Annotated in this window: 74 protein-coding genes (2 of these 74 running past the window's edge); 57 read left to right on the plus strand and 17 right to left on the minus strand. The window is 56.2% G+C overall.

Annotated elements, in window-relative coordinates:
* From D3A97_RS14230 to D3A97_RS14270, 9 genes are all read left to right on the plus strand, one after another.
* Positions 1-342 carry the 3' portion of an IlvD/Edd family dehydratase gene (locus tag D3A97_RS14230; protein ID WP_119079148.1) on the plus strand. The gene continues 1,371 nt to the left of window position 1, outside the view, so the window shows 342 of its 1,713 coding nt (coding positions 1,372-1,713); its start codon lies beyond the left edge, outside the window; the stop codon is at positions 340-342.
* A 14-nt stretch (positions 343-356) separates the two neighbouring features.
* Positions 357-1,124, plus strand: a complete 768-nt coding sequence (locus D3A97_RS14235) for an SDR family NAD(P)-dependent oxidoreductase (protein WP_119079149.1) — start codon at positions 357-359, stop codon at positions 1,122-1,124.
* 95 nt (positions 1,125-1,219) lie between these two features.
* Positions 1,220-4,045 carry an FAD-binding and (Fe-S)-binding domain-containing protein gene (locus D3A97_RS14240; protein WP_119079573.1) on the plus strand — a complete coding sequence of 942 codons (2,826 nt, stop codon included), beginning with the start codon at positions 1,220-1,222 and terminating at the stop codon, positions 4,043-4,045.
* A gap of 75 nt (positions 4,046-4,120) precedes the next feature.
* Positions 4,121-4,687, plus strand: a complete 567-nt coding sequence (locus tag D3A97_RS14245; protein ID WP_119079150.1) for an RNA polymerase sigma-70 factor — start codon at positions 4,121-4,123, stop codon at positions 4,685-4,687.
* Between the two features lie 64 nt (positions 4,688-4,751).
* Positions 4,752-5,906: a FecR family protein gene (locus D3A97_RS14250; RefSeq protein ID WP_119079151.1), complete on the plus strand. Its 1,155-nt coding sequence runs from the start codon at positions 4,752-4,754 to the stop codon at positions 5,904-5,906.
* A 186-nt stretch (positions 5,907-6,092) separates the two neighbouring features.
* Positions 6,093-9,338: a TonB-dependent receptor gene (locus tag D3A97_RS14255; RefSeq protein ID WP_198673996.1), complete on the plus strand. Its 3,246-nt coding sequence runs from the start codon at positions 6,093-6,095 to the stop codon at positions 9,336-9,338.
* A gap of 24 nt (positions 9,339-9,362) precedes the next feature.
* Entirely contained in the window at positions 9,363-10,820 is a 1,458-nt protein-coding gene (locus D3A97_RS14260) for a RagB/SusD family nutrient uptake outer membrane protein (protein ID WP_198673997.1), read from the plus strand.
* On the plus strand, positions 10,820-12,928 hold the full coding sequence (locus tag D3A97_RS14265; protein WP_119079153.1) for a beta-galactosidase: 2,109 nt from the start codon (positions 10,820-10,822) through the stop codon (positions 12,926-12,928). Before D3A97_RS14260 ends, D3A97_RS14265 begins: the two co-directional genes overlap by 1 nt.
* An 18-nt stretch (positions 12,929-12,946) precedes the next feature.
* Positions 12,947-15,169 carry a DUF6259 domain-containing protein gene (locus D3A97_RS14270; RefSeq protein ID WP_119079154.1) on the plus strand — a complete coding sequence of 741 codons (2,223 nt, stop codon included), beginning with the start codon at positions 12,947-12,949 and terminating at the stop codon, positions 15,167-15,169.
* A gap of 65 nt (positions 15,170-15,234) precedes the next feature.
* Here D3A97_RS14270 and D3A97_RS14275 read toward each other — a convergent pair whose 3' ends face one another.
* On the minus strand, positions 15,235-15,594 hold the full coding sequence (locus tag D3A97_RS14275; protein WP_119079155.1) for a GreA/GreB family elongation factor: 360 nt from the start codon (positions 15,592-15,594) through the stop codon (positions 15,235-15,237).
* A gap of 526 nt (positions 15,595-16,120) precedes the next feature.
* On the opposite strand from D3A97_RS14275, the gene D3A97_RS14280 reads away from it, so the two are divergent.
* The 12 genes from D3A97_RS14280 to D3A97_RS14330 all read left to right on the plus strand — a co-directional run bounded on the left by D3A97_RS14280 (position 16,121) and on the right by D3A97_RS14330 (position 35,269).
* Positions 16,121-17,332, plus strand: a complete 1,212-nt coding sequence (locus D3A97_RS14280; protein ID WP_119079156.1) for a Gfo/Idh/MocA family protein — start codon at positions 16,121-16,123, stop codon at positions 17,330-17,332.
* Between the two features lie 721 nt (positions 17,333-18,053).
* Positions 18,054-21,299 carry a SusC/RagA family TonB-linked outer membrane protein gene (locus D3A97_RS14285; RefSeq protein ID WP_119079157.1) on the plus strand — a complete coding sequence of 1,082 codons (3,246 nt, stop codon included), beginning with the start codon at positions 18,054-18,056 and terminating at the stop codon, positions 21,297-21,299.
* 11 nt (positions 21,300-21,310) lie between these two features.
* A complete protein-coding gene (locus D3A97_RS14290; protein WP_119079158.1) occupies positions 21,311-22,819 on the plus strand; it encodes a SusD/RagB family nutrient-binding outer membrane lipoprotein in 1,509 nt (502 codons plus the stop codon).
* A 31-nt stretch (positions 22,820-22,850) separates the two neighbouring features.
* Complete coding sequence (locus D3A97_RS14295; RefSeq protein WP_119079159.1) at positions 22,851-24,389, plus strand: DUF5689 domain-containing protein; 1,539 nt, start codon at positions 22,851-22,853, stop codon at positions 24,387-24,389.
* A 260-nt stretch (positions 24,390-24,649) separates the two neighbouring features.
* Complete coding sequence (locus tag D3A97_RS14300; RefSeq protein ID WP_119079160.1) at positions 24,650-26,077, plus strand: Gfo/Idh/MocA family oxidoreductase; 1,428 nt, start codon at positions 24,650-24,652, stop codon at positions 26,075-26,077.
* Between the two features lie 143 nt (positions 26,078-26,220).
* Entirely contained in the window at positions 26,221-26,835 is a 615-nt protein-coding gene (locus D3A97_RS14305; RefSeq protein ID WP_119079161.1) for an RNA polymerase sigma factor, read from the plus strand.
* A gap of 79 nt (positions 26,836-26,914) precedes the next feature.
* Positions 26,915-28,108, plus strand: coding sequence for a FecR family protein (locus tag D3A97_RS14310; RefSeq protein ID WP_119079162.1), 1,194 nt, complete (start codon positions 26,915-26,917; stop codon positions 28,106-28,108).
* Positions 28,109-28,157: 49 nt separating this feature from the next.
* Complete coding sequence (locus D3A97_RS24845) at positions 28,158-28,469, plus strand: hypothetical protein (protein WP_157986541.1); 312 nt, start codon at positions 28,158-28,160, stop codon at positions 28,467-28,469.
* Positions 28,414-31,698, plus strand: a complete 3,285-nt coding sequence (locus D3A97_RS14315; protein WP_157986542.1) for a TonB-dependent receptor — start codon at positions 28,414-28,416, stop codon at positions 31,696-31,698. Before D3A97_RS24845 ends, D3A97_RS14315 begins: the two co-directional genes overlap by 56 nt.
* A 10-nt stretch (positions 31,699-31,708) precedes the next feature.
* Positions 31,709-33,433 (plus strand): RagB/SusD family nutrient uptake outer membrane protein, encoded by a 1,725-nt coding sequence (locus D3A97_RS14320; RefSeq protein ID WP_119079164.1) that lies wholly within the window; start codon positions 31,709-31,711, stop codon positions 33,431-33,433.
* 4 nt (positions 33,434-33,437) lie between these two features.
* Positions 33,438-34,127, plus strand: a complete 690-nt coding sequence (locus D3A97_RS14325) for a carbohydrate-binding family 9-like protein (protein WP_119079165.1) — start codon at positions 33,438-33,440, stop codon at positions 34,125-34,127.
* A 32-nt stretch (positions 34,128-34,159) separates the two neighbouring features.
* Positions 34,160-35,269 carry a DUF4838 domain-containing protein gene (locus tag D3A97_RS14330; protein WP_119079166.1) on the plus strand — a complete coding sequence of 370 codons (1,110 nt, stop codon included), beginning with the start codon at positions 34,160-34,162 and terminating at the stop codon, positions 35,267-35,269.
* 51 nt (positions 35,270-35,320) lie between these two features.
* Here D3A97_RS14330 and D3A97_RS24850 read toward each other — a convergent pair whose 3' ends face one another.
* Positions 35,321-36,208 carry a DMT family transporter gene (locus D3A97_RS24850; protein ID WP_198673998.1) on the minus strand — a complete coding sequence of 296 codons (888 nt, stop codon included), beginning with the start codon at positions 36,206-36,208 and terminating at the stop codon, positions 35,321-35,323.
* A 76-nt stretch (positions 36,209-36,284) separates the two neighbouring features.
* On the opposite strand from D3A97_RS24850, the gene D3A97_RS14345 reads away from it, so the two are divergent.
* From D3A97_RS14345 to D3A97_RS14410, 14 genes are all read left to right on the plus strand, one after another.
* Positions 36,285-37,145, plus strand: coding sequence for an NAD(P)-dependent oxidoreductase (locus D3A97_RS14345; protein ID WP_232825967.1), 861 nt, complete (start codon positions 36,285-36,287; stop codon positions 37,143-37,145).
* Positions 37,146-37,235: 90 nt separating this feature from the next.
* Positions 37,236-37,832 (plus strand): RNA polymerase sigma factor, encoded by a 597-nt coding sequence (locus tag D3A97_RS14350; protein ID WP_119079168.1) that lies wholly within the window; start codon positions 37,236-37,238, stop codon positions 37,830-37,832.
* 86 nt (positions 37,833-37,918) lie between these two features.
* Positions 37,919-39,073, plus strand: a complete 1,155-nt coding sequence (locus D3A97_RS14355) for a FecR family protein (RefSeq protein WP_198673999.1) — start codon at positions 37,919-37,921, stop codon at positions 39,071-39,073.
* Between the two features lie 251 nt (positions 39,074-39,324).
* The gene (locus tag D3A97_RS14360; protein ID WP_119079576.1) at positions 39,325-42,582 is read left to right on the plus strand and encodes a TonB-dependent receptor; all 3,258 of its coding nucleotides are present in this window, start codon (positions 39,325-39,327) and stop codon (positions 42,580-42,582) included.
* A gap of 29 nt (positions 42,583-42,611) precedes the next feature.
* Positions 42,612-44,060, plus strand: coding sequence for a RagB/SusD family nutrient uptake outer membrane protein (locus D3A97_RS14365; RefSeq protein WP_119079170.1), 1,449 nt, complete (start codon positions 42,612-42,614; stop codon positions 44,058-44,060).
* Between the two features lie 9 nt (positions 44,061-44,069).
* The gene (locus D3A97_RS14370) at positions 44,070-46,052 is read left to right on the plus strand and encodes an FAD-dependent oxidoreductase (RefSeq protein ID WP_119079171.1); all 1,983 of its coding nucleotides are present in this window, start codon (positions 44,070-44,072) and stop codon (positions 46,050-46,052) included.
* 238 nt (positions 46,053-46,290) lie between these two features.
* Positions 46,291-46,539 carry a cysteine-rich CWC family protein gene (locus tag D3A97_RS14375; protein WP_119079172.1) on the plus strand — a complete coding sequence of 83 codons (249 nt, stop codon included), beginning with the start codon at positions 46,291-46,293 and terminating at the stop codon, positions 46,537-46,539.
* A 536-nt stretch (positions 46,540-47,075) separates the two neighbouring features.
* Positions 47,076-50,189, plus strand: a complete 3,114-nt coding sequence (locus D3A97_RS14380) for a SusC/RagA family TonB-linked outer membrane protein (RefSeq protein ID WP_119079173.1) — start codon at positions 47,076-47,078, stop codon at positions 50,187-50,189.
* Between the two features lie 12 nt (positions 50,190-50,201).
* A complete protein-coding gene (locus D3A97_RS14385; RefSeq protein ID WP_119079174.1) occupies positions 50,202-51,641 on the plus strand; it encodes a RagB/SusD family nutrient uptake outer membrane protein in 1,440 nt (479 codons plus the stop codon).
* A gap of 78 nt (positions 51,642-51,719) precedes the next feature.
* Positions 51,720-54,416: a DUF4962 domain-containing protein gene (locus D3A97_RS14390; RefSeq protein ID WP_157986544.1), complete on the plus strand. Its 2,697-nt coding sequence runs from the start codon at positions 51,720-51,722 to the stop codon at positions 54,414-54,416.
* A gap of 36 nt (positions 54,417-54,452) precedes the next feature.
* A complete protein-coding gene (locus D3A97_RS14395) occupies positions 54,453-55,301 on the plus strand; it encodes a phosphatase PAP2 family protein (protein WP_119079176.1) in 849 nt (282 codons plus the stop codon).
* Between the two features lie 147 nt (positions 55,302-55,448).
* A complete protein-coding gene (locus D3A97_RS14400; RefSeq protein WP_198674000.1) occupies positions 55,449-58,406 on the plus strand; it encodes a PVC-type heme-binding CxxCH protein in 2,958 nt (985 codons plus the stop codon).
* 8 nt (positions 58,407-58,414) lie between these two features.
* The gene (locus D3A97_RS14405; protein WP_119079577.1) at positions 58,415-59,479 is read left to right on the plus strand and encodes a ThuA domain-containing protein; all 1,065 of its coding nucleotides are present in this window, start codon (positions 58,415-58,417) and stop codon (positions 59,477-59,479) included.
* Between the two features lie 131 nt (positions 59,480-59,610).
* Positions 59,611-60,465 (plus strand): sugar phosphate isomerase/epimerase family protein, encoded by an 855-nt coding sequence (locus D3A97_RS14410; RefSeq protein ID WP_119079178.1) that lies wholly within the window; start codon positions 59,611-59,613, stop codon positions 60,463-60,465.
* A 118-nt stretch (positions 60,466-60,583) separates the two neighbouring features.
* On the opposite strand, the gene D3A97_RS14415 is transcribed toward D3A97_RS14410, so the two are convergent.
* Positions 60,584-61,819, minus strand: a complete 1,236-nt coding sequence (locus tag D3A97_RS14415) for an MFS transporter (protein WP_119079179.1) — start codon at positions 61,817-61,819, stop codon at positions 60,584-60,586.
* Positions 61,820-62,000: 181 nt separating this feature from the next.
* Between D3A97_RS14415 and D3A97_RS14420 the strand changes: the two genes are divergently transcribed.
* Positions 62,001-62,453 carry a BP74-related protein gene (locus D3A97_RS14420; protein WP_119079180.1) on the plus strand — a complete coding sequence of 151 codons (453 nt, stop codon included), beginning with the start codon at positions 62,001-62,003 and terminating at the stop codon, positions 62,451-62,453.
* Positions 62,454-62,469: 16 nt separating this feature from the next.
* Here the strand turns inward: D3A97_RS14420 and D3A97_RS14425 are convergent, their stop codons facing one another.
* The 4 genes from D3A97_RS14425 to D3A97_RS14440 are packed head-to-tail and all read right to left on the minus strand — an operon-like array spanning position 62,470 to position 67,388.
* The gene (locus D3A97_RS14425; RefSeq protein WP_119079181.1) at positions 62,470-62,661 is read right to left on the minus strand and encodes a hypothetical protein; all 192 of its coding nucleotides are present in this window, start codon (positions 62,659-62,661) and stop codon (positions 62,470-62,472) included.
* Positions 62,651-63,796 (minus strand): PepSY-associated TM helix domain-containing protein, encoded by a 1,146-nt coding sequence (locus D3A97_RS14430; protein ID WP_119079182.1) that lies wholly within the window; start codon positions 63,794-63,796, stop codon positions 62,651-62,653. The genes D3A97_RS14425 and D3A97_RS14430 overlap by 11 nt, the downstream gene beginning before the upstream one ends.
* Positions 63,797-63,800: 4 nt before the next feature.
* Positions 63,801-65,018, minus strand: a complete 1,218-nt coding sequence (locus tag D3A97_RS14435) for a DUF4374 domain-containing protein (RefSeq protein ID WP_119079183.1) — start codon at positions 65,016-65,018, stop codon at positions 63,801-63,803.
* Positions 65,019-65,027: 9 nt separating this feature from the next.
* The gene (locus D3A97_RS14440; RefSeq protein WP_119079184.1) at positions 65,028-67,388 is read right to left on the minus strand and encodes a TonB-dependent receptor; all 2,361 of its coding nucleotides are present in this window, start codon (positions 67,386-67,388) and stop codon (positions 65,028-65,030) included.
* A 904-nt stretch (positions 67,389-68,292) separates the two neighbouring features.
* On the opposite strand from D3A97_RS14440, the gene D3A97_RS14445 reads away from it, so the two are divergent.
* Together D3A97_RS14445 and D3A97_RS14450 are read left to right on the plus strand one after the other, a co-directional pair.
* Complete coding sequence (locus D3A97_RS14445) at positions 68,293-71,379, plus strand: SusC/RagA family TonB-linked outer membrane protein (RefSeq protein ID WP_119079185.1); 3,087 nt, start codon at positions 68,293-68,295, stop codon at positions 71,377-71,379.
* Positions 71,380-71,407: 28 nt separating this feature from the next.
* Positions 71,408-72,910 (plus strand): RagB/SusD family nutrient uptake outer membrane protein, encoded by a 1,503-nt coding sequence (locus D3A97_RS14450; RefSeq protein WP_119079186.1) that lies wholly within the window; start codon positions 71,408-71,410, stop codon positions 72,908-72,910.
* 40 nt (positions 72,911-72,950) lie between these two features.
* On the opposite strand, the gene D3A97_RS14455 is transcribed toward D3A97_RS14450, so the two are convergent.
* On the minus strand, positions 72,951-73,841 hold the full coding sequence (locus D3A97_RS14455) for an AraC family transcriptional regulator (RefSeq protein ID WP_119079187.1): 891 nt from the start codon (positions 73,839-73,841) through the stop codon (positions 72,951-72,953).
* Positions 73,842-74,075: 234 nt separating this feature from the next.
* Between D3A97_RS14455 and D3A97_RS14460 the strand changes: the two genes are divergently transcribed.
* The 12 genes from D3A97_RS14460 (at position 74,076) to D3A97_RS14515 (ending at position 90,959) form a co-directional block, all read left to right on the plus strand.
* Positions 74,076-77,192 carry a SusC/RagA family TonB-linked outer membrane protein gene (locus D3A97_RS14460; protein WP_119079188.1) on the plus strand — a complete coding sequence of 1,039 codons (3,117 nt, stop codon included), beginning with the start codon at positions 74,076-74,078 and terminating at the stop codon, positions 77,190-77,192.
* A gap of 20 nt (positions 77,193-77,212) precedes the next feature.
* Positions 77,213-78,709 (plus strand): RagB/SusD family nutrient uptake outer membrane protein, encoded by a 1,497-nt coding sequence (locus D3A97_RS14465; protein WP_198674001.1) that lies wholly within the window; start codon positions 77,213-77,215, stop codon positions 78,707-78,709.
* A 30-nt stretch (positions 78,710-78,739) separates the two neighbouring features.
* Positions 78,740-81,214, plus strand: a complete 2,475-nt coding sequence (locus tag D3A97_RS14470) for a glycosyl hydrolase family 95 catalytic domain-containing protein (RefSeq protein WP_119079190.1) — start codon at positions 78,740-78,742, stop codon at positions 81,212-81,214.
* A gap of 30 nt (positions 81,215-81,244) precedes the next feature.
* Positions 81,245-82,381, plus strand: coding sequence for a CaiB/BaiF CoA transferase family protein (locus tag D3A97_RS14475; RefSeq protein WP_119079191.1), 1,137 nt, complete (start codon positions 81,245-81,247; stop codon positions 82,379-82,381).
* Positions 82,382-82,384: 3 nt separating this feature from the next.
* A complete protein-coding gene (locus D3A97_RS14480) occupies positions 82,385-83,530 on the plus strand; it encodes a CaiB/BaiF CoA transferase family protein (RefSeq protein ID WP_119079192.1) in 1,146 nt (381 codons plus the stop codon).
* A gap of 5 nt (positions 83,531-83,535) precedes the next feature.
* Positions 83,536-85,779: a DUF5703 domain-containing protein gene (locus D3A97_RS14485; protein WP_119079193.1), complete on the plus strand. Its 2,244-nt coding sequence runs from the start codon at positions 83,536-83,538 to the stop codon at positions 85,777-85,779.
* A complete protein-coding gene (locus D3A97_RS14490) occupies positions 85,776-86,285 on the plus strand; it encodes a MaoC family dehydratase (RefSeq protein ID WP_119079194.1) in 510 nt (169 codons plus the stop codon). Before D3A97_RS14485 ends, D3A97_RS14490 begins: the two co-directional genes overlap by 4 nt.
* Before the next feature lie 91 nt (positions 86,286-86,376).
* Positions 86,377-86,820: a MaoC/PaaZ C-terminal domain-containing protein gene (locus D3A97_RS14495; protein WP_119079195.1), complete on the plus strand. Its 444-nt coding sequence runs from the start codon at positions 86,377-86,379 to the stop codon at positions 86,818-86,820.
* Positions 86,817-87,974, plus strand: coding sequence for an extracellular solute-binding protein (locus tag D3A97_RS14500; protein WP_119079196.1), 1,158 nt, complete (start codon positions 86,817-86,819; stop codon positions 87,972-87,974). Before D3A97_RS14495 ends, D3A97_RS14500 begins: the two co-directional genes overlap by 4 nt.
* Positions 87,967-88,848, plus strand: coding sequence for an amidohydrolase family protein (locus D3A97_RS14505; protein WP_119079197.1), 882 nt, complete (start codon positions 87,967-87,969; stop codon positions 88,846-88,848). The genes D3A97_RS14500 and D3A97_RS14505 overlap by 8 nt, the downstream gene beginning before the upstream one ends.
* Before the next feature lie 12 nt (positions 88,849-88,860).
* Positions 88,861-89,907 carry an L-rhamnose/proton symporter RhaT gene (locus tag D3A97_RS14510; RefSeq protein ID WP_119079198.1) on the plus strand — a complete coding sequence of 349 codons (1,047 nt, stop codon included), beginning with the start codon at positions 88,861-88,863 and terminating at the stop codon, positions 89,905-89,907.
* Between the two features lie 5 nt (positions 89,908-89,912).
* Positions 89,913-90,959 (plus strand): Gfo/Idh/MocA family protein, encoded by a 1,047-nt coding sequence (locus tag D3A97_RS14515; RefSeq protein ID WP_119079578.1) that lies wholly within the window; start codon positions 89,913-89,915, stop codon positions 90,957-90,959.
* Between the two features lie 36 nt (positions 90,960-90,995).
* Here D3A97_RS14515 and D3A97_RS14520 read toward each other — a convergent pair whose 3' ends face one another.
* Entirely contained in the window at positions 90,996-91,334 is a 339-nt protein-coding gene (locus D3A97_RS14520) for an EthD family reductase (RefSeq protein ID WP_119079199.1), read from the minus strand.
* 155 nt (positions 91,335-91,489) lie between these two features.
* Between D3A97_RS14520 and D3A97_RS14525 the strand changes: the two genes are divergently transcribed.
* Positions 91,490-92,908 carry a sulfatase family protein gene (locus D3A97_RS14525; RefSeq protein WP_119079200.1) on the plus strand — a complete coding sequence of 473 codons (1,419 nt, stop codon included), beginning with the start codon at positions 91,490-91,492 and terminating at the stop codon, positions 92,906-92,908.
* Positions 92,909-93,537: 629 nt separating this feature from the next.
* Here the strand turns inward: D3A97_RS14525 and chrA are convergent.
* From chrA to D3A97_RS14545, 3 genes are all read right to left on the minus strand, one after another.
* The gene (gene chrA / locus D3A97_RS14535) at positions 93,538-94,683 is read right to left on the minus strand and encodes a chromate efflux transporter (protein ID WP_119079202.1); all 1,146 of its coding nucleotides are present in this window, start codon (positions 94,681-94,683) and stop codon (positions 93,538-93,540) included.
* A 7-nt stretch (positions 94,684-94,690) separates the two neighbouring features.
* Positions 94,691-95,863 carry a purple acid phosphatase family protein gene (locus D3A97_RS14540; RefSeq protein ID WP_119079579.1) on the minus strand — a complete coding sequence of 391 codons (1,173 nt, stop codon included), beginning with the start codon at positions 95,861-95,863 and terminating at the stop codon, positions 94,691-94,693.
* A gap of 82 nt (positions 95,864-95,945) precedes the next feature.
* Complete coding sequence (locus tag D3A97_RS14545) at positions 95,946-96,536, minus strand: RNA polymerase sigma factor (RefSeq protein ID WP_119079203.1); 591 nt, start codon at positions 96,534-96,536, stop codon at positions 95,946-95,948.
* Between the two features lie 102 nt (positions 96,537-96,638).
* Between D3A97_RS14545 and D3A97_RS14550 the strand changes: the two genes are divergently transcribed.
* The 5 genes from D3A97_RS14550 (at position 96,639) to D3A97_RS14570 (ending at position 105,291) form a co-directional block, all read left to right on the plus strand.
* Complete coding sequence (locus D3A97_RS14550) at positions 96,639-97,655, plus strand: FecR family protein (RefSeq protein ID WP_119079204.1); 1,017 nt, start codon at positions 96,639-96,641, stop codon at positions 97,653-97,655.
* 250 nt (positions 97,656-97,905) lie between these two features.
* Entirely contained in the window at positions 97,906-101,181 is a 3,276-nt protein-coding gene (locus D3A97_RS14555) for a SusC/RagA family TonB-linked outer membrane protein (protein WP_157986545.1), read from the plus strand.
* A 27-nt stretch (positions 101,182-101,208) separates the two neighbouring features.
* Positions 101,209-102,849, plus strand: coding sequence for a RagB/SusD family nutrient uptake outer membrane protein (locus tag D3A97_RS14560; protein ID WP_198674002.1), 1,641 nt, complete (start codon positions 101,209-101,211; stop codon positions 102,847-102,849).
* A 25-nt stretch (positions 102,850-102,874) separates the two neighbouring features.
* On the plus strand, positions 102,875-104,155 hold the full coding sequence (locus tag D3A97_RS14565) for an IPT/TIG domain-containing protein (RefSeq protein WP_119079207.1): 1,281 nt from the start codon (positions 102,875-102,877) through the stop codon (positions 104,153-104,155).
* Complete coding sequence (locus D3A97_RS14570; RefSeq protein WP_119079208.1) at positions 104,155-105,291, plus strand: family 20 glycosylhydrolase; 1,137 nt, start codon at positions 104,155-104,157, stop codon at positions 105,289-105,291. Before D3A97_RS14565 ends, D3A97_RS14570 begins: the two co-directional genes overlap by 1 nt.
* A 130-nt stretch (positions 105,292-105,421) precedes the next feature.
* Here D3A97_RS14570 and D3A97_RS14575 read toward each other — a convergent pair whose 3' ends face one another.
* Genes D3A97_RS14575 through D3A97_RS14595 form a run of 5 tightly spaced genes read right to left on the minus strand, consistent with a single transcriptional unit; the run spans position 105,422 to position 113,982 of the window.
* Complete coding sequence (locus tag D3A97_RS14575) at positions 105,422-108,862, minus strand: M15 family metallopeptidase (protein ID WP_119079209.1); 3,441 nt, start codon at positions 108,860-108,862, stop codon at positions 105,422-105,424.
* Positions 108,863-108,896: 34 nt separating this feature from the next.
* Positions 108,897-110,096 carry a hypothetical protein gene (locus tag D3A97_RS14580; RefSeq protein WP_119079210.1) on the minus strand — a complete coding sequence of 400 codons (1,200 nt, stop codon included), beginning with the start codon at positions 110,094-110,096 and terminating at the stop codon, positions 108,897-108,899.
* A gap of 19 nt (positions 110,097-110,115) precedes the next feature.
* The gene (locus D3A97_RS14585) at positions 110,116-110,319 is read right to left on the minus strand and encodes a hypothetical protein (RefSeq protein WP_119079211.1); all 204 of its coding nucleotides are present in this window, start codon (positions 110,317-110,319) and stop codon (positions 110,116-110,118) included.
* A 20-nt stretch (positions 110,320-110,339) separates the two neighbouring features.
* Positions 110,340-111,599, minus strand: coding sequence for a hypothetical protein (locus D3A97_RS14590; RefSeq protein WP_119079212.1), 1,260 nt, complete (start codon positions 111,597-111,599; stop codon positions 110,340-110,342).
* Positions 111,574-113,982: a hypothetical protein gene (locus D3A97_RS14595; protein WP_119079213.1), complete on the minus strand. Its 2,409-nt coding sequence runs from the start codon at positions 113,980-113,982 to the stop codon at positions 111,574-111,576. The genes D3A97_RS14590 and D3A97_RS14595 overlap by 26 nt, the downstream gene beginning before the upstream one ends.
* Positions 113,983-114,322: 340 nt before the next feature.
* Here D3A97_RS14595 and D3A97_RS14600 point away from each other — a divergent pair, with 340 nt between their 5' ends.
* Positions 114,323-115,343 carry the 5' end (the start) of a sensor histidine kinase gene (locus tag D3A97_RS14600; RefSeq protein ID WP_119079214.1) on the plus strand. The gene runs 2,075 nt beyond the window's last position, so the window shows 1,021 of its 3,096 coding nt (coding positions 1-1,021); it begins with the start codon at positions 114,323-114,325; the stop codon falls past the right edge of the window.

Below are 115,343 nucleotides of genomic sequence, written 5' to 3' on the forward strand. Positions count from 1 at the left end.
GGCGTTACAGACATGGTGCGGATCTCTGACGGCAGGATGAGCGGCACCGGGTTTGGCACCGTTGTGCTGCACGTTTCTCCCGAGGCCGCCGCCGGCGGCACGCTGGCCCTGGTAGAGAACGGTGACCTCATTGCGCTGGATGTGGCCGGCCGCTCCCTCCGCCTGCTGGTGGAAGAGGAGGTGCTGGCCCGCAGAAGGGCCGCCTGGCAGGCTGCTGAAAGCCCTTACCGCCGCGGCTATGTGCAATTGTACGTGCAGCATGTGGAGCAGGCGCACCTCGGCGCGGATTTCGATTTTCTAAAAGGAAGCTCCGGCAGCGAAGTGCTGCGGGACTCGCATTAACCGCAATCAGTAAAATGGATAAACAGTCTTTCAAAGGAAAAGTAGCTATTGTAACCGGGGCCGGGCAAGGGATAGGATTTGACATAGCGCGGCAGCTGGCCGCGGAGGGCGCGGCCGTTATACTGAACGATATTGACGCCCAACTGGCGGAGAAAGCCGCGCAGCGGATCACCAACGCCAACGGCGCCTGTGTGCCGGTACCGGGCAATACGGCGGAACTGCCGGTGATACGCAGCATGGTGGCTACCGCTGTAAACAGCTTTGGCCGGCTGGACATTGCGGTGGCCAATGCGGGCATCACCCTCTTCGGCAACTTCCTCACTTACCCCCAGGAGTCCCTGCAGCAGGTGTTGCAGGTAAACCTGGGCGGCACCTTCTTTCTGGCGCAGGAAGCGGCTAAACAGATGATCAGCCAGGGCGGCGGCGGCTCGCTGCTGTTCATGTCTTCCGTAACCGGCCACCAGGCGCATAAAGACCTGGCCGCGTATGGTATGACAAAGGCCGCGCTCGAAATGCTGGCCAAAAACCTGGTAATAGAACTGTCAGGGTACGGCATCACGGTCAACACGGTAGCGCCCGGCGCTACGCTTACGGAAAGAACGATGAATGACCCCGCTTATGAAAAGGTATGGTCAGACATTACGCCCATGGGCCGCCCCGCCAACACCGCAGATATTGCCGCCGCCGTGCTGTTCCTCGTTTCCGGCAAGGCCCGCCACATCACCGGGCAATGCCTGGTGATAGACGGGGGCTGGACTTCCGTCAGCCCTTCTCCTTTCTGATAATTTGATGCGGAAAACCAGGTGATTTTTTATGATCTTTGGTGATTGCCGGCGGTGTTATGGAGAACTGCTTGCCGGTAAAAAATGCAAAACATATGAATCCAGGGGAAGGGTTAAAACAGATACTACCGGAAGCACGTATCAAAACAAGGCTGATAGACAGGGTGGCGTACGCGGCAGACGCGGGTTTTTACCACCTTGTGCCGCAGGCCATTGTACAACCGGTCAATGAAGAAGAAATAGCCGCACTGTTCAGCTTTTCACATACACATAAAATACCCATGGTGTTCCGCACCGGCGGTACCAGCTTGTCCGGGCAGTCCATTACAGACGGTATCCTGGTAGATCTCAGCCAGTACTGGAACCGCATGAACATTGCGGAAGAGGGCCGCCTGGTGCGCGTGCAGCCGGGCATTACCGGCGCCATGGTGAATGCTTACCTGAAAAAATACAAACGGAAAATAGGGCCGGACCCTTCCAGCATCAGCGCCGCCATGATGGGCGGCATTCTCTCCAACAACGCCAGCGGCATGTGTTGCGGCGTGCAGTACAACTCGTACCATACTACGCGGTACATCCGGTTTATGCTGGCAGACGGGCAGGTGTTCTCCACGGAAGTGCCGGCGGACTATGACCGCTTTCTGCAGGCCTGTTCCACCCTGGCGGAAGAGCTGAACGCCCTGCGCCGCGAGGTGATGGAAAACGCTGACCTGCATCAGACCATCCGCCGCAAATACGAAACAAAAAACACGGTGGGCTACTCCCTCAACGCGCTCATTGACTATGAGCACCCGCTGGATATTTTTGCGCACCTGCTGATAGGGGCGGAAGGCACGCTGGCCTTCATTGCAGAAGCCGTAATGGAAACCATTCCTGACGAGCCCTGCAAAAGCACGGCGCTGCTGTACTTCCCGGATATTTACGCGGCCTGCCAGGCCATTCAGCCGCTCAAGGATGCGGGCGCGCTGATGGTGGAACTGATGGACAGGGCCTCCCTGCGCGCGGTAGAGCACCTGCCTGGCATGGACCCCTTTGTGAAAACCCTGCCGCCGCCGGCCGCCGCCCTGCTGATAGAGTTCCAGGAACCTGCCGTGGAACAGCTGGAGCAGCGGGTGAACGGTTTCCTGACGGAAGTGGGCCGCCTTTCCCTCCTCAACGCGCCGGTGTTTACCGTAGACCCTGATGAAAGGGAATTTCTCTGGAAAGTACGCAAGGGCCTGTTCCCCGCCGTGGGGGCGGTGAGGGCCAGCGGTACCACCGTTATTCTTGAAGATGTGGCCTTCCCGCTTCATACCATGGGAGACGCCATCCTGGAGCTGCAGGACCTTTTCAAGCGATACAATTATGACAACGCTATCATCTTCGGCCACGCCCGCGATGGCAACATACATTTTGTAGTTACCCAGTCTTTTAACGATGCCGCGGAGATAGACCGCTACGACCGTTTTCTGCGGGACGTAGTGGAGCTGGTAGTGAAAAAATACAACGGCACCCTCAAGGCCGAACACGGCACCGGCCGCAACATGGCGCCCTTTGTGGAAACGGAATGGGGCGGGGATGCTTACCGCATCATGCAGCGCATCAAGGCGGCGGCAGACCGGTGGGCCCTGCTGAACCCCGGGGTGATCATCAACGCGGACAAGGAAGTGCATATCAAAAACCTGAAGCAGCTGCCCTCTGTAGAAGCGGAAGTAGACCGCTGCATTGAATGCGGTTACTGCGAGCCGGTATGCCCCAGCCGCAACCTCACCACCACGCCGCGGCGCCGCATAGTGGTGCGCCGCACGCTGGAGGCCATGAAAATGGCGCATGCGGGATCAGACCGCCAGGTGCTGCTGGACCAGTACCAGTATGATGTGCTGGACACCTGCGCTGTAGACGGCCTCTGCGCCGGGGCATGTCCGGTAGATATCAATACCGGCGACCTAGTGAAGCGCCTCCGCCGGGAAAATCATTCATCCTCCGCCAATAAAACAGCGCTGTGGGTAGCCAAAAATTTCAGGGCTGCCGAGCGGGCCGCGCGCATTGGTCTGACAGTAGCAATGGGCTTCAGCGCCGTGCTGGGGCATCAAACCATTACCGGCATCACCAGGCTGCTGCGCAAAATAATACCCGCCGTACCCCTGTGGTCAGACCAGTTCGTAACACCGCCTTCGCTGAAAGCGCTGAAGACCGCGCCCACAGAAGGCGCCAATGGTACGGTGGTGTACTTTCCGGCTTGCATATCCAGGTTGCTGGGTACTTCCCGCACCGGCAAAAAGAACATCATGGAAACCTTCCTGGAAGTGTCTGCCAAGGCAGGCATTGGCGTGAAGGTGATAGGGAATGCGGAAGGCAGCTGCTGCGGGCAGATCTTTCACTCCAAAGGTTTTGGGGATGCGTACCGCCATACGGCCAATCATATTATTGAACAATTGTGGGAAAACTCCGCCCGAGGCCGTTACCCGGTGGTGATAGACGTAAGCTCCTGCGCGTACACGCTGCATGGCCACCGCCCGCACCTGACAGCGGAGAACCAGGCCCGGTTTGACAAGCTGCGTATCATAGACAGCGTGGACTATTTGCATGACATGGTGATAGACGCCTGCAAACCCGCCGTTAAAAAAGATAATGTGGTGCTGCACCCCGTTTGCTCCCTGAAAAAAATGGGCACGGAAAACAAGTTCAGGAAAATAGCGGAGCGTTTTGCGGAACGTGTAACCATACCGGTGCAGGCCGGCTGCTGTGGCATGGCCGGAGACCGGGGTTTCCTTTTCCCCGAGCTGACCGCTTCCGCTACGTTTCATGAGGCCGCTGAAGTGAAGGCGAACGAATACAGCGGTTACTATTCCTCCACCAAAACCTGCGAAATGGCCATGGCGGAGGCTGTGAACAGGAATTACGAGTCTATCCTGTATATGGTGAATGAATGCACGGCGTGATGGCTAAAAAAAATACTGTACCTTGAGAAAGGGTATTTGTTATATTTTTAAGGGAGCTTCCAATATTCTGACGTTATGCATATGCTCAACCAATATACGGACAGTGAGCTGCTGGATTTGCTGGCAAAAGGCAATGACGCGGCTTTTACCGAAATATACAACCGGTATTGGAAGAAGCTGTTTGCCGTTGCGGCCGCCAAAATACAGGATATGGAAGAGGCGGAAGAAATTGTGCAGGAAATATTCGTGTCCCTCTGGAAAAGGCGCGAAGCCTTGCAGATAACCACTGCGCTGGACAGGTACCTGGTTGTTTCCGTCAAATACCGCGTTATAAAAGTACTGGCCAGGCGCCACCACAGCCGCCAGTACCTGAACAGCCTGCAGGCGCCCGCCCTCGAAGATGACTCCACACAACAATGGCTGGCCTTTGAAGAGCTGCAGGAACGCCTGGAGGCGCTGGTAAGCGGCCTCCCGGAAAAATGCCAGCTGGTATACCGGCTGAGCCGCGAGAAAGGTTATTCCCAGCAACAGATAGCGGAAGCCCTGCAGATATCCGAAAAAACAGTAGAAGCCCACCTGGGCAAGGCGCTCAAAACCCTGCGCCATGGCCTCAACCAGTTCCTGCTGTCCATACTCCTGTAAATTTTTTTCAACCCGCTAAGGGATTCCCTCCGCTCAGGGCACTTGTTAGTAAAGGCCCTGCAAAATGCAACCCTCCAATCAGGAACATCGCTACGAAGAGCTGGCGGCCAAATGGCTGAACGGGACCATTACGCCCGAAGAAGAAAAAGAGTTTGCCGGCTGGTTCAATGATGGCAACAGCGGCCCTATGCTGGTGCCGGAAGCATTGGGGAGCAGCGAGGAGGCGCATCGGCGGCGTTTGCTGAACAAGGTGAGGCAAGCGGCAGGCCTGCAGCACGGGAAGACCGTACGCATGCGCCGTTGGGCCATAGCGGCCTCGCTGGCGCTGGTGGCGGGAGCGGCGGCATTGTACCTGCTGAGGCCGTCCGCCACAGCTCCGCGGCAGATGGCCATTCAACAGCCCGCCGCCATGGAAGATGCGGCGCCCGGCGGCAACAAGGCCGTGCTCACGCTGGCCAACGGCTCGCAAATAGTGCTGGACAGTGCGGGGCAGGGCGTATTGGCCACCCAGGGAGGTACCGCGGTGATCAAGTCGCAGCAGGGCCAGCTGGTATATAAGGAAGAAGAAAACACGGAGAATACGGCCGCTGTGGCCATGAATACGCTGCGCACGCCAAGAGGCGGGCAATACATGATCGTGTTGCCGGACGGTACAAAAGTATGGCTCAACTCACAATCATCACTGCAGTTCCCGGCTGTGTTCAACGGGAAGGAAAGGGTGGTGCAGCTGACAGGGGAGGCTTACTTCGAAGTGGCGCATAACAAACAGAAACCGTTCCGCGTAGCATCTGCGGGAGCACATATAGAAGTATTGGGCACGCACTTCAACGTAATGGCCTATGCCAACGAGCCGCACATGGAAACCACCCTCCTGGAAGGCGCGGTGAGAGTGAGCAAAGGCAGCCGGAGCGAAGTGATAAAGCCGGGCCGGCAGGTACAATTGTCCGGCAGCGAAATGACGGTGCGCAGCGTAGATACAGACGATGCCATTGCCTGGAAGACCGGCCTCTTCCGGTTCAACAATCACTCGCTGAAAAGTATTATGCGCCAAATAGAGCGTTGGTACGATGTGCAGATAGATTATGCTTCCATGCCGGACAAAGAGTACAGCGGCATGATGCGCAGAACGTCCAATCTTTCTGAAGTATTAAAAATGCTGGAGGTAGCAGGCCGGGTAAGATTTACCATAGAGGGCCGCACAGTAAGGGCAATTCAATAGATCAATTATAACGGGCATGAGATGTACACGCGGGCCGCATAGCCTGTGCGGGAAAGTTATGCCTTATTCAACCAAAACTTTAACTTGACATCTTCTATGAATGTTACGGCTATTTGTAAATGGCTCCTTGCGCAATGCCATCAGGTAAAGGAGCATTGTACTGTTCACCAAAAACTGTTCCGTGCCATGAAAATGACCACTGTTCTACTGACTGTTATTTGCCTGCAGGTAAGCGCTTCGGCGTTTTCGCAGCAGTACACGCTCACAGAAAAGAACGCTTCATTGGAAGCAGTGCTGAAGAAGATCAGTACACAGAGCGGTTATCTTTTTTTGTTTGATTCCAGGCAGATGAAAATGAGCAAGCCGGTAACGGTGAGCGTCAGGAACGCCTCACTGGAAACGGTGTTGCAGCAATGCCTGGAAGGTCAGCCTTTCACGTATGAGCTGATGAACAAAACGATTGTGATCAAACTGAAGGCCGCGCCGGAACGTAAACCGGCGCCGGCGGCCGCGGCAGACACCCTCCGCGGGCTGGTCACCAATACGGCCGGAGAGCCTGTGCCCGGTGTTTCGGTGAGCATCAAAGGCACCACCAAAGGTACGGTAACGGACGTGCAGGGCCGCTACGTCCTCTACGGCGTGGAGCTGACGCCAGATGCCGTGCTGGTGTTCCGCATGATAGGCTTTCAGCCGTTTGAGGCCCGCGCTGCCGCGGGAAAGCCGCTCAACATCACCCTGCAGGTAGAGCAGTCAAAGCTGGATGAAGTGGTAGTGGTAGGGTACGGCACGCAGAAACGCAGCGACCTCACCGGCTCTATTTCTTCCGTAAAAGGAGAGCAGCTGGCCTCACAGGCCATCCGCAACCCCATACAGGCGCTGACCGGCCTGGCGCCCGGCATACAGGTGCTGCAGAACTCCGGCGAGCCTGGCAGCGCCCTGAGCGTGCGCGTGCGGGGCGGTAACTCGCTGATCGGCGGCAATGAGCCCATGTACGTGATAGATGGTTTCCCGGTAACAGGCTCGCTGGACAATCTCAACCCCAGCGATATCCTCAATATTGAAGTGCTGAAAGACGCTTCCGCCACAGCCGTTTACGGCTCAAGAGGCGCAAACGGCGTAGTGCTGGTGACCACCAAAAAAGGGAAAGCGGGCCGCACGCAGGTGAATTACGACGGTTATTATGGTTTTCAGCAGGTCACCAAAAAAATAGACATGCTGAACGCGCAGGAATTTGCCACCCTGGCCAATACCCGCGCTAAAAACGACAACGAAACGCCGTTTTTTACCGATGCGCAGATTGCGGCCTTTGGCAAGGGAACAGACTGGCAGGATGAGATCTTCCAGACGGCTCCCATCCAGAACCACGCCCTGTCTGTTTCCGGCGGGAGCGAGAAAACACGCTTCAACCTGTCTGCCAGTTATTTTGACCAGGATGGCGTTATCATCAACTCCTATTACAACCGCGCGCAACTGCGGGCCAACCTGGAGCATAACATCAGCGACAACTGGAAAATATCTTTCAACAATATTCTCAGCAGAACAAGAAATAACTTCCTCTTCAGCAATAATACGGAACGCGGCGCGGGTGTGCTGAGCGGAGCGCTCATAGTGCCGCCTACCTTGCCGGTGTTCAATGCAGACGGCAGCTACAGCAATGTGCGGCCGTATGCCTTCAGTCCTGACATTGCTGAAAACCCCGTTGCCATGGCGCGGGAGCGCAAGAACGTGACGGCCCGTAACGAGCTGCTCTCCAATCTTTTCCTGGAAGGTACCCTGCTGCCGGGCCTGGTGTTCCGCACTTCCGTAGGGGTGCAATACGCCAACGCCCGTACCGATTTTTATTCGCCCACTATCTTCCAGCCTTCCGCCAAAGGCAGCGCTTCCATTACCTACGCGGAGTCTATGAACATTGTGAACGAAAATACGCTCACGTATACCAAAACCTTTAACAAAGACCACCAGCTGACGGTGCTGGGCGGTTTGATGGCGGAAAAGAACAAGAACCAGAACCTGGCCGCCAGCGCCACCGGTTTTTTGACCAATACGCTGGAAAATAACAGCCTGCAATCAGGCTCCACACCCGGCATACCCAGCTCCGGCAGCAGCGAGTACGCCATACTTTCCGGGCTGGGCCGCGTGAACTATGGTTACAAAGGCAAATACCTGCTTACCGGCAGCTTGCGGGCGGATGGTTCTTCCCGCTTCGGCAAGGCCAACCGCTGGGGATATTTCCCTTCCGCCGCGCTGGCATGGCGGGTGAGCGAAGAACCGTTCTGGCAGGGTGTTAAAGATGTAGTGAACGATCTGAAGCTGCGCGGCAGCTGGGGGCTGACGGGCAACACCGCCGTATCGCCTTTCCAGTCGCTCGCCATTCTGTCTAGCGTGCAAACCGTGCTGGATGAAAGCCTCTACATCGGTTTTGCGCCGGGTACGGCCAGGCCCAACCCGGAGCTGAAGTGGGAAACCACGCGGCAGATAGATGCCGGTATTGACGTAGGCCTCTTCAGCAGCCGCGTGCAACTGAGCATAGACCTTTATACCAAACGCACCAACGACCTGTTAAGCTCCGTACCGGTACATTCCTCCAGCGGGTATTCCAATACCATCCGCAACCTGGGCACCGTGCAGAACAAAGGGATGGACATTTCCATCCAGTCTGCCGTATTCCGGGACGGGCCTTTCTTCTGGGACCTTGGCCTCAATTTTTCCATGAACCGCAACAAGGTGATCACCCTCAGCGGCGGCACGGACATTTTCGGTGAAACGCTCGGCAATACCCTGCCCGCCATGAGCCTGGTACGCGAAGGTTACCCCATCGGCGTGTTCTATGGGTACCTGGAGAACGGGCTGAACGCCAACGGCGAGATCGTTTACCACGACCTGGACAAGAACGGCACTATCAACAGCCTTGACCGCACCATTATCGGAGACCCCAATCCCGGTTATATCATCGGCCTCAACTCCCGCATGCGTTATAAACAATTTGACCTGAACATACTGGTCACCAGCGTGCAGGACGTAGACATACTGAACTATAATTTGTCTAACGTGGCAGACGGTTTCAGCTTCGGCATCAACCAGATGCGCGATGTGCTGGGCAATTACTGGACGGCTGAAAACCCAGACCCCAACGCCAAATACCCGAAGATCAGCAAAAGCACGCGCTACCTCGGCTCTGACCGGCATATTGAAGACGGGTCTTATGTACGGGTAAAGAACATCCAGCTGTCTTACACGCTGGCCGCAGACAACCGGTTCATCCGTTCCGGCTCCCAGGTGTACCTGGCGGTGCAGAACCCTTTCACCTTCACCCGTTACACGTTTTTCACACCGGAGATCAACACCCGCGGCGCCGGTATTTCCAAGGGCATAGACCAATTTGGCTACCCGGATGCGCGCTCCCTGATGCTGGGCTTGAAAATCAGGTTATAGTTCATTGCTTCAAATTGTACGATCATGATGAAACCAAACATTCTTTTTATACTGAGCTTTTGTTTCCTTTTTACCGCCTGCAGCAAGTTCCTGGACGAAGTGCCGGAAGACAGGCTGGCCGAAGAGAACTTTTATAAAAATGCGGAAGACGCGCGCTCTGCAGTTAATGCTGTGTACAACCCGTTGCGGTCCGGCGTTTTCAGGGGCCCTTATTTCCTGCAAACGGAAATTATGGCAGACTATGCGGAGGGCAGAGGTTCCACTTCCATCATTGGTGAGTACCATGGGCTGGACGTGGTGAATATTACACGCGTGGCCACCCTTTGGGACGGGCTGTACCGCACCATCCGCAACGCCAACATTGCTATTGAGAACATCCCCGCCGTGCCTTCCATGAGTGATGGCGACAAGAACGCCCTCATAGCCGAGGCCCGCTTTTTGCGCGCTTTCAGCTATTACCACCTGGTGCGGAACTGGGGCGCGGTACCGCTGTACCTCAGCACCACCACCGCCAGCTCTCCCCGTAAACCGGTAGAAGAGGTGTATGCGGCTATTGCGGACGATCTGCAGTTTGCGGAGGCCAGCCTGCCGCCCAAAGGCGCGCAGTACGGCCGCCCGGGTACCGGCGCCGCCAAGGCGTTGCTGGCGGAAGTATACCTCACCACCGGCAAGTACGAGCAGGCAAGGGACAAGGCGGAGGAAGTAATCACCTCCGGCAGCTTTTCACTGGTGAATATCAGCAAGGCGGAAGATTGGGACAATGTGTTCGGCGCTACCGTCAACGGATCGCCGGAAGAAGTGTTTTACCTCAAATTCAGCCATCTTGACGGCTGGGAGTGGCCCCACAACCTGCTTTACAGCGAAACCAGCTTTTCCCCTTTCGGCAATTACGTGATCTATTCCACCCTGGATAACAAGTTCCTCAACGCCTGGGATGCGCAGGATACGCGTAAACAATGGGGCGTATTTACCGAATACACCAACCGCAAAACCGGCCAGGTGGAAAAGCTGCCGGTATCTACGCCGGTGCAGTTCAGCAAATGGCGCGATCCGGCGGCCCCCACTACCGTTGGGCACGGCAACGACTATCCGTTTCTCCGTTATGCAGACGTATTGCTGATCTATGCCGAAGCGGCCAACATGGCCGAAGGCGCTCCTTCCGCCACAGCCCTGGAGCGGTTGAACATGATCCACAGAAGGGGGTACGGGTACCCGTACAACGCGCCTTCCGCGGTAGACTTCCCCGCCACCGGCTGGACGCAGGAGAGTTTCCGCGATGCGGTATTGCAGGAGCGGGCGTATGAACTGTTCATGGAAGGGAAACGCTGGCTTGACCTGAAACGCACCGGCAAGGTAAAGGCCGTGATCAAGGCGAACAAGGGCAGGGACGTGCAGGACGTTCACCTGAACTGGCCTATTCCCCAGCAGGAAATTGATACCAACCCTGACATTACACAGGCAGATCAGAATACCGGGTACTAATGAAGAACAGCATGATGAAACAGGTATTATTAATGGCGGCGGTGGTCCTGCACGGGTCATTCGCCGCCCTGCGGGCGCAATCTTTACCTGGAGGAGCAGCTTCCGTACGGCAGCTGAAGGGTGCTGGCGCGGCTGTTGCGCAATCTATAGCCGGTGGAAAAACTTCCGTACAACGGGTGAATGGCGCAGGCAAAGCTGCTGATATATTGCAGCCCCTGCCTGCCCGCGCCGAAGTGAAAATGCATGCCGGCGTACCGGCGCTGTATGTAAACGGCCGGCTGACGCCACCGTTCGCGTACATGTCTTACTTCGGAAAACCGCGTTATTACAGGGAGGCGGCGGGCGCAGGCATCCACCTGTACAACGTGCCCGCTTACCTCGGAGACCAGGGCATCAATTCCTCCTCCGGCATCAAACCCTTCAGGCAGGCCATCTGGCAGGGGCCGGGAAAGTTTGACCTCAGCGGGCTGGAAAAGGAAATGGCGGAACTGCTCGAGGCAGACCCCGCCGCCAGGATCATCATCCGCATTTATCTTGACCCGCCCCGTTGGTGGGAACAGCAACACCCCGGCGGGGTGGCCCTGCAGCCGGACGGCAGCAGCTTCCGGCTGAGTTTTTCTTCCCCGGAATGGCGGCAGGATGCGGGAGACGCACTGCGTACGCTGGTGCGGGAACTGCTGCGCTCGCCCTACGGCAACAGCCTTGTTGGCATACATGTAGCGGCCGGGTCTACAGAAGAATGGTTCTATCACTTCAAGTCTTTTTTTCATGACGGGAGCGATGTGCGCAAAACCGCCTTCCGGCAATGGCTGCGGCAGCGCTACCATCACAGTGCGGACGCGCTCAAAAAAGCCTGGGGCCGCGATGCGGATTTTGACAACGCATTGCCCGCAGACATCAGCGGCGCCGAGAAGAAAAACGAATGGAGCACCGATGCCCGTTTCATCAACACCCTGGAGTTTCACGGGGAGAGCCTTACAGACCTTGTGGCCTATTTCTGCCGTATCGTAAAAGAGGCCAGCAACGGCACTTTGCTTACCGGCGCGTTTTACGGCTACCATCTTTTTGTGAACGACCCGCGCCGCGGCCACAGCGCGCTGCCAAAGCTGCTGCAATGCAAGGAGCTGGACTATCTTTCCAGCCCCAATGATTACAAACGCGTGGCGGGCGAAGACTGGATGCCCATGGCCGCCATCAAATCACTGCAGCTGCACGGCAAGCTATGGCTGGCGGAAAACGATACCCGCACCTTCAAAACAACGCTGCTGCGGGAGCGGAGGCCAGACGTGGAGCCGCCCGGGGACTGGTACGCCAAAGGCGTATGGATAGGCCCGGAAAGCCCCGAACTGTCTGCCTCGCTGCTGAAGAAGAACCTGGCCCGCATGCTGGCTTACGGGTACGGCGGCTGGTGGTTTGACATGTGGGGCGGCTGGTTCAGCGATGAGCGGCTGCTGGCCGTACTGCGGCAGGGGCAAACATATTTTGCGCAATACCCGTTGGCAGAAACCCCGCAGATGCGGCCGCAGGTAGCCGTAGTGGCCGACGCGGCGTTGCAGAACAGGGATGCCTCATTTGGCGCTCTCACCGGCGAAATTACCGGCAACCGTTATGCCCTGGGCAAAGGAGGCGCACCGTTTGACATTTATCTCCGCAATGATATGGACAGCATCGCTTCTCCGTACAAGCTGGTATGGCTCATGGGCATCATGGATGTAAATAATCACGAAAACGGGCTTATAAAAGCATGGCTGGCCAGAGGTATGGCCGTATTGCATACGGACGGGCGCAGCAGTACGTTCTATTTGCCCGGTGGCAATGCGCCGGCGGCTTACCCCGGCAAAGTGAAATGGGACGCGGCGGAGCTGGCCGCCTTGTACAACAAGGCAGGCGTACATTGTTACCTGCCGCCCGGAGACGTGGTATATGCAGGCCGCGGATGGCTGGCCGTACACAGCGGCAGCGGGGGAAAGAAAACGGTGCGGCTGCCGGCCCCGGCAACGGTAACAGACCCTGAAACAAAGCAGGTATTGGGCCGCAACGTCCGTACGTTCACCATCAACCAGTTACCCGGTGCTACCGGTTTGTTCAGCATAGATTTTATCCATTAAAACATAAAGCACATAAGCATGAGGGCATTCATTTGCGCGGCCGCGTTCATACTGCTGGCCATACCGGCATGGTGCGGCAACATCAGGCTGGAAAATAAAAAGCTCCGTTTCACATTTGAGCCGCGCCACGGCGGCCTGGTGAGCATGGAAGATTTGCAGCACCGGCGTACCGTCAGCAATGCCGGCGGCGCCGCCGCGTGGGAGATCACCATAGGCGGGCGGCAGGTAACCGGCAGCGCGTTCAGCAGCTTCACCCACCGGATCGCAGCACCAGGCCACCTGGTCATGACATGGAAAGGGCTGCCCGCTGTAAAGAACAAAAACATCACCGTTACAGTGACCATTCGCCTGCGGGAACAGGAAGCCCTGTCTGACTGGCATCTGGCAATAGAAGGCATGAACGGCGACCAGGTGCCTGGTATCGTATTCCCGCAAATAGGAGGGTTGCAGAATACGGCCGGCACCAACCTCGCCGTACCTAACTGGATGGGGGAGTTGCTGGCCAACCCCGGCCAGCAGCTCAAAAAGCCGGGCGCAAAATTTGAATGGTTTTACCCCGGCCACCTCTCTATGCAGCTGGTAGCATTGTATGACAACCAGGGCGGTTTATATGCCGCCGCGGACGATGCGGCCGCCTACCGCAAGAACCTTGGCGTGCAGTTGGGCACGGATGAAAAGCTGACGTACTACATGGTGAACTACCCGGAACAAACGCCTGGCCTGCAACGGTACAGCATGCCTTACAACGCGGTGATCGGCGCTTTTACGGGAGACTGGATCAGCGCCGCGGAGCTGTACCGCCAATGGGGAGAAAAACAAAGCTGGTGCCGTCAAAGCCGCCTCCATGGCAACAAGGTGGCCAGCTGGCTGAAGAGCACCGCGCTGTGGGTATGGAACAGGGGCACCTCCGGCGAAGTGCTGGAGCCCGCGGCAGACCTGCAGCAGCGCCTTGGCCTGCCCGTTAATGTGCTGTGGCACTGGTGGCACGGCTGCTCTTATGACGATGGTTTCCCGGAGTATGTGCCCCCGCGCGAAGGCCGGGAGCCGTTTATGGCAGCGGTTAAAAAAGCACAGGCGCATGGTGTGCGCTCCCTGGTGTACATGAACCAGATACAATGGGGCAACGCTACCGCAAGCTGGGAAACAAAGGGCGCGGAACGTTACAGCGTAAAGAATGCTGACGGCAAGCCCGCCTCTCATGTCTACAATATTTTTACCGGCAAGGCGCTCACCAACATGTGTATCGTAACGGACTTCTGGAAAGATACCTATGCCGGCCTCAGCGATACCGTGCTCAATACCTACGGCGTAGACGGCGTGTACATGGACCAGACCTGCCTTACCCGCATGTGTTACGATCCCGCGCATGGCCACCCCGTTGGCGGCGGCAACTATTGGGTGCCCAATTCGGGCCGCCTTTCCGACCAGATACGGGCCAGGGTGCGCGGCGGCAAGGAGATCACCCTTTCAGGAGAAGGTGTGGGAGAAGCCTGGATGCCCTATGTAGATGCTTTCCTCGCACTACAGGTAAGCCGGGAAAGGTACGCCGGCGTACACGGCTGGCAGGCCATTCCTTTTTTCCAGGTCGTGTATCACCCGTACGCGCTGGCCTACGGCAATTACTCTTCGCTGCTAACGCCGCCGTACGATGCATTGTGGCCCGCGGAGCACCGCCCCGCCAATATGCTGCAGCCGCTGGATACGGCTTTCAACCGGCAGTTCCTGCTGGAGCAGGCGCGTTCTTTTGCATGGGGCATGCAGCCCATGATAGCCAATTATAAACCCCTGCTGGCCACGGAAAGGAAAGAAGAAATAGATTACCTGCTGCAACTGGCCCGGGTCAGGAACAACAGCCTTAAATACCTGCTGTACGGCACTTACCGGCGGGCGCCGCATATGGTGGTGCCGGAGGAGCGCTTCCCCATGTCCCGCCTCTCCATTTACGCAGGGCAGAAAGAAAAGGTTACCGCATTTGAGCAAACCTACCCCACCGTGTACCACTCCGCCTGGTCCGCAACAGACGGTACGCTGGGCATAGCGCTTGCCAGCGTGCAGCAGCGGCCGTATGCCGTTGCCATGCAGCTACAAGCGGCAGACTATGGTTTGGGCAACAAGGGAAAGATCTACCTGGTGCATGCAGGCGGGCGCCGGGAGCTGGGCAGTTATGCCGGCGGTACCGTCAATGTGCGGTTTGAGCTGGCGCCGAAGGAAGTGTGCCTGGTGGAAATTGCACCGGAATAAAAAGAGGCGGGCGCCCCGGTTTCCAGGGCGCCCGCCGTATTAACCAAAACAACGATATGGCCCGTTTAGCCGGCAGGGTTAGATACTTCCATTACAATGTAGTACTTCTTGCCGTTCCGCTCCTGCAGCCTCACTTCTTCTCCTTTCTGCAACCCCAGTATGGCCATGCCGATGGGCGCTACCACAGACTGGTTGCTGCCCGGCAAAGCTACGTGGTACGTGAAGTTCATGCGGGCCATCTTGTCCCTTACCACTACTCTTGAATGAAGGCGCACCACATCGCGCGGGAACTCGTCTTGCGGAACAATTTTAGCCTGTTCCAGCTTGGCTTTCAGCGGGTCGGTAGCTTCTGTGCCCAGGTAAGTGAGAATAATAGCGTGATCGTCCTGGTGTATGATGGGTTGTGATTTTTGTGTAATGTTCATTTCCGGATTATTTATGGTGAAAACATGGCAATGCCTGCCCCGGGGCAGCGTCTTCAGCAGACGGCGCCGGGATAAAATGCGTGTGTAGCGGCAACGGAAGCGGTGTGGCTATCCGTGCCTGCAGCTACAGGCTGTTGCCTGTGATTGTCAGCAGCATTGACCGCAGCGCAATGACTAGTGGTCAAGCTGATGCTGGTTGCCCGCAGCTTCACGCTACGATCAATCTTGATAAACGGTATACCCCCCGGCTGTTGCAGGTACTAACAGGCGGGGGCTAACCAATAGAAGTCTTTGAAGTTGGAATAGAAGTACGCTTTGCCGGGCAGTAGAAAAACACTGGCAAAGGTCCCCGGATAGTTGGCAAACGAGGCTGCTGTTTGTATGTAGTGAATGTCCAGCATTAAATACAAAGATACGCCTTTTATAGCAAGGGCTGAAATGTTGGCGGCGGTTTTCCTGCTAAAATATTATGCTGAATCAAAGAAATTGCCTAATTTTCGGTAACGTACCCGGAAAACATCAACACATGGAAAAACATACTCCTTTTTCCCGCCGTAAATTTATTGCATCTGGCGGCATACTATTGACTGGCGCGGCTTTGGGGCTACCCTCCCTGGCGCGTGCCACTGCTCCTTCCGCTACAATAAAACTGGGCCTCATCGGCGCCGGTTCAAGGGGCACCGGGCTGGCGGCTTTACTGAAGGAAATTCCTGAAGTAGAGCTGGCCGCCTGTTGCGATCCCATCCCTTCCCACCTGGCCCTGGGCATGAAACAGGCGGCGCCGGGCGCAAAGTCTTACAACAACTACAAGGCGTTGCTGGACAATAAGGAGCTGGACGCGGTGATCATTGCCACACCTTTATATACGCACTATGAAATTGCCGTGGCGGCGCTTGACGCCGGCAAGCACGTATATCTTGAAAAGTCAATGACATACAGCATTCCCCAGTCGCTTTCGCTCGTAAAAAAGGTAAAGGCCAGCGGAAAGGTATTCCAGGTAGGTTTCCAGTACCGTTACTACGATCTGTACAAACGTGTTAAACAGGCCATAGAAGAAGGCTGGCTGGGCACCATTACCGGCTTTGAATGCCAGTACCATCAAAATTCCAACTGGCGCAGGCCCAACAACGATCCTGCCCTGGAAAGGGCCATTAACTGGAGAATGTACCGGGAGTATTGCGGCGGCCCGCTTTCCGAGCTTTGCGCACACCAGATAGACATGGTGCATTACCTCCTGGGCACGCACCCGGTGAGCGTAGTGGGCACCGGCAGCATCAATTTCTGGAAAGACGGGCGGGATACCTACGATACCATCCGCACGGTATACGAATACCCCGGCGGCATCCAGAGCAGCGTGTCTTCCATGCTTTCCAACGCCTACCGCGATTATAACATCCGCGTACTGGGCTCCCGCGCCACCATAGATATTTCCCGCAACAAGGCGTTGCTGTACCCCGAGCCGCGGGCCATCAAAAGGGCCACGGTAGACGGTGTTACCAACGCCACGGTGAAAGCTCCGGTGGCAGGAGAGGAGCTGACGTACAGGGCGCCGGGAGAGCCTAACCCCGAACCTACTATTTATGCGCTGAAAAATTTTGCGGCCTGCATACGGGACGGCAAAAAGCCCGCCTCTAATGAAGAAACGGCCCATATGGCCTCCGTAGCGATCATTATGGGCAATGAAGCGGCAGACCAGCACGTACAGCAGGTCTGGAAAAAAGAATATGACATTGTCTGATCACAACAGCATAGTTTGTATAAGCCGGCCTCCTTCGGGCCGGCTTTTTTTATGCCCTGTAAAGAGATACAGGAAAAATGCCGTTTCTTTAATGAAACCTTCGGAAGGCGGCCACAGGGAAGGCCTTTAAACGATGTTTTCTCGGAAACCCTTCACCACATGGGGTTACAATTGCGTATAGCCATCCGGAAGCTGGCCGGATAGAGTGGTTTCGGTATATTTCAGTTAGGTTACACTTATTTACCTTTAATTAAATTTTGTTAAATTTCTTTTTTTCTCTACTTTAGCGTTGTTCCATAGGATGATGAGAAACAGAAGAAGCATTCCACGGTAGCCCGGCGTATAAACGGGTGTATCAGTCAGCCAGGATTTTCAGGAGTAGGCAATCGGTGTGAGTACCGGACATCCTTCAATTTTTCAACCATCAATTAAACAGACAGGTTGGCCAGCGAGGCCGGCCCGGCCGTTGTATGCTGCTGCACAACGGGCAGGGCGATGCTTTTTCAAAAAAAACCAAAATCAACATCTGTTAGCAACAAATAATAATAAAAAGCAACAGAATTTTTCCACGCTTAACATTGAGTTCACATAGCGCGTATACCTTGCGGCCGGTAAATCGTCAGGTACAATATTGATGCGAGCCGCAAAACCAGGATCGTTATCGTCGCTGAGATCTGTTTTTCTAAATATCACAGGGTTATCATTACCTAAAATTTGTTGAATGAAACATTTTTTCCTACTTATCACCGGCCTGCATCTGTGCGCCTTTGGCATGGCATCGGGCAAGCCAGCAGAAAGGCATCCTGCCATTTTACAACCTGACATTGAAAAAACCGCCCGGTTCGACTCTTCCGTGGTAGTACGCGGAAAGGTAACGGACGAAAAAGGAGAACCATTGATCGGGGTTACCATCCGGCAGAAGGGGGGCAACCGGGGTACGGCCAGCGATAAAAACGGGAGTTTCCTTATTACGCTCCCCGCGCCGGGCAACGTTCTTACATTTTCTTTCCTCGGATATGTATCGCAGGAGTTTACCATCCGGAATACGCAGATGCTGAACGTGAAGCTGCTGCCTGATTCCAGGATGCTGAACGAAGTGCAGATCACCACGGCGCTCGGCATCAAGCGCGATGAAAAGGCGCTGGGTTATTCCGCCCCCGTAGTAAGCGGCGAGCAGTTAACAGAGGCACTGCCCTCTAACTGGACAGACGCCCTCTCCGGCAAAGTGGCCGGCGTTAACCTGGTACGTTCCGGCAGCGGCCCCACCGCCTCCAACAAGATCATCCTCCGCGGCGAGAACAACCTCACTGACGATAACGAGGCGCTGATAGTGGTAGACGGGGTGGTGATCAACCAGGGCAGCGGCCGCCGCAGCGCCATTGAAGGAGAAACGGCTTACGGCACCGGCAGCGATAACATGCCGGCGGATTATGGCAGCGGCCTGAATGATATCAACCCGGAAGATATTGAGAGCCTCACCATCCTCAAAGGGCCCGGCGCTGCCGCATTGTACGGCCAGCGTGGCGCTAACGGGGCCATCATCATCACCACCAAATCAGGCAGCAGCAAAAAGAAAGGCCTGGGCGTTTCCATCAACTCCAACGCTTCTATGGAGCAAGTGAACCGCTGGCCCGACCTGCAGTTTGAATATGGCCAGGGCCTGGACGGCGCTGACTATTATTCATACGGCGCGTCTGTAGACGGCGGCAGCACCAGCGGCACCAGCTCTGCCTACGGCCCGCGTTTTGAAGGGCAGCAATTCTTCCAGTACGACCCCGTTGCCCAAAAGGTGGGCGCGGAAAGAACGCCCTGGGTACCGTATAAAAACAAGGTGAATAACTTCTTCGGAAAAGGAGAGACCTATACCAATACCATCAGCGTAGACGGCGGTACAGACAAAACCACCGCCCGCTTCTCGCTTACCAATGCCAATAACAGCTGGATCATTCCCAACACCGGTTACCAGCGTAACACGGTATCTATGTCCGTCAACTCCAAGGTAAACGATAAACTCACCATCTCGTCAAAGATCAACTATACCAACAAGAAGAGCGATAACCTGCCCGGTGCGGGGTACGGCAACCAGTCTATCATGTACTGGTACATCTTCTGGCAGCCCAGCGCTGACCTTGACTGGCTGCGCAACTACTGGATCAACGGGCAGGAAGACCGGAAAATATCTTTCCCCTACAGCACTTTCCCGGAAAACCCCTATGCCGTGGCTTACGAGTTCATTAACCGTACCAACCGCCACGGGGTAACGGGCAACGTGCAGGCTACCTATGCTTTCACCAAAGAACTGAGCCTGCAGGTGCGTACCTCTATGGACTTCGGGTATGAGCAACGCGCGCAGGAGCGCCCTTATGACGCGGGCGCCAAGTTCCAGAAAGGCAGCTACCGCACGCAGAACATCTTTTCACAGGAGGCCAGCTCCGACTTCTTGCTGCGTTATGCAAAAAAGGTGAATGCCGACTTTGATTTCAGCGTTACCGCCGGCGGCAGCATGCTGCGCAATACCTACAACCGGGACGAAGTGCGGGCAGACTCCCTCATTTATCCCGGCATCTACTCCATGTCTAACGCCGCAGGCCCGCTGGTAACCATGCCCTGGAGAAGCAAATACGCCATCAACAGTTTCTACGGCCTCATCTCCGGCGCGTATAAAGGGTACCTGTTCATGGACCTCACGGCCCGGCAAGACTGGAACAGCGTATTGGCCACACCCGAGCGTACCGCCAATTCAGGGTTCTTTTATCCTTCTGTGAGCGCGAGCTTCATCCCTTCTGACGCTTTCAGGTTGCCGCAGTCCATCAACTTTGCCAAACTGCGTTTTTCCGTGGCCGGCGTTGGCAGCGGGGGTACCGTACCTTACCGCACCGCGCATAACTTTGCCACGGCAGGCAGCCTGTACAGCGGAGGTCTGAGGTTGCCTTCTTCACTGGCCAACCCTGACCTGCGGCCGCTCCGTACCATCACGTACGAAGCAGGCGCCGCTGTGAAAATGTTCAAGAACCGCTTTGGGGTGGATGTGACCGTTTACACCGCCAATACCAAAGACCAGATACTGCAGCGTATCGTAGACCGGGCCTCCGGTTATACCAGGGCTTTCATCAATGCCGGCAAGGTGAACAACAAAGGTATCGAGGTCACCCTGAACGGTTCCCCGCTGAAGAACAAGGAAGGGTTTACCTGGAATACCAACGTAGTGTTCTCCGCCAATAAAAACACCATTACACAACTGGCAGACAGCTTTGTAGTGTTGCAAACAGGCCCCGTGGGCGGCGGCCAGATCGTTGCCACCGTTGGCGGCAGCATGGGAGACCTCTACGGAAGAGGTTATGTACGTTCTCCTGACGGACAAGTGGTATATGATGAAAGAACAGGCTGGGCCAAGATTTCCGAAGACGTGAAATACCTGGGCAACACCATCCCCAAATGGCGGCTGGGTTTCAGCAACGAGTTCATCTACAAACAATGGCGCCTGAATGTGCTGTTTGACGGGCAGTACGGCGCGGTAGGCCACTCGCTCACTCACTACAAGCTGGCTGAACAGGGCAAAACCAAAAACACCCTGCCGGGCCGCTACAGCGGTATCATCGGCAATGGCGTGGTGATGGACGCAGACGGCAAGTACCGGAAGAACGATGTGGTAGCCAGGGATATTGATGAATACTACCGTTCCCACTTTGGTATAGACAATGCAGAGGGCAGCACCTTCCGCACAGACTTTATCAAGTTCAGGGAAGCAAGGCTGGACTATACGCTAGACCCGAAAGTGTCCAAACGCCTGGGCATGCAGCGCCTGACCGTAGGCGTGTACGGCCGCAACCTGTTCATCTGGTCAGACTGGCCGGCGTTTGATCCCGAATTTGGCACGCTCAGCGGTACCGACATTGTACAGGGTTTCGAGATCGGGCAGTTCCCTTCTACCCGTACATTGGGCGTTAACTTAGTTGTAGGCTTTTAATCTGAATAACCATGAAGAAGATCATATATACTATCACTAGTGCTGTACTGATGCTGGGCATCGGGCTGTCATCGTGTACAAAGAACTTTACAGAGATCAATACAGATCCCAACAACGCGGCAAAGGCTACGCCCGCACAATTGCTGGCGCCCGCGCTGGTCCGTACCCTTTCCGCCAACCTGCTGCGCAACCGCAATTTCAATAATGAGCTGATGCAGGTAACGGTAGACGCCACGGACGCGGAAGGAAAGGTATTCCGGTACGATTTCCGCGCCAACTGGGCAGACAACCTGTATAATGCCTGGTATTCCGACCTGAGCAACTTCAAGGAAATGTACAATATTGCCAGCGAAGAACTGACCCTCAATAACTCGTACAGGGCCATTTCGCTCATCTGCCAGTCATGGATCTATTCCATGCTTACAGACACGTATGGAGACGTACCCTATTTCTATTCCAACAGGGCCAAAGACAGCCTGCTGTTTGAGCCGCCTTTTGACGCGCAGAAGGATATCTACCTGGATATTTTCAGCAAGCTGGAACAGGCCAATACCTGGCTGACCGGCGCCTCCGCCACTGTGGGCGGAGACCCCGTTTACAACGGCGACCCGGGCAAATGGCGCCGGTTCGGCAACTCCCTGTATCTGCGTTTGCTGATGAGGGTATCCGGCAAGGCGGAAATATCGCAGATGTGCATAGACAAGATCAACCAGATCGTCACCGCTGCCTCCACCTATCCCATTTTCACCAAGAACGAAGAATCTGCCGTGTTGCAGTGGACGGGCAACGGGCCTTTCGTGTCTCCCTTGCTGGGCGTGCGTGAGCAGGATTACCGGGCGCCGGGCCTTGCCAGCTTCTTTATAGACAACCTGACCTCCTGGAACGATCCGCGCATAGACATCCCCACGCATGGCTTTGACGGTTTCAACAGGTGGCGCATAGCCCCTTCTTCCGGCGCTTACGTGGGCATTCCCAGCGGTTACGCCCCGGGAGAGAACCCGGTGAAACGTTCCTATTTCTATTCCACCAGCTCCAAATACACCATGATGTCTGACCCTATGACGGGCATTATGATGAACTACGCCGAAATACAGTTCATACTGGCGGAAGCGGCCGTAAAGGGCTGGATCGCCGGTTCCGCGGAAACATATTATACCAACGGCGTGGACGCCAGCATCCGCTACTGGCTGCCTGATTGGAAAGGTAATGTAACGGACTACCTGACCGCCGCTGATATGGAATGGGACGAAGCGGCCTCACTGGAGGAGAAGATGCAGCGTATCCACCTGCAGAAGTACTACGCCATGCTGTTCGTAGACCTGCAGCAGTGGTTCGAGTACCGCCGCACCGGCTACCCGGTACTGCCCAAAGGCGCAGGCCTGCGCAACAACGGCGTAATGCCCGCGCGCATGACCTACCCGGTATACGTACAGTCTACCAACCCCACCAACTACAAAAAGGCGGTGGCGGCCCAGGGGCCTGACGTGATCTCTACACAGGTTTGGTGGCAGAAGCCGTAACCCATATGGTTGTACCTATAAAAAAAGAACAATGAAGAATAAAATTATATACCTGCTTTTTTTGCCCGCAGCGCTGCTGTTCTGGGGCTGCGAAAAGTCGAATTACCCGGGTGGTGTGATCAGCCCCTACTTTTCCATTTTCGATATCCACAACCTGCATAACCTGTCCAAGGGCGGGGAAGTAACGCTGACCACCGGCAACATGTTCGGTTCCAGCCAGATTGCCGGTGTGGTAGTGTCTGACCACGCCGCGGGCAACATGCCTCCCGGCATCCTGGTGATACAGGATGCGCGCCGCCTGGGCAAGCTGCGCGGTATTGCCGTTCCCCTGGGAGATGCCGCCGCCAGCTATGTACCCGGAGACTCGCTGCACATCAAGGTGGAAGGTAAAGTAGTGAAAAGAGTGAACGGGCAGTTGCAATTGACCGGCGTTACCACGGAAGACATTACCAAAATGGCGTCTAACGTTCCCATTCCCCTCAACCGTGTGGCCGCCAACCTGATACTGGCCAAACCGGAAATTTACGAGAACACGCTGGTGGCCATCGTAAAAGGCGGTTTTGACCCGCTGCCCCAGCCGGGAGATGTACTGTCTGGCAACTGGCTGGTGGGAGACGGTTTTGGCGACATGCCGATGTACACGGAACCCACAGCGGCCTTTGCGCAGAACCCGCTTACCGTGCTGGCCAATTACTTCGGGGTCGTGTTTGTGTCCAGCGGTACGGAAGGGCAGCTGATGCCGCAGCTCCGCCTGCGTAAGGAAGAAGACGTGCAGGAACTGAGCGCGGTGGTGGAGATCACGCCTATTATCATCACCGGCTTTATGAGCGATGTTAAGGGCGGCGATGGCAACTATGAATATATCCAGCTGATGGCCACGCGCGATATTGATTTTGCCGTAACACCTTTTTCTGTAGTCGTAACCAATAATGCCAACGCTTCAACGCCTACCGGCTACCCCGCCAATGGCTGGGGTACCGGTAGCATGCGTACCTTCAAGTTCAACCTTACGTCCGGCAAAGCCAATAAAGGCACCTTCTTTTATGTAGGCGGCACCGGCAAACGGATCAACGGGGCCAACTCCACCACCATTTCCACTTCCAACTGGATCAGGTCTTTCAATTATACCACCACTAACGGGGACGGCTTCGGCAACAAAACCGGCGGCCTCTTTGCCAACAGCGGCAACGCTTCCGGCCTGGCGGTATTTGAAGGCACCACCGTGAACGCCGATACCAAGCCCATAGACGTGATCTTTGTGGCCACCGGCGGCAGCCTCTATACGGCCGGCCCGCCCGCGCTGGGTTATCGCATCACCAATACGGACTGGTACGATGTGAAAAACCCCATTACCGTGGCAGACCAGCCGTTCTACCGCGCCGGCAGCAATACCATGAGCATGGTGTACAACACGGCGGACCTGGGTTACTGGCTGATGCTGGGCGGGGAGTACAATCCCGCCATTGGCCGGTGGACGAAGGCCAGGATGCAGAACAACGTACTGCTCACCAAAGAATCCCTGCTGGAAGAAATTGAAGGTGAAGGGTCTACCAAACTCAAGCAACCATAAAACGATCACACTGTTAAAGTACGCCGGGCCGCACCGAAAGGGGTGGCCCGGTTTGTTTTGCGCCGGCCGCGCCACCGGCCGCTCATTTGCATGAGGCGGCGCAGGCGATACCGGCCGTTCATCTCCATGCACCCGCGCAGGCGGCACAAAGGTACCGGCCCCCCTTTTCCCCCGTTTATGTACCGTTTATGGAAATCGATTGCAATTGTGAATATAATTTCTGTATTTTGGCTGTCAAGGTTTTAAATCATTGTACTGTTATGAATAACGAATACTCCAGGAGATCGTTCCTGAAACAAGCCATGCTGGCCTCTGCGGCTGCCGCCGCACCCGGCATCCTGATGGCCGGGAGCATGCCGCTCCCCCGCAGGATAGGGGCCAACGAAAAAGTGAATCTCGCCTGCATAGGCATTGGCAACCGCGGCGGGGAAATTACGGAAGCGCTGTATAAGACCGGCCTTGCCAACATTGTAGCCCTGTGTGATGTAGACATGGGCGCGCCGCACACGCAGAAGATATTGAAGATGTTCCCGAACGTGCCGCGTTTCCAGGATTTCCGGCAGATGTTTGACAAGATGGGCAGCCAGATAGACGCCGTGTCTGTGGGCGTGCCTGACTTTTCCCACTTCCCCATTACCATGATGGCCATGGGCCTGGGCAAACACGTGTACGTGGAAAAACCGATGGCCCGCACCTTCAACGAGGTGGAGCTGATGATGAAAGCGGCTAAAAAATACCCGAAAGTGGTAACCCAGATGGGTAACCAGGGCCACTCCGAGGCCAACTACTTCCAGTTCAAGGCCTGGGTAGACGCGGGTATTATTAAAGATGTGACCTCCATTACCGCGCATATGAACTCCCCCCGCCGCTGGCATGGCTGGGACACGCATATCAAATCTTTCCCGGCGGCGGAACCGGTGCCGTCTACGCTAGACTGGAACGTGTGGCAGATGGCTACGCAGGGCCACACCTACAACAAGGATTTTGTGAACGGCCAGTGGCGCTGCTGGTTTGATTTTGGCATGGGCGCGCTGGGAGACTGGGGAGCGCACATTCTTGACACCGCCCACCAGTTCCTGGACATGGGCCTGCCGTCAGAAGTGAGCGCCGTGAAACTCTCCGGCCACAATAATTTCTTCTATCCCATGTCTTCTACGCTCTCTTTCAAATTCCCGAAACGCGGCAACATGCCGCCTGTGGAAGTGATGTGGTACGATGGGGTAGACAACCTGCCGCCCATCCCGAAAGGGTACGGCGTGTCAGGCCTGGACCCGAACATTCCCCCGCCGAGCACCGGCGCCATCAAGCCGGCCAAGCTCAACCCGGGCAAGATCATCTACAGCAAAGACCTCACCTTCAAGGGCGGCTCCCATGGCAGCACCCTGTCCATCATCCCCGAAGAAAAAGCGAAGGAGATGGCATCCAGGCTGCCTGAAGTGCCCAAAAGCCCGTCCAACCACTACGCCAACTTCCTGAAGGCCTGCAAGGGCGAAGAACAAACGCGTTCTCCGTTTGCCATTGCCGGCCCGCTGAGCCAGGTATTCTGCCTGGGCGTACTGGCGCAGTGGATGAACACCAAACTGGAGTTTGACCGCGAGAAGAAAGTGATCACCAATAACAAACAGGCCAACGAGCTGCTGGTAGGCCCGCCGCCGCGCAAAGGCTGGGAACAGTATTATAAGGTATAACGCCGGTTTCCGGACGTTGTGAAAGAGGCTGCCGCAGAGGCGGCCTCTTTTTTTATGTTTTCTTCCCGCACTTCTTTTTATATTGTACCCAATTGCTGCAGGCGCATCAACCCGCCGTTTTTTTACTTTTTATTTGTTGCATCTTGTCTGCCAAAGGGATAAATAATGAAAGGGAATTACTGAAGCAGGTAGCGGGGGGCAGTGAAAAGGCTTTCCAGGAGCTGATGGCTGTGTACCAACCGCTGTTGCTTACTTTCGTATTCAGGCTGACCCGCTCGGCCGGTACTGCGGAAGAAATTGTGCAGGACGTGTTCCTGAAAATATGGATGGGGCGTGAAGCGTTGGCGGACGTACAGCGTTTCAAAAGCTATTTGTTCACCGTATGCCGCAACTATGCGCTGGACCAGTTGCGAAAACTGATGCGGGAGCAGCGGCTGAGCGCCGAGTGGGAGCAGTTGCAGCCCTCTCTGCCCGCGGAAGAAACGGTAACGGAGCCTGATGCCGCCACCTATTTTTTCACCCTGCTGGACGAAGCGGTGGCCCACCTGCCGCCGCAGCAGCAGAAAGTGTACATCCTCAGCCGCCGCAACGGCCTCACCCACGCCGAAATATCGAAACGAACCAGCCTGTCTGTGCTCACCGTAAAAAAATACATGAAGCTGGCCATTGCGGCCGTAACGGCCTTTATCCGCTCCAGGCTTGGCAACGCGCCCATTGTGCTGGTGTGGCTGGCCGCCTCCGCCGGAAATTTTTTCTAAAAAAGATCAAAACCGATGGCCCCCTGCGGCGCACCCGCTGCGTCTTATATGCAGGGGCACCTGTTACGCCCGGGCCATTATGCATGAGAATACCATACAGGAACTATTCCACCGTTATCTGCAAGGCGCCACTACGCCGGAAGAAGAGCAACAGCTGAAAGACCTGCTGCGCGAAAAGCAGGATGATGAAGCGCTGGCCGCCCTTTTAAAAGAGGAGTGGGAACAGCTCAGCGAGGCAGACCCCCGTTTCAGCAGTTATGACGTAGCGGCATCGTGGCGCAAGATCGTTGACCCGGAGGGCCGCCAGCCGGCCCGCATACGCGCTCTGCGCCGCTGGGGCTGGGCCGCGGCGGCGGCGGTACTGCTGGCGCTGGCCGGCAGCGCCTACCTTTTCCGGTCATCGCCTGACCTGCCTCCTCCCGTCATCACAGCCCACAAGAACGATGTGCCGCCCGGCGGCAGCAAAGCTACCCTCGTATTGGGAGACGGCTCCGTTGTGAGCCTGGACAGTGCGGGCAACCGCCTCATCAGCCAGGGCAACACCGCCATCCGCCAAACCGGCGGCCAACTGCGGTACGAAGGGGAGGGCAATGCGGCGGAAGTAACGTATAACACCCTTACCACGCCCAATGGCGGGCAATTTAAAGTGACGCTGCCGGATGGTACGCAGGTATGGCTGAACGCCGCCTCATCTATCCGGTACCCCACTGTATTTGCCGGAGAAAAACGTGTGGTGGAAATAACCGGTGAGGTATATATGGAGGTAGCCCGGCGCCTGCAAAAAGGAGGGCGCAGCGCCGGGCCCTTTGTTGTAAAAGTGCATACCGCCTCGGGCAACAGCAGCGAAATAGAAGTGCTGGGCACTCATTTCAACATCAATGCCTATAACGATGAGCCGGCCGTAAAAACCACCCTGCTGGAGGGTAGCGTGAAGGTCACTTCCGGCAGCGGCCACACGTCTGTGCTGAAACCGGGCCAGCAATCTCAGATCAACAACGGCGGCGCCATCCACATTGTAGAGCAGGTGAACGTGGGCGCCGTAATTGCCTGGAAGCAGGGTTATTTTTCTTTTGCGCAAACAGACCTCCGCACCGTGATGCGGCAAATAGGCCGCTGGTATGATGTGGAAATATTGTATGAAGGCAATGTGCCGCAAAAGAAATTCGGGGGCGCCATACCACGTGATAATAATGCGTCTGAAGTGCTGAAAATACTGGAACTGAGCGGTGTGCATTTCAGGATAGAAGGGAAGAAGATCATTGTAACACCTTAGCAGCAACCTTTTTTTAATAGCTGGATAACTAAAATGAAACCGCTCCGGTGTGAGAGTCGGAGCGGCCCCGCTTGCAGCGGCATTCCGGGTTATTCAACAATCTTGTCTGGTACTGTTTTTTCACCCAAAACGTCATCAAAAGTATGCAAATTTTTTATTGCAGGCCCCGGTATTTTATCCGCAGGGCATCAACCAAAATGCTGTTGTGTATGAAGTTAACAGCCCTTTTTTTATTTGCATTGTGCTTGCAGGTCAACGCGTCGGTAAAGGCGCAAAAGGTCACTATTTCAGAAAAGAACGTGTCCATGCAAAAGGTCTTTTCCCTGATCACGGAGCAAACGGGCTTTTCTTTTTTCTTTGATGAGACCTGGATGCAGCAAGCCGGCAAAGTAACGGTAGATGTAAAGAACGTGCCGCTGGAAAAAGCGCTTGACATTTGCTTCCTCCACCAGCCGTTCACCTATTCCATTATCCGCCGCACCGTGGTGATCAGGCCGCGCAAAACACTGCCGCCGCCGGAAGCGGCGCCCGTACAGCAAAGCCGCGAAGTAACGGGCATTGTGGCGGATGAAAAGAACGTGCCGCTGTCTGGCGTGAGCGTAACGGTCAAAGGCACTACCCTGGGCACGGCCACCAATACGGAAGGCCGCTTTGTGCTGAAGCTGCCCGGGGAAACCGCCACGCTGCTGTTCTCGTCCGTGGGTTTTGAACCGCGCGAAGTGCCGACGGGCAAAAGCAGCAACCTGGGTGTGATCATGCTGCTGCGGGCCAATGTTTCGCTGAACGATGTGGTGGTAACCGGTTACGCCACGCAGAAAAAGGCCAACCTCACCGGCGCTGTGGAAAGCATCAGCAGCAAGGTGATAGAGTCCCGCCCGCAGGGCAACGTGGGGCAGCTGCTGCAAGGTGTTTCTCCCGGCCTCAACATCACTGCCAACAATACGGGCGGGGAGCCGGACGCCAACATGAACTTCAACATCCGCGGTATGGGCTCGCCATTTTTACTGGTAGACGGTATGCCCATGAACATCAACCAGCTCAACCCGGGAGATATTGAGTCTATCTCCGTGCTGAAAGATGCTTCTTCCGCCGCCATCTACGGTGCCTATGCGCCCTATGGCGTGATACTCGTTACTACTAAAAAAGGAGGCTCCGGAGACGGGAAACCCCGTCTTACCTATAACACCAGCCTGCAATGGGCAACGCCTATCCGCCTGCCCAAGCCGGCCAATGGCCTGGAGTTTGCCAATTCCTGGAACGACGCCACCAAAAACTCCGGCATTGCGCCTTTCTTTTCCAATGATGTGATCGAAAAGATCAAACAGTATATGAACGATCCCGCCAGCACGCCCGGTACCGCGCCAGACCCGCTGGACCCGGGCAAATGGGGAAAACATGAATATGCCAACGCCAGCACCAACTGGTATGATGAGCTGGTGAGAAAATGGAGCTTCCGGCAAAGGCATAACCTGACGGTAGATGGCGGAAAAGAAGGGCTTACCTATTATTTGTCTACCGGCCTGTATGACCATGGCGGACAAATGCGCTACGGCAACGAAAGTTACAAGCGTTATAACATAGACGCCAAGCTGAACACCAAGATCACGAAGTGGGCGCAGGTGAATTTCCTCACCAAATACGCCCGCGCGGTATCTGATTACCCGAACGACGGGTACGGCCTGGTGCGGAGCGTGATGTGGCACGATCTTACGCGCCGCTACGCCACAGACCCGGTAAAATACCCCAATGGCGAGTACAGCGAAATGTCCAGGATCAACGTGTATGAGAACGGCGGCCGGGACATTTACGTGAACAACGAATTGTGGCTGCGGCTGGAAGGCGCGCTGGAGCCGGTGAAGAACTGGTTCATCAAGGGAGACTATTCCTGGAAGAACGCCAGCATGACCAACACGGCGCACCATTCCCTGGTATATGCCACCGGCCCCACCGGGGACAAGTACATTGCCTTCGATACCAGAACGCCCAATGACTACGCGCAAACCAGTGACGCGGACAATTACTGGACGTACAACATTTCCACTTCCTACGAAAGAAAGCTGGGCCATCACAGCATGAAAGCCTTGCTGGGCTTTCAGCGGGAATACCAGTATTTCAACAGCCTGTACGGCCTGCGCAACCGCCTGATCACAGACAATGTGCCGTCTATCACCACCGCCACGGGAGATATGAACGTGCGGGATAATATCTATCATTGGGCCACGCAGGGCACCTTCTTCCGCGTGAACTATGATTACAAGGAAAAATACCTGCTGGAGCTGAACGCCCGCCGCAACGGCACATCGCGGTTCGAAGACGGGAAACGTTCCGGCTTTTTCCCGTCCGTTTCCGCCGGGTACCGCATTTCCAGCGAACCTTTCTGGTCGTCACTTTCACCTGTGATAGATTACCTGAAGCTGCGCGGCTCTTACGGTTCCCTGGGTAACCAGAACGTGGCCAATTACCTCTACCTGCCCATTATGCCGGTTACGCAGCAGGCCAATTGGGTGATAGGTGAAACAAGGCCTATCGGCATCGGCGCGCCGGGCTTGGTGAGCGCCGGCCTTACCTGGGAAACGGTACGCACAATGGATGTGGGTTTTGATGCCAACCTGCTGAAAAGCCGGCTGGAAGTGAATTTCGACTACTTCAGGAGAAGGGTGTACAACATGCTGGGCACGTCTTACCCCTTGCCGGGCGTATTGGGGACCACCGTGCCGCTGGAAAACAACGCGGAAAGGCTCAACACCGGCTGGGAAACGTCCGTGGCCTGGAATGACAGGATAGGCGCCGTGAAGTACAACCTGCGCGTAACGCTGTCTGACTACCGGGTGAAGATCACCAGGTGGAACAACCCGAACAAAACACTGTCTGGCAACTACGAAGGGCAGTACGAAGGCGATATCTGGGGCCTCCGGTCCAACGGGCTGTTCCAGTCGCAGGACGAAGTAGAGAAACATGCCAAACAATCCCTTTTCTACGCCAACTGGCACCCGGGCGATGTGAAGTATGAAGACCTGAACGGGGACGGGGTGATCAACTACGGCAACCGCACCCTGAGCGATCATGGAGACATGACCATCATCGGCAACTCAACGCCGCGCTATTCCTACGCCGTATTTATGGGCGCTACCTGGAAAGACCTGGACATTTCGCTGTTCTGGATGGGCGTGGGCAAAAGGGACGTATGGTTCAACGGCAACGTGTTCTGGGGGCAGTTGGGAGATGTATGGCAGAACAGTACTTTTAAAGAGCACCTGGATTACTGGAGCGAGACCAACCGCAACGGTTATTACCCGCGCCCGTACTTCAGCGCGGAAGGCGCCAAGAACAGGGAGGTATCATCGCTCTACCTGCAGAACGCGGCGTATTTGCGCCTGAAGTCAGTGCAGGTGGGCTACAACCTGCCGGAACGCTGGCTGCGGGCGGCGTCTATGCAACGCGCGCGCGTGTATTTCACGGGAGAGAACCTGCTCACCTTCTCGAAGATCAAGGGTATGTTTGACCCGGAAGGCATCTTCGGCACATATGGCCAGGGCAAGATCTACCCGCTTTCCGCCATCCTCTCCTTCGGCCTAACCGTTCAATTCTAAAACTACTATCATGAAGCTGTTTTATCATATTGGTATCATCCTGACCCTGCTGGTTTGTTCCTGTAACGATGGGTTCCTGGACAAACGCCCGCTGAACCAGATCTCCCAGCCGGAGTTCTGGAAAACCACGGGAGACCTGGAGGTATACCTCAACAACCTGTATGGCTCGCTGCCGCAATGGGGCAGTCATGATGCCGGCCCCTATTGGGCAGACAATAATAGTGACAACATGGTACCCGGCCTGTACAACCTGCGGCTGGCGGGCTTATCCATATTGCCCGTAACGGGCGGCGGCTGGAACTGGGGCAACATCCGCGCCGTGAACCTCTTCCTGGAGCAGGCGCCCGCGGTAACAGACGGGGCGGACAAAGACCATTTCCTGGGCGAAGGGTATTTTTTCCGCGCCTGGTTCTACTTTGAGCTGCTGCAGCAATTTGGCGATCTGCCCTGGATAGACAAGCCGCTGGCTACCAACTCCCCGGAGCTGTACAACGAACGGCAGCCGCGGAACGTGATCGCCGATAACATTCTCAAAGACCTCGACCAGGCCATTACCCTGCTGAAAGACAAGGAGACCGCGCCGCTCTTCCGCGTGAACCGCTCCGTGGCGCTGGCCTTCAAATCACGTGTGGCCTTGTATGAAGGCACCTGGGAAAAGTACCACCAGGGCACGCCTTACGGCGCGCAGGGCGCCAACCCCGCCAAATACCTGGAGCAGGCCGCCGCCGCTGCCAAAACCATGATAGATGAAAAGAAGTTTGCCGTATACGACCAGGGGCATCCTGAAAAAGACTACTCCCTGCTCTTCAACCAGTCAGACCTTTCCGGCAACAGCGAAGTGATCTTCTGGAGAAAATACAAGCTGGGTGTGGCATCTCACAACGGGCAGCGTTACCTGTCCATCCTGGCCGGCAACACCGGTATCTCCGCTTCACTGGTGCAAAGCTACCTTTGTACAGACGGGAAACCGGTCAGCCTGAGCCCGTACTACCAGGGAGACAACGGCCTGTCCAACGTGGTGAAAAACCGCGATCCCCGCCTGCGGCAATTGATCTTTGTGCCCGGAGACCCCATCACCATAGACTACAGCGGCGGCGGTGACACGCTGTCAAAATTCCAGCGTGCGGCCGTTAACCTCGGCGGGGATTCAAGAGATGTAACCGGGTACCAGATCAAAAAAGGCGCGTACCCGGACAAGACCCTGCAGCAGGGAGACTTCATGTCTACCACTGCGCCCATTATTTTCCGGCTGGGAGAAGTGCTGCTGAATTATGCGGAAGCAAAAGCGGAGCTGGGCACGCTCACGCAGGCAGATCTGGACGCCAGCATCAACCTGCTGAGAAGCAGGGTGGGCATGCCGCCTTTGGTGATGACCGCCATTGAGGCAGACCCGGCCTGGGATTTTCCCGGCCTCAGCGGCATCATCAACGAAGTGAGGCGGGAAAGAAGGGTGGAGCTGGCGTGCGAAGGCTTCCGGCTGCAAGACCTGTTGCGCTGGCGCGCGCATACATTGCTGGTGAATAAACGCCCTAAAGGCGCTAAATTCATCAGCGCGGATTATCCCGCCGGCACAGACGTGCCGCTGGACGCGGCCGGTTACATAGACCCGTACAAGCTGTCTCTCGTAAACGGCTACCAGTTCAAGCCCGAGCGGGATTACCTGCTGCCGCTGCCGGCCTACGAATTGTCACTAAACGAAAAGCTGGCCCAGAACCCGGGCTGGCCAAGAAAATAAACAGATGGTCAACTGGTTGATTTTACACTGCTGCCTGTGGCTGATGCCGGGCAACACGGACACCCTGCCGCAATACACCGTCAATTCCCTCGAGGGCAGGCGCATAGATTTTAAACGCCCCGGCCACAAGGCATGGGAACACTGCCGCGAGATAAAACCGCTGCACGCCCCCTGGGAGCAGCGGAAAGAAGGGGATACCCGTTTCCGCGCAGGGTATGACAGCCAGTATTTCTATTTCAGGTTCCTCGTAACAGACAACCTGCTGGTAAGCGTGGACAACAATACCGAAATAGCCGTGGCCAAGGGAGACCGGGTGGAAATGTTCTTTTCCGCAGATACCACTCTGCGGGAATACTTCTGCTTTGAGCTGTCTCCCTACGGCAAGGTGCTGGATTACAAAGCGGCTTACTACCGGAAGTTTGACGACACCTGGGACCTGGAAGGGCTGGAAGTGTCCGCGGCGCCGCATGCCAAAGGGTATTACGTTTCCGGCCGCATGCCCCTGCGTTTCTTTAAAACGCTGGCGGGCCGGGAAGGGTCTATGAAAGGCGCCGCGGTATATGCCGGCGTTTTCAGGGCGGAGAAAAGCAGCGAGCAGGAAACGGCCGGTTTTACATGGTTCTCATGGGTAACGCCCCGCGCGGCGTCCCCTGATTTCCACATTCCCTCGGCGTTCGGCATCTTCCGGTTCTGACGCGCATTTTTTTAACAACAAACAACATCAACATGCAGTTACATAAAAACAAGATCAGCAGAAGGGCTTTCCTGAACCGTACCGCGCCCGCCATGGGCGCCTTGCTGCTGCCTTCACTGGTCAGCCGGGCGCTGGCCGCGCCTGCCGCGTACAACGGCCTGAAAACAAGAGGCGTGGTACTGGCGGTAGAAGACCTGGAAACGCTGAACTGGCCTTTGCTGGCCAGAGACGCCGGCCTTACCACCATTGGCACGCACATTACCCCCTCCCAGGTATCCGCCTTCATTCAATCGCCCAAAGGGCAGCAGTTCCTGGCGGATTGCAAACAATACAACATTGCCGTGGAGCATGAGCTGCATTCCATGCATGACCTGCTGCCGCGAGACCTGTTTGCCAAAAACCCGGAAATGTTCCGCATGAACGAGCAGGGCACGCGGGTGCCTGACTACAATTGCTGCGTCAGCTCCACCGCCGCGCTGAACATTATTGCGGAGAACGCCGTGAAATACGCCGCTGTGCTTACGCCCACCACCGGCCGTTATTTTTACTGGATAGATGATGCCGTGCCCATGTGCAAATGCCCGCAGTGCAAGGGCCTCTCCGATACAGACCAGGCGCTGGTCATAGAGAACGCCATCATCAGGGCGTTGCGGAAAAAAGACCCCCGGGCCTCGCTGGCCCACCTGGCTTACGTCAACACCATGCCGCCGCCGAAAAACATCAAACCGGAAGAAGGCATCTTCCTGGAGTTTGCGCCAATTTACCGGCAATGGGACCACCCGTTGTCAGACACCGCCGCGGGCGTAGATGCGCCCAAACAGGGCAACGGCGGCCGCCTTACGCATGGAGAGACCTTGCGGCTGCTGCATGAGAACCTCGCCGTTTTCCCCGCCGCTACCGCGCAGGTGCTGGAATACTGGCTGGATGTATCGCTGCAGAGCAAATGGAAAAAACCGGCGCGGCAGGTAGACTGGCATCCGGCCGTTTGCAGCGCGGACGTGAAGACGTACGCCGATGCCGGCATCCGCCACATCACCACCTTTGCCGTATATATAGACGGGCAGTACAAGGAGACGTACAAAGACCTGGCTTTTGTGAAGGAATACGGGAAGATATTGAAGGCGTACGGTGTGAAGCAATAGCGAAGACTTGCACTGATGAGGCCCCTGTGTGTTTTACCACGCGCAGGGGCTTCATGCTTTCCGCTGGCTGCTCAGCCATATCCCCGCCAGCACCAGCACTCCGCCCGCCAGCTGCAGCGCCGTGAGTTTGTCTTTCAAAAAAATAAAAGCGATCAGCGCCCCAATTACCGGGATCAGGTTCAGAAAATTGCCTACCTGCGCGGCGGGCAGGCTTTCCAGTGCCTTGTTGTACATAAAATAGGCGAGGGCGGAAGCAAAGATGCCCAGGTACGCTATGCCTGCCCAGGCTTTCAGCGGTACAGGCGGCATGCCGTGCTGATACAGCTCGTACAGCGGCACCGGTAAAGACAGTGCCGTGCCAATAAAGGTGCTTACCGTTGTAATGAGAACGGTGTCTGTATCTTTCAGGCTGCGCGCCAGCAAAGTGTACACGCTCCACAGGGAAATGGCGGCTACAATGAGGGAACTGCCCAACAGGGCGTTGGCGGACTTCTGCGCGTTGCCTACAAACCCCACCAGTATAACGCCTGTAACAGACAGCAAAATACCGGCTATGGTAGTTTTGGCAAGGTGCTCTTTCAATATCAGCGCGGCGGGCACGGCAATGGCCACCGGCACCAGCCCCTCTATCAGCGCGCCGGTGGAGGCGGCCACGTATTTCATGCCGGTGTTGAAGCAGAAGTAATAAAAGGTGGTGCCGGCCAGCCCCATCAACACCAGTTGTTTATAAGGCAGGGGCTGCTTCACCTGCCGCCGCCGCACCAGGTAAAACGGCAGTAGTGCCAGGCAGGCCACCACGTTGCGGATACCGGCAGAGAGCACGGGCGACATTTCCGTTACCACTATTTTGGTAACGGTGAAGGAGCTGCCCCAGATGAGCATAACGAAAATGATACTGATAAGGCCCTTGATGCGGCCGGCGGGTGCGTGTTTTTCCATATGGCAATATGTAATATAACAAATCCCCGGAGCATGCAAATAATCCGATTCATTAACTTTAATGAAAAATACAGCCATGATAAAAGCATTTTTGGGTACCGGCCTGCTGGGCGCAAATTTTGTAAAGGCCATGCTAGACAGGGGAGAGCAGGTACAGGTATGGAACCGGAGCGCCGCTAAGGCCGCCGCGCTGGAAGCGCTGGGCGCGCGCGTGTGCGCCACCGCCGCGGATGCCGTGAAGGGCGCGGATTATGTACACCTCACCCTGCGCGATGACGCCAGCGTGAACGAGGTGCTGGCCGCCGCGGCGCCGGGCCTGCAGGTGGGCGCGGTGATCATTGACCACACCACTACCTCCGCCGCCGGAGCGGTAGAACGTACAAAAGAATGGCAAGCGCGCGGTTTCACCTACCTGCACGCGCCCGTATTCATGGGGCCCGCCAATGCAAGGGAAGGCAGCGGTTTTATGCTGGTGTCCGGCAACCAGGAGGTGATAACGGCGGTACAGCCGTTGCTGGACAAAATGACGGGCAGGGTGCTCAACTTTGGCCCGGAAGAAGGCAAGGCCGCCGGCATGAAACTCATCGGCAACTGTTTCCTGGTGGCCTTCACCGCCGGCCTCTCTGATACGCTGGGCCTGGGTAAAGCGCTCCATATTTCCGTGCAGGACATGAACGCCCTGTTTGACGCCTGGAACCCCGCCACCATGATACCCGCGCGCCTGCAGCGCATGACCAGCGGAGATTACAGCAAACCCTCCTGGGAGCTGGCCATGGCCCGGAAAGATACACAGCTGTTCATGAACACGGTACAGGGCAACGGCGCGTTGACCGTTATCCCGGCCATTGCCGCTGAAATGGACCGCTGGATAGAGAAAGGTTTCGGCAACAGTGACTGGACGGTGATAGCGAAAGATGTGGCAGCGGGGCTGAAATAGAATTTACAATTCCAGGGCTTGCCGGAACTGTTTTTTTCTTACTTTTAGTCCGTAGCGTAACCAAAATCTGCAAAATTCCGTTCTACAGGTATGCGAAATGTTCCACATAGCGAAAGCGAATTGCTGCGTATGATTGCTGCCGGAGATGAGCATGCTTACCAGACCGTGTTTGAGCGCTATTGGGACCCCATTTATTCTACCGCCCTGCTGCTGACCAAATCTCCCGCCATGGCGGAAGACGTGGCGCAAGACGTATTCACCATGCTTTGGGAAAAGAGGGCCGCGCTGGTTTCCGTGGAGAAGCTGGAAGGTTTCCTGTTCATCACTGCCCGCAACATGATCTACACCCGTTTCCGCAAGCTGGCCTCCGGCCATGCCTACCGCTGTTATGTGCTGGATTGTTTTGGCGAAGAGGGCGGCCGCCGGGCAGATGAATCAACCGAGGTCAGGGAACTGGAGCAGACCATTCTCCGCGCCATACAAAAGCTGCCGCCCCAGCAGCAGAAGGCCTTCCGGCTTAGCCGTTTCGAGGGCATGCGCCATGAGGAAATTGCTGTTACCATGGGCCTTTCCCGCGTTACTATCAAGAGCTACATTGTACAGGCCATTGCCACTCTCCGCAAAACATTGGCCAACAACCCTTCCGGCGCCCTCCTCATACTCTGGGGCCTGGTTTTCCTGCAATAATTTTTTTTTGGAACAGGCACCTCCTGTTGCCGCGGTTGCACGTCTTTATAATGTCAGGGGCATTCCCGGCCACTATAAAACACGTTATGGACCAGCAAAGATTCTCCGCACTATTGGAAAAATACCTCAGCGAAGACCTGAGCCGGGAAGAGGCTGCCCGCCTGCTTGACTCACTGGAAAATGAGGAGATGCGCCAGCAATGGGAGGAAGCCATTGGCGCCCTCCTGGCCAACCGTTCTGTACACGGCCTTTCTGACCCGGCCCGCATGCAGGCCGTCCGCAAATCCATTACCGCCCGCCCTGCCTTCCGTATCAGGAAAATATTGCCTTATGCCGCCGCCGCGGCCGTGGCCGCGCTGGCCATTGCAGGCCTGGCGTACCTGTTCAGGCCTGTTCGTGTGAACGCGCCGGTGGCCAAACATACCAGCCCGCTGCAGGTAATGCCCGGCGGCAACAAAGCGGTATTGACGCTGGCAGACGGCAGCCACATCACGCTGGACAGCGCGGGCAACGGCGCTATTGCCAGCCAGGGCAACGTACAGGTAGTGAAAACAGGCAGCGGGCAGCTGGCCTATAACGCCGGCAGCGGCAGCGCGGGCAGTGAAGTGAGCTACAACGTGCTGTCTACGCCCAGGGGCGGCCAATACAAGGTGATTTTGCCGGACGGTACGGAGGTATGGCTGAATGCGGCCTCCACCTTGCGTTTCCCCACCGCCTTCACCGGCAAGGCCAGGGAAGTGCAGCTCAATGGGGAAGCCTATTTTGAAGTAGCCCGGAACGAGCAGATGCCTTTCAGCGTAAAGGTGAAAGATATGGAAGTACAGGTGCTCGGCACGCACTTCAACGTAATGGCTTACCACGATGAGCGCAGCATCCAGACCACACTGCTGGAAGGCGCGGTGAACGTGCGGCACGGCGGCGAGCGGGTGCGGCTGGCACCGGGGCAGCAGGCGCGGCTGGGCGCGGAAGGCCGGGTAACGGTGAATAACAACGTGGATGTGGAAGAAGTGGTGGCCTGGAAAAACGGCTACTTCCATTTTAACCGGGAATCTCTGGAAGGTGTCATGCGCCAGGTAAGCCGCTGGTACGATGCGGAGGTGACCTACGAGGGCCAAGGCCCCGTGCGCGAGTTCGGCGGCAAGATCAGCAGGAGCAGCAGCATTACAGAAGTGTTGAAAATACTGGAAATGACGAAGGTGCAGTACAGGATAGAAGGCAAAAAAATTATCATCACACAATAGCACATCCGTTATGAAAAAAAACAGGCGATTATGAAAAAACACCATTGCCCTTAAATGGAACCGGACCCGATGGCACTCGGATCCGGCAAGTTGATAAGGGCAACCCATGATGCATTGGAAACACGGTACTCCACGTTCCCGGCTGGTAGCCGGGCAGGATTTTATTACCCTAACAAACCAAAAGTATGCTTTTTAGTTCTATTTGTACGCGGTATTTTAAACGGCGATTGATTGCCAAAACGCTGCAGGTTATGAAGATTTCCGCAATTATTTTATTGGCTACCTGCCTCCACGTCAGCGCCAAAAGTTACGCTCAGAACGTAACCATTTCTGAAAAGAACATCTCTCTCGAAACATTGTTCCGGTTTATTGAAAAACAAACGGGATACGTTTTTTTCTTTGACCACAAACTGATTGACAAAGCGCCGAAGGTCTCGGTGAACTTTAGAAAGATGCCGCTGGAAAAAGCGCTGAACGAAAGCCTGAAAGACCAGGCGCTCACCTATTCCATGGTGGGTAAGAACATTGTAATAAAACAGAAGGAAGTATACCAGCCCATGTCTTTCCTGAGAGGCCTGGTGCAGGATACCATGCTGAACGTCAACGGCCGGGTAACGGATGTTGCAGGCGCGGCATTGCCCGGCGCTACCGTGGTGATGAAAGGCACCACCACCGGGGCGGCTACTGACGCCAACGGTTATTTTAAGCTGCGCGTGCCGCGGGGCGCTACGCTGGTAGTGACCTATATTGGCTTCAAAAGCGAGGAGGCCGTGGCGCAGAACGAGCAGCCCCTGAACTTTTCGCTGGAAGAGCAGGTGAGCAGCACCGAGGAGATAGTGGTGATCGGCTACGGTTCTATCAAAAAGAGCGACCTCACCGGCTCGCTGAGCCAGGTGAAATCCAAAGATATTACCTCATACCCGTCTACCAATATCATGCAGGCGCTCAACGGCCGTGCGGCCGGTGTACGGGTAGTGCAGAACAACGGCTCGCCCGGTGGCGGCATCAGCGTGCGTATCAGGGGCACCAACTCCATCAAGGGTGGTAACGAGCCGCTGTACGTGATCGATGGGTTCCCTTATAACGGCAATCCTACTTTCCTGCAGAACTCAGACATTGCTTCTATCGAAATATTGAAAGACGCGTCTTCTACCGCCATATACGGCTCCCGCGGCGGTAGTGGCGTGGTAATGATCACCACCAAGAGCGGCCGCAAACAAAGCTATACTACGGTAGATGTGGATGCAGGCTACACCACACAAATGGTGTCTAAAAAAATGCCGCTCATGAACGCACAGCAATATGCGCTCCTCTATAACGAGCAGGCCAAGAATGACGGGCTGGCGCCGTATTTCACCCAGCAGCAGATAGACAGCCTGGGCCAGAACGCGGGTACGGACTGGCAAGACCTGGTGCTGCGCAATGCACCCATTTATAACATCAGCGCTACGGTGAACGGTGGTTCGGAAAAAACAAAGTTCTCGCTCTCGGGTTCGGCCTTCCTGCAAGACGGTATTGTAAAGGCCAGCGATTATAAGCGCTACAATATCCGGGGCAATATTGAGCATGATATCAGCAAAGTATTTACCGTATCTGTCAATACCATCCTCACCCGCCTCAACAGCGCGCGGCAAAATTCCAGCCTGGGCAACCGCGGCAGTGACCTGATCTCCGCCATGCTGATGGCCCCGCCTTCCCTCACGCCTTACCTGCCTGATGGTACGTACAGGAGGCTGAATACCGCCTATCCCTTTATCTCCAACGTAATTATCAATCCGCTGGTGCCTATTAATAACCAGACAGACCTCATCAAGGGAGACCGTGTGCTGACCAATGCTGCCGTTACCATCAAACCGCTGGACGGGCTCAGCATCAAAATATCAGGCGGTATAGACAACCTGAACGACAGGGTAGACAGGTATACGAAAAGGGAACCCACTACTAACTCCGTGGGCAGCGCAGGTATAGAGACCACGCAGCAAACCGGCCTGCTGAGTGAGAATGTGATCACCTATATGAAAGAGATCAACAAACATTCTTTCACGGTGATGGGCGGGTTTACTTACCAGGATAATGTGACCACTACGCTCAACGGATCCGGCACCGGTTTTCTCTCCGATGTTACCGGCACTGGAGACCTGAACAGCGCCAATACGCCTGGCATTCCCGGCAGCGGGTATTCCAAATGGGTATTACTGTCTTACCTGGGCAGGTTGAATTATTCTTTTAACGACAAGTACCTCTTTACCGCTAGCATCCGCAGGGACGGGTCATCCCGCTATTCAAAGAAAAACCAGTGGGAGAATTTCCCTTCCGCAGCCTTTGCCTGGAAAGCGTCTAACGAAGACTTCCTGAAACAGTCCCGCGTGATCTCCGACTTGAAGCTGCGTACCAGCTATGGCCTCTCCGGCAATACATCTATTGCGGCTTACCAGACGCTGAACCAGCTCGGCTCTTTCAATACTATATTTGGAGATCAGTTGCATGTGGCGTTTGCGCCCGGTACTACGCTGCCTGGTGACCTGAAATGGGAAATTACCCGCCAGCTGGACATTGGGGCAGATATCGGTTTCCTGCGGAACGGGCTGCGCCTTACGCTGGACTATTACCGGAAAAAGACCGTTAACCTGCTGAATGACGTGCCGTTGCCAGCCTCCCAGGGTTATAACATTACCGTGCAGAACGTGGGAGAAGTAGAAAATAGAGGCTTTGAAGTGGGGCTGGATGCGGACATACTGAAACGTGAAGTGAACTGGACGGTGAATGCCAACATTGCCTTCAACCGCAACAAGGTGCTGAAGCTGTATAACGGGCAGGATATAGTAGGCAGGGCCTTTTACACCGGCTCGCTGAACGACTATGTGAACCTGCTGCGCGAAGGCCAGCCGATGGGCATCTTTTACGGGTATAAAGAGATAGGCTATACTCCCACGGGTACCCTGCAGTATGAAGATGTGAATAAAGACGGCATGATCAACGCGGCAGATAAAACTTTCATCGGCGATCCCAACCCTGATTTTATCTATGGCCTCAACTCCGTAGCCAGCTGGAAAGGGCTGGAGCTGACGGTGTTCATACAGGGTTCGCAAGGCAATGATATATTCAACCTGAACAACGCCGCCGCCCTTGACCTGGGCATGGGCCTCAACCTGCCGCGCGGGGTGTATGAAAGCCACTGGACGCCGGAGAACCCCAATGCCAAATACCCGAAAATAACGCGTACGCTGAACGGCAACATGTCTACCCGCTTTGTGGAAGACGGTTCCTACCTCCGTTTCAAGAACATACAGCTGGCCTATAACCTGCCGGTACAGCGGTTGAACTGGAAATGGATCAAATCCGCCCAGGTATACGGCAGCGCGCAGAACCTGATCACGTTCACCAAATACTCCTGGTACGATCCGGAGGTGAACGCATATGGCGGTTCCAATTCCATTAACCAGGGTATAGACTACGCCATCTATCCCACCAGTAAATCCGTAACGTTCGGTATCCGGTGCGGCTTCTGATCAAATTTTATTACACTAAGACATTACATATGAAACAGTCTTTTTTGCTCATATTCACCATACTGCTCATGGCATCCTGCTCGGACATGCTGGAGGAAAAGCCAAAGTCCATAGCAGCAGAGGTTTTTTACAATACGCCCACGGAGGTGGAAGCGGGCCTCAATGCTATTTACGGCCCTATCAGGGAGGGCGGCCTGCTGGGCGCGCTGTACGAGTGCCAGCAGGAGATCTATGCCGAATACCTGATAGGCCGCGGCAGCCATGCTCCGCTCAATGACTACAACGGGTTGGACAATACCAACATCACCCGTATAGACGGGATGTGGACGCTGCTGTACCGCTCCGTCCGCAACGCCAACATCGTGATCGAGAAAGCGCCGTTAGGCTCGGCGCTCACGGCTGACCAGCTGGACCGTTACCTGGGTGAGGCCCGGTTCATGCGCGGCCTCTGTTATTTTTTCCTGGTGCGCAACTGGGCCGGCGTGCCCCTGCGTACGGAAAACAATTCGGATTCCGCCAACCTGCGCCGTGCTTCGCAGGAAGAAGTGTATAACCTGCTGGTGGCAGATCTGGAGTGGGCGGAACAACGCCTGCCTGACCTGCCGCGCCTGGTGGGCGCACCGTCCAAGTGGGCCGCCAAAGCCGTGCTGGTAGACGTATACATGAACCTGCACCAGTATGACAAGGCGCGGGATAAAGCGCTGGAAGTGATCAACTCCGGCAAATTCTCCCTCGTGAACGTAACGGTGGCGGAAGATTTTGAAAAGCTGTTCGGGGCGAATATTACTACTTCCACGGAAGAGATATTCTACCTGAAATATGCCCGCACGCCCAGCGGCCAGGGTTTCTCCTATCCGCATTACTGCCACTATCCCAACTCCGGCTATTACCCGCCGGGCGGCTATTACACGTTCTACAGCGATTCCGAGCAGAACAGTTTTGTCAAGAACTGGGACAAGAACGACCTGCGTTATACCTACAACTGGTACCCGCAAACCTTCGGCCTCGGGCCCACCACCATCCTTAACAAAAAGTTTGTGGACAAGGGTGCGGTAACCGCCGGAGGGAACGATTACCCCATGTACCGGTATGCGGACATCCTGCTGTTCTACGCGGAAGCCGTGGCGCAGGCCGAAGGCGCGCCCTCTGTGGATGCCATGGAAAAGCTGAACATGGTACACCGCCGTGCCTATGGCAAGAACCCCCTTGTGGCAGACCTGACCGTAGATTTTCCGCTGGCCGGTTACGCAGGCAAGCAGGCGTTTATTGACCTGGTGGTGAAAGAGCGTGGTTACGAAAACTGCGCGGAAGGCAAACGCTGGCTGGACCTGAAGCGCCTGGGCATTGCGGAAGAGACCATACTGGCCGTAAAAGGCAAAGCCATGACGCAGCGCCACCTGCTTTGGCCCATCCCTACGGTAGAATACAATTACAATACGGCCATAGACCCGGCAAAAGACCAGAACCCCGGTTATTAAAACAACAGCATGATGATGAGACCTATGTTATTGGCATGCCTGCTGCTACTGTCTGCCGCCACTATGGCGCAGGCAGTGCGGCAGGTAGATATCTGCGTGTACGGCGGCTCCTCGGCGGGCGTGATAGCGGCGTACACCGCCAAAAAAATGAACAAGTCCGTACTGGTGATAGAGCCCGGCCGGCGGCTGGGCGGCCTTACCTCCGGCGGCCTCGGTTATACGGACATCGGGAATAAATACGCCATCAGCGGCATTTCCCGTGATTTTTACCGCCGTGTGGGCAAACACTACGGCAAATTTGAACAATGGATATTTGAGCCCGGCGTGGCGGAACGCACCTTTCACCAATACATCCGCGAGGGCAGGGTAGAAGTGTTGTACCAGCACCGTATTACCGCTGCTAAAAAAGAGAACGGCCGCGTTACGGAAATACAGCTGGAACACTCCGCCGGCGGCGCTGCCCAACACACCGCCGTGCGCGCCAAAATATTCATTGACTGTTCCTACGAAGGAGACCTGATGGCCCGCGCCGGCATTTCGTATACGGTAGGCCGTGAGGCCAATGCCCAATACGGAGAAACGTACAATGGCGTGCAGCTGCGGGACAAACACCAGTTCCCCGACGGGATAGACCCGTATAAAACGCCGGGCAAACCGGAAAGCGGGCTGGTATGGGGTATCAGTCCCGCGCCGCTGGAGCCGCAGGGCGCCGGGGATAAAAAGGTGCAGGCTTACAATTTCAGGATATGCCTCAGCAACCAGCCCGATAATATGGTGCCCATCACAAAGCCGGAAGGATATGATCCCGCCCGTTATGAGCTGCTGGCACGCCTGATGGAGAAACTGAAGCCGGACAACTTCAAGGGTATTTTGAAATTTGACAGGATGCCTAACAATAAGACAGACATCAACAACAACGGCCCTATTTCAACAGACATGATCGGGATGAACTATGATTACCCGGAGGCCGATTATGCCACCCGCGAGAAAATTACGCGCGAGCATGAGCTGTACAACAAGGGCCTGCTCTATTTCATTGGCCATGACCCGCGCATGCCGGAACACCTGCGCACGGAAATGCTGAAATGGGGGTACGCAAAAGATGAATACCCGGAATCAGGCCACTGGTCGCCGCAGATGTACGTGCGTGAAGCCCGCAGAATGGTGGGTGCCTACGTAATGACGCAGGCCAACTGCGAACGCAGGGAAGTGGTGGAAGACGGCGTAGGCATGGCCGCGTACAACATGGATTCCCACAACTGCCAGCGCGTGGTGGTAAACGGCATGGTAAAGAACGAGGGCGATGTGCAGATAGGCGGCCTCAGCCCGTACCCCATTGCTTACCGCTCTATTATTCCGAAGGCGGAAGACTGTAAGAACGTGCTGGTGCCCGTTTGTTTATCTGCCACGCACATTGCGTACGGCTCTATCCGTATGGAGCCTGTGTTCATGGTGCTGGGCCAGTCTGCCGCCACGGCCGCCGCCATGGCCATTGACAACAACCAGTCCGTGCAGGAGGTGAACGTGGCCGCGCTGCAGCAGCAGCTGCGCCAGCAACCGCTGGCCACCAATGCCACCGCGGAAATACTGGTAGATAATGACGATGAAGCGCAGGTGGCCGTAAAGGGCAGCTGGAAAAAAGAGGCCCGCGGCGCGTACGGCCCTTCTGTATATGTGTCTGACAACGGCGGCGGCAGCGTGCGGTTCACGCCCACCGTAGTGAAAACCGGCAGCTACCGGGTATACACGTATGTACCCAAACATGCGGGCCTTTCCGCTACAACGCGCGTGCGGCTGTCCGAGAACGGGCAAAGCGTGAAGGCGGCCAGTTACACCGCGGCCTCCGTGCGTGTGGAAGGACAGACTTCCGGAGAATGGGTAGACCTGGGCGTGATGAAACTGACCAAAGGCGGCAAAGCCTTTGTTGAAATAACCAGCGAAGGGGCAGACGGCCTGGTGGTGGCGGATGCCGTGCTGTTTATGCCGCAATAGCAGATTTTTCCTGCCCCCTGCCTGTTCGTTGAAAGCAGAAAATGCGTAACTTCCGGATATGCCGGCCCAAAAAGTAAAATGCTACTGTTTGGGCCGGCATTGTTGTAATGATACTATATTACCAGTTTGGGTGAAGTATACCTCAAGCGAACGTGAAGCGAATGAGAAGCGAAGGAGAAGCCTCGAAGTGAGGTGTTTAAATAGTATCAGATTTGACCCAAAAAACACCTTGTTGCGCATGTGTGAGCATGAACAGAAATATTGTCCCCGCTGCAAAAATGCATTTGAATGCAAGGTAGGCTCCATCCTGCTTTGCCAGTGCAGCACTGTGGCCCTCAGCCAGGAGCAGCGGGATTATGTGGCGGCCCGCTATCCGGACTGCTTGTGCGCCGCCTGCCTCACCGAAATGAAGGCGGAGCATCACCGGTCATTGTTCAGGGAAAAGCTGAACAGTATTTCCTCCCTCCATTTCCCGAAGCCGGAATGATCTTTTTATAGGCAGCACTTTTTGACCGGTGTGGGCCGTTCTTCCCCAAGCCGTTGGCCAATTTCTTCGCAAACTGCGCTTTTACAGCCCTCGCTCTCCCCACTATGCCTATATTATAATGTCTACATTTTAGGTATTATTATGTATACATTTAAACCGCCTTTCCTGCTTTTTATTCTTCATCTCTACACAATTGACTGGCAATCAATTAACCCTTCATTGCCGATTTTTTTAAAGAAAAGCCATGAAAAAGTATAATGTTTACATAAAAAGCCTATATTTGTTTACATAAAACATTAGACCAGAATCAGCATACGCTCCTGAACGTCGTACTACTGAATACGTAATAGCATTCATTCTTTTTTGTTACGGCCGCTTTTTGAAACACCGGTTTCGGAAGGCGGCGTGAGGGCTTCATGTGTATAGCGGAAGGGTCATGTTATGAAAAGCGCCCGGTACGCCGGGCGGTAATCAGCCAATAAATTGAGTCACCAGTTTTAAATCATCTCATTTCTTCATCTTCTATCTTAAAATGTATGAATTACATTGAAAAGGGGGCGAACGTTTTGTTCCGTGCAAATACCTACCGGCTCCGCCTGCCGGTGCTCTCCGGCATGGTGGCCCTTTGCACGGCAATGATCTCACCCGGCGCCCGGGGCGCAACTGCCGCTATACCTGCCAGCCATCAAACAACGGCGCCCCTGCTGAGTGTAGGCGGTACCGTAACAGATTCTACCGGCGCGCCCATGCCGGGCGTGGTGGTAAGGGTGGCCGGCACTTCGCAGGCCATGGTCACAGACGACAAAGGCCGTTTCCAGTTCAGCAATGTGCAGGAAGGCGCGGTACTGGTGTTCAGGATGATCGGGTATGTAACGCAGGAAGTAAAGGTGACAGGCAGCCAGGTCAACATTACGCTGCAGCGCGATGTACATACCCTTGGCGAAGTAGTGGTATCTGACGGTTACCGCACCACCACGGTGGCGGCCAATACCAGCTCCATCAGCTCCGTGGGGGCGGAGGTAATGGAGAACAAACCGTTCACCACCTTTGCGCAAACGCTGCAGGGCCATATAGCAGGCCTTACCGCGCCCCTCACCAGCGGGCAGCCGGGCGCCGCGGTAGACATCCGCATCCGTGGCCTGGGCTCGCTTTCCCTTTCTTCCAACCCGCTTATTGTGATAGACGGCATGATCGTGAACGCGGACAAGCTGGGTTATAACATGACCACCGCCAACGCGCTGGCCGGCCTCAACCAGAACGATATTGAAAGCATAGACGTGCTCAAGGACGCGGCCGCCACCGCCCTGTATGGCTCCCGCGGCAGCACGGGCGTGATCATCATCACCACCAAACGCGGCAAGGCCGGCAAAACGCAGATCAGGGTAGACGCGGAAGCGGGCGTCAGCGGCCAGATGGACCCGCCAGACGCCGGTATGCCGCTCAACGCCGCGCAATACGCGGAAATGTTCCGGGAAGCACTGGTGAACGGCGGCTACACGCCTGCGCAGGTGAACACGCTGGCGGAAAGCTACGGCCTCAACAGCGGCAAAAGCAACGACTGGTACAGCCTGGTAACCCGCACCGGCAAGCAGCAGCAATACAACGTCAGCCTCAACGGCGGCACGGAAAAAACAAAGTTCTTCGGCTCCGCCGGCTACTTTGACCAGGATGCCACCACCATCGGTTCCGACTTCAAAAGAATATCCGGCCTGCTGAACGTAGATCATCATATCAACCAGCGCATGCAGCTCTCGGTAGGTGTGAACGCTTCCAACGTGGGCCAGAATACGCCGTACAGCGCACAGTTCTCCGGTAACCCCACCTGGGCGGCCCGCGTACTGCGGCCTTTCCAGCTGGCCTATAACGAAGACGGTGCTATCAACACCAGCAAAACAGGAGATACCAACTTCCCCGGTATTTACAATCCCTTGTGGATAGCCAAATATGACAACAAGTACATGTCGCAAACCCGGATGCTCGGCAACGTGAAGCTGAAGTGGAACATCTGGGACAAGCTGACCTACACCGCTTATTTCAGCGCGGACTACAACACGATAGAAGAAACCACCTTCCTGAACGCCACCATGGGAGACGGCGTGTCCCTCAAAGGCCGCAGCCGCAATTATTACACCCGTTACTTTAACTGGCTCACCCGCAACCAGCTGGATTACCGGTACGATTTTAAAGGTGTGGACAATTTCTACGCTACCGCGGCGGTAGGGTATGAAGCGCAAAAATCAAAGGAATACCTGCTGGCGGCAGACGGCGGCGGTTTTCCCTCCGCGCATACCAGCCTCACCGCGTTGAGCAATGCGGCCACGCCGCTGGGCGCCTATGGCCAGTACAGCAACTATGCGTTCGTTTCACTGTACGCTACGGCGGGAGTGAACTATCGCAATAAATACGCCATTAACGGCTCTTTCAGGCGGGACGGTTCCTCCAGGTTCGCGTCCAATAACCGGTACGCCAGCTTCTACGCCATTGGCGGCACCTGGAACGTACACCAGGAAGATTTCTTCCGCCACCAGCATGTGCTGTCTTCACTGAAGCTCCGCTCTTCCTACGGCACTACCGGCAACGCCAGCCTGGGCAACTATGCATGGGTGCCGCAGGCGGGCTACAGCACTGCATACAGCTACGCCGGGTACAACGGCCAGCAATACTATTCCATCGGTAACATAGACCTGCGCTGGGAAACGGCCCGCAAGTTTGATGCCGGGGCAGACATCGGTTTTGCCGGTGACCGTTTTATGCTCACCGTGGATTATTACCACAACAACATAGACGGCCTCATCCGCTCCGTACCTACTTCACTCACCACCGGCTTTACGGCGGTAAGCCAGAACGTGGGCGCCATGGTGAACAAAGGATGGGAGTTTACGCTGAAAGGGGATGTGCTGAGAATAAAAGACTTCACCTGGAACAGCAACTTCAACCTCGCCATGAACAGGAACCGGATGACCAGCCTGCCGGAAGGCACCGGCGTGCAGAACGGTAATTTCTACCTGAAAGAAGGGCACAGCTTCTATACGTTCTACATGAAGGAATTTGCCGGCGTAGACCCGCAGAACGGCGCCCCGCTATATTATACGGACGGTACGCATGCCGCCGCTACAGACAAGATAGCGGATGCCAAATACGTGGTGCTGGACAGGGAATCTGTTCCCCGTTACACCGGCGGCTTCAACAACGTGTTCAGCTACAAGGGCCTGAGCCTGGGCGTGGACTTTGCGTATAACCTGGACTACTGGGTGCTGGCCAATGCAGACCTGTACCTCACCTCCGGTACCTATTATACGCACAACAAATACCGCTACATCTACGAAAACCGCTGGACCACGCCCGGCCAGGTAACAGACGTGCCGAAGTTTTCCACCCAAACAGACAATTCGGTGAGCACTTACCGCCTCTATAAAGGAGACCATATCAGGATGAAGAACGTAACGCTGGGGTATAATTTCAGGAACATCGGCCTGTTGAAAAAATGGGGCGTAAGCCGGCTGAACGTATATGGAAGGGCCACCAACCTGCTCACGTTCACGTTTGACAAACGCCTGCCCTTTGATCCGGAAGTAACCTATTCCGGGGCAGATAACCAGGACATGTTACAGTACAAAACCTTCACCGTTGGTATCAACGTAGCACTCTAAAAAGAACGAGCAATGAAAAGAAGACAAGCATATATATCCATCCTGCTCCTGTCCGCTGCCATGGCTGCCTCCTGTGGCAAAAACTTCCTGGAAGAGGAGCCTTCCACGGCCGTGTCCGTGAACGGCGCCATTCTCACGGAAGGAGATATGATGGAAGCACTGGCCGGTACCTACCGCATCATGAACGGTTATTTCCTCTATGGCCGCAACGCGTTGCTCTGGGGAGACCTGCTGGCGGATAATGTGTACACCAGCAGCTCCAACTCCGGCAGGCTGCTGCCGTGGAACAGTTACATGTACGTAGCCGGCAACGCGGAGGCCACGCAGCTATGGGGGCAGCACTACTACGCCATATTGCAGGCTAACCGGATACTGGCCGTCAATTTGCCGGAAACGGCCACCACCGGCCAATTGAAAGGAGAGGCCTACGCGTTGCGCGCTTTCCTCTACCTCAACCTGGTGAACTGGTACGCCAAACCGCATACGGTCAATCCCGCGGCAGACGGCGTACCGCTGGTAACGGTGCCCACCAGTATTGGCGGGGCTTTCATCAAACCCGCCCGCGGCACGGTGGCGCAGGTGTATGACCAGATCATCAGCGACCTGGATAAGGCTTTTGATCTGATGCCCGCCACCACCCCGGCCATTCATGCCGGCAATACCAACTTCCTGTCAAAGTATGCTGTAAAGGCGCTGCAGGCAAGGGCATATCTCTATAAAGGAGACTATGAGAACGCGCGGGACGCGGCCCTGCTGGTGGTGCAGAACGGCGGCTACACGCTGGCGTCCACAGCGGCAGCCTTCACGTCTTACTGGGCTTCCAACGCCGCGCGTACAGACAAGCTGGAAACCATTTTTGAGCTGAACAATTCCGCCGCCGCCAACAACGGCGTGGAAGGGCTGGATTATATGTACTCCAGAACAGGGCTGGGAGACATGCTGGTAACAGATGATACGTATGCGCTCTATACCGCCACAGACCGGCGCCGCGACCTGATCTTTGACGGCACCCGCGGCGGGCAGCAGGTATATTATGTCAACAAATACCAGAACACCGGCGTGGCAGACCGGGACGAAATAAAGCTGCTGCGGTACGCGGAAGTGCTGCTCACGCTGGCGGAATCTTACGCGCGGCTGGAAGATGAGACCAACGCGCTTATTTACCTGAACATGGTAGCGCAGAACCGGGACCCGCAACTGGTGGCTTATGCCTTCACCGGCCCCGCGCTGGTAGACGCCATTATCCGGGAGCGCCGCAAGGAGCTGGCATTTGAGGGGCTGCGCTTTTTTGACCTGGCCCGCACCAACGTGGATTTTACACGGCAGAACATGGGCGCCAAGGCATACTCTTCTTATGTAGACGTCAAAACAACAGACTTCAGAAGAATACTGCCCATCCCCGAAGTGGAGCTGAGCGCCAACCCGAGCATAGTGCCCAACCCTGGCTATTAATGGGTATTTTACGGTAGATTTAAGGTTCGGTTCCCCGGGGCGCGTCCCCGGGGAATTTGATGATACAAGGCATACACGATGAACAAAGTGAGAACAGGTTTATTGCTTTTGCTGCTTGGCTGCGGCGCCCTCCAAACATTTTCGCAAGCCTACCCGGCGGTGGTGGGAGACCGGTACGTACAACGCCAGCAGGCCAAAGAAGCGCGCGTGAACCGCGGTACCACGGCAATAGCGGGCGGTAAATGGTTGCGGTTGAAGCCGGGCAGGGAAGCGGGGCGCTCCGCAACGCCGGATGTGGTGTTTACCGTTAAGGCGCCCGCGGCGGGCCTGTACCAGCTGGCTACCTACGCGGTGCCGGTGGCGGAAGGAAAGCCCGTTACCGCCCACATGACCTTGCAGATAGATGACGGGCGGCCCACCAAACGCATTGTATATGACCAGTACCACGCCGCCAACCAGGTAACCGGCAAGTTTGCGCTGAACGGCCGGGCGCAGCAGGTGAAAATATGGCTGCCGCCGGGTATACAGCTGGGTTACATTGAATGGAAAAATTACAATGACCCGGCGGTGCCCGCCGCCGCACGCGCCTATATGCCGGCTATTGTACCGCCCGCGGCGCATCCGCGGCTGTGGGTCACCCCGCAAAGCCTGCCCCTTGTCAAAGCGCGGCTGGCAACAGAAGAGAACAGGCCCGCATGGAACAAAGTGAGCGCGTTGGCAAAAACGCCTTTCAGCTTTGACCCCGCGCCGGATGAAGAGACCTTTTACCGCGAAGACCTGGAAAAAGCCGTGGAAGCGCGCGCCTTTTATTACCTGGTAACGGGCGATGAAAAGACCGGCAACGAAGCCGTACGCCTCATGCTGCGATACATGCAGGCGCTGGAGTTCGGGAATGTGACCTATGGGGATATTACGCGCGAAATAGGCCGCGCCATCTATGCCGCCGCGCTGGTATATGACTGGTGCTACGACCTGCTCGGCAAAACAGAAAAGGACATACTCTACACGAACATGCTGCGCCTGGCGCGCGATATGGAAATAGGCTGGCCGCCGTTTATGGACAGCATCATCAACGGCCACGGCAACGAAGCGCAGATCTGCCGGGACCTGCTGGCCATGAGCATGGCCGTATACAATGAAGACCCGCTGCCGTACCAATATACATCCTACACCATCCTGGAGCAGCTGGCGCCCATGCGCCAATTCGAATACGCATCGCCACGGCACAACCAGGGCGTAGACTATGGCGCCTACCGCTTTGGCTGGGAGATGCACGCCGTGTGGCTCTACTACCGGATGACGGGCCTCTCCGTATTTGATGACAACATCAAACACCTGCCGTACTACTGGCTGTACATGCGCCTGCCAGACGGGTACATGCTGCGCGACGGGGACATGTTCAGCCGCAGGGCAACAGGCGCCGAACAGTTGTACTGGAAGCAGCCGCAAACCATGCTGCTGAGCTACGCCTACGCCAATGACCCGCTCATCAAAGGCGAGTTTGAACGGGAAGGGGGGCTGCCGGACAATCCTGTACTGTATCTGCTGGTAAACGATCCCGCATTGAAAGCGGACCATCATATCGCTTCACTGCCCCTCACCAAAGATTTTGGTACCGTGCTCGGCTCCATGGTGGCCCGCACCGGGTGGAACAATACACCCGCCAGTAAAGACGTGATAGCGGAAATAAAAGGCGGCGGTTATCATTTTGCCAACCACCAGCATGCGGACGCCGGTGCGTTGCAGATCTTTCACCATGGCATACAGGTAGGGGATATTGGCCTGTACCTGTCTTACGGTACGCCGTACGATTACAATTTTAACAAAAGGTCTGTGGCCCACAGCATGATGCTGGCCCTTGACCCGGAAGAGCCGCTGCTTTTCCGCGCCAAACAGCGGGATGGCGGCACGCGCTTCAACCAGCGCTTTCCCATGACGCCGCATGAAACCACGCAAGACCCCTGGTTCAACAACGGCCAGGTGCTCTCCGCGGACTTCGGCCCTTCTCCGCAAACGCCCGCCTTCAGCTATTTCAAGGCAGACCTCACCGGCGCCTACACCGCCAAAATGAGCCGGTATACCCGCGCCTTCTGTTTCCTCCGCCTTGGCAGGGAAGATGTGCCGGCGGCCATCATACTGGCCGATGATATGACCACCGCGCAGCCCTCTTTTCAAAAATACTGGCAGATCAACACCATGCACCCGCCGGATGTGAATGATGGTGTGATGGTGCTTCGCAACGAGCTGAACGGGCAAACGGGCAAAACATATGTGAACATGCTGCTGCCCGCCGCCGCAGACCGCCATACGGAAGTGCGGAGCGGCCCGGCGGCCAACAGCACCTTCGGGGAAACCTTCACGGTACGGTCAGACAAGCCGGAAGCCCATGCCACCCGCATCATGATCTCTCCCAAAAACGCCCGCGCCCGGGACCGTTTTTTAACGGTGTTCCAGATGGTAGAGGGCGATGGGCCGCCCCTCCCCGTAGATCTTCAGCAAACCGGGGAATGTTACCAGTTGAGGATAGCAGACCGTGTGGTGTGCATGAGCGCCGGTACAGACCTTGTTCGCGCTTCTTTTACCTTACATATACCGGCAGACAGCGCCGCGTACCAGGTAGCGCTGCTGGGCCTGCAGCCGGGTTACTGGAACGTCAGGAGCGAAGACGGGACAGTGAATTTTAATGTGGATGTAAAAGCGGGCAGGAACACCGTGTATTTTTCAGCAGGGAAAGGAACGTATACCGTTAGCCCGGGCAGGGCGTACACCAGATAAATCACTTATATTTACCCGCAGAATAACGTTCCGCATATGCTGTGGCCCAAATGCCTTTTCAGAAACTGTATCCTGTTTTTCCTATTGCTTTGCACCGGCACGGCCGCTTCCGGCCAGGCAGACACGCTGCCCGGGAAAATATACCGCGTTAACTGGAAATACGAGCTGCCCATACCCGTGGCCGCCCTTACGGCATCTTACTTCGGCTTTTCGGCGCTTGACCGTACTTCCGCCTACAAGCTGGAAGACCTCCATGGCCTTGACCCCAACAACATCAACCGCTTTGACCGGCCCGTGGCCTTTAATAACCCCGCGCTGTTCAAAAGCGCGCAAAAAAGTTCAGACCTCTTCCTCAATATTTCCATTCTCAGCCCCGCGCTGCTGATGATAGACCGGCGCATACGGAAAGACTGGCTGGACCTGCTGGCGATGTACCTGGTGTCTCACACGGTAGACAACGCCATCTATTTTGCCGCCGCTTTTCCCATACGCCGCACCCGGCCGTACGTGTACAACCCGCAGGTAACACAGGAAGAAAAGATCGGCATTGCCAAAAGCAATTCCTTTTTCAGCGGGCATGTATCCTTTGCCGCCACATCTACCTTCTTTTTAGCCAAAGTGTTCACAGACTATCACCAGATCAAAGGCCTGAAAAGAGTGGCCATCTATTCCGCCGCCGCCGTTCCGCCCGCATTGGTAGGCTACTACCGCGTGCGCGCAGGCAAACATTTCAGAACAGACGTGATACTGGGCTTCCTCATCGGCGCGGGTACAGGCATTGCCGTGCCGGAGTTGCACAGGCAGATCAGGAAAAGCGAAAGGCTCAGTATTTCCCCTTTTTACAGCCCGGAAGGAAGCGGCTTTTCACTGAATGTGAAAATATAACAAGGTTGAGGTAATTTTCTACATACAGGACGCAGCAGGACGGTGTTCTGCGAATTTAGCCCTACATTGTTTGGTGATTTGATGAAGGAACATGGAACGGACATGTTCTGGTTTGTATGATATCGACCACGTATAATGAAACCATTGATGAAACTTATCCACCTTAAATTAAGAAGTCGCCTGTTTTGGGGCTTCTGTATGCCTTTGATGGCCGTAATGGCCGCATGTTCCCCTTCCGGGAAATTCGAGTTTAAAAAAGGAGACAGGATTGCGCTGGTTGGTAATGCACTGGCGGAGCGCATGCAGTACGATGGCTTCCTGGAAACCTACCTGCAGGCGGCGCAGCCCGGCAAGGAACTGGTGTTCCGCAACCTCGGTTTTACGGGAGACAGGGTGATGCACCGCCCGCGGGCGCACAAAGCCTATGGAGACGCCAACACGCACCTCACCCGTGTGCAGGCCAGCGTGATATTTGCGTTCTTCGGCTACAACGAGTCTTATGACAACGACCCGGCAAAGTTCAGCAAGGAACTGAGCGACTGGATCGATTCAACGCGGCTGCAAAAGTATGACGGCAAGAACGAGCCGCGCATGGTGCTCTTTTCTCCCATTGCGCACGAAGACCTGGAAAGCCCGAACCTGCCGGATGGCAAAGAGAATAACAAACGGCTGGAAGCGTACACCCGCGCCATGGAAGAAACGGCAAAGGCAAAAGACTTGGTGTTCGTAGACCTGTTTGCCGCCACGCAAAAAATGTATGCATCGGAAAAAGCGCCGCTCACCATCAACGGCGTACATCTGAATGAAGACGGCAACCGCCTGGTAGCCCGATTCATTACCGAACAGCTGGCGGGCGTAGTGCCCCGCACGGAAGAGGCAGACCTGAACAGGCTGCGCCAGGCCGTGCTCAACAAGAACGGCAACTGGTTCAACCGCTACCGCGCAACAGATGGTAACGACGTATGGGGCGGCAGAAGCGAGCTGCACGGCAACTATGAAACGCTGCAGCGCGAGCTGCAGATGCTGGACACCATGACGGCCAACCGGGACAAGCGCATCTGGGCCATTGCCGGCGGCAATAAAGACGTACATCCCGTAACGGACGATGAAGAGCCTTTCTGGGGCGCCTGGGAAGCCTGGGCGGTAGATACGGCCATGGATGACAGCAACGTGCCGCAGCCGGTGAAAGTGGAATCGAACTTTAAAAAAGACGTAGTATACCTCAGTGGGGAAGAGGCCATCAGCAAAATGCATGTGGCGCCCGGCCTGGAAGTGAACCTCTTCGCATCTGAAGAGAAGTTCCCGGAAATAGCCAACCCCGTAACGGTCAAGAGAGATACCAAAGGCCGCCTGTGGGTGGCCGCCTGGGAAAGCTACCCCAAACGCGAGCCGCTGAAAGAAATGAAAGACCGGCTGGTGATATTGTCTGACACGGATAAAGACGGCAAGGCAGACAAGTCGGTTACTTTTGCCAGGGTACACAACCCCACCGGCTTCGAGTTCTGGAACAACGGCGTGATCGTGATATCCGCTCCCAACATCCTGTACCTGAAAGATACGGACGGGGACGACAAGGCGGATGTACGCATGGTGCTGCTGGGCGGTATTGACGCGGCAGATACGCACCATGCCGCCAATAACCTGTTCTTCGGGCCTGACGGGTATATTTATTACCAGCGCGGCGTGTTCATGGTCTGCAATGTGGAAACACCGTGGGGCCCCAGCCAGGAGAACCACCAGCCCGGCCTGTTCCGTTTCAACCCGCGCACGTATCAGTTCGACTTTGTAGTGGAGAACAGCCCCAACGCCCACGGCATCAGCTTTGACAAATGGGGCTACCAGTTTGTGACAGACGGCACCACCGGCCGCGCGTACCAGGTGTACCTGGATAACGACGGCACCCGCGCGCCGGACGCAAAAGACTTCAAGACCCGCCGGCTGCTGAAACAGACCGTTCGCCCGGTGCCCGCGCACCAGGTACTGTCCAGCCAGCACTTCCCGGCTGAATATGATAACAATTTCCTGATCTATAACGTGATCGGCTTCCAGGGCATGAAACGCTACAAGCTGGCGTATGACAGCGGCAAGGTATGGGGGGAGGAAATAGGGGACATGCTGTACTCGGACGATCCTAACTTCCGGCCTACCTCCGGTGTAGTGGGAGAAGACGGCGCGCTGTATATCAGCGACTGGCAGAACCCGCTCATCGGCCACATGCAGCACAACATCCGCGATCCCAAGCGCGATCATGTCCATGGCCGCATTTACCGCATTACCGCCAAAGGCCGCCCCCTGTCAGAACCGGTGGCTATTGCCGGCCAGCCCGTGGAAAAACTGCTGGACCTGCTGAAGCACCCCGTGAACGAAGTGCGCCACCAGGTGCAGATAGAACTGAGCGGCCGCGAAACGAAAGAAGTAATGGCCAAAGCCAAAGAATGGGCCGCACAGTATAAAGCAGACACGGAAGAAGGCGCGCACGCCCTGCTGGAAATACTCTGGCTGCACCAGCGCCACAACGTGGCCAACAAGGAACTGCTGGCGCAACTGCAAAGTTCTCCCATAGAGAACGCGGTACGCGCGGCAGACCGCGTGGCCTGGTTCTGGAAATACCAGGGTAAAGACATTGGCGGCCACGCGCAACACCAGCACGGCGCAGACACCAGCTCCGCCGCGGTAGCCGCCGTACACAACCCCGGCCCTTCCGGCAAGCGGGTAGACGTCAGCAACAAAAGCGAAGCGGAGGTGATAATAGGCACTATTCCCGAAAGGATGCTCTTCGATACAAAAGAGATCATCGTGAAAGCAGGCCAGCAGGTGAAGCTCACGCTCAAGAATGTAGACTTCATGCCGCACAACCTGGTGGTGGTAATGCCCGGCACGGCAGACGAGGTAGCGCAGGCGGCCATTGACCTTGGCAGCGAAGGCTTCAAGAAGAAGTTCCTGCCAGACAACAAAAACATTCTTCACGCCACCGGCCTGCTCAACAATAATGAAACACAGTCGCTGGCCTTTAAAGCACCCTCGCAACCGGGCGATTATACGTTTTTATGTACCTTCCCTGGCCACGGTCAGCTGATGCGGGGAACATTGAAAGTTATTAAATGATCAGGAACATGAAGAAAAATATAACAAGACTGCTGCTGCTCTGCGTGCTGGTGCTTACCCAGGTGGCTTGCGGCCAGCCCAATGATCCATATGCCGACTACCGCATTGTGTATAAAGGAGACAGCGGCCCGGGCAAAGGAAAGAACATTGTGTTCATTGCTTCAGACCATGAGTACCGCTCCGAGGAAAGCCTGCCCGCCCTGGCCCGCATACTGGCCAAACGGTACGGGTTTACCTGCACCGTGGTGTTCGGGCTGGATTCTCAAAGGAACATTTTGCCCGGCAGCTCAGACCTTCGCGGCCTGGACGCGCTGAACAATGCGGACCTCATGGTGATCTTCACCCGCTTTTCCGATTTCCCGGACGAGGAAATGCAGCACATCAATGATTACCTCGAAAAAGGCAAACCCGTGGTAGGCCTCAGAACGGCCACCCATGCGTTCAATAACGCCAAAAATCCCAAGTGGGGCCACTACAGCTACCAATACAAAGGGCCCAACACTACCTGGCGTGACGGTTTCGGTGAAACCATCCTCGGAGAGACCTGGGTGGGGCACTACGGCAAAAATCACGCACAGGCCTCCCGGTTATTGCTGGAGCAAGGGCAGGAGAGCCACCCCGTGCTGGCCGGCGTGAAAGACGTGTTTGTACAGTGCGGCGGCTACAATGCGGAACCGGAGCTGACCGGCTCCACCGTGCTGGCCCGCGGCCAGGTGCTGAACGGCATGACGCCAGACTCGCCTGCGGACACTTCCAAAAAGGAGCTGCCCGTAGCCTGGGTACGCAATTACAAGCTGGACAATGGCGCCAGCGGCCGCGTGTTCACCACTACGCACGGCGCTTCGGAAGACCTGCTGAACGAGGGTTTCCGCCGTATGCTGGTGAACGCCTGCTTCTGGACAATGGGCATGGAAAAAGACATAGACCCGCAGGGCGATGTGAATTTTGTTGGCCCTTACCAGCCTACTACATTCAACTTTGATGGGTATAAGGCCAATGTGAAACCGGCAGACCTGGCCGGTTTTGAATCACTCATTATGCCGGGAGAGATAGTGACACCGAAAAAGAAATAGTAGGAAACCGGGCAGGATGCATTTTATCGCATAGGGCTATGTTAAGGCGGGTTTATGCCGTACATGTTTAATCTTGTTAGCCTTGATGTATCCCGGATGTGATCTGGCCCGTAAAAGATCAATATTAGCAGATGAATAAAATCGGATTTAATGTACTGGCGTGGTCAGCCGTTGTATCTGACGAGCTGCGGCCGGTAATTGAGCGGCTGGGCAAAACAGGGTACGATGGGGTGGAGTTCCTCATAGGCGCGCCGGATGACAAGGCGTACAAGCAGGTAGGAGACTACACCGCTTCCCTGGGCCTGGAAACCACCGCGGTGTTTGTACTGGGCCCTGATGAAAACCCGGTAGACCCTTCCGCCGCTGTCAGGAACAAGGCGCTGGAAAAAATCAAATGGACGATAGACCGCGCGCATGACCTGCGCGCCACCGTGCTCTGCGGCCCCTTCCATTCCGCGTTCACCACCTTCACCAAACGCGCGCCCACCGCAGATGAATATGCATGGAGCGCGGAGGTGCTGCACCAGGCCGGGGATCACGCCGCGCAGGCAGGCATTTTGCTCACGCCGGAAGCGGTGAACCGTTTTGAATGTTACCTCTGCAATACCATGGAGCAACTGGCGCGCCTGGTACAGCAAACGGCGCATCCCAACGTGAAGGCCATGTTTGATACGCATCACGCCAATATAGAAGAGAAAAAACTGGGCGATGCCATTACGCAGATTGCGCCCCTGCTGGGCCATTTTCACATCAGCGAGAACGACCGGGGCACGCCCGGCAGCGGCCATGTACCCTGGGATGAAGTGTTTTCCACCCTGGCGCGCGTGAACTACAAAGGCTGGCTCACTATTGAAGGCTTTACCCGTAACGATCCTGACTTTGCCAACTCCATCGGCGTATGGCGGGAGTTTTCCGAGCCATGGAACATGGCGGAAAACGGGCTGAAGCTGATAAAAGACATGTGTGAAAAGCACGGGCTGATGTAACCCGGTGGCTTGCCGCGCGGAAGACAGGCCATGTGGCAGGCATCATTCGTTACTATAAAAAAGTGAGGGAGTATCTGAATGGATACTCCCTCACTTTTTATGTTAAGCCGGCGCCCGCTTAATGCGCGGCCGCTACCTGGCCCTGGCTGGCCGGCGTTCTTTTCTGCCAGAAGAAGAAAATGATGAACAGTACAATGAGGATGGCGGGGAACATAGCCATTTTGGCCAGCGTGTCCTGACCGGCAACCAGTTCAAGCTGGGCGCCGCTGAGGCCGCTCTGTGCGCTTTCCGCGCGGGCGGAATCTATCCAGCGGCCAATGATGGGCTGGAAGATGGAGCTGGAGAACATGCCCACACCGCCGATGATAGACATGCCCAAAGCACCGCTGAGCGGTACCCGCTGTGCCACGGCGCCTACCATGGTAGGCCAGAAGTAACAAACGCCGATGGCGAAGCATACGGCGGCTACATACGCCATAGGGCCGGTCACTACACTGAAAAGGTAAATGCCGATGGCCGCAAAAATAGCGGAGATCAGCAATACGCCCGTTTGGCCCAATGCCTGTATCACGGGGCCGGCAAAGAACCTGCCCACGGCCATGAGGCCGGTTACCAAAGCCAGTATGAGCATGGGGCTGGCGCCGCTGCTGCTCATTACCAGGCCTACCCACTGTTGCGGGCCAAATTCACTGATGGCGGTGAGGGCCATGCAGATGAACAGGAAAATGTAAGTGGGAGATACCATGGCCTTGAGGTTTTCCGCCAGTGACGTGGCGCCTTCTACCTTGGGTGCGGGGAATGTTTTACCATAGAACAGTACTGCATATATGATAGTGGGGATCATGATCACCCACATTTGCAGTTGCCAGCTCAGGCCGGCATCTGTCATGAATTTGGAAATAAGGCTGCCTATTACGATGCCGCCGGGGAACCACATGTGGAAGCGGTTGAGCATCTTGTTCATTTTTACACCGGAGTAGCTGTCTGCTATCATGGGGTTACAGGCCGCTTCCGTACACCCATTGCCGAAGCCGATGAAGAGGGTGGAGATCAGCAGCAGCGTGTAGCCGCCGGCGTAAATGGTGAGTATGATACCCAGCGCGTGCGCCACAAAAGCCACCCGCATAATGTTCCGCGGGCCAAAGCTGTGGTATACCAGCCCGCCAATGATCATGGAAATGGGAAAACCCAGGAACCACATGGAGTTGATGAACCCGAGCTGCTCCGCGGTCAGGTTGAACTGTGCGCCCAGCTGGGTCAGGATACCGGCCCTGATGGCAAATGTGAATGCGGTGGTAATGAGAGCGAAACAACTACCGTTAAATAAGGCGGTCTTGTTAACGTCGGCAGTCATAGACGTGAAATTTTAGAAATTATTGCAATAGTGCTGTCAAGGATAAGGTTTTGAAAACTTATCCGTACAATATATAAAATATATCTAAAGGATTTACTTCCTGCCATAATTTTTTTTACAAAAACAGCCATGCGGGAGGCACCATTTTTGTGCCTTCCTCCCGGAACAAATACGGAATACCATGTCTTTATTCAAACCCGCCTGCCTGCTGGCAGTGTTGTTGGCGGGCGCCGTAGCCTGCAACAAGAACGGCCCGCCGCCGCCCAACCCCGGCTACCGCTATTTTGAAGTAGCTAAAAAAGTACCGCCGGAAGACTGGCGGGATAGCGCCTTTGTAGTAGCCACCAGGGATTCTGCGCTGCTGCAGCAAATAGATTCCCAGTTAACCCTGCCCATAGCGCAGCGCAAAATAGTGAACGGCGCGCTGGCAGGCGGCAGCGCCAGCTATAACACGAACGGCACGCATGTTTTCAAATGGCATTTTATGGAAGATGACTGGGCGCTGGCCGATGTAAGTGCGGAAATATTTGACGGCAGGCCGTATACGGATGTAGACGTAAACCTGGCTTACTGGCTGGATACCGTCAAGCGGTTTGCGCCATGGGGCTTTTACATCCGGAAGGAAGTGAAATAAAACAACGGGAAGCAGCTTACAGCTCCTCCCGTTGTTCTTTCCGGAAATAATAATGTTTGATGATGAGGTAAAGCGGGATGCCCAGCCCTATCCAGGAAAAAATGTCCCAGATGCCATCGCCCGCCAGCGCTATAATGAGGCCGGCCAGGGAGAGCACGGCCAGTATTAGCGGCATGCCCCACAGTTTCATGAAAGGATTATGCTTCATCGTATTCCTCAATTTTTTCGTTTAGCCGGCTCCATTGCATTTTGGCCGCTTTCCGGCGGGCCACCCACAGGTAGAGGCCTGTAATGAGCACTACAATAGTGGCCAGGTCAAACAGGGCCCATATTATTTTTAACGGCCAGCCGCCATAGTCGCCAAAGTGCAGCGGTTGAGACACAAACAGCGTGATCACGTACCAGGGCATTTTGCGCGCGTCCGTGAGCGTGCCGTTCTCCGCGTCTACCAGCACGGGCATCAGCAGCCGGGCCGTCAGCTCCGTTTTGCCTTTCATAAAAATGCCGTAGTGGTGTTTGCTGGTGAACATGGTACCGGGGTAGGTGATGATGCTGGCTTTCATGTCTGGCGCGGCCTTTTCCGCTACCAGCAGCGCACTGTCAAGCGAAGCGTATTGGCCTTCCAGTGGCGGTTTGCTGGCATAGGGCGCCACCATTTCCTTCAGCTGGCCCTGCTGCCAGGCAAACAGCACCACATCATGCAAGGCGTTGATGATGCCGGTAATGCCTACTACAGTGGCCCAGGCCAGGGTAACAATGCCTATGAGGTTATGCGTGTCCAGCCAGTGCAGGCGGCGTGACTTGTATTTGCGCACCATGCCGAAATCGAACTTCTTCATGATACGCCCGTACAGCACCACACCGGTAATAATGGCAATAACGAACACAATGCCCATCAGCCCCAGGAACAGCATGCCGCCAATGCCGAGGAACATGTCCCGGTGAAGCCGCAGGATGAAGTTCATCACGCCGTCCGTGGTAGGCCTGTCCAGCACGGCGGCGGTGTAGTCGTTCAGTACAACATATTTACTGCTGTCATACGGCGCTTCCGGGCGGGGCGCCACGTCAAACAGCGTTTTGTTGGGCTCGTCTTCGTCCCAGTACACGTACCGTACGCGCTCGCCGGGGTAGAGGGCTTCGGCGGCGGCGGCCAGCTCATCAAGGCTTTTTTTCTGCGCGCCCTCCGGTATTTCCGCCACTTTCTCTTCTTCCAGCACATGCTCCAGCTCGTGGTGAAAGATCAATGGCAGCCCCGTGATGCAGAGCATCAGCAGAAAAATGGTACAGATGAGGCTGGTCCATTTATGCCATAAAAACCAGCGTTTGGCCGTTTCAATTTTCATGTTGTTACAGGTTCAGTTTGATAAAACCGGAAACAAGGCCGCCGTCTGTTACGCTGAAAGCCTTGGTGGCGGTGTTGTTGCTTTCGTTCAGCAGGTAATAGCCGTTCTCGGCGCCGTTGGCCATCCAGAGGTAGATCTTCCCGTCCATTTCCACAATACCCTGCTCGTTGGAGTGTACGTAGCGTGTTTTGGGCATGCCGGTAATTTTGGTAGCCGCCAGGGTGTTGATGTCAATAGCGTAGTAGTCCCAGATAGGCGTGCCCAGGTTGGAGAAATCAGGCGCCAGCTCTACAGAAGGGAGCTGCACATAGATCTTGCCGTTCTTTACCACGCTCACGCCAATGGTGGAATGCGCCTGGTAAGTGTCTGCTTTCAATATCCAGCTGCGGTCAAAGTCCGTTTCACCTTTTTTGATGCGGATCACGGAGCTGTTGGTAATACCTTCGTTAAAACCGGTGTAATAGAAATACAGCGCGCCATCGTCTCCCAGCGTCCACATTTTGTTGGCGCTGGAGCCCCAGCCCAGTGACTTGATGCCATCGTACTGGATGGTTTTTTCCAGCTGGTTGGTGGCAATGTTGATCACGGCCATTTTAACATAGTCTACGGCGTCATCGCCATAACCGCCTGCCTGCGTGGTGCTTCCGTAGGTAACGCCTACATACAGCTTGCCTTCTTTGGAAGCGATTGTGTGCTGGCCCACTGCCTGGTATTTAACGCTGGCATCGTTTATTTTCAGGGAGTTCAGGTCTATTTCACCCGTACGCTGCATGGTGGTAGGGTTGAAGATCTGCAGCAGCATGGAGCCTCTTGCCGGGTCAAGGTAATAACCGGTGGTCTCGTTCACGATGTGGAACATCTGCCCGTTGGCGAGGAAGCCTTCTGCGTTGATCTTCCCGTCTGCCGCTACCGTCAGTTTCTGGATGCCCGCTTCGCCGGCAATGTTGCTGCGGTTGAATATCCACTTGTTATAAGCGGTAAAGCCGAAGGCGGAGGTCATTTGCAGGGTCTTTTCGCTGATGTTGCTGAAGCTGCCGCCAGGTACGCCGTCATATGCTTTCATATAACCGGTGGTGGCCAGGTCTTTTTCATTGGTGAACAGCACATAGCCGAATTTACCGTCGTTGCCGTTGTCCGGCGCGGGATCGTTCTTTTTGCTGCAGGAAGCCAGCAGCACTACTGCAGATAAAACGCCGATGCTTTGTTTGATCAATTTATTCATTGTATATACTTAAAGAGAGTAAGAAATTTTTACTGAAAAGGCCCTGCCGGGGTTCTGTATCTTGAAATTGTCGAACACGGCCACGTCAAAGATGTTCTTCACCTGGAAACCCACAGAGAACATGCCTGCCGGGGAATACGTGAACCCGGCGGTGTGTATGTTCTGGTCCGGGATGATGTTGCGGGCGTCTATCCCGGCCTTGCCGAAGAGGCCGAGGAAACCGTCCGGCTCCACGGATTTCGGGATATAGTCCAGGTAATATTCCCGTACAAAAGAGTAATACCAGTAGATGTTTATTTTATCCTGCTTGCGCAGCAGGTTGTTGAATTTGGCGCTCAGCCCGGCATTGGCAAAAAAGTAGGGGGTGTTCTTGAGGCGCGCCTTGTCTCGCGCAAAGTTGCCGGGGTCTGCCAGCCGCAGCTCCTGGAAGGTAACATTGGCGTTGGCGTCCAGCCAGCGGGTCACAGACACGCTGCCGTCTACATCTACCCCCAGGCCCTTTACCTTTTCCACGTTCTGGCTCTGCGCAAACATGAAGTTGATGGGCATGAGCAGGATGAGGTCTTTGGTATAGCGGTAGAAAGCATTGGCCTCTATGCGGTAGCTGGCGGGGATGGCTACTTTATAACCGGCGCCGATGTTGATGCTCCTTTCCGGCTTCAGTTCAAAGTTGGACAGCTTGAGGTTGCCGTCTCCAAACAGCTCGTCCTGCTCCGGCAGCCGCAGCGATGTTTCAACAGACAGCTGCAGGGAAGCGTACTGGTTGAGGTTGTACCGCAAACCATCCGCAATGCCCCAGGCGGACCTGCTGTTGATGGTGTTCACTTCATCCCCGCGGTAGTCCGCATCGCTGGCATTGGTACCGTAGTGGAAATATTTGCCGATGAGGCTGTTTTGCAGCCTGCCTTTCGCAAAAGAAGACGTAAGCCCCAGCGCCACGATCATTTTGTTATAAGTAGCGGGCACGGTAAGCACGTCTTTGCCGGTAGAGAACTTGTGGCCGTAGGGATCGGTGCCTTCGCGGCGGAAGTTGTTGGCCACCACGTTGAGGTTCAGCGCCTGCGTGTTGGTGAGCTGGTAGTTGAGGTTGGTGCGGGAGGTCAGATACCGGAAGTTGATGTGGGAGAGGGAACCGGTGCTGGACATTTCCCCGATTTCCGTTTCGGAACGGGTGTATTGCCCTGCCCAGTTGTACCGCCCGTGAGCCGTATCTACCGTTGCTGTGCGCAGGGTATTGTAGGCCAGGAACTGGCTGATGTCCAGCTTGCTGTTGAGCAGTTTCTTTTTATATAACAGGGACGGCACTACGGAACGCTGGCTGCCCGTTACGGCGCCATAAGGCTTTTCCATGCTGGAACCGAACTGGAACTGTTTGTCTACCGAAAAGGCGGTGACCGTGAACCGCAGCTCGTCTGCCCAGCCTGTATTGGCGAGGCCGGCAAAGGCTTCCACGTAGTAGTTGGAGAACTGGTTGTGGAACAGGCGGGTGGTGGTATCTTTTGACGCGCCGGTAGACGGGTCTGTGAGCCGTACCGTAGCTTTGTAATTATTGTCGGAGTAGTTGTAGAAACCGTTGATGCCCGCAAAGAGGTTCCCTTTGGCGTTTTTGTAATAAGCGTTCAGGGAAGCGCGGTGGGTGTTGAAAGAACCCAGTTCGTAAGAGGCGTTGAGGAAGCTCTTCACATCGTGGCGGGTAACCATGTTGAGCGCGCCGCCGAGGGCGTCTGCGCCGAGGTGGAAGGGCAGGATGCCTTTATATACTTCCACGCGTTCCAGCATGTTCACCGGCACCAGCGAGATGTCGAAACCGGCGCCCAGGTAATCCAGCGGGATGCCGTCTTTAAAATACCGCACAGAACGGTTCTGGAAGCCGTTCAGCATCAGGTTGCTCCGGCTGCCCAGGCCGCCCGTTTGGCGGATGCGGATGCCGGCGGAGCGGTTCATCAGCTCCACCAGCGTGGTAGGCTGCTCCCGGTAAATGGCCGTGTTGATGGATTGCACCTTTACCTGCTGGCCGGTTTTCTGCGCGGTGATCACCACTTCTCCCAGGTCTTTGGCGGCAGATACCTCGAGGGTGAAGTTTTCGGTAATGGTAGTATCGTTCCCTATGACTATTTCTTTGGCCTGCCCGGCATATTCCATAGACAGCACCCGCAGTACATATTGCCCGGCGGGAATGCCGGCAATACGGTAGTTGCCGTTCTCGTCCGTTTGCGTACCATGGGCGGTGCGTTCCAGTGAAACGGTGATATAACTTAAAGGCTTGCCTTGTGTGGAAATAATGCGCCCCTTCACAGCGCTTTTTTGGGCAAAGAGGCTGGTACAGGTAAGGGACAGGAATAAAAACGGTATAAAAATTTTCGCTTGCATGCTTCCTTCAATGAAACTTTCTGCAAAGTAGGGGGCTTTCTATACGGCGGGTTTTACAAATCGGGAATATTGTTTACGCAATCGGGAAAAATAGCTCTTTCGGGGAGCCCGGCCGGCTGGGAATTGTTTCACCGCCTGAACGGGGAAGAGATCAGGTATTACCTAAACAACCGTGCTGCTGGCGGAGTTTGACGGTCTGCGCAAGCCCAACCGTTACGGCCGGCTTCCGCTTCACAACAGCAACTCCGCTACGCACAATGCCGCCTTCAACCGGCGCAGGAAATGACTGGGTGCTGTTGGTCAGTATGCTATAAAAAATGCCGCAGGGAACAACGGAAATGGGAGCCTTCCGTTATTGTCCCCGCAGCAAAAAAGCAACGCGGTGGGTACCACGTTCCCGTTTTTTGAGTATCAGTTATATAGTTCTTCCAGCAAATTACAACATGCTTTCCACTTAACTGTCCTGTACCTTCCTGCCCGCTACTGGCGCGTGTTTTACCAAAATTATAATCCGGTAATATCATATCAATATTTGCTAAAAAGCATGTAACAGTCTGCCTGTTGCGTGATTATCTTTATTGTAATTGAAGTAGTGTGCAGCGAACCGTGTATTTGATGTTAATCCGGTAAATCGAGATTCCAGTTAAATTCTTTGTTATGAAAAAACCTAACGATCCGCGTGACCCGATTCCAGCAATTATGATGGCAAGTACAAAGTTTTCCGTGATACAGTGGCAGGTATGAAATAGTTGTTGCGTCAACCCGTGGGCAGTACGTGCGCAGTGCTGCCTGTTGTTGTCTCCTGTTATCAGCATTTTACATTTCTCCGCAATCCTGCATGCCGGGGGTGACCGGCCATGCTATTTCTTAACTCCGGCGGCCTTGCCGCTGTCAAATCAGTCATATGCGAACAAAAAAGCTGCATGGGACCATACGTGGCGTAGTGTATGCCGTCCTGCTGATGCTCCCCCTGCTGGTGCGGGCACAGTCTGTAACTATCAAAGGCACCATTACCGATGAGCAGGGCGTCCCTGCTATAGGTGCCACCGTGGCCGTGAAAGGAACTACAACCGGTACCGTTGCGGACGCGGAAGGTAAATTTACCCTCCAGGTAACGCAAGGCGCGGTACTGTTGTTTTCCGGCCTGGGTTATGAAACACAGGAAGTAACGGTAGACGCCCGTGCCGAGTACCGGATCACCTTAAAGGGCAAAGCGTCCAGCCTGAATGAAACGGTGATAGTGGGTTATGGTACCCGTAAAAAGTCAGACCTCACCGGCGCGGTGGGCACGGTAAGGGCCGAAGCGCTGGCGGAGCGGCCGGCTTCTTCCCTCAACCAGGAGCTGTCTGGCAGGGTTACCGGTGTGAACGTATCTTCCAACTCCGGGCGCCCGGGCGGCAGGGCCAACATCCGCATCCGCGGTTTCAGCTCCATCAACATCCAGAACGACCCGCTGTACGTGATAGACGGCGTGATTCTGAACGTGGCCGGTTTACAGAACGGCAGCTCGCCCATAGATTACCTCAACCCGAATGATATTGCCTCCATCGAGGTATTGAAAGACGCCTCGTCTACCGCTATCTACGGCGCCCGCGGCGCCAACGGCGTTATACTGGTCACCACCAAACGCGGCACTTCCGGCGGCGGCGGTCTTACCTACGATACAGATTTCAGCATCGGCACCCTGCCAAGGAAACTGGGCGTACTCAACTCGAAAGAGTTTCTGCAGGTAGAGGAAACAGCCTACCAGAACGCGGAAAAGTATGACCCTGTGGGCTGGGCTAACGGAAAGTATGTAGACCCCAGAACGAAAAGAACAGACCCGCGGCTGTTTGACGCGCAGGGTAACCCGCTGTATGATACGGACTGGCAGAAAGAGTCCACACAAAAGGCGCTCACGCAGAACCACCAGCTGGCGTTCACCAATGGCAACGATAAAGGCAGCTACGGCGCGTTCCTCAACTACCGTAACGAGAACGGCATTATTAAAGGCTCCTGGCAGAAAAGGTATGCCGCCCGTTTTGTGTTTGACAGCCAGATCAAAGACTGGCTGAAAGTAGGCGGTACATTGGGATATACAGACCAGAACGACAAACAGATAGACCAGCTGGGCGGCGGCGGCATTGTGACCATGCGCCAGGTGCTGGAGGCGCTGCCCATTATCCCGGTCAAATTCCCAGACGGCACCTGGGCCGGCAATGATGATTACCCGGGCATGGAAGGCGGCGGCAACCCTGTACAGGTGCTGGAGGAACGGCTGTATTTCCTTCGTACGCAAACCCTGCTGGGAAATATCTACGCCAATATTCAGCTGGCTAAAGGCCTGGAGCTGCGCACCACCGTGGGCAGCAACATCATCAACCAGCGGCTGGACTATTACGCGGGCCGGGACCTGAACTATATCTCCCGCTCGCAGAAAGGCGTGGCGCAGATCACCAACAACCGCTTCAACTCCTGGCAGTTCGAGAACTACCTCACCTACAATAAGGAGTTTGGTAAGATACACTCCCTCAACGCGCTGCTGGGCCTTTCCTGGCAACATATAGACCAGTTCAGCGCCAATGCGTCTACCCAGGGCTTCAGCGATGACTATTTCAAATACTACAACCTGGGCGCCGGCGCCAACCCGCAAACGCCCGGCTCAAGCGGTACGGCATACGGCCTTAACTCGTATTTCACGCGGCTGAACTATGGCCTGCTGGATAAATACCTCGTCACTTTCACCGGCCGTATGGACGGGTCTTCCAAATTCGGGCGTAACAACCAGTACGCCTTCTTCCCCTCCGCCGCGGTGGCATGGAGGGTCTCGCAGGAAGATTTTATGAAGGCCATACCCGCTATCTCCAACCTGAAGCTGCGCGCCAGCTACGGCGCTACCGGCAACTCGGAGATACTGGCTTACCAGGCCATGGCCGGTATGGGCAATTACGATGTGGTCTTTGACGGCGTGCGCAGTCCCGGTACGGGTATCAGCCGTATGGCCAACGACGATCTTAAATGGGAAAAGACCCTGCAAATGGACGCAGGTATTGAACTGGGCTTGCTGGACAACCGCATTTCCATGGAGCTGGACGTGTACCGCAGAAAAACGGTAGACATGCTGCTGGCCGCCCCGCTGCCCACCACCAGCGGCTATTCCAGCATTACCCGCAACATTGGCAGCATGGAGAACAGGGGGATAGAGTTCTCCATTAACACCACCAACATACAGCGGGACAACTTTTCGTGGAGCAGCCAGTTCAATATTTCTGTGAACAAGAACAGGGTGCTGGAACTGACCGGCGGCAGCGATATCTACTCCGGCGCTACGGTGATCCGTGTAGGCGATCCCGTTGGCGCCTTCTTCGGCAGGGTGAACCTGGGTACCTGGAGCACGGCGGAGAAAGACGAGGCGGCCGTATACAATGCCCTGCCGGGAGATATAAAGTACCTTGACCTGAACAACGACAAGCAGATCAATGATAAAGACCGCACCATCATCGGCAAAGGCATCCCTGACGGCTTCGGCACTTTCCTGAACACGTTCCGGTACAGGAACTGGTCGCTCACCGTAGACCTGCAGTACATGTACGGCAACGATGTGCATGACAGGAGCATCCACTCGCTGGAAGACCGCCAGGGCATTGCTAACAGTTATAAAACGGTGCTCAACGCGTGGACGGAGACCCATCAGAACACGCCCATTGCGCAGCTCCGCCCCGTTCCCGCAGGATACGATACCAATAATGACAGCCACAAGGTAACAGACGCCTCCTTCATCCGCGGCCGCAACCTGCTGCTGGCATACGTATTCCCGGCCTCCGCCACATCTGCCATGAAGCTGAGCCGCCTGCGGGTATATGCCTCCATGCAGAACTTCTTTGTGTCTACCAAATACACCGGTTATGACCCGGAAGTGTCTAACTCCGGCTCTCCCTTTGACCAGGGGTATGCGCTGTACGACTATCCCAGGCCGCGCCTGTTCCTGCTGGGCCTGAACGTAGGCTTGTAATTATTGTAAACCTTAAACCGGAAGTAACATGAAACCATACATATTAAAATACCAGTTGCTGTTCTGGATGGCCGCCGCCACCGCGCTCACCGGCTGCTCCAAGTTCCTGGATGAAACAGACCCGAGCAATTTCACCGTAGACCAGTATTACAAGACCGCGGAGCATGCGCGCAGCGGGGTGAACAGTATTTACGCCTCCATGCGCGAGGCTACCTCCAGCGGCTTTGGCGGCGGCGCCTGGATGATGACGGAATTTGCCACCGGCCTGGCGGCTACAGACCTGGGGCAGGCCGTGAACAGCTATTTTGTGAAAGACCTCATTAATACGCCTGATAACGGGTATGGGCGTACGTACTGGGTGAGCTATTACAGGGGCATTGCCAACGCCAACCTGGCCATAGAAAAGATACCGGACATCAACATGGACGAGGCGGAGCGTAAAAAGCTGCTGGGCGAAGCGCGTTTTCTGCGGGCCTGGTATTACTTTGGCCTGGTGCGCATGTTCGGCAACATCCCCCTCATCCTGCAACCCGTTACCCTCAATTCTCCCGAGCTGAAACCCATGCAGGTACCGGCGGAAGAAGTGTACGCCGCTATTGAGGCGGACCTGAAAGAGGCCGAAGCCTCCGGCCTGCCGTGGACGGACGCTTCCGGCAAAGTATGCATGGGCGCGGTAAAGGCCCTGATGGCGCAGGTGTACATTACCATGGCCGGTTACCCGCTGCAAAAAGGCGCGCCTTATTATGAGCTGGCCGCAAAAAAAGCGGAAGAAGTGATCGACTCCAAACAGTTCTCGCTGTTTGCCACGTACGCAGACCTGCATAACCCCGCCAGGAAGAACACGGGAGAAAACATTTTCATGATGCAGTTCCGCACCCAGGTACTCCCGTCCGGCTGGCAGGTAGCCATTTTGCCGTACAACAAGAACATTTCCGCGTATTCTGATGAAACGGGCGGCATCTACGCCAACATTGACTTCATCAGGGCATTTGACCCGGCAGACCTGCGGGTAAAGGAAAAACAGTTCTTCTATACTAAATACACGTCTGAGTCTGACCGTGCCAAAACGGTAGACCTTGGCGGCTATTACATCTACAAACATTTTGACGAGACCGCGCAGCTGACCACCGCCAACAGTGACCTGAACTGGCCCGTGATCAGGTATGCGGAAGTGTTGCTCACCTACGCAGAAGCTGCCAACGAAATGGCCGGCCCTGCTGCAAAGGCCTACACTGCGGTGAACGATATCCGGAAACGCGCGGAGCTGCCGGAGCTGGCGGGCCTCAGCAAAGAACAGTTCAGGGAGGCCGTATGGCGGGAGCGCTGGTTTGAACTGTGTTATGAAAATACCACCTGGTTTGACATGGTGCGGCTGCGCAAGGCCATGGACCTTACCACCCGCCGGTTTGAAGAATACGTGGGCCACAAGTTCTCTTACGGGCCGGTGGTGTCTGAAAAAGAGCTGCTCTTTCCCATTCCTTCACAGGAAATACTTGACAACTCCAACCTGCAGCAAAATAAAGGTTATTGAGAAGAGAGAAGCGGTGGATTGTTGAGAGAGAAGGGTTGTCCTATAACGGGGCAACCCTTTGTTTTCCCAATAAGGACTCACGAAATTCCTTGGGGGTCTGTTTGACGATCTGTTTGAAAAAATTGAAGAAATGTACCGGGTTGTTGTACCCGCATTCATACCCGATGTCTTTGATAAGGTAGTTCTCGTTCTGCAGCAATTTTTTGGCATGGCCCACCCGCAGCTCGTTCAGGAAGTAGGTAAATGTTTTCTGGGTCTTCTGCTTGAAGAACCGGCAAAAAGAGCTGGTGGTCATGTTGCAGATGCCGGCCACTTCTTCCAGCATAATATCGCGGTGGAAGTTCAGCAGCAGGAACTGGTACACTTCATTGAAGCGTTCCACGTCATTGATGTTCAGTGATCTCTTGTAACCAACGCTGGCCAGGTACTCATATTCTTCAGAACGCGCCAGGATGTCTATGATCTGCAGGAAGATGCCCAGCTGCAGCAAACCGTTCGATTCCACCAGTTCCTTGATCCTGCCGGTGACCACGGTTTTTGTTTTGCCGGAGAACCGGAGGCCCCTTTCCGCTTTCTGCATGAGGCCGTTGTAGCGGTGAATGCCCGTATCGTCATCAGACACCATGTTGGCCAGCTCCGCGGGAAAGTACAGCCCGAAGGCTTTGGTGAACAGGTTCTTTTTTTTGCTGTAGAAAATATCGTCACACTTCCAGAGGTGCGGCAGCTCGGGGCCGGCCAGTATGATCTCCCCTTCGGCAAAGCTGCCTACATAATCTCCCAGTATCAGCTGCCCGTGACCTTTGGCTACCCAGGTCAGCTCACAGAGTTTGTGGAAATGGAAAGGATGGTCAAAGTGCGGTTTGTAAATTTTTTTGACCCATATCTTTTTCTCCCCCAGTATAGGCGCGTCTATGATCAGTTCTGGCTTCATAACAATGATAATTTTTTCAATGGCGTGGAAAGATAGTCATGTCTGATGGTGCCCGGTATCGCTGTGTGCCTGAAGGTAATGAAAATTTCCGGATAAAGCGCGCGGCCTTTGTACAGCGGCCATGTCAAAATACTTTACAAACTTAATAAAATCCACAACCCCGCTACCTGCCGGTTTGGGTATGTTTGTCTGGAATTTTATCAACTATTATCTGAACTTCTAAAATAAAAAGGTATGCTTGTATTCAAAGCACCACATCCCGGAAGGAAGATGGTCCGGCGGCTATTCTTCCCATCCCGTTCCGGCGCCTGCATTCTTTTGCTACTCGCGGCAGTATTGATCTGCCAGAACATTTTTGCCGGTGAAACCTATGCCCTCCCATATGTCAAAAGCGTGTCCGGCACCGTGAACGACCAGGAGGGGCAACCTGTTTTCGGGGCAACGGTGAGAATTGCCGGAAAGCCGGGCGGCACACAAACCAACGAATCAGGTAAATTCAATATTAACGCGGAAGAGAACGATGTGATAGAGATCAGCGCCGTAGGGTTCGTAACGGGCAGGATCACGGTAGGCGCCGCCAGCACGTATACAGTGGTGCTGGCAACGGACGTGTCCGAAATGAAACAGGTGGTGGTAGTAGGGTACGGTACACAAAAGAAGGTGAACCTCACCGGCTCGGTGGCGCACATTGGCGCCGCGGAGCTGATCAAGCGCCCCGCCACCAACGTGCAGAACCTGCTGCAGGGCAAGGTGAGCGGCCTGCAGGTAACACAAGGCTCGGGCAAGCCGGGCGCGGACAATGCAGAGCTGCGCATCCGGGGCGTGGGTACCTTCAGCGGCGCCGGCAGTGACCCCCTGGTGCTGATAGACGGTGTGCGGGGAGACATGACCAGCCTCAACCCGGATGATATTGAGTCCGTATCCGTACTAAAAGACGCGGCCTCCGCCGCTATTTACGGCGCGCGCGCCGCCAACGGCGTTATACTGGTCACCACCAAAAGAGGGAAGGCCAGGGAACTGACCATCCAGTACCACGGCAACGTGCAGGCACAGCAAGCCACCCGCCTGCCCAAGCTGCTCACCAACTCCGCGGATTACATGATGTACTGGAACCAGGCCAATGAACGCAGCGGCATTACGCCTTACTTCAGCCAGCAGACCATAGACGATTTCAGGAACGGCAATGACCCCGTCAAATACCCCAACTTTGACTGGGTAGACCATATTTTCCGCACCGGCTTTGCGCACAACCACCACCTGAGCGTGAGCGGCGGCAACGACAAGACCAGCTTCAACCTGGGCCTGGGTTACCTTGACCAGGACGGTATCATGAGCATCTACGGCTTCAAAAAATACAACCTCCTCATGGCGGTAGATACCCGCGTGCGAGACTGGATCACCATTGGCGGCAACATCCAGTTGAGCAAGCGGGATATTGTGCAGGAGAACTTTGGTGACAATGATTTTGTAATGAGCGCCTATTCAGGCCCCAACTACCGGCCTACCATGGTATTGCCGGACGGCAGCATCGGCTATGTGGCCCGCTACAGCAACAGCATAGCGGAGTGGACGGTGAGAAACCCCGATGCCATTACCGCCAGCGGTTCCCGGAAGATCAACATGTACAGCGTACGGCCTCAGCTGTATGCAGACGTCAGCCTTACCAAAGACCTGAAGTGGTACACCAAGGGCGCCATTGGTTTCAACAGCGATTTCAACAAGCGGCATGAAAGCCCCGTGAACAACTATTACTATGACAACGCGGAATTTGCGCACAACAATGCCGTATGGCAGCAGGGCGTGCGTGACCTCATGACGCAAACGCTGGAAACCACGCTGTATTCCACACTCAACTACAAGAAAAAGATGGGAGACCATGAGCTGGACGTATTGGCCGGCTACAACCAGGAGTCTAACTACTACCGGGAGCTGAGCGGCTCCAGGCTTACCTTTCCTACCGCCACTATATCAGAGCTGAACGCCGGCGCCGCGCTGGGCCAATCTACCGGCGGCACCGCCAACGAATGGGCCATCCGTTCGTTCTTCGGGCGTTTGATGTACAATTATAAAGACCGGTATTTGCTGGAAGCCAATGCCCGGTACGACGGTACCTCCCGCATTGCGCCGGAAACCCGGTGGGGCTTTTTCCCTTCTGTATCCGGCGCATGGCGCATCTCTCAGGAAAGTTTCCTGCAGCCCGTGGCATGGATAGACAACCTGAAGCTGCGGGCCTCCTGGGGCAAGCTGGGCAACCAGAACATAGGGCTGTACCCGTACCAGGACATGCTGTCTACCACCTCGTACCCTTTTGACGAACTGGAGCCCGGCGTACAGCTCACCGCGTTGAGAGACCGTTCGCTCCGCTGGGAAACCACTACCGCTACAGACTTTGGTATAGATTTCAGCATGAAGAACGGGCTGCTCACCTTCACGGCAGACTGGTTCGATAAAGTAACAGACGATATCCTGTACCAGATACCCGTGCCCGCCAGCGTAGGGCTGTCTGCTCCCACCGTGAACTACGGGAAAATGAGGAACCGTGGCTGGGAATTTGAGATAGGGCACCAACACAAGATAGGAGAGGTGAGCTATAACGTGAACGTTAATTTCTCCACGTTCAAAAACAAGGTGATGGAAGTGGTGAGCCCCACTTACGGAGACCGTATCATCAAGGAAGGGCTGCCCTTCAACTCCTTTTACCTGATACCGTGGGACGGCATTTTCCAGAGCCAGGATGAAATTGAGAAATCAGCGGAGCACCAGTACAACCCGCAGCCGGGAGACCTGAAGTACAAAGACGTGAACGGGGACGGGGTGATCAATTCAGACGACCGTGTGGTAACGGATGGCGCGTACGCCAAATTCTTTTACGGGGGCAGCATCAACCTCAGCTGGAAAGGGTTTGACCTGTCTGCCTTTTTCCAGGGCGTGGAAGGCGTAAAACATTACATCGGCGGCCCGCACATGGGCTGGGGGTATACACCGTACACGCAAGGCTCTCCGCCAACGCTGGACTTTCTCAAGAACATGTGGACGCCCACCAACCCGTCCAATACCACGCCGGCCATCTACCAGTCGCAGTACCGGCCCAATACCGGCACCGCGTCTACTTACTGGCTGCTGGACGCTTCTTACGTGCGCCTGAAGAACCTGGCCATCGGCTACACCTTTAACGGCCGGGCCGTGCGCAACATTGGCCTCAGCGGCCTCCGGCTGTACCTGTCAGGAGACAACCTGATCACCATCACAGACTACCCCGGCGCAGATCCGGAAAGGTCATGCGCGGGCTGCCGTTTCAGCGTATACCCGCAGGTTACCACGTATGCCGTGGGCGTAAAAGCAACACTTTGATCAAGCAACTGAATATTGATATGAAAACGTACATAAAAGTCTTTACAATAAGCATGCTGCTGACAGGCGCCGCGTCCTGCACCGGCTTTCTTGACAAGGAGCCGCTTGACCAGCTGGCCAGCTCCACCTTCTGGAAGAACCAGGAAGAAGTAGACATGGCGCTGGCGGGCGTGTATGCGCGCGTGCTCTCTTCTACTTTCAATCATAACGCCATGTTCTGGGACGTAATGGGCGGAGACCTCTGCACCAACCAGGGCAACGCCGTTATCCCGCTGGCGCAGGGCATGATAGAGCCGAACTCCGGCAGCATAGTCAGCTCCGTGTACAGCGAGTGTTACCAGGGCATCAGCTCCTGCAACTTCTTTCTTGACAATGTAGACCGGTCTCCCGTTTCTGACGATGTCAAGAACAGGTACAAAAGCGAAGTGCTCTTCCTGCGGGCCATGTTCTATTTTACCCTCACGGAATTTTACGGCGCGGTGCCCTTCTATACAAAGCTGGTCACCATCAATGAGGCCAAAGTGGCCAAAACGCCCAAGGCAGAGGTGGTGGCGCAGATACTGACAGATCTGGAGACCGCCATTGGCCAGTTGCCCAACGTGCCCTACAACGGGCATGCGGTGAAAGGCTCCGCATTGGCGCTGAAGGCAAAGGTGCTGCTGCATAATGAACGTTGGGAAGAAGCGGCGCAGGCCGCCAACCAGGTGATACAGGATGGCGTGTTCAGCATTTTCAACAACTACAGAACGCTCTTCCTGGCTACCGGCCAGAACAACAACCCGGAGATCATGATGTCTGCCCGGTACCTCAACCCTGACAGGGCCGTGCAGGGGCCAGACATCCAGTTTGCCTGGCATGGCACCATCAACCCGCGCGGAGAGCTGGTGAACGATTATGAATGTACGGACGGGCAGCCCATCACCACCTCGCCGCGGTACAACCCCGCCAACTGGCGCGAGAACCGGGACCCGCGGCTGCTGATGACCATCAAGGGGTTTGAGGACAAGGTATTCAACTCCGCCGGCGTGGAAATGGGCTTCAACTACAACGCGCCCTCCGGCACCGGTTACATGCCGGTGAAGGGGCTCAACTGGGATGCCCTGCCCGTAGACTATAACACGCGCAGCGAGCAGGACTGGGTGTTGCTGCGGTATGCGGAAGTGCTGCTGATGTATGCTGAAGCAAAGAATGAGCACAGCGGGCCAGACGCCTCCGTGTACAGCGCCATCAACACTGTACGTTCCAGGCCGGGCGTAGAGATGCCGGATATTCCCACAGGCCTGTCAAAAGAACAGATGCGGGAACGCATCCGGCACGAGAGAAGGGTGGAGCTGGCGCTGGAAGGCAAGCGCTATTTTGATATCAAACGCTGGAAGACCGCGGAAACCTACGTACCCACACTGGTAGATCCCGGCGGCGTGCGCAGGCAGTTCAATCCCGCCAAACACTACCTGTTCCCCTTCCCGCAAAGCGAAATGGATACCAATGATCAACTGGAGCAGAACCCTAACTACTAGGCAGGCGCTTGTTCACCTTAAAAATTTGTAATGAGGAAATTTATTTTACTGGTCATACTCGGAGCATATGGAACGGCGTGCAACACCAGCCGGGAAAAAGTAACGTTCTCTTCGTTTGAACAGGCCAAAAAACATACGCTGCGGTACGATCAGCCGGCCGTGGACTTTTTTGAAGGCGCCCTGCTGGGCAACGGCGGGCTGGGAGCGGTGGTTACCACCCGGCCGGACGGCATCATGATCTACTTCGGGCATAACAACGTGTGGGACATCCGCATAGCCGAGAAATACAAAAAAGAGATCGGTACGTTCAACTATGTTTTCAACAAGGTCAGCCAGATACCGGATACACTGAAAGTGCTGACGGATGACCCGTGGTACAAAAAATATAGTGCCATGGCGGCGGAGAACTACCGGCAGCCTTATCCGCGCCCGTTCCCCTGCGGCTCCGTGCTGCTGGGGTTTGACAGGCGGGAGGCGGAGCTGCTGGGCCACTCCCTGGATATTTCCAACGGCTTGTGCGAGGTATACCTGCTGAACAGCAAAAAGGAAAAGATCAAGCTGCAGCTGTTCACAGACATGCAGGAAGACAAGTTGTGGATGCAACTGGTAGACGAGCAGGGCAACGAAGTGCCCAACATCTTTAACCGGATGCGGGTCATGCAGGACCCTTCCACCCCGGCGGAGTTCCCGAAATACACCAGTACGGAGCTGCTGCCCGAAGGCACGCTTTCTTTCCGGCAGGTGCTGCCTTACCAGGAGCCGAAGGTATATGATACCAGCAAAGGCCATCCCAAAGACAAAGCGCTCCGGTTAACGGCCGCCGCCAACGTTCCCCTGAAGAAAACCTCCCGCATTAACTGGGACGGTAACCCGGAAGATATGAAAGCGCTGGAGGCGGCGTTTGAGCAGGGCAGCGGTTTTGTGGCCAGCGTATCCCTGGAAGAAGGGATGGATACCGCGGTGAGCGCCCGGCCCGTTGCCGCCCAACCGGCGCCCGGCCTCTTTGCCAGCGCAAGAGCGGCGTCAGACAGCGTGTGGAAGGCCTATTGGGAAAAATCAGGCGTACGGCTGAGTGACAGCTTCCTGGAAGAAACATGGTACCGCAACCTGTATTTCTTCAATTGCGCCGCCAAAGACGGCGCTACCACCCCGGGGCTTTTCGCCAACTGGAGCTTCAACAAAATAGGCACCGCCTGGCATGGGGACTATCACATGAACTACAACACCCAGCAGCCTTTCTGGATGACCTTTTCCAGCAACCACCTGGAAAAGAACCTGCCCTACGTGAACCTGATAGAGTTCCTGATGGACGTGAGCAGGCGCTGGGCCAAAGAATACTACAACCTGCCGGGCGCGTATTTCCCGCACTCCGCCTACCCGGTAGACATGACCATGAACCCCTACCCGGTGCCGCACTGGGGCTGGGAGATATGCGAAACGCCGTGGTCTGTGCAGGGCCTGTGGTGGCACTATCTTTACTCCGCGGATACCACGTACCTGAAAGACAGGGCGTATACGCCTATCAGGGAAGCCGTGGAATTTCTGGTGGCGTACATGAAACGGCCCGAGGCCCGCGGCGGCCCGCGCTGGCAGGATGACAAGTACCACATCTTCCCCACCATACCGCCGGAGCTGTATGCGCTGCGGCCGGGCTTCAAATACAACTATGACTGCAATGTAGACCTGACCCTCACCAAATTTGTGTTCAAGGCATTTGAAGAAATGGTGGCCACGCTGAAAACGGAGGCCACAGACGGGCCGCTGCTCAGCGATGTGAAAGACATCCTGGCCCATTACCCGGAGTACCCCACCGCCGTGTCTGAACAATACGGCAAGGTGCTGGTGTCCGTTCCCGGGGAGCATGACAAGGTGGTGTACAACGTACCCTCCCCGCTGATGAACGTGTTTCCCGGGGAAGATGCCGGGCTTCATTCAGACAGCGCCACCTTTCAGCTATTGAAGAACACCTACTATAACCAGCAGAACGAAGGCGGCAACGACCTGGTGTTCATCAACCTCCAGGCTGCCCGCATCGGCTTGCTGGACATAGACCGGTTCAAGCGGCAGGTGAAATATTCCCAGCTGCCCAACGGTACCGCTATGGACAAGGTGATGCAGGTGCATGGCCGTTACAGTGACCATACCCGGTATGATTACATGGGAGACATGGGCATCTGGTTCGAGAACTTTGCCCTGCCGGTGGTGATCAATGAATGCCTTATGCAGAGCTACAACGGGGAGATCAGGCTGTTCCCCAACTGGGACCTGCGGCAGGATGCCGAGTTCCGCCAGCTGCGGGCCGTAGGTGCTTTCCTGGTGAGCGCTTCCGTGAAGAACGGCGCGGTGAAAGCATCTGTTTACGCAGAAAAAGGTGGCAGGCTGCGCATACATTCCCCCTGGGGCGCAAAGGGAAAGATCTATCAGAACGGCAGCAGCCGCAATATTGAAACGGCGCTGGTAGAGATAGACACACAGCCGGGAGAGACCATTACACTGGAACCATAAGCGTTTTACTATAAAAGTACGAGTTTGGATATGGCGTTACCGTTAGATGGCATCATTGTATTAGAGTTCAGCCAGTACCTGTCAGGCCCCTGCGCGGGGCTCCGCCTGGCAGACCTGGGCGCGCGGGTGATCAAGATAGAGCATCCCGAAAAAGGAGAAGCCGGCAGAAAGCTGGCCATCAAGAATTTGTGGGTAGACAACAGTTCTTTATTGTTTCACACCATAAACAGGAATAAGGAAAGTTTTGCGGCAGACCTGAACAACGAGGAAGACATGCAATGGCTCAGGAAACTGATCGCCAGAGCGGATGTGATCATACACAACTTCCGGCCGGGCGTTATGGAAAGAAAAGGCCTTGGCTATGAAGCGGTAAAAGAGATCCGTCCATCCATTGTGTATACCCGGATATCCGGCTATGGAGAGGCCGGCCCGTGGAAGAACAAGCCGGGGCAAGACCTGCTGGTGCAGTCGCTTTCCGGGCTGGCCTATACCACCGGCAGTGGTGGAGAAGCGCCGGTGCCGCTGGGCCTGGGCATCGGGGATTACCTGTGTGGCAACCAGGCAGTGCAGTTCATTATAGCGGCCCTTATCAAGGTAAGGAAAACGGGCCGCGGTACCCTGTTGCAGCTCAGCCTGATGGAGTCTCTCATCGATTTTCAGTTCGAGTTCTTTACTACCTATTTCCAGAGCAGGCGGGCCCCCGAGCGGGCCCGCTTTAACAACGCCAATGCGCTGTTGAGCGCGCCGTATGGCGTGTACCAGACGGCCGGCGGTTATATAGCCGTGGCCATGATGCCGTTGCAGGCGCTGAACAGGGCGCTGCAATGCCCGGCCCTGGAGGCTTACCCGGAAGAAGACGCTTTTTCTAAAAGGGACGAGATCAAACGTGTGATTGCCGCGCACCTGCTGACGCAAACAAGCCATTACTGGCTGCAGCGCGCGGAAGCGCTTGACCTCTGGATCATGCCGGTGTTGAACTGGGAGCAGATGCGGCAATCCGCCGGTTACACCGTGCTTGACATGGAACAGGAAATTGTGCTGGACAAAAACCGGCGCTTCACCACCACACGCTGCCCCGTACGCATCAACGGGGCCGTCATCAAATCCGGCCGGCGGGCGCCCGCGGTAGGGGAGAACAACGAAGACATTAAAATTTCTTTGGGCTAAGGTATGAGCAATCTTTTGGAAGACGTATTAGTGCTGGATTTTAGCCAGTTCCTTTCAGGCCCCAGCGCCAGCCTCCGGCTGGCAGACATGGGCGCCAGGGTCATCAAGATAGAAAAACCCGGAACGGGAGACATTTGCCGTATGCTGTACGTGTCTGACGTGAAGCTGGATGGCGGCGAGTCTACCATCTTCCACGCCATTAACCGCAACAAGGAAAGCTACACGGCAGACCTGAAAGAGGAAGCCTCCCTGGAGGCGGTCAGGAAACTGGTAGCCAGGGCAGACGTGATGCTGCATAACTTCCGGCCCGGCGTGATGGAACGGATAGGGCTCAACTACGAACGCGTGAAAGAGATCAACAGCGCCATCATTTACGGCGAGATCAGCGGGTACGGGCAGGAAGGCATCTGGAAAGACCTGCCCGGGCAAGATCTTTTACTGCAGGCCGTATCAGGCCTCACGTATTTAACAGGCAGCCAGGAGCATCCGCCCGTGCCAATGGGAGTGGCCGCGGCGGATATCATTGCCGGTACGCACCTCGGCCAGGGCGTACTGGCCGCCCTGCTGCAGCGTTACCAGTCCGGCCGGGGCGCCCTGGTACAGGTCAGCATGCTGGAAAGCCTGCTGGATTTCCAGTTTGAAGTGCTCACCTGTTACCTGAACGACGGGCATCAACTGCCCGAAAGAAGCGCCGTAAATGGCGCCCACGCTTACATTGCGGCGCCGTATGGCATCTACCGCACGGCAGACGGGTACCTGGCCATTGCCATGGCGCCGGTACCCCGGCTGGGAGAGCTGCTTGGCGCGGAAGCGCTGTGCCGGTACACGCAACCGGGAGACTGGTTTACGAGAAGAGACGAAATAAAACGTATTTTAAAAGAGGTGCTTTTGCAGAAAAGCACACAGGAGTGGCTGGCCGTGCTGGAACCGGCAGATGTATGGTGTGCCGATGTCAGCACCTACCATGACCTGGAGCGGCATGAAGGTTACCGCTTGCTGGAAATGGAACAATGGGTCACCTCCGGCGGTAAAAAGATCAAGACCACCCGCTGCCCGGTAAGGGTGAACGGGCAACTGCTCACGTCTGAAAAAGGCGCGCCGCTGCTGGGAGAAGATAACGAGCGTATTGCAAGGGAATTTAATTTATAGACAAGATGAAAAGATACATGTTGATAGCGATCTGCTGCATGGCCCCTCTTGTGACGGCCGCGCAGCAGGTGTCTGATTTTAACCTGAAATTTTTTGAGCCGGGAAAAAACTCCTGGAGTTCCATGCCGCTGGGCAATGGGGAAATATCCTGCCAGGCCTGGACGGATGCCGAAGGGAAGCTGCAATGCTACATCGGGTCTAACGGCAGCAGGGACGCTATGGACGATATCCTGAAAATAGGCAAGCTGACCATTGAATTTGAGCCGAACATTTTCAGCAACGCTGCCGGCTACACGGAAGAACTGCTGCTGAACGAAGGCCTGTTCAGGATCAAAAGCAACACAGCGGAGCTGCAGGTGCGCGTAGATGCCAACCATCCGCAGATAGTGGTATGGGGAACATCCCGCACGCCGGTGAAAGTAAAAGTGACCACCAATATCTGGCGCAGGGAATCCCGCAACCTGGAAAAAGAAGAATATATCAATGAGTATGGTAACAAGGGCATCCCCTTTGTGCCGTACGTAGAGGCAGACGAAACCGTAAAAGGGCTGAGTGATGCCATGATCTGGTACCACCGCAACAAAAACGAACTGTTCTGGAACGAAATGATGAAAGCCAACGGCCTGCTGGGAGAAGGCATTGCCAACTCGCTGAAGAACAGAACGTTTGGCGCCCTGGTGAAAGGGCCGGGGCTGGCGGCGCTGAACGATACAACGCTTTTGTCTGCCGCGCCCGCAAAAAATTTTACCATCAACACCACTTTGCTCACCCGGCAAACGGAAACGGCGGAGCAATACGTTAGCAGCCTCCGGCAGCTGGCGGAAGAGCTGAACGGGCTGAAGCACAAGGCCATGCTGGCCGCGCATAAAAAATGGTGGCGCGGTTACTGGGGCCGCAGCTATGTTTATTTCAGCGCGGCGGACCCGGCCTTGAACGATACGCTGGCCCTGCTGAACCGGGGTTACGTGCTGCAAAGGTATGTGAACGCTTTGGCCGGCCGGGGCGAGCTGCCCATTAAATTCAACGGCTCCACGCTGGTGCTGGATACTTACCACGATAAAATTGGAAGGATCAGCGGCCGCTCTGCGGATGCCCGCCTCTGGGGCGGCGCCTTCTGGTGGCAGAACACCCGGCTGATGTATTACCCCATGCTGGCCTCGGGAGATTTTGACCTCATTCAGCCCTTCATCGATTTTTACCTGAAAGACCTGGAAGTGGCCAAAAAGCGGGCGCGGAAATTCTATGGCCTGGATGGCGCCCGGTTTGTGGAGACCATCCATTTCTGGGGCGCATGGCGCGGCAACGATATAGGCTGGAACAGAGCAGGCCTGCAACCCGGTATTTCCACCAACCCCTACATCAAAGACCTGATCATTGCCGGGCTGGAAATGGGCAATTACCTGCTGGATTATTGCAGCTACACCGGCAACCGGCAAATGCTGGAAGAAAAGACGCTGCCGTTCATCAGGGAAGTGCTCATCTACTATGACCAGCACTACCCCCGTGACGCTAACGGCAAACTGCACATAGCCCCCGCGCAATCACTGGAAACATACATAGAAGCGGAAAACCCCACGCCGGATATTGCAGGCCTCCGGTTTGTGATACCCAGGGTGATGCAGCTCACAACGGACACCGCATTGCTGGCCCTTTGCAAGCGGCTGGAAGCGGCCACGCCCGCATTGCCCATGGCGGAAAAGAACGGCAGGCAACTGATACTGCCGGTAGCCGCGTACAAAAATATCATCAATGTGGAATACCCCGAAATGTATCCCGTATTCCCGTTCAGGATATACGGGGTGGGCAAGGAAGATCTGTCCACCGCCGTACATACTTTCAACGACAAGCACAGAACTTACCAGGGCTGGCACCAGACCGGCATACAGGCGGCCCTGCTGGGCCTTACGGACTCCGCCGTGAAAGTGATCAAACACAACGGCCTGGCGTTTGACAAGCGTTTCCGTTTCCCGGCATTCTGGGGGCCTAATTATGACTATACGCCAGACCAGGACCATGCCTCCAATTTCATCAACGCCATCCAGACCATGCTGATGCAGGCGGAAGGCAATGATATTTACCTGCTGCCCGCATGGCCCGCGAACTGGAACGCTTCTTTCCGGCTGCATGCCCCGGGTCATACGCAGGTGGAAGCCGTGTGGAAGAACGGCCGGTACGCCCGCATCAAGACCTGGCCCGCTGCCCGCAAAAAAGATGTGATAACCGTTAATATCAACAACACCGCACCATGAAGAACCCGAACAACGACCCGTCCAAACACAAAGACATACCGGTATGGAACGCGGAAGACTGGTATTATGAAGATATCGAAATAGGGCGGCGCATCCGCTCCATCCGCCGTACCATCAGCGAAGGGGAAAGCATGCAGTTCAACGCGCTGGTGCTGGACATGCATCCCTATGTGGCAGACGAGATATTTGCAAAAGAAAGCGGCCTGTTCGGCAAAAGGCTGGTGGCCGGCGCGTTTGTGTTCAGCGCCGGGCTGGGCCTGGTGGCCACCAACTGCGTGAACGCCTTCAGCTATGGGTATGACAAGCTGCGCTTCATTAAACCCGTATTCATCAATGATACCATCTACACCATCAAGACCGATCTGGACAAGCAGCCCAAATACGAACAGATGGGCCTCTACCGGGCCAGCTACGAGGTGTTCAAGAACGAAGGGGAACTGGTATTGTATTGCGAACATTTGCAAACGGTGAAATACCGTAACCCGGAACTGTTCCGCAAGGCATAGCGCCGCTGCCCGCCAGTAATTGCCATAGCCGGAAGCAGCTGTTCGTGAAGCACAACATGGCTGCACGCCGAAGTTTCAAACCATCACTACCATGCAGCAGATATTTTTTGAAGATTATCAGGAAGGTGCAAGCCGCGAAACCACCGGGCGCACCATTACGGAAACGGATATAGTGATGCACGCCGGGCAAACCGGCGATTTCTTTCCGCATCATATGGACGCGGAATGGTGCAAAACGCAGCCTTTCGGGCAGCGGATGGCCCACGGCACCCTTGTTTTCAGCATCGCCATCGGCCTAACGGCCACCGTGATCAACGAAGTGGCGTTCAGCTACGGGTATGACCGCCTGCGGTTCCTGAAGCCGGTGTTCATCGGGGATACCATCCGCTCAAAGGTCACCATCAAGGGGAAGCGGCCTTATAAACGCCCCGGCGCCGGGCTGGTAACGGAGCTGGTAGAAGTATACAACCAGCGGGGAGAATGCGTGATGGCGTGCGAGCATATTTTATTGGCACAATTAAAACAGGAGAAATGAAAGATACCATCAGGCTGAAAGGCATCACATGGGGCCACAGCCGCGGGTATACCCCGCTGGTGGCCTGCGCCCAGCGTTACGAGGAACTGCACCCGGAGGTGAGCGTCACCTGGACAAAGCGGACCCTGCAGGAGTTTGCGGACTATCCCATTGAAAAGCTGGTGCATGACTATGACCTGCTGATCATAGACCACCCCTGGGCGGGCTGCGCTGCCGCCACGCAGTGCGTACTGCCGCTGGACGAGTACCTGCCCGCCGCCTACCTGGCGGACCAGGCGCGGCATACGGCAGGCCCTTCCCACCAAAGCTATCATTACGGCGGCCATCAGTGGGCGCTGGCCATTGACGCCGCCACGCCCGTGGCCAGCTACCGGCAAGACCTGATGGAACGCCACGGAGCGGAACCGCCCGCAGACTGGGACGCGGTGATACGGCTGGCGGAAAAAGGCAGGGTAGCGGCGCCGGGCATCCCCATAGACCTCCTCATGAATTTTTACATGTTCTGCCTAGCACAGGGCCGCGCGCCTTTTGCCAATGAAGATGAAGTGACAGACACGGCCACCGGCACCGCCGCGCTGCAAATGATGCAAACCTTGTGGAGCCGGCTGAACAAGCAAATGTTCCAATACAACCCCGTAGCCGTTGCGGAGCGCATGACCGCCAGCGATGATTTTTGGTACTGCCCCTTTGCTTACGGCTACTCCAACTATGCCCGCAGGGGATATGCCCGCCACCGTCTGCAATATGCGGACCTGGTAAAAGCGGGAGAGAATAAATTATGCAGTACATTAGGGGGAACGGGGCTGGCGGTATCCGCGTTTTCCGCCCACCGGCAGGAAGCTGTGCAGTTTGCGCAATGGGCGGTATCTCCCGAAGTGCAGGCCACGCTCTACATGGAGCACGGCGGGCAGCCGGGCCACCGGCTGGCCTGGGAGAGTGAAGATGCCAACCACCTCACCGGCGGGTATTTCCGGCATACGTTGCCGGCCCTGCAAAGAGCGTATGTGCGGCCACGTTATAACGGATACCTCCACTTCCAGGACCATGCGGGAAACCATGTGCAGCATTACCTGCAGCACGGCGGGAGCGAAGCGGCGGTGCTGAACGGCCTGAACGGCCTGTACCGGCAGTCGCTGCGGCCGCAGCATGTTTAACACACCAAGTACAGACATCGTGAAAAAGAACATCACAGACACCCACATTCATATATGGGACCTTGAAAAGGCCCGCTACCAGTGGCTGGAGGGAGACGCCAGCATCCTGAACCGCACGTACCGGCTGGAGGAGCTGCTGCCGGAAATGGAGGGCACGCCCGTAACATCCGGCATACTGGTGCAGGCGGCCAACCATGTGAAAGATACGGAACTGATGCTGGAGGCGGCCCGCGCTCACCCGTGCATGGCCGGCGTGGTAGGCTGGCTGCCGTTAACAGACCCCGCGGAAACCGGCCGCTTGCTGGAAAGCAGGTTTCTCCGGGAACCTTACTTCAAAGGCGTGCGGCACCTGATACACAATGAGGCGGATCCCGCCTGGCTGTTGCAGGATACCGTGCTGGAAAGCCTCGGCATACTGGCCGCGCATCACATTCCTTACGATGTGGTGGGCGTCAATGACCAGCACCTGCAGGCCGCCATCCGCGTATCGGAAAAAATACCGGCCCTCCGGCTGGTGCTGGACCATCTGAACCAGCCGCCCATCAAAGGCCAGCAGCGGTTCGGCGCCTGGGGTACGTTGATGCGCGAGATAGCGGGTAACGGTAACGTATATGCGAAAATTTCCGGGCTGGGCACCGCCTCCGGCAACCCGGCGGCGTGGACGGCAGACGATGTTGCGCCGTACATCGGTTACGCGCTGAACGTGTTTGGCGCAGACCGTTGCCTGCTGGGCGGGGACTGGCCGGTGTCAAAACTGGCCGGCAGCTACGCCCGGCATTGGGAAATATATACTGGTGTGATCAATGACCGGTTGAACGGGGCGGACGCGGAAAAAGTGTTCCACGGCAATGCCGCCCGTTTTTATAATATTTAAAACGAATAACCATTGGAGCTGATAGCTGGCGTTTCTTTACATTTTATCGGCGCATTTTCCGCGTCTGTTTGTTATACGCCTCAGAAGGGCACCCGCAAATGGTCATGGCAGACCTACTGGCTCATGCAGGCCGGTATTTGCTGGTTGCTGCTGCCGGTGGTGGTGGCGCTCGTTACCATCCCGCAACTGGGGCAGGTATTGCGGGAAGCGCCGGCAAGCGCCATGAGAAGCGCTTTTGTGCTGGGCGCGTTCTACGGCATAGGCGGCACGGCCTTCGGCATGGCCATCCGGTACGTGGGTTTTTCCCTTACGTATGCCATTTCAGTAGGCATTTCCTGCGTGCTGGGCACCCTGCTGCCGCCGCTGTATCAAGGAGATCTCCTGGCCATCCTGAGCGGCAGCGGCGGCAATGTGATCATGGCCGGCATGCTGGCGGGGGCCGTTGGCATAGCCCTTTGCGGAGCGGCCGGGCGGCTGAAGGAGCGTGACCATGCCCGCCTGCGGCAGGAGGGAAGTAGCGGTTATTCTTTTTCCATCGGTATTGCGCTTTGCATATTGTCCGGCATTCTCTCCGCCCTTTACGGTTTTTCCCTGGCGCAGGGCCAGCCCATTGCGGACGTGGCGGCCAAATACGGCGCAGGGCATTTGCAGGGCAATGTGATCTACATATTCTCCAATACCGGCGCGTTCCTCTCCACGGGGCTGTATTGCCTGTACCTGCACGCCCGGCATAAAACCCTGCATGAATACGGCGCGGAAGACCCGGCGGCACGCAAGTGGCTGTGGAAGAACTACACGCTGGCCGTGCTCACCGGCGTGCTGTGGTACACGCAGTTCTTTTTTTACGGGCTGGGGCATAACCGCATGGGCGCCTATAAATTCACCAGCTGGGCCATACACATGATCATGCTGGTGCTCATCAGCGCGCTGGTGGGTATTGTGATGAAAGAATGGACCGGCACGCGGCGGCGTACTATATATTTGCTGGCGCTGGCGCTGCTGGTGCTGATAACGGCCGTGCTCACCATCACGTACGGCAATTACCTGGGAGGAAAATGATGACCATGACAGACCTGGAACATATCCGTTTCGAGATACCCGCCATCGGGGAGCACCGGCCGGTGATGATCATTGGAGCGGGCGGCATTGTGGAAGGCGCGCACCTGCCGGCCTACCAGCTGGCCGGCATAGCCGTGGCCGGCATTTTTGACCTGGACGTTTCCCGGGCGGAACGCGTGGCGGCGCGGTTCAACATACCCAGGGTATACCATAGCCTGCCGGAGCTGGTGGCCGGCAATACCGCTGGCGGCGTGTATGACATTGCCGTGCCGGGAAGCAGGCTGCACAGCGTATTGTCTCAACTGCCAGACCGCAGTTTTGTGCTTATGCAAAAGCCCATGGGAGAGAACCTGGAACAGGCGGAGCAGATACTGGCGTTATGCAGGCACAAGCAGATGATCGCCGGGGTGAACTTTCAGCTGCGGTACGCCCCGTACATCGTAATGGCCCGGCAAATGATGGCGGCTGGCATGCTGGGCGATATCTGTGACCTGGAGGTTTACGTGAACGTATACACGCCATGGCACCTGTGGGATTTTCTGAAAGGAGCGGAAAGAGTGGAAATATTGTATCACAGCATTCACTACATAGACCTTATCAGGGCCCTGCTGGGAGGACCGCAGGGCATTTTTGCAAAAAGCGCCCGCCACCCCAACATGCAGGAGCTGGCGGCTGTGAAGTCGAACATCATCATGGACTATGGCGATTTTATGCGGGTGCATATATCCACCAACCATGTACATGAGTACGGGCCTGACCGGCAGGATGCCTTTATCAAGATAGAAGGCACCCGGGGCGCCGTGAAAATAAAGCTGGGCCTGCTCATGAATTACCCGCAGGGAACGGAAGACGCGTTTGAGTACATTTTAATGGATGAGGCGGAGGGTACATGGCGGCGCCTGCCTGTTAACGGCTCCTGGTTCCCGCATGCTTTCATTGGCACCATGCATGAGCTGATCAAAGCGCAGCAGGGGGAGGTTGCCGTGCCGGGCAATTCTGTAGAAGATTGCATACATACCATGCGGCTGGTAGAAAGCGCTTACAGGTGCTGAGCGGAAGTCCATGCCCGCCTGTGCATGCCCCGCATGTCAGGCCAGGGAAGCGCTGCCCACCACTTCATCGAACTGCCGGATAGGCGTGATGGTGGTAAACGCCGTGATCCGGGCCATGAGCGCGCCCATTTCGGGGGCGGCCATCGCCTTTGAGAACTCTTCCGGAGAAAGCACCCAGAAGCTGGCAATACACGTAAACGGCGGGTGGCTGGCGCCAGGGGCTATCCATCCTTTCCGCACTTCATATTGAACGCAATTAGGCCCCAGCAGGCGTGCGTACGCCGGGGCCAGGTCGCTTTTATATGCTTCAACATCAAATGAGACCGTTTCATGGTACGGATAGATCACCGTTGCGCAGTATGTTTTCTGTTCCATGTATGACAACTGTTTAGGTGGCGGAATCAATAGCGCGGTGAAGATGACCGGTACATGCCTGTGGAGAAGAGCAGCGTCATTGGCCGCGCCGGCGGTATGCCTGCATTACCTTCGCATACCGTTAAGTTATGATTTATTTGTATCTTATTCCACACATGAAACCGGCATTTTTTATAGCGGCATTCGCCCTTGCAGTTACCTGGCGCCTGAACGGCCACGCCCAGGCAAGGCCCAATATCATCCTCATCATTGCGGACGATGTAAGCTGGAACGATATAGGCTGTTATGGCAACACCGCCATCCGCACCCCTCACCTTGACAAGATGGCCGCCAATGGCCTGAGATTCAACAACGTGTTCGTCACCTCCAGTTCGTGCAGCCCCAGCCGCACCAGCATCATTACCGGCCGTTACCCGCACAGCACCGGCGCCGCGGAGCTGCACACGCCGCTGCCCGCGCAGATGACCTTTTTCCCGGAGCTGCTCAGAAAGAACGGCTACTATACCGCCCATGCGGGCAAGTGGCACGAAGGGCCGCATACCAGGCGCGCGTATGATACGTTGCTGGCCGCCAACGGCAAAAATGCGGTAGGCGGAGAAGAGAAATGGCTGGAAGTTTTGCAGCATCGGCCCAAAGACAAACCGTTCTTTTGCTGGTTTGCCGCGCTGGACGCCCACAGGGCCTGGCAGCCGGACGCTTCCCTTCCCCCGCATGACCCCGCCACGGTACAAGTGCCGCCCATGCTGGCAGATACAAAAGAAACAAGGAAAGATATTGCCGCGTATTACAATGAAATTGCGCGCCTGGACCGTTACATCGGCCAGCTCCATGCGGAGCTGCAACGCCAGGGCATTGCCGGCAATACGCTGATCATCTTCATGGCAGACAACGGGCGCCCGTTCCCCGGCAGCAAAACGCGGCTCAATGATGCCGGCGTCAGAACGCCGTTCATTGTACAGTGGCCGGAAAAGATCAGCAAGGGAAGTGAATGTGATGCCCTTGTCAGCGCCGTAGATATTGCCCCCACGCTGCTGGAGTTGGCCGGTTTGCCCGCTGCCGCCGCCATGCAGGGGAAAAGTTTTACCGCGCTCTTCCGGCAGCCGCGGCAAGCCTTCCGGGAATACGTATTCACCGAACATAACTGGCACGACTATGAAGCCTATGAACGGGCGGTGCGCACCAAAGATTTTTTGTACATCCTCAACAAACGCCCGCAGCTGGCCAACCAGGGCCCGCTGGACGCGGTGAACAGCCCTTCTTTTGCCGCGCTGCAGGCCGCCAGGGGAGAGGGAAGGCTGACACCGCTGCAGCAGGATATTTTTACCGCGCCGCGGCAGGAGGAAGAACTGTATGTGCTCGCCAATGACAAAGACCAGGCAAAGAACCTGGCCGGCAATGCCCGGTACGCCGCTGTAAAAGAAAAGCTGCGGCAGGCGCTGGAACGTTGGCGGCATGAAACAGGGGATACGGAACCGGCAGTGCTTACGCGGGACTGGTATGACCGGGTGAACGGGAAGAAGACGCCGCAGCATGGCAAAAGAGGTGAAATGCCGGGTAGCGCCCGTGTACAATAAGTACCGTTTTCGGGACTATGCCAAAAAAATTTCCGTCCTGTTTCCGGGACGGTGATTTTCCCCCGCCGTTTTTTGCCACCCTTAAAACCATGCACTCTGTATGCCCGAAAAACAAAAAACGGGACTGAAAAGCGGGTTTAAATTTTTTTTTTGCCGCATGGCGGCCAATTCAGGGAAAAATGAATGAGATCCTTACAGGGCTTGCGTTTGCGGTAACCAGAGAGGTAGAGGCCCGCCTGTGAGCGCAAGCCATTGCCCCATTCCGCCGGCCGCCCCGCCGTCAGCAGCCCACGCCCCCAAAGCGTTGTTTGCCGCAATACAGGGCTTTAGAAAGCCGTTTTGGCCCCGGCCCTGGGGGTACAACCCTGCCGTGCGGCCAGCGGCTTTCCGGGCAGATATGGCGGCAAAAAGCGAAACAGCTCCGCCAGCCTGCACGCAGCCGGGGAAAAAGCATGGATGGTGGTACGTTCAAGGCAGGATGCTTCCACCTTACGCCCACCATACCCCCACCATACTCCCAGGATGGTGCATGGGGAGTGTATGTTTTCGGGGTTTTGAGGGGTAAGGTACAAATGGGAACAGTCCCGTTTCAGGGTTGTTCCGGGAGTGCATTTCCAGTCCCGTTCCCGTTACAGCCGGAGCAGCAAAAAGCCGCCGATGCTGCCCGCCAGGATGATGAACACCGTGCTTATCTTTTTTGAAAAAAGCGTCAACGCAAGGCAGGCCGCCAGAATACTTGCGCCCCGCCATGTTTCCACGGAGGCGGTCAGCAGGTGAAGGCCTACCACTGCGATCACGGAAACAGAGGCGGCGCTCAAACCGTCCAGGAAAATCCTCAGCCGCTGGCTTTTGCGCGCGGAAGAAAGTATTTTATGCAGGAAGAAGGAAATGAAGAATGACGGCAGAAAAATACCGATGGTGGCTAACACGCCTCCCGGTACGCCGTTGATGAGGTACCCGGCAAATGTTGCGCTGGACAGGATGGGGCCGGGCGTGATCTGCCCCACGGCTATAGCGTCCATCAACTGCTGCCGGGTGAGCCAGTGGTGATGCCGCACCAGCGACTCGTCCATATAAGCGAACAGCACATATCCGCTGCCATAGAGCACAGCGCCTATTTTCAGGAAAATGGAGAACAGCTTTATGCTGGAAAACCCGCTGGCGTTTTGCTGAACATAAGGCAAGAAGAGCAGGCCTGTATAGAAAGAAAGTTTGTCTCTTGAAACGTACACCATATAATTCAGCGCGCCGGCGGCCAGGATCAGCAGCACTTCATTGAGGCCGTAAAGAGACCCGGCAAACACCAGCAAACAAAGCACGATCAATGTATTGCTGCGTTTCAGCGTGGGGCCGCTTAGCCGGATCACCGTAGCTATCACCAGCGCGGTGGTAGCCGGGCGGATACCGAAAATAAGGGCCTGCACATCCGGCAACGCACTGTATTGCCGGTAGAAATAACCGAACAGCAGGCATATCAGCATGGCCGGCAAAATGTAACAAATGCCCGCTACGATCAGGCCCGGCCGGCCGCCCCGTTCTTTTCCGCAATGCATCACAATTTCCACGGCGTTGGGCCCGGGTATGATGTAAGACGTGCTGAGCACGTCCATGAAATGCTGGTGGTCTATCCATTTGCGCCTCACCACCATTTCGTTCTCAATGGTGGCCACCATGCCGGCAATGCCGCCAAAGCCGATGCATCCCAGCTTCAGGCTGGAATAAGCTACTTCTTTCAGTCTTTTTGCTGTACTGTCTGCTATCTCCTGGGCCATCATCACATTTTTATTTTCCAGGCTGTATGGTCACCGCGTCAATTTTTTTTCCTTCCAGGTCAAACACTTCTATCTGCAGCCGCGCGGCGTCTGCTTTTGCTTTGATGATGGACATGTTGGAATTGACGAGAATGGGGAAGTTCCATGCATTGGCTTCCGGCGCCCTTTTTACGTTCCGGTGCAAATGGCCGCAGAGCATGATCTGCGCCCCCGCGGCATTCAGCAGCGGCACAAATTTTTCTGCCACTTCTTTTTCCCCGTGCCAGCCGCCGAAAGGCGGAATGTGCGCTACCACCACCTTGTACGGGGCGTTTTTATATTCAGGGCGTTGCAGGGCTTCTGCAAGCCAGGCCGCCTGCTGCGTGCGGTATTCGTCAAAGTCTGCTATGCCGCTGTATTCTATATCGGAGTCAGGTTTATCTTCTCCCGTATCCAACACTATAAAACAAACGGGGCCGGTGCGGAGCAGGTAATACAGCCGGCCGGTTTCCGTGGGAAAGTAGTTGGAGAAACGGCTGGCAAACTCGCCGCGCGTTTCGTGGTTGCCGCGGGCGTAGTACATGGGTATGCGGTCTGCAAAGATGCTGTCTGCCGTGTCCATGAAGGAGGTGAAGATCTGTTCTTCGTTCCGGGAGTTGTTCTGCATATCGCCATTAAAGAAAACAAGCTGGTTGTTTTTCCAGTCTACCTGGCCCAGCAGTTTCCGGATCACTTCGTTCCGCTGGTGCATGTCGTTGATCACGACAAAGTTCACCCGGTCTGCCTTGCTGTTGTGGGTGGTGAACGTGGGCAGCGTTGCCCTGAAAACCTGGCCGGCGTCTATGCTGCCGTATTTTACCACGTAGCTTTCATGGCTGGCCACTTCCTGCGCGTAAACCCTGTACCGGTAAGTAGTGGCGGGGCTTAACCCGCCAATACGCACGTTGTGCAGCGTAGATTCCGTTTTGATGCCGTCCGTTGCCGCAAAATATTTCCGGCGTTCCTGCGCGTAGAAATGAGAGTTGTCTGCCGGCGCCAGCTCTACCCAGCTGATGGCTTTTTTATTGGTGGTGAATACGATGTTCACGCCTGTTTCTCCTAACGCCTGAAGGTAGGGGCCGTGGGTGATCCTGAAACTTTCCTGGCAAAAGGATAAAAGCGGTGTGATCAAAAGTGCCGCGAGGAACGTTGCGTATTTTTTCATCAGCATATATTGTTTGCGTTGCTGTTCGTTTTAGTGTTGTACCATGCTGCAGCATGGCGGGCGGTGTTTGGTGGCATATGCCTTACCGCAGCAGGTACTGGGCCAGCGCCACGCAGCCCGCGCCGGTAAGGCCGTAATCTTTCAGCTCATGCCGGAGCGCGTGCAGCGAGCGGCTCATGTGTTTCTCCACGGCTTTTACGGAAATGCCCAGGCGGTCTGCTATTTCTTTATAAGAAAGATGATCGCGGCGGGAGAGCAGGAAAATTTCCCGGCTGCGTTCCGTGAATTTTTCCAGTGCGGCGTTGAAGGCCTTTTCCAGTTGATGGAGATCATAGCGCAGGGGCGCTTCTGCCGTTGTTTCCGTTGGCAGCTGCTCGCGGTGCTGGGCGTGCAGGAGGGAGTTGCGCAGCTCGTTCAGCAGGCGGTAGCGGAGGGCGGTAAAAAGATAGGCCCTGAAATTGCCGATGCCGGAAAGGCTGGCGCGGTTGCGGTAAATGTTGGCGAATACGTCCTGCAGCAGGTCTTCCACTACATGAGGAACGGGCAGCTTGCGGTACGCGAACAGGTAGAGTGCCTCTGCATGCCGCTGGTACAGCGTTTCAAAGGCTTTGTTATCGTTCCCGGCGAGCAGCTTGGTCAGTTCCTGGTCGGTTAATGTGGAATAGGCCGTCATCAGTAGTAAAAATAGCAGAAAAATCGGGATACCGGAAAAAACCGGCGGGAGGGGGTAGGGTAGGGAAGCTGTTCCGTGTCTTACAAGTATATACACACCGTTATGAGCGATCAACAACTGCTGCAGCTATTGGAAAAATACCTGCGGAACGAATGTACGGAAGAAGAAAGAGAGGCTGTGGAAGGCTGGTATCACCGGTACGGGCCGCTGCGGGAGCCTGCCCGGCCAACAATGGAAGCCGGCCTGCAGGCCGTGTACCATGGGCTGGTGGAGCAGTTGCGTGAAGAAGGGGAATGGCGGGACGAAGGGGGCCTGCGGCCTGAAGCGCCGCCCGTGCGCCGCCTCTATGCCCGCTGGTGGAAAGCCGCGGCCGCCGTGCTGCTGGTTGCCGGGGCGGCCTGGTGGCTGTTGCGGCCCGCGCCAATGGTGCTGGCGGTTACCGCGCCGGGGCAGCGCACGCAAATAATGCTGCCAGACAGTACGCGCGTATGGCTCAATGTGAGCAGCCGGCTGGAGTACCCGCGCCATATGGAGCAGGGCGGCCGGGAGGTATACCTGCGCGGTGAGGCGTATTTTGAAGTGGCCGCCAACGCCCAACACCCCTTCCTGGTACGCACGGATGATATACAGGTCCAGGTGCTGGGCACCGCCTTCAACCTGAAGGCCTACCGGGAAGACGGCGCCCTGGAAACCACGCTGGTGGAAGGAAAAGTGGCCGTCAACCTCCGCGGGGGGCCGGAACGGCGGCAGGTGCTGGCGCCCGGCGAAAAGCTGCTGCTTACCCGGAAAACGGCCGCCAGCACTGGAGAAGGAGAGGACTGGGGCGCTTTCACCGCCAGCCTGCAACCGGCCAGCAACGGGGCGGAAGACAATGAAGTGGGAGAGTCCATGTGGCGCAAGGAACGCCTGCAGTTCAAAGACCAGTCGTTCACGGAGCTGGCCAGGGTGATGGAACGCTGGTACAACCGCCGCATTGTGATCCGCGATGCCGCTCTTAACGAGAACCGTTTTTCAGGAGAATTCAGGAACGAAGATATTACCCGGGCGCTCAAGGCCCTCCAGCTGACCGCTGATTTCACGTATGAACTGAAAGGAGATACTGTTTTTATTACGCAATGATCAACCAAATACCGCATATGGAACCACTCAGACAAACTGCCATGCCGGGTTAGCCGGTCTTCCAGCCATCATGAAAAAAGGGAAGTGCAGCCACACTCCCCCGTAATGTCAAAACATGGGAATGAAACAATTTTTTCCGTGGGGGAAGCCATTGTTTCAATTGTCTAACATCAAACCAAAAGTAATGAAAAAAACGCTGTGTTTTCAACCAGCAATTCCAAAGCATTTAGTGAGAAAAACGCTCTTGTTTATGAAGCTATGGCTGATATTGATGACCGTAACCGTGCTGCAGCTGCAGGCGGCAGACGGCTTCTCTCAAAACCGCTTCTCTATAGACAGCCGCCAGATGGAACTGCGGCAACTGCTGGAATGGATAGAGGCCAAAAGCGAATACCGCTTTCTCTACAATATCAAAACCTTTCCCGCGGCGGAAAAGGTAGACGTGCAGTTCAGGAACGCCACGCTGCCCGCCATGCTGGACCAGTTGCTGTTGCGCCGCTCCATGACCTACCGCATCCTGGACGACGGGCTGGTGGTCATTTCCCCTTCCCGGAAGGCAGACGATATTACCGTGAAGGGCAAAGTAGTGGGAGAGGGCCAGGAAGAGCTGATAGGCGTGAGCATCCAGTTGAAAGGCACTTCCAGGGGCGCCACTACGGACGAGCGCGGCAACTTTACCATCAGCGTGCCGCCAGACGGGATGCTGATCGTGTCTTACATCGGCTACGCCGCGCAGGAAGTGCCGGTGAACGGCAGAACGCAGCTGCCCGTAATAGCGCTGAAGTCTTCCAGCGCCGGTCTTAACGAAGTGGTGGTGCTGGGCTACGGGCAGAAGCAGGTGCGCCAGAGCATCACCGGCGCCGTGAGCAGCATCCAGACCAAAGAGCTGAAACAGAGCCCCGTGGCCAACCTGACCAACGCGCTGGCAGGCAGGCTGCCCGGCCTCATCACCGTGCAGCACTCCGGGCGCCCGGGCTCGGACTATTCCCAGCTCTTCATCCGCGGCATCAATACCACCGGCGCTACCAACCCGTTGGTGGTGATAGACGGGCTGCCGCGCGGCAACGCGGACCTCGGCCAGCTGGACCCGAATGAGATAGAATCCGTTTCCATCCTGAAAGACGCTTCTTCCACCGCGCTGTACGGCATACAGGGCGCCAACGGCATTGTGCTCGTTACCACGCGCCGCGGGCAGGAAGGCGCGCCCAACATACAGATCAACATGCAATCCGCCGCGCAGCAGCCGGTTACCTTTCCGCGCTTTCTGGATTCTTACCGGTCTGGCCTGCTGCAGAACGAAGCCGCCAAAAACGATGGCCTGCAGGAAGTATGGACGCCGCAGGAGCTGGAATATTTCCGCACCGGCCTCAAACCGTATGATTATCCTAATGTAGACTGGTACAAGGAAATGATCCGCGACTATTCTCCCCAGAAAACGCTCAACGTCAACATCAGCGGCGGCTCTAAATACGTGCGTTACTTCGTGTCAGGCTCTTACCTCCGGCAGGAACCGCTTTACAAGCATGCCAACGAAAACATTTACGGCGTCAAATACAAATATGACCGGTTCAACTTCCGCTCCAACATAGACATTACGTTAGACAAGAATACAGACCTGCAGGTAGACCTGGCCTCCCGCCTGGAGAACCGTACCAGCCCCTCCGCAGACCGCGCCGGGCATGAGTTCTTCTGGGTGCTGCTCTCGCAAATGACCAATCACCTCACCCCCGTCAGGAACCCAGACGGCAGCATTGCCTCAGGCAATATGCGGGAAGATTTCTACAACATCTACGGCGTGCTTACCCGCAACGGCTACCTGGACGCGTACTGGCACAGCACCAGCGGCAGCGTGGCGCTTACCCGCAAGCTGGATTTCATTACGCCGGGGCTGAAGGTAAAAGGCCTGTTCACCTTCGAGAATTACGGGGACATCAACGTGGCGTTTGACCAGGAGTTCGACTCCTGGCGCTTCAAGCCGGAGCCGGGTACCGGCGGCGGGCTGTATACCCAGCACCGCACGGCCACCAGCCTGCAGCGTTCCGGCTACAGCAGCGGGCAACGGTATTATTACTACGACCTCAAACTGATGTATGACCGGGACTTTGGCCGCCACTCCCTCGGTGGGCTGCTGCTCTTCAACCGCAACTACCGCTCGCAGTCGGGAGACCTGCCGCGGGTGTACGAAGGGTATGTGGGCCGCGTGTCTTACAACTACGATAAAAAATATTATCTCGAGTTCAACGCCGGTTACAACGGTTCCGAGAACTTCCCGCTGGGCAGGCGGTACGGTTTCTTCCCGGCGGTGTCTGGCGCGTGGATGATCAGCAGCGAGCCCTTCATGCCCCAAAATGCGGCGCTCAGTTTCCTGAAGCTGCGCGCGTCTCACGGGTATGTGGGCAATGACCAGATCGGCTCCGGCCGCTGGCTGTACATCTCTGATTTCTCGCGGGGAGACGGGTTCACTTTCGGCAGCGTGGCCGCCGGCGTAGGCGGTTATTACGAGAACAGGATAGGCAACACCGCCATCACCTGGGAAAAGGCCGCGAAGACAGACATCGGCATCGAAACAGGTTTTTTCAAAGACCGCGTGAAATTCAACATGGACGTGTTCCGCGAGCTGCGTACAGACATCCTGACGGCGGCCGGCTCCATTCCCGGTTACCTCGGCATCACCGCCTCCCTCAACCGCAACCTGGGCCGCATTCTCAACCGCGGTATTGAAGGGGACCTGCACGTGACCACCCAGGTGGGGCAGGTAGGCCTTTTTGTAAAAATGAACTACCAGTACGTGAAGAACAAGATACTGGAAATGGACGAGCCCAAGCTGGAATACCAGCACCAGAGCCAGGTAGGCAAGCCCATCGGCTACGGGCTGGGATACGTGGCGGAAGGCCTTTTCCAGAGCAGGGATGAAATAGACAAAAGCCCGAAGCAGACGTTTGCCCCGCTCATTCCGGGAGATATCCGGTACAGCGACATTGACGGCAACAACATCATCAATGAAGCAGACCGGGTAATGCTGCCCATGCTCAATGTGCCCACCAGTTACTTTGGCGCCACATTGGGGCTGGACTACAAGGGCTTTGACATCAGCGCGCTGTTCCAGGGCGCTACCGGCGGCCGGCAGGCCTATTCCGCGCAGCTCATTTTCAACTACCGGGAAAGCTACCGCCCGCTGCACCTTGGCCGGTGGACGCCTGAAACCGCCGCCACCGCCACCTTCCCGGCATTGCACCTCTCGGAGAGCAACATGGCCAACAACTACGTCAGCTCCAGCTACTGGATACGGAAAACGGATTACCTGAAACTGAAGAACCTGGAAATAGGCTACCGCCTGCCGCGCCACTGGACCAACCGGGTAAAGATCAAGAACGCCCGCATCTACGTGAACGGCATGAACCTCGTTAGCTGGGACAATGTGACCCCGCTGGGCATTGACCCGGAGTCCAACACCAGCGACCGATGGGGCTGGCAGCCTTATCCCATTATGCGCGTGTACAACGCCGGTATTACCATCAACCTTTAATTCTCAGACATGAAAACAGCACGGAATATGAAAATGCGATTGTTATGGCTGCTGGTACCGTTTCTCGCCGCCTGCACCAAAAATTACCTGGACAGGAAGCCCAGCGATCTCATTACGGAAGATGAAGTGTTCCGCAACATCGAGAACGCGGAGAAATTCGTGAATGTCATTTACCAGAGCCTTCCCAATATCTATAAACCGGCCTCGGCCTGGCCTTTGAGCAGCGCCACGGACGAGACCAACCAGGCCAGCGACAACTCCGCCTCCTATCCTGACGCGGGCAATTTCAACACCGGTTCCATGAGCCCGGCCAACTTTCCCATGCAGTCCCAATGGAACGAGTTTTACGGCAAGGTGCGCTCCTGCAACATCTTCCTGGCCAATTATGAGAAGGTGCCGCAAGACCCGAATTACCCGGAGCGCCGCGCAAGGCTGCGCGGTGAAGTGCTGCTGCTCCGCGCGTATTATTATTTTAACCTGGTGATACGCTGGGGAGAAGTGCCGTTGCTGGAAGATGTGCTCAATCCCTTTGACGAGCCGGACGCCATTTATTATAAACGGAACAGCATACCCGAGGTGATGGCCGCCATTGTGCGTGACCTGGACGAAGCAAAAGACCTGTTGCCCGCTCATTACAACGCCCGCCCCAACAACTGGGGCCGCGCGTCAAAGGCAATAGTGCTGGGGCTTAAAGGCCGGGTGCTACTCTACAACGCCAGCCCCCTCTTCAATCCCGCCAATGACCAGACCCGCTGGCGCGCAGCCGCGGATGCGTGCCGTGCGGCGCTGGACACGGCCCTCACCAACGGGTACGCATTGCACGCCAATTACGGAGAGATCTTCACCCAGTACTTCAACCGTGAAGTGATCTGGAGCCGCCCCGCGCCCGGCGCTTTCGGGGATGGCGGCATAGACCGGGAAATGAACCCGCGCGGCGCCAACGGCTACGGTAACGTGAACCCCTTGCAGGAGCTGGTAGACGATTATGAAATGAAAGCTACCGGCCTGCCCGTCACAGACCCCGCTTCCGGCTTCAACCCGCAGCGCCCGTATGATGGGCGCGACCCGCGGTTTTACGCCACCATCCTGTACCCCGGCGCCATCTGGAAAGGCCGCGCGCTGGACCCCAACGGCGCCGATGCGCCGCGCTCCGGCCAGATCAGCACCAACTACTGGCCCCGCAAATACCAGCTGGAATCTGTGAACCTCTTTGCCGGCACCGGCGCCAGTGACCGCAAGTGGGTGCTGATGCGCACGGCGGAGCTGCTCCTCAACTACGCGGAAGCGGAGAATGAAGCAGGCGGCCCCGGCGCGGACGTTTACAATGCCATCAACGCCGTACGCGGCCGTGCGGACATGCCGGCCTTTGCAGGCGGCACAAAAGAGGCCACCCGCGCCACGATACGCAGTGAACGCCGCATAGAGCTGGCCCTGGAAGATCACCGCTTCTGGGACGTGCGCCGCTGGAAGATAGCGGAGGTCACGGAGAACAGGGACGTACACGGTGTAACCGTTACAGGTTCGGGCAACGTGCAGTACGCTTATCCCGTGCTGGAGCACCGCGTATTCAATCCGAACCGGGATTACTGGCTGCCCGTGCCGCAATCCGAAATAGACAAGGTGAGCGGGCGCAACCCGGCATTCAAACAAACGCAGGGCTGGAACTAATTTCTTTTTTCAAAACAAAAACAGCATGAAGCCATATATCAACATCCTGCTGGTTGCGCTCACGGTAGTGACCGCGGCGGGCTGCAGCAAAGAGAAGGGATTCCGGCATAACCCCGCCGCCCCCGTGGTGATAGAGAAATTTACCCCGGCTACCGGCGGCGCGGGCACGGAAGTGCTCATCTACGGCGCCAACTTCAGCACAGATACCACCGGCGTATCTGTGACCGTGAACGGTGTGCAGGCATATGTAGAAGGCGTGGTAGAAGACCGCATTCTCATTGTTGTGCCGGTAAAAGCAGGCACGGGAAAAATAGAAGTGAGCATCAACGGCAATAAAGCCGCCAGCCCGGAAGAATTTGTATACACGCCCTCCTACGTAGTGACCACGCTGGCGGGCAACGGCCAGGCCGGTTATGCGGACGGTCAGGGCAAAGATGCCGTATTCAACATCGGCGCGCGCTGCGGCCTGGACATTGATGAGGCCGGCAACCTGTATGTGGCGGAAGGGGAGAACCGCCGCGTGCGCAAAATTGCGCCAGACGGTACGGTAACCACGCTGGCGGGCAACGGCAACTACGGTTACAAGGAAGGCAAAGGCGCCGAAGCGGAATTTTTTCTGCCGCTGGACGTGGTGGCGGACGGCGCGGGCAACGTATATGTGTCTGACCCCGCCGCATGGACCATCCGCAAGATCACGCCAGACGGCACCACCACGCTGATAAACTGGTTTGAGGCATGGGGCATCGGTATGGACAAGCGGAACGGCATGTTGTACTACACCAACGCCAAGAGCCCCGGCAGCGTGTTCCAGGTAAAGCCGGACGGCAGCGCGGAAGAGATCATCACCGGGCTGGAATACCCATCGGATGTAGCGGTAGACAGTGAAGGCAACCTGTTTGTGGTGGAGAACGGCGCGTCCGTTATCCGCCAGTTCAAACACACTACCTGGGAGCCGGGCATCACCATTGGCCAGCGCGGGCAAACGGGGCTGGTGAACGGCGCCGCCGATGCCGCCAGGTTTGACCTGCCCTGGGGTATTGCCATAGACAACGGCAACAACCTCTACATTGCCGGCAACGGCACCTGGGACGGCGCTTCCACCAACACCAACCACTGCGTGCGCTTTGTGTCTGCCGCGGACTGGATGGTGAGCACCTACACCGGCGGCGCTGCCGCGGGGTATGCGGACGGCACCGGTTCCGCCGCCCTGTTCAACGCCCCCACCGGCGTAACCGTAGGGCCGGATGGCACAGTGTACATAGTAGACAGGAAAAACAATTGTATCAGAAAAGTGATAGCTGAATAATGATGAAACGGACCTTATTATGCCTGCTGCCCCTGCTGGCCGCAGCCGGCGTACTTGCGCAGGCGCCTGTGTTCAAATGGAACAAGCTGCCCGTGAGAGGCCTGCTGATGAGCGTGCCCGCCCGGCAAGACGTACCCATGTTCTGCGATTTTGTGCGCAACGTATTGCCCAAAGAAGGCGTGAACACGCTGGCTGTGCGCATTGAATACATGTACCAGTTCAAAAGCCACCCGGAGCTGGCGGAAAAGAACGCCTTGTCTGAAAGCGACATCAAGCAGATCGTGAAAGCCTGCCGCGATGCGGGCATCCGCCTTATTCCCACCATGAACCTCATGGCCCACCAGTCTGAACAAACGGAAATGGGCCCGCTGCTGAAACAATACCCGCAGCTGGACGAGTCTCCGGACTATAACCCGCCCGTGCCCTGGAAAAACGGCGGCATGTTCGATTTCTACAGCAAAAGCCTTTGCCCCCGGCATCCCGACTTGTTGAAAATATTGTTCCCGCTGATGGACGAGCTGGTGGAAGTATGCGAGGCAGATGCGCTGCACGTGGGGCTGGACGAAGTATGGATCATTGGTTACGACAAATGCCCGCGCTGCGGCGGGGCAGACCGTTCGGAAATATTTGCGGAGTACGTGAACGCGCTACACGCCCACCTCAAACAGAAAGGCGTGGAAATGTGGATGTGGAGCGACCGGCTGATAGACGGCAAAACCACCAACCTGCTGGCCTGGCAGGCCAGTATGAATGACACGCACCGGGCCATAGACCGCATTCCGAAAGATATTGTGATCACAGACTGGAAGTACGAAAGCGCGCCGCCCACGCCTGCGTACTTTGCATTGAAAGGGTTCAACGTGCTGGCCAGCGCCTGCTCCAGAACAGATGTGGCGCTGGCGCAGCTGGACCAGGTACTGGCCGCCCGCAAAGACGGTACCCGCGCAGACTTTGCATTGCCGGTGGCCAGCCGCATGCAGGGCGTGCTGGAAACCATGTGGATCAACTCCCGGGAGTTTATAGACGCGTACCACGGCAAAGGCCAGTACCGCGCCCTGGCAAAAGATAATGCGGATACTTTCAAGGCATTGTTCAAAGCGGTCCGTGAAGCGGACGGCAAGGCCGCGTCACGGTAACCGGTTACCAGTGTTGAATGAAGGCAAGGCCGCCCGCGAGGGCGGCCTTTTTGTTATCCCGTTCCGCAAAATAAAAAGAGCATCCCGGAAGAATCCGGAATGCTTCTTCTTGGGGTTACCTCAAGCAGCATTACACTAAAGCAAGATATTTGGCCGCGGCCTCTTTTCGTTTTTTACTGATGTAAGCGTTCTTGGCCGTTTCTATTTTTGCGCCCACACCGGTGGTGCGCATATCAAAGTGCATCATATCGCCATAACGGCCTCCCCAGTCAAAGCCGGCTTTGACCATGCCTTCCACAAATGCGCGCGAGAGCGCCAGGAAACCGCCTTTGCGGAAAATGGCCTCGGGGTTTTTACGGCTGCCTTTCCAGGCATTGGTGAGGTCTTTCAGGTCTTTTTTGATAACGGCGGTTGCCTGCGCCAGCGTTTTGCCGTACCAGTAGCCGTTTTGTGTGGCATCCAGGCGGGCCTGCAGCGCGGCGGGGTTTTCCAGGTAGCTGAAATACCGCTCCAGGTGTTTGTCCAGCACGGCAAACTGGTCGTACAGGCGCATGTAATCATCCGGCTTGAGGGAATTGCTGGCCCATGCATCCCAGCTGATCACGGGAATGGCGGTACCGCTGTTGAGCAGTCCCACTTTTTTCATGAACTGGTTGAAAGCCGCATGGGCGCCCGGCTGGATGTATGGGTTGCCGTTGTAGTTAATGTCCAGCGCCAGGCCGAACATGTGATAGGAGTATGTGGCCGTGGCGGAGGTGCCCCTGGAGGCGGCCATGCCTTCCTGCGTAAGGCCCAGCGCATCACCAATAGCGGTGGCGCTTTTACCGGGGTATTGCTCCATGAACTTTGCCTCTGTTTTTTGCAGCAGCCGGGCCAGTGAAACATGTACGTATTGGCCGGGCTTCAGCTTTCTGCCCAGGAAGGTGACCTGCGTAAAGCTGGAGAACCATTTGTCCGGGTCTTCGCCCGCGGCCTTTACAATGGCCTTAAGGTAAACAGACGGGGCTTCCCGTAATTCCGCCAGCTTCGATTTTTTATTGGCCTTCACAATAGTGATGGGCGATGTATACAGCGGCAGCTTCACGAGCTTGAGCGCCGCGGGCGCTTCATATTCCTGGTGTTGTGCGGGAGCGCCGTCAAACCAGGGGCGCTGGTTGATCTCGTTCTTCCACGCGTAGGCAATAATGCTCTGGTGGTTGGTGCGCGCTTTAGGCGCAATATTCCGCATGTTGGGGTGCCGCTTCTGCAAAGCATCCCCGTTAATGGCGGGGCGGCTCTTGGCGCCGGCCGCGTTATGCGCCCAGTAGTGATACAGCAGGTGCTTCTGCCGGTCTTGCTGCAGCCAGCCGTCAAAGTAATACCCGTACAGGCAATCAAACCCCCAGCATTCCCCGATATTGGCCAGCAGTTTGTTTTTGGCGTGCAGGATGCCGCTCATCGGCTTGCCGCCCGCGGAGTGCCCGGCAATAATGATGCTGCCCGGCTCCGCTTCCTGCGGCAGCAGGTTTTTGGCCTTGAGCGCGGTGAGGCAGGCCTCTATGAACTTGTCAAAGAAGCCGGCCCTGTTGAACATGACGAGGCTGCTCTGCGGGTTGCTGCCCAGCGTGGGAGCCAGCAGTATGGCATTTTTGCCGCTGCTGTAGAACAGTTCGGGGATGTTGGCGTATTGTTTCCAGTACGCGGCAATGCCGTTGGCCTCATCTCCCCGTTTGTAGAGCCCGTGCAGATATACTAATATGTTGACGGCGGAGGAGGGTTTGAACGTATCCGGCACAAAGGCCCCGGTTTTCCGTTTGTGCCCCCTGACCGCGCTTACGTCCAGGTACGCGGTAGTGCCTTTGGCGGAGGAAGCCGTTTCGTATTCATATGCCGGCCCGGGGAGAAGATACTCATCGTCCTCCAATTCATCGTCTGTTAATTCGCCATCCTCTTCTTCTTCGTATTCTTCCGATTCAGCAAGCAGATCGCCCGTTTCCTGATCTTCCGGGATGTCTGATGTCAGGTATTCCGCTTCTTCTTCCCCGGTTTCAAATTCATCCGCGTAAGCATCTTCCAGCTCTTCCTCTCCTTCATCGTACAGTTCACCGTCATCATCACTTTCTGCTTCCGGGTCTGTTTCCAGCTCCGGTTCCGGCTCATATTCATTTTCTTCATGCTCTTCTTCATCATCCATTTCCCCGGCAAAACCATCTTCAAAGTTTTCATTGTCCTCTTCCATTTCGTACGTTTCATCCCAAACTTCCAGCTCATCCGCTTCATCTGCCAGGTCTTCATACTCCAGCTCCTGCACAGGCTGCGGGTTGCTGAGCTGAACGGAGGCGCCTTTGGCCGTTTCGTTCACCAGCCGTTCCCAGCCTTTGCTCACCAGGGTGCTTTTGTATTTTTCCAGCCATGCGGCAGGGGTGGGGTGGCTGCCCGCAAACTTTGTGACAGACGCTGCCACAGCGTTCACAGAGCGGGCCGGGTTGTTGTTGAAGCTCTCCTGGAAAAGGCCGCGGATGTAGGCGTTCTGCTGGTAGTAGTTGTTATAGAACGTGTTGTAGATGGTAGTGTAGGTGTTGGGGTATTTCAATTTCAACCGGCGTTTCAGGGCAGCCAGCTGCGTACCCAGGTACTTGATGGCGTACTGCACCTGCGCTTCAATGATGTCAGGGTCAAAACCCGCGTAGTAGAACCTTTCCGCCCAGCCGTTCCACCGCAGCTGCGAACGGTTGGCGTTGCTGACGCCGGCAATGGCGGGGTGCTTTTCCGTGGAACCGAAAGTGTATTTGACGGAAGGGTCCAGCGCAATGCCGTACTTTTTGAACGCATCGGGCGCCATCTGGATGAGGGCCTGCAGTTTGCCTACATGCAGGGTGAGCTGCAGGAAACCGAAGCTCACCAGGCCGCCGTCATACGCATTGAGCACCTGTATGCGCCCGCCTGATTCCACGTTGGCCATGCGCTGGATGATGTCCAGCTGGTCTTGCGTAAGCGGAAAGCGGCGACTGGCATGCAGGCGGGCAATCACCTTGTCTGCCCGTTCGCTCTGCAGCAGTTTGGAGCTGCTGCCGGTACCGGTGTAGGCAGTACCGTTTTTGGGGCGGTAGGTGGCTTTCACAAAACCGAAGGGCACTTCTTCCTTGCCGCTCAGCGGGGGAATGAAGCCGCCGGTGATGAGCGTTCTGCGGGTGTCGAGCAGCTTTTTGCGGAGGCGTTCCCACATGGAGGAGAAAGCGCTTTTCTCTGTTTTGCTCATGGCAGACACGGCTTTGTTGCCCAGTTTGGGCAGGGCCGCGTACGTGAGCTTTTCGATCTGCGCGGCCATCTGCTCGCGCGTGCCCCACTGCCTTACCACACCGTCTGGTATGGCTGGCAGGGCGGCTGTGGCGGAAGAAGAGGGCGCTTCCGGTTCCATAACGGTTTCTGCGGCTGTTGCCAGCTCGGGGAACAGGAAGGGGGAATCCAGCTCCATTTCGCTGCCGTCTTCCCGCCGGAGCCATACCCTGCGGTGCTGGCGCCGGCGGAACCGGTTGTACGGGGAAAAATCTTCCTGGTGAAGGATAGACTCTTCCGGCCTGTGGTTATCCATAAACAATGTTTTTGTTCGATGATGCAATGAGGTGTCAGGAAAGCAGCGCGGGCTGTCCGTTGCCGGCGGCAATACCGTTCCCTTTCGGCAGCGGCATGCTTTCGTAGGTCTTCACGGCCCTTGCCTTCAGGTTGTTGCCGGACACATGGGAGTAGTTGAAGATGATCTGTTTCATCACGGCGGAAATAGGCGAGGTGTTGCTGTACAACTGCGGTACATTGGCCTCGTCATTGAAGATGCCGCTTTCTATCATGGTCAGCAGGATGCTCATGTTATCCGCCAGGCGGAACAGGTTCTCGCTGAGGCCATTGGCAGGCACGCCTACAATGTTGGCCAGTGCGAACAGGCGCTGGGCAGGGCTTTGCTCGTTGATACCAAAGGCCCTCACAATGGGGCTGTTGTATTCCAGCGAAAGGTGGAACCATGCCATCATGGACACAAAGAAAAATTCCTGCTTGGTGATGTCCCCGTTATTGCGCTGAGAGAGGAAGTTCTTCTGCATCTCATACGCGCTGAAGGCAATGGCCGCATCGTCTATCGGCCTTCTGCCGGTGGTGTTCACCTCGTTTTCCACGCCGATCCAAACTTCTTCCGCAAAACGTTCAAAAGAACGGCGGTAGTTGAGGTGAGACGATTTGGCCTTGTAGTACGGCAGCTGCTCATCTCCAGGCAGGGGGAAGCCGAAGAAGCGGTAATAGAGGCCGCAGCGGGTGAGGTACATGTCTGACCGCAGGTGGCTGACCATGTTGAAAGAGGAGAGCACCGGCGGGTCCGCGAACCAGAGCGTTTCCGTATTGTGCAGCCATTGCAGCACTTCCGGCGTGAGGTTGATCTCGAAATCCCCCTTGGCATAGTTTTCCACCAGCTTGCGGAATACCTTGTACACCTGGGTAGACTCTATCACGTAGGCATAGATCAGGTGGTCCCAGAGGGAATGGCCGGTACAGTCACCGCCGTTCACCTGCGTAACAAACGTGCTGTTGTTGAACCAGGAGGTGTCAAACAGCGCCGTGATGCTGTCTGGCAGGCCGCGTAAGGCGGTTTTGTTCTCCGGGTGGCCGGAGGGAAAGTTGCCGCGCACGCGGAAAGACCAGGCTGATTCCAGCAGGGCGTACAGTTCCGAGGGGTGCAGGTTGAAAAGCCTGTCCGCCCGGTCTATAATGGCCTGGGAGGGGTCGCTGATGAGCGCGTTGGTAAAGCTGTTGTCAGTAGTATAAGCAATTCTTCTGAACATGATCTTGTGTTTTATGGGGTTAAAGAATAACGCCGGGCTGGCAGCGCACCAGTTCCAGGTTGAAATAATTCCAGATCTTCTCCGGATCTCCTTTCAGGAGCCTGACATAACGGCCGAACAGGAGTACGGCGGGCGGGAGCGGGTCTGCGGCAAGCGTTGCAAGGGCGGTAGCTTTAGGATCTGTGAGCACCGGCACTTCAGGAGTTGTTTTTTCTTTTGACATGATCTTTTATTTGAGAGGGGTTATTGAATCGAGTTTCCCAGCAGCAGCATCCAGGCCTGTTGCTGCTGAAGGTAGAACGGCGCCTTGCCGGGCGTGGCAACAACCTGGTAACCGTTCCAGGCCAGCCTGGCCATGGGCTCCCGCAGCAGCAGGGGAGCGGACGTATAGAACGCGTTGCCGCTGGCGCCGGCCAAACGCTCCAGCGCTTCCGGGTGCGCGGCGGCGGCATCTATGCATTGGGTAATGCTTTTACTGCGGAAGCCGCGGAAGGGGTAGTGCAGCAGCAGCCGCACAATTTCCGGCAGCCGCGGCAGCGATGCGCCAACGAGCTGCGCCGTGGGGCGCCGGGCCGCGGTGAGCGGGTGTTTTTTCAGCCATTGCCGTTCCATCTGGTCCCACACGCCGGGGCCGTAACACTGGCGGCAGCATTCCGTGCCAATGAGCACGCGGAGGAAGCTGATGGGGTGCGGGTCTCCGGGGGCGTAGCGGAACACCTCCCTGGAGGCGCCGTCTACCACATCGTGCAGGGCCGCTACGGAAGCAAAGCCGGCGTGTACAAAGGCGAAAATGTCTGCCGCTATTTCAGAGGCCCAGGCCGCCCAGCTATTGGCGAAGGGCTGGCCGTATTTTTTGAGGCCGAGGCGCAGGGCGGCGGCCAGTTCAGCGTTCCAGCCGGTGAGGTGGGCTACCTGGTGGCCCGCTTCATGAATGAGGGCGGTAGGCCGCAGCAGGTTATGCCGCGTTACCTTGATGGCCGCCACGGGGCTTTCCAGGTTATCCCACAGGGGCATGCCGGCCTTGAAGATGGAGGCGCCGATGCCGCTGTCAAGATAAGTGATCACTGCTGGCGTGGGGATGCCCAGTGGCTTCAGCAGCGCGCGCATGCTGTGGCCGGCCATATAGTCGCAGGCCTTGAGCATGGCGGTGGTTTCCGGCGTAGTGCGGGTTACCAGCGCGTCCGCATAAAAATCCAGCAGGTGCTCCACCTGGCAATAGGCGCGTTTGAACTGTTCTACGGCCGCTACGCGGCGCTGGTAGGGAAGCGTGGTGTCCTGTACATTGGCCAGCATGGTGTCCCCTTTCTTTACAAGCTTTTCCACGGTGGCCTGCAGCTCCCGCCGGAGGCCGGGCTGCACGTACAGCTCCAGCCCTTTCCAGGAGGAGGGGCCCGCCAGCGCGTCCAGGTTGAGCAACCGGCGCGCCGCTTCCAGCCAGTGGTTGGCCTGTATCAGCGAAGGGCGGTAACGGGGCGTGCTAATGCTGGTAACCTGCGCTTGCATGTATCACGGTTTGGGAGGGCTGGTTGGAAAACAGTTGTTCGCGGAGGCCGGAGAGGTTGCCGGCAAAGGCATTTTTCAACACCTCCATATCCGGCGGCTGAATGAACGCAATGCGGAGGCTGACGCCGTCTGCATGGTCTTCCGCGGCGCTGATGAACTGTTCCCCCTGCCCGCGCAGAAAGGTGATGAGGCTTTTGCCCGCCCAGTCTGTCAGCGCATCGCTGAAAGCCCGCAGTATCACCGGCGGCACTTTGTCTGCCGCCGAGCCGGAGCGGCTGCCGGGCATTACCTGGGGGTGAACAATGCGCAGGTAGTCTGACTGGCCGTAAGAGAAAAGGTGTTTCAACCCGTTGCGCAGCGCCATCATGAGCATGATGTGCGCGGCTTCCGGCTGGTTCTTTTTCCTGAGGCAGGCGGCAATGGCCTGCGCGTCGTGCTCGCTGAGGAACAAGGTCAGCGCGGCCTCGCTGGCCGGGAAGTTGAGCAATGCGCGCAGCTGCGTATGGCGGCGCAGCACCTGCTGCCCGGCCAGCGGCTGGAAGTATTGCGGCCTGGCGCCGTCTATTTCAAGATAATAGTAGCGGTGGCCGCGGCCGCTTTTGCGCTGCTGCAGGCACTGTTTCTTTTTGCAGCCCAGCCCCGGCTCGCGCATGAGCAGGCCGGCGGCTACGGAGGTAAGCGGGTGCAGCTGCATCCACGCGCTGCGGGCGCCGCTGCCGAGGCCGCGCACGCCTTTGGCCTTTTGCGCTATCTGGTACAGGTTGCGCCGCGGCGCAGACTCAAAGAGATGCACCCGTACGGGAATGGTAGACGTGATGTTGATGCCCAGCTTGTCCCGCAGGAACACGCTGAGCGGGATGCCGCCAAAGGTGCGGATCTCGGAAGCCGTGTAGGGCGTCAGCTCGGTGTCTATCACTTCGCTCAATATCTTGTTGCCGTCAGGTTCTTCCTGCTCGTTCTTCCACATCACGGAATGCTCGTTAGACTCCCGCAGCGCCGGTTGCGCCTGGTAAGCCTGCTCCGGCAGCAGATCGGGGAGGTAAGCGGCGGCAGACTGTTCAAAGGCGTTCACCACATAACGTTCAAAGAGCTGCCGGTCTTCCAGCACGTACTGCGGAAATTCCGGTATCTGGCGGAGGGTGTTCTCCACCACTTCGGCCACGGCGCCGTTGGCATCCGTGGCGCCGCCGGTCTCGAGGTTCAGCATGGCAAACCCTTTATCTACCAGCAGGCGGGAGAGCGCCTGGGAGTTCTCTTTACCTACCAGCGGGCCTATCAGTTTGCTGATGAGCGATACGGCCCATCCCTTCAGCCTTTCCCTGCCTACCAGCGGCATGGCGAACCGGAGCGCGGTAGTAACGGCGGCCACAAAGTTCTCCACGGCAGGAGCGGGGCTTTCTCCATCTTCCAGTTCGCCCAGCTCGGTCACAAATGTTTCCCGGGCGTTGGCGGCGGGCTCGTAAGCGGTATCACCACGGTCTGCCAGCAGGTAGTCCAGCTCCGCTTCCATGGTTTTCCATTCCATTTCACTGTCAGCCATCAGGAACTGCGCGGTGGCGGCGTTCATGCCGTCTTGTATCTCTTCGGCGGCGTCCAGCATGGTGTCTGCATCTGCTGTGGCCAGGGGGGTCATGGCAGTGTTGGGCACCGTGGGCGCGGGCGCCGGTATAACGGGCCGCAGGGCGGGCGGTAATATTTTACCGGCCAGCGTTTGGGCAATGCCGCGGTACTGCGCCGGTATCAGGTGCATGCCTTTCTGCAACATGCCCATCAGGAACTTTTTCATGACGCCCTTGATGCGGTTGAAGATGGGGCCCAGCGCCAGGTTGGCGGCTATTTTTCCCACTTTCACGATGCCCTTTTTGATCTTGCCCACGGCGCCAACGGCCTTTTTGGCCAGCTTCTTCAGCCCGCCGAGAAAGTGTTCCTGCACTGCCGTGAGGTCTGTGGCATCAAATTCGTAGCTGGTGAGGTATTCTTCCACCTCGTCCAGCGTTTTGGCGGAGGTGTCCGCCTCATACCCTTCACGGGCCATGCCGTCCAGGAACGCGTCTACTTCGCGTACCAGCGGCTGGTAGTAGTTTTGCGTGAGCTGCCGGGTGTAATGCTCGTTGTTCATGTACTGCTCGCGGGAGAGGTAACGTTCCTGGAAGTCTTTCGCTTCATTCAGCAGGTCTTCCAGCTGTTCGTTGAACTCGTCATCGTGCAGTTCGTTCATGATGGTAACAAAACTTTCGGCCTTCTGATCGCCGCCGGCGGTCTTTCCATGGAGCCGCCCCACGTGCAGGAAGGGGCTTTCGGCCTGGCCGTTGAGATTGCCGGGGATGGGCTCCCGGGTTGTTTCCCGCTCAAGATTGGGGAATAACAGGAAAGGTGTGTCCATAGTAAAATTATTTTGGGGTGTTAACACTCAGTGTTCAGTTCATCCACGCCTGTTCGGTCTGGAGCTTCCGATCCGGTTTGCTGCATGCATGGGCGCTGCGGAATTTTTGGGGTGGCAGCAATGCATCTGTTATTATCCTGAATAGCTGCATGGGCGTATGATCTTGTACGCCTTGCCGTACGAAAGTAGCTACATTGCATTATTTACCGCAATGGAAAACAGTGAACGGCAGATTTTGGCTGACACCGGGCAAGTGCCGTTTGTAAAGGGTTTCGGCGGATTATTTTACGGTGGAATGTGATATTTGTTGTAGCTTTAGGTACTTGTTTTTGCTTACCCCATGAAAATATCTGCCCGGCATATTCTCCTGATCTGCCTGCTTCTGCCTTACGGTGAGGTTTCCATAGCACAACCGGCCGCCGCCAGCTTTGAGCGGTACACCATCCGGCAGGGATTGTCTGACAACAATGTGTCCTGCATTACGCAGGACGGGCTGGGGTATATCTGGCTGGGCACGGAGAACGGGCTCAACCGGTTTGACGGCAATACCTTTGTCAGCTTCTTTCACGATACCAGCGGGCGCAGCATTCCCGGCAATCATGTCATAGACCTGAAACATACTGCCGCCGGTCTTTTGCTGGTGCTTACGCAAAAAGGCGTTCACCAGCTCAACACCGTTGGCATGCAGGGCCGCAACTACCTGCTGCCTGCGTCGGAGCGCAGCCACACCAGCCAGAACCGGCTGGTAGACGTGCTGCCGCTGCCAGACGGCGCCATGGCCCTCAGCTCTTCATTGGGTTTTTACGTGATGAACGCAGACACGGGTTTCGCCTTCCGTTTCAACCGGCTCCGCGCCGGGGGCGAAAGCGGCGCTTCCGTGGCCAACTACGGGCAGAACATGTTCCACCTGCGAGACGGGAACGTGCTGCTGTTTACCCGGCAGGAAGGCATTTCGCTCTACATCCCCTCCACCCGCCGGTTCATCCGTTACCTCACGGCGCTGCCGCCGGGGCTGCGGGCATTCTGCCGCCCGTGGCTGGTACGCTGCCAACTGGATGCGGACCGCTTCATGTTCGTTCATCAGGGAAAAGACAGCATCACCGTCTATAACGCCAACGATCATACGAAAATAACCGCTGCGCTGCCCGCTTTTGCGCGGGAAGAACTAACGGCAGAAAGCCGCATCTTCCCCATGCCTGGCCGGCGTTTTGCCCTTACGCTGGCCCGCTCCGGCCTGTGCGTGTTCCGGCTGGGCGGGCCAACCGGCGGCGTGCTGTTTGAAGCGGCCAAACAGCTGCCGGAATACAAATGCAATTACGTGTTCACGGACCGGGAAGACCGGTTATGGGTAGGCACCTCCC

Origin of the sequence: Chitinophaga alhagiae (assembly GCF_003568665.1) — a bacterium.
Lineage (GTDB): Bacteria > Bacteroidota > Bacteroidia > Chitinophagales > Chitinophagaceae > Chitinophaga > Chitinophaga alhagiae.

Coding starts and splice junctions, on each gene's coding strand:
- D3A97_RS14565 (WP_119079207.1), top strand. CDS start 102,875: ATGAAGCCATATATCAACATCCTGCTGGTTGCGCTCACGGTAGTGACC.
- D3A97_RS14440 (WP_119079184.1), bottom strand. CDS start 67,388: ATGCAAGCGAAAATTTTTATACCGTTTTTATTCCTGTCCCTTACCTGT.
- D3A97_RS14385 (WP_119079174.1), top strand. CDS start 50,202: ATGAAAAGAAGACAAGCATATATATCCATCCTGCTCCTGTCCGCTGCC.
- D3A97_RS14495 (WP_119079195.1), top strand. CDS start 86,377: ATGCAGCAGATATTTTTTGAAGATTATCAGGAAGGTGCAAGCCGCGAA.
- D3A97_RS14250 (WP_119079151.1), top strand. CDS start 4,752: ATGCAACCCTCCAATCAGGAACATCGCTACGAAGAGCTGGCGGCCAAA.
- chrA (WP_119079202.1), bottom strand. CDS start 94,683: ATGATGGCCCAGGAGATAGCAGACAGTACAGCAAAAAGACTGAAAGAA.
- D3A97_RS14480 (WP_119079192.1), top strand. CDS start 82,385: ATGAGCAATCTTTTGGAAGACGTATTAGTGCTGGATTTTAGCCAGTTC.
- D3A97_RS14295 (WP_119079159.1), top strand. CDS start 22,851: ATGAAGAATAAAATTATATACCTGCTTTTTTTGCCCGCAGCGCTGCTG.
- D3A97_RS14500 (WP_119079196.1), top strand. CDS start 86,817: ATGAAAGATACCATCAGGCTGAAAGGCATCACATGGGGCCACAGCCGC.
- D3A97_RS14330 (WP_119079166.1), top strand. CDS start 34,160: ATGCAGTTACATAAAAACAAGATCAGCAGAAGGGCTTTCCTGAACCGT.
- D3A97_RS14555 (WP_157986545.1), top strand. CDS start 97,906: ATGAAGCTATGGCTGATATTGATGACCGTAACCGTGCTGCAGCTGCAG.
- D3A97_RS14420 (WP_119079180.1), top strand. CDS start 62,001: ATGTCTTTATTCAAACCCGCCTGCCTGCTGGCAGTGTTGTTGGCGGGC.
- D3A97_RS14285 (WP_119079157.1), top strand. CDS start 18,054: ATGAAACATTTTTTCCTACTTATCACCGGCCTGCATCTGTGCGCCTTT.
- D3A97_RS14300 (WP_119079160.1), top strand. CDS start 24,650: ATGAATAACGAATACTCCAGGAGATCGTTCCTGAAACAAGCCATGCTG.
- D3A97_RS14435 (WP_119079183.1), bottom strand. CDS start 65,018: ATGAATAAATTGATCAAACAAAGCATCGGCGTTTTATCTGCAGTAGTG.
- D3A97_RS14585 (WP_119079211.1), bottom strand. CDS start 110,319: ATGTCAAAAGAAAAAACAACTCCTGAAGTGCCGGTGCTCACAGATCCT.
- D3A97_RS14430 (WP_119079182.1), bottom strand. CDS start 63,796: ATGAAAATTGAAACGGCCAAACGCTGGTTTTTATGGCATAAATGGACC.
- D3A97_RS14485 (WP_119079193.1), top strand. CDS start 83,536: ATGAAAAGATACATGTTGATAGCGATCTGCTGCATGGCCCCTCTTGTG.
- D3A97_RS14365 (WP_119079170.1), top strand. CDS start 42,612: ATGAAACAGTCTTTTTTGCTCATATTCACCATACTGCTCATGGCATCC.
- D3A97_RS14400 (WP_198674000.1), top strand. CDS start 55,449: ATGAAACTTATCCACCTTAAATTAAGAAGTCGCCTGTTTTGGGGCTTC.
- D3A97_RS14370 (WP_119079171.1), top strand. CDS start 44,070: ATGATGATGAGACCTATGTTATTGGCATGCCTGCTGCTACTGTCTGCC.
- D3A97_RS14475 (WP_119079191.1), top strand. CDS start 81,245: ATGGCGTTACCGTTAGATGGCATCATTGTATTAGAGTTCAGCCAGTAC.
- D3A97_RS14260 (WP_198673997.1), top strand. CDS start 9,363: ATGATGAAACCAAACATTCTTTTTATACTGAGCTTTTGTTTCCTTTTT.
- D3A97_RS14280 (WP_119079156.1), top strand. CDS start 16,121: ATGGAAAAACATACTCCTTTTTCCCGCCGTAAATTTATTGCATCTGGC.
- D3A97_RS14235 (WP_119079149.1), top strand. CDS start 357: ATGGATAAACAGTCTTTCAAAGGAAAAGTAGCTATTGTAACCGGGGCC.
- D3A97_RS14455 (WP_119079187.1), bottom strand. CDS start 73,841: ATGAAGCCAGAACTGATCATAGACGCGCCTATACTGGGGGAGAAAAAG.
- D3A97_RS14395 (WP_119079176.1), top strand. CDS start 54,453: ATGCTGTGGCCCAAATGCCTTTTCAGAAACTGTATCCTGTTTTTCCTA.
- D3A97_RS14525 (WP_119079200.1), top strand. CDS start 91,490: ATGAAACCGGCATTTTTTATAGCGGCATTCGCCCTTGCAGTTACCTGG.
- D3A97_RS14590 (WP_119079212.1), bottom strand. CDS start 111,599: ATGCAAGCGCAGGTTACCAGCATTAGCACGCCCCGTTACCGCCCTTCG.
- D3A97_RS14325 (WP_119079165.1), top strand. CDS start 33,438: ATGGTCAACTGGTTGATTTTACACTGCTGCCTGTGGCTGATGCCGGGC.
- D3A97_RS14595 (WP_119079213.1), bottom strand. CDS start 113,982: ATGGACACACCTTTCCTGTTATTCCCCAATCTTGAGCGGGAAACAACC.
- D3A97_RS14560 (WP_198674002.1), top strand. CDS start 101,209: ATGAAAATGCGATTGTTATGGCTGCTGGTACCGTTTCTCGCCGCCTGC.
- D3A97_RS14255 (WP_198673996.1), top strand. CDS start 6,093: ATGAAAATGACCACTGTTCTACTGACTGTTATTTGCCTGCAGGTAAGC.
- D3A97_RS14580 (WP_119079210.1), bottom strand. CDS start 110,096: ATGTTCAGAAGAATTGCTTATACTACTGACAACAGCTTTACCAACGCG.
- D3A97_RS14465 (WP_198674001.1), top strand. CDS start 77,213: ATGAAAACGTACATAAAAGTCTTTACAATAAGCATGCTGCTGACAGGC.
- D3A97_RS14460 (WP_119079188.1), top strand. CDS start 74,076: ATGCTTGTATTCAAAGCACCACATCCCGGAAGGAAGATGGTCCGGCGG.
- D3A97_RS14240 (WP_119079573.1), top strand. CDS start 1,220: ATGAATCCAGGGGAAGGGTTAAAACAGATACTACCGGAAGCACGTATC.
- D3A97_RS14540 (WP_119079579.1), bottom strand. CDS start 95,863: ATGAAAAAATACGCAACGTTCCTCGCGGCACTTTTGATCACACCGCTT.
- D3A97_RS14405 (WP_119079577.1), top strand. CDS start 58,415: ATGAAGAAAAATATAACAAGACTGCTGCTGCTCTGCGTGCTGGTGCTT.
- D3A97_RS14310 (WP_119079162.1), top strand. CDS start 26,915: ATGCATGAGAATACCATACAGGAACTATTCCACCGTTATCTGCAAGGC.
- D3A97_RS14425 (WP_119079181.1), bottom strand. CDS start 62,661: ATGAAGCATAATCCTTTCATGAAACTGTGGGGCATGCCGCTAATACTG.
- D3A97_RS24850 (WP_198673998.1), bottom strand. CDS start 36,208: ATGGAAAAACACGCACCCGCCGGCCGCATCAAGGGCCTTATCAGTATC.
- D3A97_RS14245 (WP_119079150.1), top strand. CDS start 4,121: ATGCATATGCTCAACCAATATACGGACAGTGAGCTGCTGGATTTGCTG.
- D3A97_RS14265 (WP_119079153.1), top strand. CDS start 10,820: ATGAAGAACAGCATGATGAAACAGGTATTATTAATGGCGGCGGTGGTC.
- D3A97_RS14410 (WP_119079178.1), top strand. CDS start 59,611: ATGAATAAAATCGGATTTAATGTACTGGCGTGGTCAGCCGTTGTATCT.
- D3A97_RS14490 (WP_119079194.1), top strand. CDS start 85,776: ATGAAGAACCCGAACAACGACCCGTCCAAACACAAAGACATACCGGTA.
- D3A97_RS14360 (WP_119079576.1), top strand. CDS start 39,325: ATGAAGATTTCCGCAATTATTTTATTGGCTACCTGCCTCCACGTCAGC.
- D3A97_RS14390 (WP_157986544.1), top strand. CDS start 51,720: ATGAACAAAGTGAGAACAGGTTTATTGCTTTTGCTGCTTGGCTGCGGC.
- D3A97_RS14520 (WP_119079199.1), bottom strand. CDS start 91,334: ATGGAACAGAAAACATACTGCGCAACGGTGATCTATCCGTACCATGAA.
- D3A97_RS14505 (WP_119079197.1), top strand. CDS start 87,967: ATGTTTAACACACCAAGTACAGACATCGTGAAAAAGAACATCACAGAC.
- D3A97_RS14415 (WP_119079179.1), bottom strand. CDS start 61,819: ATGACTGCCGACGTTAACAAGACCGCCTTATTTAACGGTAGTTGTTTC.
- D3A97_RS14470 (WP_119079190.1), top strand. CDS start 78,740: ATGAGGAAATTTATTTTACTGGTCATACTCGGAGCATATGGAACGGCG.
- D3A97_RS14380 (WP_119079173.1), top strand. CDS start 47,076: ATGAATTACATTGAAAAGGGGGCGAACGTTTTGTTCCGTGCAAATACC.
- D3A97_RS14290 (WP_119079158.1), top strand. CDS start 21,311: ATGAAGAAGATCATATATACTATCACTAGTGCTGTACTGATGCTGGGC.
- D3A97_RS14345 (WP_232825967.1), top strand. CDS start 36,285: ATGATAAAAGCATTTTTGGGTACCGGCCTGCTGGGCGCAAATTTTGTA.
- D3A97_RS14545 (WP_119079203.1), bottom strand. CDS start 96,536: ATGACGGCCTATTCCACATTAACCGACCAGGAACTGACCAAGCTGCTC.
- D3A97_RS14375 (WP_119079172.1), top strand. CDS start 46,291: ATGTGTGAGCATGAACAGAAATATTGTCCCCGCTGCAAAAATGCATTT.
- D3A97_RS14515 (WP_119079578.1), top strand. CDS start 89,913: ATGACAGACCTGGAACATATCCGTTTCGAGATACCCGCCATCGGGGAG.
- D3A97_RS14315 (WP_157986542.1), top strand. CDS start 28,414: ATGCAAAAGGTCTTTTCCCTGATCACGGAGCAAACGGGCTTTTCTTTT.
- D3A97_RS14270 (WP_119079154.1), top strand. CDS start 12,947: ATGAGGGCATTCATTTGCGCGGCCGCGTTCATACTGCTGGCCATACCG.
- D3A97_RS14355 (WP_198673999.1), top strand. CDS start 37,919: ATGGACCAGCAAAGATTCTCCGCACTATTGGAAAAATACCTCAGCGAA.
- D3A97_RS14320 (WP_119079164.1), top strand. CDS start 31,709: ATGAAGCTGTTTTATCATATTGGTATCATCCTGACCCTGCTGGTTTGT.
- D3A97_RS14445 (WP_119079185.1), top strand. CDS start 68,293: ATGCGAACAAAAAAGCTGCATGGGACCATACGTGGCGTAGTGTATGCC.
- D3A97_RS14450 (WP_119079186.1), top strand. CDS start 71,408: ATGAAACCATACATATTAAAATACCAGTTGCTGTTCTGGATGGCCGCC.
- D3A97_RS14350 (WP_119079168.1), top strand. CDS start 37,236: ATGCGAAATGTTCCACATAGCGAAAGCGAATTGCTGCGTATGATTGCT.
- D3A97_RS14570 (WP_119079208.1), top strand. CDS start 104,155: ATGATGAAACGGACCTTATTATGCCTGCTGCCCCTGCTGGCCGCAGCC.
- D3A97_RS14275 (WP_119079155.1), bottom strand. CDS start 15,594: ATGAACATTACACAAAAATCACAACCCATCATACACCAGGACGATCAC.
- D3A97_RS14550 (WP_119079204.1), top strand. CDS start 96,639: ATGAGCGATCAACAACTGCTGCAGCTATTGGAAAAATACCTGCGGAAC.
- D3A97_RS14575 (WP_119079209.1), bottom strand. CDS start 108,862: ATGGATAACCACAGGCCGGAAGAGTCTATCCTTCACCAGGAAGATTTT.